This is a genomic window from Paenibacillus sp. 32352 (assembly GCF_002042965.1).
Classification (GTDB): domain Bacteria; phylum Bacillota; class Bacilli; order Paenibacillales; family NBRC-103111; genus Paenibacillus_S; species Paenibacillus_S vulneris.
The window spans coordinates 115343-230685 of record NZ_MZNT01000011.1 but is presented as its reverse complement, the minus strand read 5'-3'; the positions used below and the strand labels follow the sequence as shown (position 1 = coordinate 230685).

Sequence of the window (115343 nt, the reverse complement as noted above, 5' to 3'; positions counted from 1 at the left end):
TCCATGCATGACCTTCCCAGCCCTTCGGACCATTAGCTTCACCAATAATAATTTTGTTCTCAATACCCGCTTTATCTAGAAGGAGCTTCATTGCTTCGGCATACCCCTGACATACAGCTACTCCTTTTATTAGCGCACCTTCGGGTGTGTAGCTTACTTTAGGAATTGTGTTATTCATAAAGTTATCAAAGTCATATGTGACATGATTGGCGAGATACTTGTTAAAGATATAGATCTTCTGGAAATCAGTCATCGAAGGATCAACAATACTGGCGTAAATTCCGTTTACTTTTTGCTCAAGTGTAGACTCAGTCTTAAAACTCGTAATACTGACCTTATTCTGATTTGGATTGAAGGACACATCCGCACCTAAAGCTTCAGCGACGAAGCGTAAGGGAACCATTGTACTACCGTTGATGATCTCCGCATTCGCTGCTAAGGTTACCGTTTCACCGTTAATAGAAGCCGTTGGCTTATTAATTGTCAGTTCTATCAGCTGGGCGCCCTTTTGTGCTGCCACCTGTTGCTGTTCACCATTCCACTCAATTTCAGCGCCAAGAACCTCAAAAATCCCTCGTAATGGTACTAAAGTGCTTCCATCCTTGATCACTGCAGGCTGTGAGAAGGTCTGTACTTTGCCATCAATCTCGACCGATACTGGCGTTTCGGCAGAGGCGGTGTTGCAGGTTCCAAAAATCAATACCCCTGCTAAGACTGTGCCACATAATAAGGTTGACTTATTCCATACTGTTGAATTTAGTTTCATGTTTCGTTCTACTCCCCTATATATCATTTCCTAGTGTGTCGGCTAGACCGACATTCCGCTAGGCTATCATACCTTGGAAAGTGCATTCTCGTCCGTCGACTTTAAGTCACATTGCCTTAATGGTTGAATAATTGGACTTTGTGATTGAGAGTTAGGATACTTTATCGGATAAAAGTAAAGAGGTGCTGAAAAACTCAGCACCTCTTAATTTGATCATTTTATTAATCTAGTTCCGAAAGCTCATTAGCTGCCAAGTTAACCAATCCTTTATCACCGCTTAGGAAAGTATACTTTGTATAGCTATCAACTAATGCGGGAGGGGTATTCTCAACAATAATAATTTGATGGTCTGTGCTCAACTCGATAATGATTTTATAAATCTCTTCATACACCTCTGGGTCATGAATAAGATTCTTCTCAGGAACAATAGTTTCTGCTTCTACATTCTCATCAACTTGATTTTCCTTCTTCAATGTACCTAAATATTTACTTAATGAGTCCAACATCAATATTCCAGGATGTCCTGAAGCATATTCCTCTTTTTTACTTGCAAGAATTGCAGACAAGTATGAGAGCTGCATACACAAAAGTAATCCGCCACTCTCGTGAGCGTAAACACTAGACCCGCGATAGTACGGAATATATGATGCGGTATCTATGTAAGTTTCAGTAGTAGAGTCATATTTAAATCTACTCATATAATTTTTATATTGTTCATCTAGGAATTCAAACACTAGCTTTTTGTAAGTTTCACTGACATTAAGTTTTTCCAATTCCCCCTCTAACCGGGTAACTTCATTTTCTAATTCAGTAATCAGCTTTTCTTTCTCACTGACTTTACGATGTATCCTTAAACACTCTTTTATTATTTCCTGCTCACGGATCAATTTGTTAACAATACTATTTATACTTTCGATTTGAGACAAAAACGGAACTTCAGTCTCTTTAGTAAACACGGCAACTGCGTTATTAAGAATCTCTTGCTTCTTTTTGAACCGCGTGATATTTTTATCTAATTCCTCGATCATCTTAATATCATTATCAATCATACTATTTACCAACTTAATTTTGCTTGCAAGGTCATTCTTTATTTTGTTTAATGTGTTAACGGAGTTTACCCCTTGCTGCTCATGGGAGTGATGTGGAACAGCAGAATTACAAAGTGGGCATTCTATGTTATGTTCTGGTATCACAAGTTTATAATTTAGCTCCAAAGTGGCATTTGTTTCTGCTCTTTCGAATTCATACTCTTGTTTCAGCAATTTTTTTGAATTAACTGATAGCAAAAGATCATTCTTTTGCCGTCCATATTCTGATATTTGATTCACGATTTCGGTTAATTCCCTTTTCAAGGACACGTACATCTCATTTTCGTTATTTTTATTGTTCTTACTGTCTTTAATAATAAAAACTTTTTCTTGTTTTCTTCGGTTTATCTCATCAGCAAATTCACTTGATTTATTTAAAAGAATTATGTAGTCCTCGGCATCTCTATCCTTCAAATAAGATTTCAGTCCCATGACTTCTCGATTAGCATCTTCAATTTTATTTTTTGCTTCTACCAGTTGTTGTTTTAGATTATCCTTATCTGGATCAATCAGTCCGAACATTAGTTTAAAGGCATGAGGATTTTTGTTGCGTTTGAAAGTACTTTTATAGGCTAAAAAATCGTGTGTCCCTAGCTCATGTTGATGAATATATACATAGCGGAAGATATCTCGGAAAGATACTGTCTCAAGTTCCTGCTTAGTACTGTGCTTTTGGTGCTTTACCAATTTATATTCATTAATATTTAATTTTCTCATTAGAAGCTGAATTAGCTCATCTTGTTCTACAGTCTTTTGAGTATAATCATCTATATCATCAAACGCACAAAAATATATACTCATTTTGGTTTGCTTTTCTTTAAGCAAGCGATTTATGGTCAGAATCTCATCATTTATTGTGAGTTCGAGAAAAATTTGGTCACAGTGTTCATTTAGCTCTTTTTGAACTTTTAAATCAATCTTCTTACTTTTACCTAAGCAATAATCAATCAAACTGAAAATCAAAGACTTTCCTGAAGTTTTGTCTCCACTAATTACTGTAAGACCTTTATTGAATTCTATTGTGCGTCTATAGGATACACCTTGGAGAACTAATTTGTTAAATATCATACGACTCATTGAGTTCCCCCCTTAATTATCTTTAAATTGGCTGTTGAAAATTCTACAGTTTTAAGTGCTTGCACGTAGTCATCTACAAGTTTTGTGAAGTACTCTGAATCAAGTTCTTTTACGAACGCTAAGCCATCAGGGGTTATCCTAGCTCCAATATCATCTGTTTTAACAGTCAGTGTTCCTTTTAATTCTATATATCCAAGTTGTGATAATTGCAAAAGAATCCTGCTGATATTAAATTGAAATCTAAAGTATTGATTTGTAGAAATCAAGTCCTTATTTTCTTCGTTAGATTTATACAACTTAATTAAGTCAAAATTGACAAGACTATAGTAAAATACAATTTCGGAAACCTTCCTGTACTTTTTCTGGCTTTGCAATGAGTATACGTATAATAACAATATTGTTTTTGTCAAATCCAATTTTGTGTTTTCAAACAATAGTTGAACAGATGGAGGGACAGATTCTCTAATAACCTCTTTATAAGTCCGCAAGTCTCTTGTCCCCCCACCAAACTTCCTCGTTTTCATCCGCTAGTAGATGTATCAACCCTCTATTTTCGTTTTCGTCCGATTGATTCTCTTGAAAAAACTTTGCATATCGACCAAAGTCAATAATTTCCAAGCTTTTATGCACAACTTTAACGAATTCATGACTATCTCCAAACTGTTTGTAGGTATCAACAAATCGTTCTTTATATTTTCCGAATACTTTATAGAAAATAGCATCGATCACATTAATATCCATGCCACTTTTCTTCAATTGTCTAATGTATTTTTCTGCTGCTATGTAAAACAACTTTGCCAGTTCCATAGTTCCAGCCTCAATACATTCAAGTTTCAATTTTTTATAGAATAAATTCTCTTCAACATTTTGATTGATGTCTGACAAACCAGCACCTACAATAACTGATTGGTCATTTTCCCCAACATTGTTAGTACTCCCCTCATTCCTAGGGTCGAAGGGGGTGGAGATTGCATTCAATATTTTCCTTATTTCCTGCGCATGGGAAGAACCCTCTGTACTGTAAGGTATGGTTAGCAACCCATATTCCTCCCTGAATTTTTTTACCTGATCTTCAGGAGGGTTTGCCAAGATTATGTAATGGGTTCCTTGAAAAGAATCCATGTGATCCTTAATCAATCTTTGTATAAATTGATCATCGAATGAAAATCCCATAAAAAGTAGTTTTTTACTCCCAGTAACTAACTTCAATATGTTGTCATACTTTTTATCAACATATAGCTTTTTATAGCTTTGCTCGCTTATAACTATAGTTCCTGAGTTACTCGTATACCCATGAAGATGACAGACCCTTTTTTCATCAAAAAGTTTCTGGGTACTAAAATCAATATCCTTAAGTAAAATCGGTATATGTTCACAATTTAGATGCTCATTTAACAAATTTTCATAATTTGTAGTTAGGTGAAGCTTAAAATTCATCTTTCCTATATCCGAATAGTTATGTAAATTAATATCATTGAGTTTAATCTGTCTTTCTTTGATTAAAGCAACGATTGCTTCTTGAATATCAGCATCAATGATATGTGCAAATTTCATTAACTCATTAAGCGCACCCCAGTAATCCTTAGTCTCTAGATGCCATTGAACTGCTTGCATTATGAAAGCTTTATTTCCAACAGCATGTTTTTGTGTGACTTCCTTTATCAAATCTCCCCATGTAGGAACCCTAAATGGCACAGATAATCCCGCTCCAATAAAGGGGACCACCTTATCACTATGATAATCCTTTCTAAGACTTTCTATATGTACACTCATTCATAATCCCCTCTTCCTGGACATGCCCAACAATTCCTTCATTTGAAAAATCTTCAAGATTTAAATATAAAGATATTTTATCAAATAGTAATTAAGTCATCTATACTTAATTCCTTTCAAAAGAACCTAGCATGAGCAACCTTCAATTAATCAAACCTGTAGTAAACTTTTTTCAAGGAATTGAGAAGGTGAAGTCAGGCTCTAGCCTCTACTCATAAACTAGAGGCGTTACTCAGTTAGGTAACTTGCCGTTCTTATAACTATTAACTCTTCAATGGTTGCTCCAAGCATCGCATTTACCCATGTGATTGTGCCGTGCTTGGTTTCGTGATTAAGCTCGACGTAGCTTGCTTCTCTTCGTTATCTTTAGCCATAATGCCCCCCTTATAGCGCTGCTACAGCGCCAACCGGATTGACCTTATCAGAATCGATAATAGGTAAGTTCAGTTCTTTTAAGAATCTTGATCGTCCACATGGCTTATCTTGAATTGTCTTAGGAAAAGTCACATACAACTTCTGTTTGGCTCTGGTTACAGCGACATACATTAGTCTTCGTTCTTCTTCCACAGTTGTCGGTGGTTCAGCTTTCTCTTTGCACGATTGAACATCCACATCTTTAAGCTCTTCTGCATACTTTGAAGGAAGACCGCCATCGTTACATCCAATGACAAATACATTTTCAAATGCTAACCCTTTGCTCCCGTGAATTGTCAAGAAATACAGGGCATTGTACTTTTCGTCATGGTACTTCTTCAGATTTTCCTTCATTTCATCCTTACGCCGTTTCATCCTCTCATGAAAACCGAGTAAATCAGTCCAAGTGCTGTATTTTTCGAGTTCCTTTAGAATCCATTCCTTTTCCTCATCAGTAACATTATCCTTAACTCTAGGAAGAGCTAAGAATTGCTCCGCAACTTCCTTCATGTTAACCGGCTTTTCTTGCTTCATATTAACAAGAAGGGTTAGGTACTGTTTTAGTGGGAGCGTGTCCTTGGTTTTAGACTTTTCAATGACTAGCGCACAAGCCTCGCGAATAACGTCGGATAAAGTAGCGATGTCTAAGGTTTGATACCACTGTTCTATGGCATGCTTACTGACGAAATAATGTCCCAGTGCGTTTGTCAAAATAGACCTCCACAACTGAAGCTTGTTACCCCTTGAAGCCAGTAGCTCCTGCCACATGCCAAACGCACTATTAAAATCATGAATAGAAAAGATACCCATAACATCATCCATTTTCTCGATGACATACGGAACCCCTTTAACATCTAGAGCTTGGAACATACTCTGAAGTTGCCTTCTTGATCTATAGAGAACAGTCGATTTTGTATAGTTGATAGGCTCAATTTTGCCCTCAAATACGAAAGGCTCAAGCTTACCGATCTCCTGGGATCTCGACAGAATCCAGTGAGCTTCTTCTTTGGTACCTGGACACGCTACAATAATCGCTTCTCCATCATCTTTATGGAATGCATCCATCGACTTGGATATTCGATCATGCTTGTTCTCAGAGATAACCCAGTTACCTGCATCTACAATTTTCCGCTTCGAGCGATAGTTCCTCATTAATCTAATCTCATGGGTATTGTAGATTTTCGGAAAATCCTTAATATAGTTAGGATCTGACCCCCTAAAAGCATAGATCGACTGGTCATCATCTCCCACTATGATCAATTTCGAAGCACTTGTTGGGGGACAAATTAGTTTGACCGTTTCCATCTGTAAAGGATTAATATCTTGGAACTCGTCAATGAAAATATAGTCGTATCTGTTTTGGACGAACTCTCTTGCATCTGGGTACTGAAGCAATGCATCGTATAAATTAATTAGAAAATCATCATAAACAACAATCTCGTTGTCCTTTCTTATCTGATTCAACTCATTAAACATTAAGTTGAACCGGACGCTAACAGGAACATCTTCCTTATCATCGATTACACTATCAAAATGCTTCTGAATATAATCGGTCATTTGGTCAACTGAGAACCCCATGTTAATCCAGAAACTTATACGTTCAAAAATCGTCTTTTCGTTTTCCTTGTCAAACTTAAACAGTCTGTATTTGTTAATCAGCTTACGCAGCTCTTTTTTATACTCAAATTCGCCCTCGTCAGCATTTCCACCTTGAATCCCTATTGATGAATAAGCAGGATTCTGTTTCTTTAACTGATTGAACAAGCTCATGAATGTGCCATGAAAAGTGCTGACATTGACCTTTGAATTTTCTACCCCAAGGAAGAGATTAACTCTTCCTTCCATCTCTTCTTTAGCCTTGCGAGTAAATGTCATCATACAAATCTGATTAGGGTTAACCTTTTTCATTTGAATGAGATAAGCAACCTTAGCACAGATCGTTTCAGTCTTACCGGAACCAGCGCCTGCAATAATTTGAAGATGCTTCTCCATATCATATCGGATGGCTTCAACCTGATTTTCATTAAACGGGTTACCCTTAATCTTTTCAGCAATTTCAAAGAAGCTGCTGTCCCAATCCGTGATCGCGACCGGATTGTCAGATTGGGGAACTTCTAAGATTTCACCGAATCTCGACTTATAAAAAGCATGCTCACTTTCGATATTATGAAGCTTCTGTTGCAATGTTTTATTGCTATTGCGAGTCGCTATCAGTTGTGTCGAGAGTTCTCCATGACTATCCGATAGATCAGAGTACTCTTCCTGAAGTTTCTTATAATCGGAATCCTTCCTATTGAAGCTTTGTTCAAGCGATTTATATTTTGACATCAACTCGGAATTTAAGTGTTGCATTTTCTCGATGGTTTTCCTCGCCGCGGCGAAATCATCACTAACTTTGTCAAGCTTTGATGCTATAGTAGACTTCTCATAATTAGCTTTATCCAGCCTACTACGGAGAAGAGTAAGCTCTTCTAACAGTTTGTCTTTGCCAGTTAGCTTATCAACTAAGTTCTTCAATACTTTCGAATCCTCCAATACTTTTCTGGTTGGTTATTACTTCGAGGTGTGACTTTTGGAATAGTGCAACCATCTTGTAAATATTCACCAATGGGAGTCTTTTCCCCTGCTTTTTGTAAACAATAATCGACAAAACTCATGCTTAAAGTTGTAATCATCATGAAGCAAAGAAAAAAAATACGGCTACCCCATCTTAGGGCGACCGCATCTTCAATGTTTGGTTACATTCTCAGTTTTTGAGGGGAAGTTGCTGTGATAGAACCCCTCAATTTCACGGTGCAAATCCTTCAGACACTCGTGTTGGAAGGCGCTTATACAGTGGGAGCCGTACGGCGACATATTCCTTGATTGCAGGGAGCAACTCCTTGAAACGGGCAATATCTTTCGGTGATTGATCGAAAAGCTCATCATATATCTTATCGCAAATATACAGAACTTCGGTAAAGTCGAACCCCTCATTGGAGCGCAAGTCGTTATCTTCTAAACGAAGCAATCGGCTGAACCACCAACTGACCCGATCGGCAAGGGAAGCGTATATCGTGTTGGCGTAGGGCGTGGCTTCAATATCATAATCGTAGTCCCTGAACAACTTGTCCAACATGTAGTAATAAATCCTGCTGGACTTTGGCGTAGTTCTGTATTGCATACCGTGTTCTAGTGTCATAATGTCCACAGGATCGTTGTAAATTTGTGGATAAAAAACCTCAGGGATTCTTCGTGAGTCGAGAATACTGATCCTCCGGTTGAATATAGCTTCTAATTTTTCCTGTAATTCAAAGGCGGCATCCCACTCGTATGGAATGCTTGGGTCGAAAACGGCAAGGAAGTCAATGTCGCTCTCGGGCTTCTCGGTTCGATTGAGGACAGAGCCGTAAAGCTTCAACTGCTTTACCGCGTGCGCCGCGGCGATGGACATTATTTCAGATCGACGAGCAATGATTGTATCAATGACGTTCATATTGACCAACTCCTTCAAATTAGTCCATTTCTTCGAATGGATCGAAGCTTCTGTTGCCTACCCATACTCGAGCAAACTGCATTAACTCGTCATTTTCGGGTGGGCAGTGACGGTGGACGTAATCCCTTACTTTCAGGAACAACTGCTTAAAACGAGCAACATCTTTCGGCGATTCGTTCAAAGGGTCTTCCAGCTTATCACAGAGGTATAAAACCTCGACAAAATCGAACCCCTCATAGGATCGAAGGTCGTTGTCTTCAAGCAGGAGCAATCTACTGAACCACCAACTAATCCTTTTGGCTAGATACCTATATAAACTGCCTCTATTCTCCGGCTCAAATATATGTTCGTGTTTCTTAGGATCATGGTATTTAAGGTAATGATCGAGCATGACGAAGTAAAGTAAGCTTGTCTTCGGGATTATGTCATACCGCTTACTGGCTTCTAATTGCATGATATCGACAGCGTCGGTTGGCTTGAAGGTTTCAGGTATGTCACTCCAATTGATTACCGTTACCTTCCGGTTGAAGATAGTTTCTAAATCATATTGAACGTCTAAATGTGCACCCCATTCGTATTTTAGTGGATTGAATACCGCTATGAAGTCGATGTTTGAGTCAGGTTTCTCGGTTCGAGCGAGAACAGAGCCGAAAATCTTCAAAGAGGTGACCCCATGACAAGAAACGATCTCCATGAGCTTATTACGGTTCTCAATGATACTGTCGATGACGTTTACGATCATAAAAGAACCCTCCCCCACTTCATAATTGGATGGTGCGAATCTTGGCTCCCGTCTTCTCGTCGGGATACCCCAAGGCATTGTTTACTAGGCGACAACCTTCTTGGTGGTAGTAGTCCGCGTGAGTGTGAGTGTGACCATAGCACCAAACCTTCCCCTTCGCCCGACTCAATAAGTGGAAACCGTCAAAGTAATAGAAGGTCGATACCGGATCGTTCAAGTTCTTTGTCGGCATGTTGGAAGCATCAGGACTGACATGCGTGACGATGACCTGAGATTGTTCAAATATACTCTCCAGCTTCTCAAGTTCCTTATTGAAGTGGTACTGCAGGGAAGTCAGGGTAAATTTCGGAAGGATCAGGTTGGCGTCATTCATGGAATGTTGCCAGATATCCAACAGATACGGCTCGGAGAAGCCCATCGCTACCCCAAACGAGAAGTCGTGCCACATTCCAGCTCCGCCGTAGGTGATACCATCAATGGTTACGTTTGAGCCGTCTAGGATATAGATACCTTCAATCTGCGTGGCTAACTGCTTCATTTCGTTGATGCGATTTACTGATCGATAGCTGGACTTCCATCTGGCAGAACTAGAGGTTAGGTATAAGTCGTGGTTTCCAAAAACGATCAAAACGTTTGTGTAATATCTCTTGAAGCTTCTAAGGAGAAGCTCGTTCTGACTGTTCTTATGACCAAGATCACCGGCTATGACCAATACCTTGGACGGGTTGGTTGGGTGGTCGGTCGGGAGTAGGCTGTCTACAAAGAGATCGATTTGTGATTGGGTGTTGTTTGAGTTGATCCAAAAGTCTGTGTGAAGATCAGAGATGAGGTCGAATGATGAAGCTGCTACCATAAATAATACCCCCGCCATTACGATTTGTTGTATTTTACCGTAAAAGCAAAGGTAACTGAACCCCTTGTGGGATTATTTTACCTTGATGGCTTCCCTGTCGCGGCAATGGAAACATAGTTCTTTAATTCTTCTTGAGTAACAGGGAATAGAACATACTCTGAGTGGACTTCCCTCATTTCCTTCCCGCGAGATCTGCGATTTACCCACTTCGTAATAGTTACATTTCGAGTCTGCGGGTCATAAAAACCCATGAAGTTCCTATACTTCTGGGTCAATGGCTTGCTTTCAGCTTGGATTCTACTTGTCTGAACATTTGGCTCGGGATAAGATGGAGCAATGCATTCATTACTGACACTACCCCGATCAGGGCTAGGATCGCTAATCGAAGGAGTGTTTACCAAACTTGTCTCAGTGACTATTCTTTCGTGTCCCTTCTCGAACTTGGTGAATACTCGCTTTAAGAAAGTGCTTATACCTGCTAAAACGGAAAGAACCTGTTCCAATACCATCATCACCTTCGCTTGGACTGTTATAGGAGCTTGCACTTCCTATAAATCGTCTCTGGCGATAACTGTTAAAGTAGATGTGAAAAACAGGTCTAGTGGTTGGGTGGGCGGGTGAAATATCGTGCGGCGTGAAGCTAACTCCTGTTTTTCTTGAAGGTGCGATTCGAAGTTCTAGACTAACCCATCCTACGATCTCAACTACCCCCGATTAAAGGAAAAACTGCTGAGGTTATCAGCAGCTTGATCGACTTCAATATTCTTCAAAGCTAATTACCGTAGTTTAGACCTTTTACTTCTCTTAGAACACCTTTTGTCCAATAATCGTCTGACCACACGAAGTCAGGTTTAGCAATGTCATCAACAAAATACTTCTGAGCCCATGTACGGAAGCCGCCACTCCCATTCCGCTCAATGAAGTACGAAAAGAGTGAACGACTTCTAAGCGGTGGAGCAATGGAACCATTCTGAGAATCAACTATTTTCGACAGTCTCCTAACGCCATTAAAATAATCTAATACGCAAGCTACAGATTCCTTCCGCGACATGTGGTATGCCAGCTTCAACCAGTTACTAGCTGCACTAATCCTCTTCGTTACCCCATCCTCAACAATTTCTCGGCTAAAGGCAACTTCAAAGAATGACTTGTACTCTTCCCTAAAGTAAATATAATCTTTACCTCGGACATGCCCGAAATACTTAGTGTAGAACTCATCAGAAACACTTAAGTTCCTGTACACTAGCCGTCCCATCGCCGTTGCGAAGACATGCACTTCTCCATGAAACTTATCTCGCAAAGCTCCATTTTCTATACGAGCTAACTTTTTTAGCTCTTGCTTATAGTAGTCCATCATCTTGAACAGGGGTAGGGTAGGAATCAACTGGTCAATATTCTCGACTACCAATGCACTTATCTTGTTGTCGCCTTCAAGATTAGCTTCAGGACTGGCTTCTCGCTTGGCTTTTGACCTGGCTTCAATTTTATCTTCAACTAAGGCTTTAAGCGCTCCTTCAAATTTCTCGGAATACGTGCTACCCACAAGTTCAGGGAACAAGACATCAAACCTGTTCGCTTCAAATGCTTCCTCATACCCCCTATTTATCAGAGCACGATACTTTTGGAACTCTTTTGGCAAACGGATCTGCTCGTTGAACATTTCTAGGTAAACCGCATAATCGCTGTTACCCGAGATGAATTTGGCACACCCCTCAACGGCATCGACTCGTCCGACATCAAGTCCCGACCAATCCACTTTCCGATCATTAACATAAAAGATGTGATCCCAAATACCCTCGGTTCGTAGCAACCACTCAATTACCTGTTCCCTCTCATCACTATTTTGAGAAAAGTCTGCTTTAAACTCTTCTAGACGTTTCTGAACATCGTCAAGTAGTGCCTTTTCAGCTTCGACCCTCGTAAATTTAAGATCATGATCGAGAGACACTCTATCCTTACAGAAATCGAATAACTCACTAAGATTTTCATCGGCTATTACAGGGGCGATATTAATCGATTCTTCACTGAGCGCCTCCGCTCCCACACTCACTTCTACAAAGGATTCAGATTCAACTGCTCCCGTTACTATTGAAAGAGCTTCCCATGCGGTAAGGTGATCATAAAGCTCGCTGACCCCTTGCGCCTCAAGTGAATCGGAAAGTCGAGTAAGGTACCTCTCCGAATCACTTTTCATTGTCGTATACCGCTTTAAAATGTCAATCGACAAGATCGTATTCCTTGATGGCAGATAACTCAACAAGGAGCCAAGGCTTGTATTGATAGCATAGAAGAAGTTGAGCGTGCTTGTATCATAATAGTTTTTCGCACCCACAAGGAAACAGTTGTAGATCGCATCGCTCTTACTGTTTAAACGGTCAATACGCCCGTAACGCTGCTCAAGTGCTGATGGGTAAGCAGAGACATGGTAATTTACAATATGATTATACCCCGGTAGATTAATGCCTTGCTCCGCTATTTGATACGTCAAGATCAGAACGGTGGGTAGATTATCTTGTCTTGAGAAGTCCGTCAGTTCTCTTGGATTACGACCAGTAACCACATAGTAAGTCGGCTTGTCGGGAAGCGCAATGTTAGAATTCACGAAACCCGCTTCTTCAAGATGACCCCCTATGAGATCAGCTTCTTTTAATACGTATCTGGTGAACACTACAAAGCGGTTAGTATCAGACTTGTCATATAGGGCTTTCAAATTCTTTACTAGTACTTCATTCTTGTTGCTACGCGAGTTGTACTCCCAAATTAAGGACTCGTATCGCTTAACATTTGTTTTAACATACCCCTCGGTCTCAAGGGATTTAATCGTATCTTTGAAATACCGAGTAACTGGAAACTTCACATCGAACTGGCTGCAGATCAACTCCTCAGGCTGCTTACCAATTGTCTGAAGTTGATCGATCCAGCTTGTATCAACTTGCTTCTTAAGCAAGGCTGTGGCTATTCGCGGATAGACCTGTAAATCATAAACACCTTGCTTTATCGGTGTAGCAGTAAGAAATACCACTTTCTTAGCCGTAATGTTATTGGTCAGATTCTGATAACGCTGAGTCCATCCGCTCAAGAACAAGTGCGCTTCATCAATAATTACGAGTCCATATTTTCTCGGAACCTTGAATTTGGAATGGTGGTTATTAACGACCCGAACCCTATTTTCATACCCCAGTTCCTCGAAGGGAAGCTTATCGAACCAGTCACTAAGAAACTGACCTCTAGGTTTAATATCACTGCCCCGAGCTAAAGCATTTGTCGTTATTACCAAGACATCTTCACCTGGGTTATGCTCCAGAAAATCAAGTGCCATGATACCGCTACTTATTGTCTTACCGCTACCCACTTCATCAAATATGTAAACTGCATCATTACCATGATTGTTTAATCTTTCGGTGTTAGCAAACTGAAGCGGATATAAAACCACTTCATCCGGATCAAGCTGATTTATCCACTTCTTTTCGACAGCTAAAGTCACAATGAATTCCTCCGAGCGCATAGTTGTATGGGTCAAAATGAGTAAGTCGCTCCAGTGTTGCTCAAAAGAACGATGGGAACGGCAAAAGCTCTTCAATACCCCAAATTACTTCATAATTCTACAACTGACTTCATTTGTCCTGCCCTGAACAAACAAAAGCACCAAGTCCCCCGTTCTTAGGGTTCTTGGTGCTTTTCTCGGAACGTGTGGTTACTGCCGCGGCGGTTGTTCACCAATGTGACTACTCCCGAGCGTATTCAGCCATCGTTTCGGTGAGTGAGAGCTACATCTCCGGTGTTTTTGAACCATTCCTCAAGTAAAGAGAACCACCCAGTTGTTTATGAGCGGCTCTCCTGTTATATATATAACAATCGCATCCGTTAGTAATCTTACTCACCAACCATGCCGTCACCATCACGATCATCCATATATTTGTATAACCAGTGGTCACTCGTTATAGGCATCTGGAAGCCTGCCGCTTTTGCTTCTTTAATCGTTACTTTTCCATTTCCATTTGAATCAACCTTCGAAAGATCACCCTCTGTGTTTGTACTGCTCGGTTTGGAAGTATCATCACCTGTCAAACCAAGCGATGCATTTACCTCATCAGGGTTCAGGTTATCAAATTTATCGACAATTACGTTACCTTTTATCGTGTAGGTATACTGATAACTTGACGGTATCTGCGTTTCGGTGTTCGGGTAGGTGATAATTGCTTCAAAATTACTAGCTCCACCTGCTTTGCGTATCGCATCTTCCATATAAGCTTGATCGCCATGTCGGTTGAGGGTGCTATCTTGCGGGGTAATATTATAAGCATTTGATACCCCGCCAAGGGAATCAGCAATGATATGTCCTTCATCTAGCAAATCACTTTCGACACCTGGAACCTTCGCCTCATCAGAGCAATATCTACCAGACGATGAGACGGACTCGGTACTATCATCTTGTAAAATGATTTTTTCGGCAATGACACGCACAAGTTGCCCATGTTCGTTTGTAAATGCCCAGTACTCACGATCCCCGTAACCTACATCCACTACGACATTAGGTTCACGATGCCCAGACAAGTCACAACTTTTCACTTCAATACGTTTGTATCCTGAGAAGAGTACGTTATCTGGTTGAGTTGGTGTTTCCTCAGCTGCTGGTTCATTAACAACCGTCAGGGGAGGTTCAACTGCTTTTGTCTCTTCAACGACCTCGGAAACTGTTCCTTCAAGTTCTTTATCAACTGTGGTTACTTCCTGTGGAGTATCTTCTACATTTGTAACAGCTAAATTCTCTGCATTTGAACAGCCAACCATCAAGACGATCATTAGCAGTCCGATTAAATAGTTCATTTTCTTTTTCATTTTAGGACTCTCCTATAATCGTTTCAAACTTGTTCATATTGAAAACGACGACTTTAAGTTATCTTGTTCTATGATCTTATCATAAAAGACTAATAGCCTATTTAATTATTTTACCCTTTAACTCAGCGGGTCTCCGATGGCGGGAGCCATCGGAGAATTGGTTCATTTTTTCCGGATGGGTGGCTCACTACTCACCGGAATGAAGGCTCTTTTAGAGCCCAATTATTCATTACTGTCCACGAAATCAAGCAAATATTTATAGAACTGAACCCCATCTTTTACCCCTGCCAAATAAAGCCATTCCCTTTCGAGCGTGTTACGGTGATTGAATACATCTTCCCATTCTAAGATGCTGCGGAAAGCATCCGAACCGAGATCCTGTTTCAACTTTGCTTCGATTTCAGCTTGCTTGTCACGCAAGATGCGTACCTCTTCGACCAATGAAGCAGCTCTCGCCAGCTCATTGAAACGCTGATCAATTAGGTTCTTGAACGACTCTGACCAGTAGTCCTGCGACATTTTACCTTCACCTCGCTTAGCAGTTTGAATGATGATAACTTGCTCGAGCGAGGTTCACAAGTCGAGTCGAGGGAGAAAAAATCAGGTTCTGAGGTTGGGTGAACGGGTGAATTATCGCGTGGCATGAAAATAGCTTCTACTTTTTTCAGTACTCACCAAAATCAGTCCTCAGTATCGCTAAGAAGACTCCGTACCTTTGCAATCCTTACATCACGATTCCTTAACCTTTCTCTCATAGCATCTCTCGTACCTGTCATACCCTGATTTAAGCAATAATCTATAGGTAACTTATGAACTATTTCATTCTCAAGATTACCGGCTATCAGAGGGTAATTAATAAAATCACACTCAGGACAAGGACGCACAAATATTCTCGTGGTGTCTAATGCCCTAAAGCAATCTACCTCTAGTGAATACACCGAGAAATCCATAGCGAGTTGATCCAACGGAACTTGTCTACCCCAATGTGCTTTTATTCTTCCTTTAATATCGTGGCTTATCCCGATATATGCTTGGCAATAATCGTCTAGCACCATGATGTAGAATCCTTTGACCCCATCAACAGAACTAAGATTAGTAATCTCATCAAAGGTATATGAAGCTACTAACCTCTGCAATTCTACATCAAACTCATCCCAAGACAGAGTTTTGAAGTACTTCATATTAAGATCGAAGTTCATCATAGCCTTCTCGTACTTATGATTTAAGTCTTCAAAGTAAGGAGAGGTAATATCTTTACTCCTAAATTTTATATAGTTATCGGCGGTTAAACTTAAACCACCTTCTTTATTTCGTAACTTTACCCCAAAATGTGTGGTCATTTATATTACGTCCTCCTAGCTTTTCCCTGCGGGAGCCACCTCTGTTTGATTCCTTGAATTGATAAGACGGTAAATTATCAAAAGCAATGAAGAAAGGTGCTGATTTTGTCAGCACCTTAAAGCAATTACCCCCACATTTCTAAATGAATCAAATATTGAGGACAGTACGCAACTTGCCGAGATTGACCTTCTTGTGATCAACAGAATCAATATTCCTCTGAATGATATTTACCAACCTGTCTGTAACTTTTTCAAGGTTATAGTCAATCGATTCTACCGTTCCGTCAGGAGATTCGCTATCTTCATCATATCGAACCCCACCATAGTATACTTCTACTTCACCATAAGCATCTCGAGCATCATTAATGTAAAGTTCTACCCAAAGATGGTCTGAATCATCATTCCTTGGGTCTAGTTCCCCTTCTACAGAAAGGCTAATGGTGTTTTCACGCAGATCATTAAATTTGACTAGTATGCCTAGTTCAAAATGATCCTTTTTGTCGATGCTATCTCGTAATGACTCTATGTCATCAACTGAAAGCAAAATGTCATCCACAAATTCCAGAACTGCTTCGCGTACCTCATCATCGCTAAAGCCACTTTCATAACTAATTTGTAAGAAAGGGGAGTTGGTGTTATACGCCTGAATCCTAGCCCTCAAATTAGCAATGGGTTCTGCATTGAGGTCATCTTCAAACTGAGAATACTCATCTAAAGCATCTTCAATCAATGCCTCTAGTGAAGAAATGGAAGAATCAATTGCATTAATTAAAGCTTGAACTTCATCACTTTCGCCAATGCTTTCAAAGTAAGCATCTGCCGAGGACAAAGATGATAATCCTGCTGATTCTCTCTCCACGTCATACCAATGCTCACGTGCGGCATCAATCATTTCTCTTCTTTCATCCTCAGCCTCTTCAATCAATTGTTGCATGATATTTGCCTCAGTAGCTTCATCAGCAAAGTCCTCTATCAGAGTCTTGGTGTAAAGTGACCGATAATTAAAAGCCTGAAGCAAGTTATTCTGCCTTAATTGCTCTTCAATGTGAGGATGAATTAATACTCTATCAGTCTTACTATTTCCTTTGGAGAAGTCTTTGTGATTCCGTGTAATGAAGTAGATTTTGTCATCATCATTTATAGCTACAAAGTCACGAATATTAATCAATGTTTCAATAATCATCGCATCTGCCCAAGATTCCTTATCCTCTATATGAAACGGACATTGCTTATACAGCTTTCGTCTCTGTACTTTACTTAACAAATCTCCATTTTCCTCAATAGTAATTACATTTCTATACTGCATTAACCCCGTTATTTTAGTAGTCGCATCGGATAAGTAGCGTTCTTCATTCCTTCTAAACTCGTCAACCATATTCCCAAGGGCTTGACTAAGTGGTCTAATCTTCTCATTGTACTTCTCGATCTCTTCAACGTGATTAATCCAGTAGACGTTATCAATTGATTTCCTTGCTTCCTGCACTAAATCCCCAACATTCCTGACTTCGCTTGCAATATGCCTTTTAACCTCTGCTTCGATAATGGCAGGAACTAATATCTTTACTTGGTTGTGATCCAGTAACATCTTTAGCTGCTCATAGGAGTCAGCAGAGTGTGATGCGTTTCGAGAAACTATCATGTCGATATAGATGTTAGTATCGAGAAACAAATATTTCATTGTGGTAGCTCCTTTTACAATTCAAGCTTGTCGTCATCTTCGTTTTACTACTTTCGTTGAAAGAGCCTCTATACCCCTTAATATACTCCCACAATCCCCATCAAAGAATATGTGGGTATTGAGAACTAATTCGACAGATACCAATAATATCCTCCTCATCCAGTTACAATTACAAATTGACTCATGTGCAATAAATAACTTTTTGCTCGTACTAATGAAGGTTGATCCTGTGGCGTGGAAAAAAGGTGCTGATTTTACAGCACCTTCGTGAGCAACCTATCCTCATTACTATAAGATTAATCGGTTACCTTAATACTCTTTGGCTCCTCTTTGATACGCTCTAACGTTTGGAGCTGTCTCTCATCTAGGTCGGATGGTTTTTTGCCCTCAACGATCAATGCCCACCATAAAGTGCGATCAATTCCACAACTCCCGCAGGTTCTCGGAGATAAAATATTGAACTGATACATTCTAGGTGGGTAGTCCCATCCTTGTTCAAAACCTTCTTCGGGCGATAAAATTTCTTCCTTACCGCAAACCTCGCAAATATGACGAAATCGCATTTTTATACACCTCTCGTGATTGGATTGTGTTACTGCCACTAGGGACTACGAAACGTATGTGCAATTGGGGTCGAGATCCATGATGTCGGCTGCTCGGAGCTTTGCACCTGTTCCGCGTGAGTTAAAAGAATGCCGATCCGTATAGCTTTAGGGACTGAACTCCATGCGCGGCGGATTCGCGCAGGATGCCGAAACGGTTGAGATAGATATGTAAGAGAGTGGACAAAAGAAGAAGCTCCTTTCAAAGTTGAGTGCTGGTGTTGTTGTACTGGTTGTTTTTATTCAGTTATCTCCTTGTACTTATATTTGTTCTCGTTCACTAACTGCTGAAATCGAACCCTGTTCGAGCGATTAGAAAAGTTCCTCTAACAAATAGAAGAAGCTAAGTGAAGATTCACATACGCAAATCGAGGATATGTAATAAAAATCCCACACTGAGTTTACTCAACCTATAAAGGACTCAACGACAAAAATAAAAAGTGCCAATTTCTCGGCACTCTTCGGTGTAGCTAATTTAATGCTGTAAGATTGACGCTCTATTCTGCCTGAGTTGTTCAGGTATTTTCACTGCAAATCCAAACGTCTCAAGGAAATTAGCTAGTGACTTCACATGATTTTTATAATAAGGAATCCTCTTTAAGGGAATGTTGTGTTGCTGGCAATATGCTACTTTTAACTCGTCACGCATTTTAGTCTTCGAAAAACTTTCCTCACCGAACACAGGCTTATAATGTTGTAGACCATCATATTCGATAAGAACAAACTCATCTTTACCTTCCCCGAGATAGATGCAGTAATCAAAACGTAATTTTCCATCATGCTGCAAATCATTAAACTCTTTCTGCATTTCAAAATTCACACTATTTGAAAGCAATAAATGATAAAGATCCTTCTCAGGCTGAGACATTCGATTACAATAAAAGCAACCTTTACCTCGTAATAGATTATCAGGAGTAATTGAATATTCGAAACCACATGCTGTATGTCGGACTGATATTAAAGATCGCGAATCAATGTACTCTCCAAGAATCTCGTATTCATCATCAAACTTTCCACGTACTTCTAAGATAAACGATTCTGTGGTTTTCTTTTGATTATTTGCACATGCCCCACATCGATACCCCTTCAGAAAATTTCCGGTCCTAGTCTCATATTCATTGCCGCATGTGTTGTGTCTAATCAATAAAGGTGCACCCGAATTTACATACTGACCCAAAACGGTGTACTCGTTGCCCACTAATTGAAAAATTTCCTTTTTAATAATTTCCGTATTCTTTTTGATTTTTCCGTAACATGCTGGACATCGAGTCCCACGTAGGAAGCTATCTGGAACGATGCTATAATGGTAACCGCAACTCATATGTTGCATCTCAATCTTAGTACGGGCATTTTTATATTCACCAAGCACCCGATACTCCTCACCAACGAGCTCCTGAACTTCGTTGATGAAACCTTCTGTAGATTTCTTATTCTTACCAAAGCAAGAAGGACAGCGTGTGCCATTAAAAAAGTGATTTGAAGAGACTTTATATTCATAACCACAGGAGTTGTGTTTCATCGTCAGTTTTTCTTTAATCCCCTGATACTGACTCACTAAACTATATTCATCGCCCACCAAATCATGAATTTCTTTGATGATTTGCTCATGCGACTTCCGAGGGGTTTCACTTCGAGCCTTAATACCACAAGGGATACAACGTGCTCCTGTAACAAAACTCATTGGAGTGGTAACGTATGCATGACCACATATATTATGACGGAACTCTATTTTCTTACTGCGCCCTTTATATTGTCCAAGGACTGAATACTCATCTCCAACTAGTGATCTGATTTCTAAAAGAAATTCATCATGCGTCAGCTTAGAAGCCTTGCTACATTGGGGGCAACGTGTTCCACGAAGAAAATTACTCAAGAGAACCTCATAAGTATGTCCGCAAATATTATGCGTGATCGTGATTTTGTCCGTATTCATTACATGAGTTTTGGACGGTTCATGATAGAAGTATTCATTACCGACCAATACATCAATTTCTTCTTTTACTTGCTCAACTGTTCGTGTACGCGAAAGTCGCGCACAGCTAGGGCAGCGTTCTCCTCTGAGAAATCCCGAAGGATTAGCTAAATATTCATTCCCACATGGGACATGTTTCATTTTTACCTTGCTGTCTACCCCTTCGTATGGTGACAGGAACTCATATTCATCTCCCACCAAACTCCTTACTCGCTCCTCAAACTGTCTACGAGCTTCATCCCGTTTTAAGGGACAATTCGGACATCGCTGCCCTCCCATAAAACTGTTAGGAGTCATAAGAAATTCGTTTCCGCAAGCTATATGCTTCATAGATACCTTAGCTGAAGCCTTCGTATATTCTCCTAGTACTTTATACTCGTCATTGGTCAGATCGTTCACGATCTTACTATAGTCATCCGTTGTCCTGTATTTACCAGAGCAAAAGGGGCAACGGTTACCTGTTAAAAAATGAGCAGGTGTAACCTCATAGTTGCGACCACATGTATTATGGCGCATGCTAATCTTGGCTAGAGCGTATATGTATTCTCCAACTACCTCATATTCACCCTCAACAAGAGCGTAGACTTCGCTTTTGAATTGTTCAGTCGTCTTTTTTCGTGATGACATACTTACTCACTCCACAAATAACATTTCCTAAATAATACATTATTTGCGCGTGAAATGCAGTATAAAGCATTTATAGTAGCCATCATTCCAAGAAGGAATCAAGTGAAAAATAAAAAATGCCGATTTCTCGGCACTCTTCGCTGCGCTATATGACGAACTCAACAAAGCTCGGTGTTCTGAGCAAGTTATGCTTCGTGTAGCATTGAAACTTTACCTTGCACTTAATATGGGGATGAAGGTAAATCCAGTTCTTATCCTCGCCGCGCACAAGCTGCTGCGCGATATTTGAGAATGCTCTTCGTTCGGCAGGGGGAACTAATTCTGTACACCCCACATACTGACCATCCTTCTGAAGCGACCATCCAAACTGTGATTTGCGGATCGCATCGATCTGTACGACATCGTAAAGGTAGTTCTTCACTTTAATCCAATTGGAGCTGCGTGTATTGAGATGGTATATCGAGTCCCTGGACTTGGACACTATTCCCTCAAGTCCCAGCTTCTTGGTCGCATCGAAAAGCTGAACCCCATCCTCGAATGAATCACAGACCGTTATCACACTAGATGGAGTAACCACCTTTTTCAGAAGATCAAGCCTGTCGGTAAGCTTCATCTTAGTTAAATCCTTACCATTCAGGTAGAGAATATCGAATGCTGCGAACGATACCGGCTTTGACGCAATTAGAAGATCCGTGGGCTTGCGGGCTTGGAACCTCTCCAACATTGTCTCGAAGCAAGGCTTACCGTCAACGATTGCGACCAGTTCTCCGTCTAAGACAACATCGTCAGCGTCCAGATCAGCGCGGCTTATTTCAGGGTACTGTCTTGTACAATCATTTTGATTCCTTGTAAAAAGACGAAACCCATTTGACTTGCTGAACGAAAGAATGCAACGATGACCGTCGAGCTTAAGCTGATGTATATAGTTGTCCCCCGAAGGGACAGCGTCAGACTTATGAAGTAACATTGGTTTTATTGGAATGTGTATCATGGAGTATCACCATTTTTAGCATAACATCCATGCTGCACCCATGATATAAGCAGATGATGGAAAGGATAGGTCTGGTCGGGTGATTGGGTTGGAAGTAGCCTTGTTTTACCACAATCCGACCTTTAGGTTGTCCAACCGACGCAGAGATACTCCCAATAAGCTGATACTGTACTCGAAAGAACGAAATCTAACTTATGAATTGAATACTTCCCTATTGGCTTTAACAACATTTTGAATGGCAAATCCACCTTCTGAAGCTACAAGCTTTTCCATCACCTTATCCCGCAGAATTGGCGCTTTTTCTTTATTCGCTTTAGTTAAGGCTATCGCTAGATCCTCTTTTGTAAGTTCGGTGCAGTAGCCTGGGGTTCCTGGCTGCTGCCTCCAAGAATCGCTTAAAGAACCACCATCTACGGCATCGAAGCCTATATCGTTTGCTACACCCATGATGATTTGTTTATGTGATAGATTATCGCCAGCAACCGCTATGGCAATGCGTCCATTAGTCCCTTCGGGAGTTCCATGATGTTCTAAGGTATAGGCTAAGAAATTGTTGAAAGCTTTAATGATGGGTCTTCCCAATTGATTGGATGCCCAAACACTTTCAACCATTCCGTTCGCAACGTCTTCGATATTACCGCTGATTTGAGGATAATAATTTGAAGTGTCTACAACGACTACTTCCTCCCCAACTTTATCTATAATGTTGCGAATGCTTGGCAGCGCATGGAAAGGGATAGAAGTTATAAGAACATCAATATTTTGTATTACATTTTCTACGGACACAGGTGTTCCTGTAAGTGTTTTTCCTTCCAAGCGTTCAATCCCACGAGCATCTGCAATTTTGACATCATGTCCGCTCTCAACCAACTTTTTCGCAATATTTGACCCAATTGGTCCTGCACCTATAATTCCGAATCTCATTTTTGTTCCTCCAATACCATTTATATTGACCCCGATTGAGTAAATTGTTTACATGTACTAATATATATACGTTGCTCACTTTTTTGAAGAGGGCAATAAATAATGACATAGTACTATTTTTTGTACCTAACAGTAAAATGAGGTGGAAAGGTTGTCTAGGATAAGCAAAGATGGATTTAATGAAGAATGTAAGACGGATCACAGAGAAATATACGGTATTGCCTATACTCAAAACCTGCTTTCGGGACGTTGGAAGTATCTGATCCTTTGGTTTTTGAAGGTTAAGCCGCATCGATACAATGAAATTAAGACTCTTTTGTGGGGGATTTCACAAGGGTCTTTAACCAAGCAACTTCGAGAGTTAGAAGCGGATGGCTTAATTAATCGCCAAGTTTTTCCCGAGGTTCCTCCGCGTGTTGAGTATTCATTAACCCCAAAAGGGGAACAATTGATTCCCATCATTGATCTCATGGAGGAATTCGGAAAGAAGTTTGGTGATAAAATAGAATAGTCATTTGGGGTATTTCAAATTAAACTGCTGCCCGTTAGCGAACCATTAATCCTCAACTGATGATTGTCTCCGTCCGGAATATAAAATGACTTACATATTAGTTATGCGTAATATGTAAGTCTCTCAAAAGTGTAGAGCCACTATCCTTTCTCCATAATCCAACCTTAGGATAACCAGTTATTAGCTGAAATACGCTTTATCAGTTCGATTAAACCTTGAACCCCCTGATCGTGCTTATCGACTAGGATGCTGTACTCGAAAGGAACGAAGCGCGGTTCCTCACCGAAGACTGTCGAACCAATCGATAAGAAGTCCTCTTCACCATCAGCAAAGAAATACACAATGCCGCCCCGCCCTAACCTTACTCCCGAGATCGGGCAATCATACCCCGATGGGATCTTGATCACTATGTCCCCAAAATCGACAACGACAGCATTACCATCAGCTCGAACGGTTATCATGATACAGCTCTGCGCTTTCTCATTTCTCTTTTTAGAGTACTCTCGCTTATACCAGTCAGGCTCGTGACTTGCTTAATGGTGTTGGTTTCGAGCAAACTGATCGCGTGGTTGAGTTGAACCTTCGTGAACTTATTAGGGCGACCCTCTCGGAAGCCTTCCTTCTGCTTGGCAAGATCCTTTCCTTCGCCAGTACGTTCAACGATCATATCGCGTTCAAACTCAGCGAAAGCGAAGAAGATGTTTCGGATTAACTTACTGGTTGGCGTGTTGTCCAAAATCCCGATATTCAAAATGTGTACTCGAATCCCGCGATTGATTAACTCATTTACGATCTGTGCGCCCTGAATCATGCTGCGGGCAAATCGATCTAACTTGGTCACGACCAACGTGTCGCCTTCTATTAGTATTGAGCAGAGCTTAGTAAATTCAGGTCGATCCATTTTTGTCCCTGTGTACGTATCCGAGAAAATGTTTTCGCGGTCGACCCCCTCAGCGACAAGAGCATTAATCTGATTCTCTAAGCTGTTGCCATGCTTGGACTGCCCAACCGTTGAAACACGAATATAACCACGTCTTACTACCATTACGACCACCGTCCCCGACATTTTAGCCTTCAATTATGATCCTAAGTTTTGACACCAATTTAACCCACATAACACCGTCGGAAAATCGAGCAGGAATTGGGAGTCCAAAACTTAAGAGTTATGGTCGTTATGATAACTTGGGTGGTGGATATATTGAACCCCAGACGAAAAATAATCTTCGTCATGTGTTCTTCTACGCGATGGTCGGCAAACTGCCGAGAATCGACCGCCGTGACGAGTTCCTTATATATAATAGAGCTACCACGAGTGAGGGAAGCAAGAAGCCGGTAATGTGTTCTTTTGCGATAATGACACAAGGCGGTCGAGGGGATCGCACTGCCTTCCTTCTATAATAATAGAGGAAAGAAATTTACCGACCCCCAAGACTAGGTAGGGCATAACCCCTTAATTGGGGAACAGAGGATTTTTACCAGCCGAGCTTTACGAGGGCTTGTGAGCGACCAAACGGCTTCGTGGTCAAAAGGTCACCAAGAAATCGATTTGTGCGGCTCGTAGAGCTAAAAATATCTATTAAGGCTGCAAGAGCAGGAAAACCAATGGTGGAATGATCTTAAGCTGAACGCGATTCGAAAATTTGAACCTTCTGCCAGAAGAAATGCATTGTGATTTTGACCTCTACATCGGTTCTATCCTTTATGAGTCCCTTTACCTGGTCATGAGCTAATGACTTCATTTGGGCGTCAACTTCATCAAGAAGAACTTTTAGTTGACCCACTGGCATTCCAAGTTTATTTGCTGCCCGCATTAATGCTATTGGATAGTTGTGATCTTCAAGTTCACTACAAAAGGCAATTACAGCGTTTCTTGAATGCTCAGGTAAACTATCACGAAAGCCTTTCTTCATGAACGGATACTTACGATCAATAGCTGACAACATGAATGCTAAGATAAGATCCATCGCATCAATTTTCTGACGAGCGAGTTCTTCCTCATGAGGTGATTCGAACACCTTTCCTCTTTCAAAACATAATTGACCGTATTTATTATGTTGTTTGCGTAGTTCCATTAAAAATTTCATTTGCGTCATTCCATCCCCTCTAGGAATATCCTTTATTTATTATAGATTAGATGCTCCCGCATCTCTTGAAATATACACGACATTCGTCAGATAATAGGAATTATAAATATGTATTCTCGGAGTGATGTAATTGAAGATCGAACCCCAATGGAAGCTACAGATCGAACAATTGGCTAATTCCTTTATGAATCTGACTCCTCTCGGGATTCGAACTCTGGATCGATACGCTGTTCCGAAAAAGGGCGGGGTATACGCATTCACTACCATTGATCAAGATGAGTGTGTTTATATCGGGAAGTCCGGTGATCTACGCGACCGAGTCTTCGATGTCCACCTGAATGGAAAAGGTAGATCGAGTTTGCGAGATGCATTACTCGGTCAGAAGAAAACCCGAAAACAAATTTCTGTCACTTCCATAGATGAACTCGATAATTACATTGAAAGTAACTACCTCATCCGAATTATGATGATCGAAGATATTACTTTACGTGGCTGTCTTGAAGATTATCTCAATGCTCTGTTAAAGCCGATTTACTCTGTTTCACTGAGCATGAAGTAAGTTTTGCATCAGATTAATAACACGAAAAAGCATGTCGCCCCTACTTCAGGATCGACATGCTTTTGCGCAATTCATCCCGTCCATTTTATTTGCAATGACCACATTCAATTAATGCCAATTTTTCCTTGTAGCTGATATCATAAATATCAAGTGCTTCTTCTTTAGACCGGAATTGCTTCCAACCTCCAGTCCCTTGCTGCTTCTTCCAACCCTGGTCAGTCTTCTGCTTCATCCCCACAACATAAGGACATGCCTCGTGATCCAAGTGAACGGTAAAAGTTTTTAATGGAGTATCAATATTAGCCCATGCCTTCATTTAATCACCTACTTTCACCTGAAGTGATTTATTAAGAATGAAAGTCTAAGACTACTAATTCTCTTGTTTCGTTGTGTATCCTTCCAACTTGCTACCTTATCTTAATAAGAAAGGACAGCACCTTTATGCTGTCCTCAATCCCCACAATTCCCATATTAAAAATTTGTTACTCTTCGATATCAATTACTGCAACATAATCCTCAGGTTCCCATGAGACTTTAGCACCTAAGGTCTCAGAGATGAATCTCAACGGAACATAAGTGGAACCTTCTGCTGAAATGAAAGGTGCTGCAGACAGTTGAACGACTTTTTGATTAACGAGGGCTTGAGCTCTACCAATCTTAAACGCCATGTTTAGGTTCGGAGCAGAAATATTAACCTCTTGAAGTGCGCCGTTCCAAGTCAAGGTAGCCCCCATCTTCTCCAATACCCCACGCAGAGGGATGAAGGTGCTTCCGTTGATTACTTTTGCCTTAGGAGTTACATCAATGTACTTACCGTTAAGACGGACACCTACATCGTTAGCAGAGAATTTCCGTGGTGGCTTCTCGTTAACAATTGGACCAGTTGGTGCTGTTGGAGTGGTAGGTGAAGTTGTACCGTTTGATACAGTAGTGAAAGACCATGTCGTGTTATTTACAGTCACAGTGTAAGTCTCATTAGGTGCCAAATCCTTCTTGGGGTAAAGGAACCAAGTCATATAACCCACATCTTTTGCGTTTTCAAGATAGAAATCTACTGACTCCCCTTTACTATTCTTAATAGTAGCCTTAACAGACTGCGGTGAAGTATACTCTTTATAGGAAATAACAAAACCTGACTTGTTTACCCCGAATTGCTTAAGTGGGTTTGGTGCCTCTGTTAACCCATTAAAAGAGAGTGGTACGTTAGTCTGCCCATTGTACGGGTACAAAGCAGTTTGGGTGTTTTGACCCTTTACAGTATAGACAAGTACGACAGTTTTACCGTTAATTGCTATACCAACTTGATCCAAATTCGGGTTAGTTAGCGGATCTCTGTGGTACGCCATACCAAGGGCGATATCGATAGCCTGCTTAACACTGTCAACACCCAAAAATATCCCCTCGTCGAAGGAGTGGTACTGGAATGTAGTTCCTGCACCAACAGCCGTAACACGGTCTCGTGCTTTTACTCCAGTGTAACCCTTTTTTGTGGCTTCTTCTCTGTGAGAAAAAGTTTCAAGCGTTGTCATACTATTCACAATAAGGTAATTTGCATGATTCTCTGAGGCTTTTGCAAGAAATGGGTTCAGCTTGACATCCGAAAGTCCTGCCTTTTTACGAATGCTATTAAGGTAAGTTAACCCCTCAGCTACTTCCTTAGAATACTCGAAACCATCAACTGTTACGGTGTTGGTGGCTGCAGAAGCTACCTGTACTACCGGAGCTAAATGAACAGCTTGAGCAAGGGCTGTTTGACCCCCTAGTATGACTGCAAGAGCCATGATCACTTTCGACGTCTGAACTACAAAGCGCCTTTTCTTCATGTTAACCCTCCAAATTGCTGTTTACTAACATAGTCAGATTAATCCGTCTGACTCCGCTATCAATTCACTGTATCGATAACCGCTGTGTAATTATCAGGTTCCCAACTCACCTTTGCACCCAGCGTCTCACTTATAAAACGCAATGGTACGTATGTCGAACCCTCCTCGGAAATGAATGGCGCTGCGGACAACGTCACCATCTTCTGGTTAACCAAAGCTTGTCCTCTGCCGATCTTCAACAACATGCTCAAATTTGGTGCTATAATTGAAACCTCTGAAGTTTTACTATTCCATTCTAATGTTGCTCCCATCTCTTCAAGTACTCCACGCAGTGGGATGAACGTACTCCCGTCAAGAACTTTTGCCTTGGGCGTTACTTCAATGTACTTACCATTGAGACGGACACCTACATCATTAGAACTGAACTCCCGTGGTGGCTTCCCATTTACGATTGTACCAATAGAAGGATTTGAAGGTGGTGTCATACCTGTGGTTATGGTACTGAAAGACCATGTTTTATTATTGACAGTCACAGTATAAGTCTCATTTGGCTCTAAGTCCTTCTTCGGGTAAATAAACCAAGTATCATAATCCTTAGCCCTTCCGTCTTCTAAGAAGAAATCAAGAGAAATCCCCTTACTGTTTTTCAGTGTTACACTCGCAGTTGAGGTCATATTAAGCTCATTAAGAGAAATAATGAAACCAGACTTGCTCACACCAAATTTCTCTAGTGGGTTTGGGTTTTCAACTGCACCTGTGAACGAAAGTGGGACGTTTTTCTGCCCGTTATACGGATAGACCGATTGTTGACTGTTAGTCCCTTTGATCACATAAACAATAACAGAGGTTTTACCCTTTTGAGATAGCCCAATTTGTTCTAAGTTAGGATCTATCAAAGAATCCCTGTGGTACGCCATAGCTAAGAAAGAATCAATAGCCCCTGTGAGGGTAGTAGTGTCGTGGTAAATCCCTTCATTGAAAATATGTGACTTGAAAGTAGTTCCTGCACCAACTGCGGTCACCCTATCTCTTGCTTTAACCCCAGTGTATCCCTTCTTTGTGGCATCCTCACTATGTGCGCTGGCTTGACCGAGACTTCCACTATTTATAACAAGGTAATTTGCGTGATTTTCTGCTGCTTTTGCCAAGAAAGGATTCAATTTAACAACAGAAAGACCTGCTTTCTGACGAATATCGTTGATGTAGTCCAAAGCATCAACAACATCCTTGGAGTACTCATATCCATCAACCGTTACGGTGTTAGTTGCTGCAGAAGCTACTTGAACTACTGGAGAGACATTTACTGCTTGAGCAAGGGCTGATTGACTCCCTAGTATGACTGCAAGAGCTAATATAGCTTTAATTTTCTTAGGGATATAATATTTAATCTTCATACTTGCCTCCATTGCAAATTGGATGTAATTCGTAGATTCCGACATATATCGAGCAATTCCCGGTTTTTTTTGATACCTACACAAGTATATTATAGGAACTATACTTCGCCAATTATAATTTGTTAATTTAACTTCACGCATTAGCTACCATGAGGGAAACAATGCAAGGAGTTGTTTCCCATAGTGAAATTGAAGGATGCTCGTGAAAAAAGTGGGCTGACTCAAGAAAAAGTAAGCCGCGCTGTTAACATATCGCTTAAACATTATCAGAACATTGAACATGGGCTAACTGCGCCTACTGTGAACATTGCTTTGCATATCTGCGAAGTGATCAAGGTTGACCCCCGAAAAATTGATGAATGGATGGATAGACGACCATCGGTATAGTACTTTTAACGATAGTGACCAACTCCCCCGCCCTTAAGGCATCTGATACTACAACAGATGACTTTTTTTCGTTTTAATCATACAAATTTCCCAACAATGAGTCTGTCGACTTTGAGTCACACTCCCTAAAATTTGACAAGCATCTACAATTTCAGTGTCTTTTGTCCTATAATAATCATAGCGTTGTGGTAATGATTGGGGGCAAAGATTCATCAGTGGATATTCGAACGGAATTTGGACAACGAGTTAGGGAACTTCGAGCCAGAAGTGGTATGTCTCAGGAAGTTTTGGCATATAGGGCGGGATTGGATCGGACGTATATATCGGGTGTTGAGCGGGGAGAGCGAAATATCAGTATCATGAATATTGAGAAAATAGCTGGTGCTCTCCAAGTATCGGTCGCCTTCATGTTCTCGGGGGAGCGCTTTTCGAATACCCCTGCATATCAACACAAAGATGTGTCCGTCCCACTATCCGAACGGTTTAAGTATCAAGTTGATAGCGAAAAGAAGATCTTATCCTTTCAGATAAGTGGCTTACTTACTGGAGAGCATGTAGATCATATATCAAAGACTCTTTTGGGAATATGCAATGCCTACGGTAAAGGTGAATTGAGTGTATTCGTCGACCACCGCGATATGAAGTCTGGTGATGGAATACCTGCAGTATACTCACCGGAAGTTGCTGAAAAGGCTGTTTTGTTCCAAAGGGAAATGACAGCGTATAGCAATAAAGTTGTTGTCCTATGTAATTCGGAGTTTATGGTCCAACAAATGAATCATGTTACTGCGACAAGCGGCATTTTAGATAGATCTGCACATCTGTATGGAAAAGATAAAGAGATGATCGGGAAAGCATACGAATTGTTAGACATTAACGGGAATGAATTAATTAAGGCAAAGTCACATTAAAACCCGCCAGATCGATCTGGCGGGTTTGTGTTAATCTCTTGACAATGAAACCATTAGTCCTTCACATCACCATCTTAAAAAGTGAATTTACTTATCTGTTCCTTCTAACAGCTGTCGAACAAAATCCTTTATTGCCTTTATTGTTCCTGGTAAGTCTTGAAAAGCCTTAACAGCATACCCCTTGAAGATTTCATAAGAATTCAATACTTCACTTAAGGTAAGTGCTGTCCCTTCTTGGTGATTTACCCATGCAGTCAAAAAGACTGACAATGTAAAAATTGCTGCCACCCACATCAAAACTTTCAAGAACCCATAAACAAGATCACGAATTCCGTTATGCAATCTTTTGAAGATCCAACTCGTTGGCATCACAATAAAGGTCTGAGTCCACCAGTTCACAGCTTTACCGGCTCGGTCAGCTGTCGTGACCTTATCGACGTACTTTGCCTTAGGTGGCTTTTCTATATACTCAGACTCAAATTGAGTGATATCTTCCATCAATGGCTCGGCATCGACCTCTTCCACAATTAAGAGCGAACCTTGCTGTTGAGGTTGTTTTGGTATGAAATCTGCTTCCTTAATAGTCGGTTGTTTCAAGCTTGCCCGAAAGTCATCGAAATTCCCCTTACTCTTCTCAAGCAGTTTGCCAAAATCCATTTCAAGCTCTTCATGTTCATTATGAATTGAAAGACTTGTAAGTGCGAATTCGAGCCCAGTTTGATGAACGACATCTTCCGCCGCCTTTGACTTTTCCTCGGGCTTCATTTCTACCGCAACCTCCTCCACATCTGGTCGGGTGGATGGGTGGGGTTGCTCCGGTTGCTCTAAAGAAATCAGTGTATCAGGCTGAACAGGAACTTCATTCTTGCATGGCGATGCATCTATATTTAGGTTGCTCGGGGCAGCTGCACCAAGACCAAGATTAACCCCAGCTGCTCCATCTTCAAACAACTGAAAAGATAGATCGTTATTATCATCTAAGTTAGTGATACCGGTAAATTGCCTTGTAATTGTACTCATTATTTTCAGTCTCCTCCCTCGTACTTAAAATAAACTTTCTCTGAAACAAAGTGTTAAAGTAGTTTCCTTCATCACCTATACGGAATAAAATTTTTGATCTTGAGTGAACCAGCTGACCAAATAATCTGCCGCGAATACAAAGCTCGAGAATTTTGGTTAGGGTTTACCCCTGATAAGACAAAAGAAAAGCACCTCGCGCTCGGGCGGGTGCTTCCTGGCTTCTTTACTCTTCTGGACTAAAGTTAATGCTGCTTTGATCCTCTTGGAGCTTTACCACTTCTGACATGTACTCACCAAACTTAATTTGGATACTCTTATCAGCGAATTGCTTCGGATACTTGAATACAATCTCGAACTCCTCAGCTGCTAAACCAGTCAGATCAATGATTGTCTCTTCTTTTGGTTTAACTCTCATTTTCTTAAGCTTCAACCCTTGGGCGTTATACACCACCACGTTCCGTCTCAAAAATGGCAGTATGACCAACAGAATGAATGGAAGGAAGTACTTAATCGGAATGTCCTTTTCTGGCGCAGTCTTCTCTGGTACTTCCGGATCTGGAGTTGGTGTCGGAGTCGGATCTGGCTTAATTTCTGGTTTCTCTTCCGGTTTCTCGATTGGCTCGATCACGAAATCGATCCGTTGTTTACTAACCTTCTCGCTGAGCTCTAACCCCTGTATTGCCTCAGTTGTGTCTTTGAGGGAAGAAACCGTTTGAGCTGAATGCATATCCGTATAATCTTTGTAGACAACAACGTCAATGATAATGTCTTTTTCACCAGTCAAAGGGCTTGTCTTAAGCAGAACTGTATGCTTCCCAAGCTCGACATTATCAAAACTATAATTGCCGTTTGCATCTGTATACGTGATTCGTGGGTTTGAATGCAATTCGACCTGGACTCCAGCCAGCGGCTTGCCATTTGAATCTTTAACTACCCCGAACACCGTTCCGATGATAGGATTTGGCTTAACATCTTGCTTAATCGGTTCTGGCTTCGCTTCTTTAACTACCACACGCTGCGGTGGGACTGGTTTTTCCTCGTCTACTACAACAACTGGATTAGGAGTTGGCTTAGGTGTCGGCTTAACAACTGGTGGCTCTGGCTCTGGCTTCTGAATCGGTATTACAATAACTGGCGGTTTAGGTGTCTGTTCAATTACTACTGGCAGCTCCGGTTTTGGCGTAGATTCCGGTGTCGGTGTCGGATCTGGCTTTGGCACTGGTGTCGGTTCAGGTTCTAGCGTTGGTATAGGAACAGGCTCGGGATCTGGTGTTGGCGTAGGGATAGGTTCTGGTGTAGGCGTTGGTGTTGGAACCTCAACCGTTTGCCTCTTGTAGAAGAAGGTAAGCGACTGAATTTTCTGCTCCACTGTCAGAATCGCCTTCTGAATTGCGTCGCCAACTAACTTGAACACCCCTTCTGATGTCTCCACCTCATCAACTGCTGTATAAGATTGCTCTCCAAGATGAAGATTGTTCAATACGACCTTACCCTTCACTGGACTGTTCGTGTCTTGATCAAGGAACTCAATATTTAGTTGCCCCTTAATCTTGGTGTATTGGAAGGTTACTGTTTTGGACTCGTCCTTCCCGAGTGAAATAGTTACGACTGCAGGAGAAGTCAAATCATACCCCGGAATATCATTAGCATTGTAGGTATAGCTACCGATATCGAACGAATTGACCTTCGTAGGAAGCAATTCATTACCGTCTTCATCGATATACCGTACGGTGATGGTTCCACTTTCCTTCACGTATTGGAATGTAACTGTTTTAGACTCGTTTTTAGCCAAGGTGACCAAAGCCGTTGCAGGAGTGCTCAGAATGTAACCATCTACCGGCTTTGCAGTGAAGTTATGTGTTCCAACTTCGTACTGCTGCACCGTAGATGGAAGCAGATCGACCCCGAAGCTATCGATATACTTCACGGTAATTGTACCCTTCGCTTTGGCGAAATGGGCTACCGCTATCTTATCCGTGCTCATTGTGATCGGAAGCGTTGCGGTATTGTAATCTGTCCCATTAACCGTCCATTTTACGAAATCAGAGTCCGCGGCAGGAGTAGCAGTCAATGTTACAGGCTCTAATTCATTAAAAGTTGACTTTGTGCCGTCCGCGGCAGGAGACGTTGTGCCGTTACCGATTTTAGAAACCTCAAGGGTATGCGTTTGAACAGCATCCTTGTTATAGTAAAACGTTAGTGTTCGGCTATTGGTGATATCAACTGCTTGAACCGTTGCAGGATATGATCCCAGGAATACCCCATTTTGATAAACCTCTACATCAGTTGTGCCTGTGCCAACAGCACTTAACTTCTTTAGCGTGGTATCGAACGCTAAGATACTGGTATCAGCAGGTTGTAGTGTGTAGCTCGAAATCGTATCCTTCCGAGAACTTGAAATTGCACCTGTTTTGCTGACAAATACTTTGTACATGTCCGGTTGTTTATAGTTGCTGTTAAATAGCACTCTTTGCTCCGTTGCATTATCAACCGTATAGCCAGCAATGATTTTAGGTTGATAAATGTTATCTACCCCGACAGGGACATCGGTAAAAGTTTCAGAGTCAAGAAGCCTATCTGTTCCTGCTTCCCTATACTCGACGTTTACCGTTTTCGATACAAAGTCCTGTTTAAACTGAAAACCATTCTGCGGTTCGAGATTACTACTCATTGTCGGACTAAAAGGAACTTTTAATGCTACACTCGTGATGTAATTGGAGTATGCCACGAAATTCTTAATACTTAGTGCTGCTTTTAACCCTGTCAGATCAGTAAGAAAATTCTTGTTTAAATCCAATGTAGTTGTAACCATCGTAAGATTACTAAGTGGGCTCACATCGGTTAACTCATTGGAATTCAAAAGTAATGTCCCAACCTTAATTAATTGCCCGATCCCTGAAATATCAGTCAATTTGTTGTTACTAAAGTCAAAGGTTCGGGAATAAATGTCTGGACCGAACTCACTGGTCTTCGACGGATCAATATTATTTAATCCGTTAAGGTTAATCAATTTATTATTCTTAAGGTCTATAATATCCCTTACATACTGCAAATTTCTCAAGCCCGAAACAGAGGTTATCTCGTTATTTTGTAGATATAATTTCTGAACGGACTTGAGATTCTGCAAACCTTCAACATCGGACAATCGGTTTTCGCCTAAATTAAGGCTGACCGTAAACTCTACATTCTCAAGACCTTCAGTAGACGTTAGTGCGTTACCCGAGAGATCAATATTAGAAGGTGTTCCTGTAGTTGCATCGAATACCTGCATACCGATCAAGCTTGTAATGCCTTTACCAGAAGCATTAAATGTATAAAAATTCTTGTTTACCCCTTGAAGCTCGGTTTTGTTCAGGGTACCGTTAACATCCTTCACTAGTCCACTTTGGGTAAGCCATTGTGCAAAGTAAATTGCCAAGTTTTGATCAGCAAAAAGATCTCTAATTACTACATCCTGACCTGCTTGGAATTGTGCTAGTGCATCTTGAGGGGTGGATACAGTCATCATTACTGGCTGAGGAACTCCATAGACATCACCAGTTACCGTACTACCGCCGTATACCGCATCTGTAACAGCACTCGATAATACTCCATCATCAGCAAATACCATCCCTCCTGTAGGGATAGTACTTAGAATTATTGTAGTTGCTAAAAATGCAGCTGTTGCTTGCTTCTTCATCTCAACATCTCTCCCTTAGCCAAGCTTTTTTATTTCTATACAGCTGTAAACTAACTCCCTTTATAGCTGTTGAAAATTGAAAATGACTTAGGTCGATTGGAAATGAAGTTGAACCTTATGGAAAAAGAAATAGTAAAAGCGCAGCTTACCCAAATAAGGGAGCTGCGCTTTTGAGAATTGTTTATGAATGGATTTAGTTCGTAGTCCCGGTAAAGAAGCAAAATTCAGAGGATACCCCAGTTAATACTCCTCTGGTAAAAGAAAGGTAAAATACTCCATAACCTCATCGTTCCCATAGATCGCCCAGACCTTCACGTCATCGGGAAAAAGCAACTTGTCGACTATCGCTAACTCGTTCTCATTCCCATCGGTGATTCGCGTCTTTCCGCCGGCTCTTGGCTCAAATGAGATGAAATGTTCTTTATCCTCGAACAACCTTATGACGATGGAGATCACCAGTTTCCAGTCCTTACAACCAACTCGCTCAATTCCTGGGGTCTTCACGAATTTCAATTTTCGTCACCCTTTCCAAACGGAAATTTTGCCGTAACTATTCCTAGCAACCGCTTAGTGATCAGGATATGGCTAACTATCTCAGGATTTTCTCCATCAAGTTTAGTCGACTGTAAACACTCCTTAATTTTTTCATAAGCCTCAAACTCTCGTTCCTCATAAGCTGTTCTCGCCGCGATAGCTGCAATAACTAGAATAGCAGTGTCGATACCGTGCTCCTGGTATGCAGAAAACATAAGATTAATGTCAGGCAAGGTCAGTTGCTTAGAAATACGATCCCCATCTGGGATATAGACAAGAGCAGTTACTTCATCGCTCGGAACCCCATCCACAACCCCTTCTACAGAGAGAGCATCAATCCTTACTGGAAGGTACTTCTTAATGAACTTTCCAATATTGAAACTCTCGATTTTATCAAGCATGCCCTCATTCTCTTCGGGGATAGACCAAATCAATACCGGAACTTGGTAACGTGAGCCTATACCATAGGGCTTTTCAATAATTATGGGCTGCCCTTTAGGTTGTGAGGGTAGACCTCGAAATTGTAAGTCGTGCCTCTCAATTACGCCTTTCGCTACTCCATATGCATTAATCTCATGACGTTTCATTTCTTTGGAATTCATCAGAACACCATAAGTTGCAACCAAAATTCGCTTACTCATATTTTATCAACCTTTCGAAATGGTTTGGGTTTATATAATGTTGCTCAATACCGGTTCTGGTTTGGGATTAGGTCGGCGTCTGCCAGAATCGCCGCTCAGCTGCTTCAAGAGCAATAAGCGCATATCGCGGAACTCTGAGCCAATCGCATTCAATTTGAGCAATGATACTCGAAATGTGAAACGGTTATTGTCCGACATGGCGATCCGAGTTATTGCCTTCTTACTTTGAAAAGCTTTATCTGTTATAAGTAAACAAAGCTGAATGTACGACTTTATCCTAATTATATCGAGGGAACCATTAAATAATCGAAACTCAACCGCCTTGAACCTTCCCGACAGCAGGTTATGTAAATTCAATATTCTGTAGCGCGTCTCGTTCCTTCGCAGGGATCGGGTCGCCTCAAGCGCATTAAACCCCGAATACCAGACCTCGTTCCACTCTTCAAATGTCTGCGGCTTGACTTTGTTCAGTTTCTCGATGAACTCCTCCGAAAGATCAGCGCAGTACTGGAGCTTGCGCGACTCTCTAACGCTAAGGGCAGTCGATAGCAGATACTGATGCCTGTATACCAAATTACATAATGTTCTCAATGACTTCGCATTGAAAAGCTCGGAGCCAATGTGGACGTGAATCCCACAGTTTGCGCCGGTTATGGCGCCTGCCGCTTTTAATGATGCAACAACGCCTAAGAGAATCGGGATATCCGCATATTGCAGGATCGGAGTGACCATCTCACATTTATAATCCTCTGTTATGGGGATGACGGTGTTCCCTTCACCTTTGCGCACAGCGTCGACGGAGTTGTCCTTTACGATCTGCCAGATTCGGGACTGTTGATCTGGTACGGTAAACTCTTCGTTTTCCCACCCGCCGTATCTAACGTAGGTGGTTCCAAAATACTCCACTAGGACTTGGGTGGCTTTAAGTCGTGTTATACCGCTGAACTCGATCTCTACCCCCACAGTCAGATCATTAAACTTAACTTGCAAAAAACAGCCCTCCTAAGCGTAAAATAACTTCCTATGTATAATGTTTTTTCTTAGGTTTTCTTTGCACCAAAAGGGCGGTTTTCTAAGCAATTTGAAAAAATTGTTCGGAAAAGTTTTCATGAGTCCGATTTCCTGAGGATTTGCGGAGATTACAGCTAAGATGGGAAAAAGAAAACCACCCTCTGGTAGGGTGGTCGGTTGAGCTAATATGAGTTAGTCCTGCATTGCTTTCCTGACAGCTACTTCATTCACTTTGTCTTGGCATTCAAATACTGAGTCAATCAACCCCTGAAGCTCTTCTGCGGTAAAGTTAAAGTCAGTATTGGGATTATCGAAATTCTGTATGACTTTCCTGACTGCAATTTCGAACTGTGCTGCAGCTCTTTCCAAATCCTCAATATCGTCTCGAACAAGAGGGTAGACCTTCTTGTATTGTTCAAATCTATTGTAAATCCCGGCTTTAGCACCCTCAACGTCCCGATTGGTATTGACCCTTCGGAAATAGGAGTTATCGTTGAAAAAATGCATATCGGAATATTTACGCAGTTTCCGATCATATTGGTGCTTCTCAATTATCGCTCTGACTCCAGGAGTTATTTTCCCCAAAAGACTCACCCTCCTTCATTAAATCCATATCTCATACCATACCATTAAGCGGAAATGGGGACAAGCAAAATGAGCTACCTAGCTCCACTCGGTAAGCCTAGCCAAGAGCAAGAGCTGCAAGTCGAGCTTGTTAGTCTGCCGACTAACGTAGGGCGGTAGAACCCCTTCACTGATAAGACGCCTAAGGTGATAGTCGACTCGATCAGCCCTGAAATACGGATTATTCAGATACTCGAACACTTTCTCCAAATCGTAGTGTAGCCCGTTGAACTTAGCGGATCTCGAATGCAGAAGGTGTCCATGCTCCATACCATCTTCACCGAAGGACATGCTCTGGAACGCTTCGTATAGCTCACCGACTAATACATGCAATGAATTCAGGTATTGCGCTACTTCTTGCCGTTCTTGCTCGGGAAAGTCTTGCGGAGCAGTGAACAGCTCGATCAGCGTCTGGATGTCATAATGAAATCCATCACCCTCACGAATTCGAGTACTGTTCTCCTTCAAAAGAATTTGGAGCTGCTCGACAACATCAGAGCGGTGGCGCGAGATCGGGCGCTGCCGCTGCTCCTCGATAAAGATACCGTTCTTTTTCTCAATTACGCTGATCACGTTCGATAAGAGGGAGTATCGTTTAATCGTATACTCATGAATTTTGGCGAAGCTCATTGAGAAGCGAATAGGTTGAACCATATCGGGATTGTTGCTGTAGAGATACACAGAATAATCATCGTTATCCCCGATGCTGCTGCTGACATCGCTAGACCAAGAAGCGAAGTACTTGTCCGTACTTTTCGTTCCATCAGCACTCCTTAAGTCGACCGGATGCGCCCCGAAGCATGCCCGGATCTGCGCAAAATACGCATCGTCGGGAACAGCCGATTTGAATACCGAATTGTCCTTCTCTAACGGGTGTTCGATATCAAAAACGCGATGGAGCTGCTCGATGGATTGAAGGACAATATCGTATGTCGTTATCAGCTGCAGAACATTCAATGAACGAACATCGTCATGAGAGTGGCTCAAGTCGATGTACGGCAACCCGTTCACGCTGACGGAGAGCCAGTCCTTCGCAGAGCAAATTAGGCTCCATAGGTTCTTGCCGTTGTAGTTGCTGTATGTGTTAATCAGGAAATCGTCATGATCGCTTACGGCTTGCTTGAACTTCTCAAGCAAGGAGCTATCGAGAATGTATCGGTTCTTGCCTTTCATGCTTTACCCCCGCCCGACAATGGATACTTCAATTCTAACTTAAATAACCATTTTCAGCCACATTCTGCTTGGGTGAGTAGGTGCTGAAAATAAAATGTCCCATGTGCTTCCGTGCACATGGGGCTATCTGAAGGGTGGAGTTGGCACTTTCGAATTTATCAGCACCACTTCGAATGTATTTAGATCAACCGTTAGATCTTGTAATTCGTCCAGATCTACCTCTATCCGAACAACTGTAGGGTGCAGAACACCTAGTGCAAATCCGGATTAACATCTACTTTCAAAAACGAATCGATCCTCTTTTTGTGATCCATTCTTCTTTTAGGTATTCTGGTCGGAACATACGAGCGAATAATGATGTTTTTATAGGGTTCCTCTAAACAATTGTCCTTAAGGAAATCCCATGCATAATTTCTAGTAGAATCAGATATCGTTCTTTTAGTCCCCTGCATGAAACCAAATTTATGCTTGAAATGATATGCATTCCCCGCATGTTTAATTGATAATAAATAGTAACCATCTGGTCCTGGCACTTTATACTCCCAAATTTCAAAAAAGTGCGTTTGAGGAGTATCTTTAAAATTACTTTGATATTGTTGATAATATAGTTCACTGTTTTCGACAGTATGTTTGATTTCGGGAAAAGTTCCAATATGTGAAGTAATTTCAACTAACGGTTCATTATATATTCCTTCAATCTGCTCATCCGTATGATCTTTTGCTTCTCTAATTTCTAACTGACTCATGTTTAATGGTTGAATGTTACCATAGTCCATCGCTAAAAGTAATTCTTTAGAAAAACCCGTGGCTGCAATATAAACCTTAGTGATTTTAACCCCTTTATTCATCAAAATGGAATAGTATTCAAGTACCTGCGAGATATTCGGAAAATCAGCATAATGTCTTTTGAACTCAACTAAATGGAGAGTGTGATCAGATTTATCTCTATAGATTACATCGCATCGAAGATTTGTTGCGACCCATTCTTGTTTTGAATGCACCTCCCAATTCACATTGAACTTCTCGGGGTTATTTGCAAAAAACTCTTCAAAAATCGCCTCTTTATCAATATTAGAGCTCACAGCCTGTCCTACCTTCATTTAATAATATCAGATCACATACTTATTAAGTCCTTCAAAATCAGTCTCTTCGTTATAGTCATAGACGATTCCCACACTGAACTTCGCTCTAGTTAACGCAACATACAGTTTTGAACGGCTCGTAGAAGCTAAGTCAAAAGTGTTATTCTTAATCCAACTAATAATGGGTTGAGTTGGATATATTAATACCCTTTCGAACGTAAGACCCTTAGATTCGCCAAAATTAACACTCTTGTAATTTTTATTTACGCTTTCTCGAACGCTGTCTCTTAATTGAACTGGGTTGTAGCTTTGTAAATAATGTTCAACATCTTGTTTTCTTACTAAAAAGATGCCGTCATGTCCCGTCACCTCATATTGGTTTGACTGGCATGGATTATATTCAGGAAATAATTTTGAAGAATAACTACAAATTACTTCATTATTTCTATGGGATACATTCAACGAGTCTTCATCAATATCACAATCTATCCTGCGACATTCTGTTTGAATAAACTCTTTGATACGCCCTTCTTTATAACGATCATATTTTCTTTCAATGTGGGTAAGATATGTTACCTGACGAGGATCACCTACGAAAAGTATGCTTGAATCGCTCTTCAATAGAAGCTTTACAATCTCCAAGTCATAGCCTGCTAAGTCTTGAATTTCATCAATAAAGATATGCGAATAGATGCTGCTTAATCTCTTAAAAACAGCGCCATCGCTTGTTTCGTTACATCTGATAACCAATTTAGAAATCTTATCTGAGTAAACTTTTGAGTCGCTTGTAAAGTAATGTTGTTTAAAGTGAGTAGCTTCACCAAAGTAAACCCTACGTGCTCCCTGAGCATATCTCAAAGCCGATGGTTCATTTACTAGAAGCATTCCTCGAATTGGCTCATCATATAACCCACCCTGATAAGGTCTGATTCCATGTTGTAGCAAAGTAGAAAACCAAGTTTGAATTGTGACATGGCATGGAATGCATCCATTCAATTCTACAAACTTCTTTCGGATTTCAGCTTCATTAGCTTGAGTATAAGTTGTAATAAGTACGTTCCCTTCACGTTGACTTAATGCTTCATTTACAAGAAAAGTTGTCTTTCCAGAACCGGCTGCTGCGATAACCAGTTTATTAGTCTTCATACTGATCACCTTATAGCTTCAGAGATGTATTCAGGGAATACAACCGATTCAGCCGTTTCAAAGATTTTTAATGCACACTCAGTTTTATGAGACTTCATATATCTATGCATTTCATCAACGTCTGCGTATTCTGTTCCGAAAATAATATTAAACTTGCTGAGCTCATTAACCTTTAGCAGTTTTGGCTCCAATGTATTGTAGTTAAAAGGGCTCTTTCCAATAACTAAATTACCTTCATCTACAATTGGGTCAAAACATATTTTAATACCTTCTTTTGCGCTATCACCCAGATAGTCACTGTACTTTCTATTAACAGCCTCTACGTCTCCATCATTATCTGTAACGACTGTTACAGGTTTATTAAGCAATACCGCGATTTCTAGGAAACGTAAGAAAGAAGTTCCTACCGAAATAACATCGATTTCATCTTGAATAGGTAATTTACCTTCATTTGAAAGCATGTATGCTTTTTGAATTACTAGTTCATCGGAATCTCCCTCTACCAGAATAGCCTTTTTACAAAGAATAAGCCGAAGGGTATCATAACCTGCAACCTTCTGGAAGAACTCCTTAGTATCGAGTTTTAGGTCATTTAGCTTTATTGCCTTCTTTTCGTTTAACAATATCAAGTTACCTAACCCCAATTTATTAGCTACAAAACTACTATGCGTAGAGATAATTATTTGTTTGTCCTGCTGATTCCCCACGATTTTACTAATAAACTGATTTAATTTAGTGTGTGATAGGTGATTTTCAGGCTCTTCAATTAAGATGACCGCAGCTTCTCTTGTTCTCCTATGGCTCAGAGCCAACTCAGTTTTAACAATACATTGCTCGCCTTTTCCTACGAAGTGAAAGGGTACGTCATCAAGATACGTCACTAAGCTGTTTTCCCAAGCGTTCTTAGAAAGTAACTCAACAGAAAGTTCAACTTTCTTTCCGGTTAGAACAGCGGTTTCTTGAATTTTTGCATTAATAGCTTGAATGGATTCTGAACCCATGAAATTATCTCGCATTTTTCTATGCGCTTGGGAAATATCCACTATATCTTCAGGCTCTAGGTTGTCCCGAACAATTCTGGAAATATAAACATCAGATCCATTTTGGTATCGATTACTTGACGAATCAATCATGGCAGACTTTAGTGGAATGCTTTTTGTCGTTATTATCTCCCTGGCAAATGTAGACCAGACCAAATCATAATATTCTATGGGGAGTGTTTTTACGTCTCCCTTGCTTACTAACTGTTCATATTCAGCTTGATACTTTTCATCGAAACAAATTTTAAGTGAGATTCCGCTTTCCTTTGCTCGATCGCTATTACCATTACCTTCTAACAAGGCTATATCATCGCCACTCAAATATACTTCAATCAATATGTAAGGTAACTCGTGGCTTTGTCTTTGCTCCAATCTTGTTAAGTATTCACTTACAACTGTATTGTTGAAATAATACTGTGTTAACTCATTTTTGATTTGTCTGCCATTAATAAGCCCAGTTAGTGCTAAGTGAATCGCTTCTAGAATAGTACTTTTCCCAGCCTCATTATTCCCGACTAGGATATTCATTCCCTCACTAAGCTCTAAGACGAACTCCCCGTAAAAGCTCTTAAAGTTCTGGATTTTCACCTTTTTAATTTTCATTTGTCACTTCCCCCACTCAGTCTTTCTAAATATGCAACTACTAGATGGGATACACCTATCATTAGCTCGGCTTCATACTGGTCAACTGGGACAGCAGGTAGATTTCCGTTATCTTTTAATTTTGAGTTGCGATGATGTCCAACTTTATTTAAGTAAGTAGATACCCCAGTTAACAACCCAGTTATTCCCTCTCTTTTTTGCTCTGTAATATCGCTGAGAAACTCTTCCCAAACTTTCGGGCTATATGGACCCCCACGACCATTTCCAATATCCGTATACGATTCAATTACGGAGAGACACTGTCGAAGGGCATCGTAGGTCATGCCCCGCTGCATATGCTCACGAGCAATATCAAGCTGCTCATATGCTCGAATCCAACTTTTGTCGTTTAACAATGCTGTAGGAAGGCTTACTCCGTATTTGGTGGAATACCCGTAATAATGTATGAACCGAATCCAATCAGACTCAGGTATCTTTATTTGTTGGCTGCCGGTTATCGGAATGATTTTATTTCCGTTCTCCCTAACTTCTACAATAGCTTTAACATCAATTGTGAAATACAGATCACCAGTACGAACTCCTTCTATGGCAGAGATATCATTTGAGTCAAATATCCAATCCCATTCCCTATAGCCAGAGCTTTGATTGAATACTCGGATGTTGGACTGGATTGCTCCAACAGCTTTTTTCAAAAAAGTGGAGTTAACTTTTGATGATACCTGAATGTCCAAAATGTTTTGAAACCTGTGCGTTTGATCAGACAGAGAGATTTCATAAAACTGGATGTTTTCTGAGACTCTCAAATCGAACTCAAACTTTATGTATGTATTGTTATTCAAATGAGTAGAGTGCATAGATGATTCAAACAGATTTATTGTATACATGAGCTTGAAGTATCTCCTTCAATTAAAAAGATTTGAGAGTATAACAACTTTCCTCCGAACATGAACCACAATTCAAATGATCTTCAAACCCCAAAATCACCGTAGGTATGGATCTACCTAATGTGCCAGAAATACAAAACCTGTGCTGCCCTTGACCTGTACTGTAGTGACCACATTTATACTTGTAGAGATTTATTGGAAACATACGCTCAGGTTCTTCCTTCATTAGCTGATTAACATATGGACAATGCTTGGGATTCGATTTATCCGTATCTTTGTGCTTTTCTAAATCTTCTAGACCTTGAAGAAATAATGAGCACCCCTTCGAGGAATCTTTAAAAACATGACAATTACCTGCATGGAAATAAAAACTTACTGATTTACCCTTTAAATCAAAATCATTAACTCTAACCCTTATTTTTTTAGGTCGAAGTAATGATCCCACTCATCTCTAATCAGCCTTTTATAGCTATTGATCCGACTTCGTCTAATGAAGATTAGTTTTCCATGCCCCATACCGTAACTCCCTTGTAAACTCACTTTATAGCCGCTGCCTTTTTAAGCTGCATCGAATTGCTTTCTTGAATCGACATATCTAAATTGTGTCGGTTTACAACCGTTGGCTTGATAGGATTAAACCGCTGCATCGAAGCGAAAGTATAAATACCGTAAAATAGTGGGAGTTTCCGAATATAAAGCGATCCCTGCTTAGCTGTGACGTTTACTATTTCCTCGTACTTTGTCTGTAAGTCAGTCACATCAGGTGTAATATCATTATTTTGTAATCGACTCGGGATATATTCACACACTGTACTCTCTATTGAATTCAGCTTCTCGTCTAACTTAAAATGAGTGGTTCCATGCGTTCTACAAACCATTGGGCGTTTGCTATAGACTGAACACCTTCCATTTTCCTCGTTAAGAAGCGGACATGGGAAGCTTGTTCTAGTTTTACCACCTTTAAATGATTTGAACTTATTTAAGTTGCCCTCGTAATCAAGCTGGGTCTGGATTGCATTATCTAAATCTGGATGTTCAGCTTGAAAATCCCGGACATTATCCATCACTTTTTTATATAGGTTGATAATTTCCTGCTCAGTCCATGTAGTATGAATTTCATCCATGATTATCTCAAGCTCAACCTCTGAGACTGTAAAGAAATCGCTGCAACAATTACTACATCCCGAGAAACACTGGTGGGTATTATCAGTATGCTTAAAATATGATTCAACTGTAGTTTCAACTTGCTCATAAAGTTTGAATAGGTGTGCCGCACGACTGTCAGAAGCGACCCGATGACAATTTTTCGAAGCCTTCCCGCTTCCACAGAAGCAACGTTCTTTCTTAACCATAAACTACCTCCAACATGTATAATTCCGCCTGTAAATATTCGCCAAAATATGACTAAATCCCTTCTCCTGTAGGGTGATAGACCTACAGGAGCTTAACCCCACTTAAAATGTAAAGAGCCGAGCAGCACTCTACTCGACCCCATTAATTACCGAAGAATTCCTTCTCCAAAATTTCAACCACTTCACTTATAGGTATGACCCATAGGAACCCTACCTCTTTATTGCCATTGGATAATATACCAAGCAATCGAAATGGATTTTCAGTATCTTCTCTTTGATAAGAATAAGCAAATGAACCACTCATCCCACCAAAATCGGGCAGTGGATGCCCTGTCTGACCAAATTCATTAGTCCCATCCACATCAGCCATTAATACTATTCTCTGCGATGCTTCATCAACTCGATCAATAAAAGTCGTATAAGGTGTCGTTGTCATATCAACTACGAATGCACCATAATCGACATCGGTTCCTTCTCCAGAAATACCATGCAGAAATACAACATTGGATTTGTTTTCAAAGTAACCTAATGGGCCTTCATTAATCAAACCATCTTCCAAGAAACATTTATTTTGTTCCTGTTCCATAAATACTGCAGACGTTTGAGCAACTTCAAAGATTGCTATATCTCCATCGAAATCAACTGCTTGCTTCAATAAAGTCAATGCATTTGTTCCGCCTTGATACTTGTAAGGAATCACGATATCAGAGAGAGGAAGTAGTTCATTACCTAATGTGACAACATGTTTAGCCGTAACAACAAAAAATCTATCCTTATATTTCAGTAAACCTGCAGATCCAAGTGTACCAATTTCATAACCTGCTACACCTGTCTTATTAAATACTCTAGTCAAAGATGGACCGGAAAAGAGTTTAAACTCCTTAGATTTTTGAAGAAGTTCTTCCTGTTCAATTCTAATCTCCATGATCTTCACCTCATTTAAGCTTTAGTCTTGTCTAACTGATTTCAAATGTATCAGCTTTTGATAACTGCTCAAACTCTTCCCGAGTAGCCCCAAGCTCCTCATTCAACCAAAGGATCTTTCCAGACCCCTCATTCAGCTCGACATCGAATCCGAACTTCCGATAGAAGTGAGCCGACCGTTCAATGTGACCCCAATCGACACCGGAAATCCAACCGTCGATGAACCTGATACCTAACTGGCGAGCGATCTTTAAGATCTCGCTCATGACAATGGAGCCGTAGCCGCGATTAACGTGAGCTCCCTCAATACGAATGTCTGCTATCTCAATACGCTGTTCCTCTTGAAATACGTGCAAGTAGATATTGGGGTCAGCCAGCTTTACGCCTTTATCTGTAATGATCCGAATACGCAAATTGATATTGATATCGTCTTGATCGTCATCGTAATACAATCGATATACGATGACTTGTTCGTTATACTTGTTGGTCACGACATTGAGGACACGATGACCTTCACCCTCAATCTGAGACGATTGATACTTAACCTCGTATTCGATATCACCTTTCCGCTTCAAAGGGATCGGCTTATAATTACGCATTCGCTTCAGATCATCGAGCGAATCGCTCTCGCCAAATAGACCTTTCAGGACATCCATTATCTTTAACTTCTCCTCGTTAACCCGCTGATCTTCATCATTCAAAGCAGGAACCCCCTTATAGCCCGAAGCCGTATCTGTACTCCTTAATTCAACAGGTTGCCTCCCAATACCTTCCATCAAGTCGACAGAAATCTACAACAGAATAGGATAGACTACCGATCAAGCATTCAATCTCTGCTTGGGTGGACGGGTGATTCAAACAAAATGCCCCATGCGCGGGGATGTGGCGCACATGGGGCTATATGAAGGGAGAGCTGATACGTTCCAAGATATCAGCTCCACGTAGTATGTATTTAGGTCCCCGTTGGATCTTGAAATTCGCCTACCCCTTATTCGAGCGGGTGAGGAGAGGAGCTTACGCCATTCTGTTCCTTACCAATAAGTCTATCCCGTATCGTTGATAATTCTTAAGGAATCGGTTGTCGATATGGATATGGTTCAAGATCCCCATATAATCCACTCCTGGCTCCGAGTGACGATAATCCTGAGTGATAAAGTAGAGGTTGAAGTAAACATGATCCTCATCGTCCAATTTACTGATTCTGTCGAAAAGACCTTCAACATCGGCTCGGTTCACGTATCTGAAGGATTTCCGCTCCTCAACAATGTAGAACGGATAAGATAGTTTACTTACCGAAATGATACTCTGGAATTTCCTCAAATCTTCGGGGATTGAATTGAAATAATCCTTCGCCGCTTCCTCATCTCGAAGGATACCTGATATCCAAGTTCGGCTACCGTTGTGAGCTTCAATGATAAACAACTTCCTGCCTCCTCGATACATCATTGGTTTCCGCTCGACTTTAGCTGTTATCTGTAATTGAACAGTCTAAGAGAAAGAAAGTCAAATGCTGATTCGCATTTACCCCTCCTCGAACATAACGGAGAACTCCATCTTGATCGCACCATAGCATTGGTCGCATACCATGATGTTCTTGTCGCCCGTACTGATGAATGTGGCTTCTACATGGAAATCTGTGTCTGGAAGAACCTCAGGCGGCATGAAGCTCTTCGAGCACACCCCACAGCAACCGTGGAGCTTCATGTAATCATCCATGCAAAGGGAACCCATGTCGTGGATTAAATGATTGAACAGCATTTCAGCTTCCTTCTGGCAAAATACACAACTCATCTACAACGCCTCCAAATTGTTATTGAACGCAAAAAACCGCAGACTTCGCCCGATAAAGGCAATGTCTGCGGTGCTTCCGCATTCCGAATTATTAACTTGATTCCAATATACCCCAAATGACGATTAAGGGCAAGAAAATCCTGTCTTGCAGGATCAAGGTCACGATATACAAATCAATGGAAACTATAGTTCGAGAAATCAGCTACACTCCAGGACAAAAAGAAAACCCCTTCCAAAGAAGGGGCTACCTTTACAACTTAAACAACTCCACTACCAAGTTTCAAAATCCATGCGATAAGACCACCAAGTTCGCCGACAACCAAGTAGAGCAGACAGATAGCAAGTACGATGTACGTTAGGGCTCTTCTTCGTAAGTAAATCACATAAGCATTTTTATATCCTCCAGATGAATCAAGAGAAGCTTCTGTCTCTTTTACAACTGATAATGCGTCATTTGTAACGAATCGCGGCTTTCCATTGCTTTCTGAACGAGCATCCATCCATTCTCGGGCAAAGGGGAGTCCTATGAAAGCAAGGTCTAGAATAGTTGAACCAATAAGAAAAATTGAAAGAAAAACAGCACCGATACCGAAAATAACGCGAACAACTGGCAAGATTGGGTTTAACCATTTCATAGCCGTGAATACATCCGCTTTCGTACTATCCATTACCAACGGTATCAACAAAACTGAGACATCACTGTTATAAGATGACATAGTGTCGATGATGTTTTGTTGGGTTTGTGTCGATACAGGCGATTTCTGCAATTCTTCAATGAATATACCTAATGCATTTTTACGGGATTTTTCTGTTGCAGCATTAAAATTAGTGCTATTGAATTTGATAGCACCGCTGCTGTCATCATACACCAGTAGTCGGGTATCAGATGATTCAACACCTGAGTTTGCTTTAAATTGCAACTTTAAGTACTCACCATCTGTCCCCATCTTTGACCAAACTTCACTCATATGCTTCTTATCACCAATCGGTATTTGAATACTCTTTATATCTGAACTACCATCGTTTGCTGCAAATGCCCCTACTGCTCCAGTAAATAGAGAGAACACAATTAATAGTAAAAAAAGAAATGACCCCTTCTTCATTGTATAGCCACTCCCCTAAAATCTATTTAATTTCTAGAGCCTTCCTTACCTTCTCTTCCGGTTTAAATTTCATAATTCTGAAATAAGCAAATATACCTGCAAGGAACATACATGAAACCACAACTGTATTGCGCATGGTTTCGGAGACCTCGAAGTTTACTTGCCCCCCTGTGTTAAAGATCAGTAGCAAGGAAGCTACAGTAACACCCATAAGAGCGACTGTGAATGCTAACATTTCGAGGAACCAAACACCCGCCTTATAAATTGTCCATGTTTTGCGACTGTACATTACTCCTACTATCGCTTTAGTCATCAATTTAGCCATAAGCTCAATACCTCCAATTTTGTGTGCATATAGGACCAAAAATTCCTTTCTAGAACCCACTCATAAGATAAGTCACACTCCACAACAATTAAGGAAATCTGCAATCGACAATCTAATTCATAGATTTTGGGTTCTATTGACTATAAATAAGCTCTTCAAAAAACTCCTAAAGTTCTTTATTCTCAATGAATGAAAAATAACAACTTCAAATAAAAAGTCCCACGCTGCAGATCGCAACGTGGGCAAGAAGGGAGAGTTCGGTAGTAGCCAATGAGAAGAAATTCTGGTTACTTAGTAGTGATTATTTTGCCGAATTATCTCTTAAACTTTAGCTATAATTGATATACACAGGTACGATCGCTACCCTTACCAAGGTACGTTTCGACCTACTACATCTCCGGTGAAATCTCGACCAGATACCCCTCCTGAAGCAGTAGAATTTGTTACTGATCCGAACGAGCAGTTCTCACCAACCAAGCCGCCCACCATCCCCCTTGCTGCAACTGAACCAGTTGCAGAGGAATCAATAATTTCAGCTTCTTTAGTTGGTGTTCCACCGTTCTGACCAACTAAACCACCTGCTCGAATAAATGATGCACTAACATCAGCACCTGAGTAAGAATACTTAATTATCCCGTGATTATTACCTACAAGTCCACCTACATTGAATCCATTGTAGCTGGACGATACTGAACCGGTTGTGTAACAATTTTCAATAATGCTGTAACTACGTCCGACCAAGCCTCCAGTGAATGAAGCACCCAACACACTCTCATTTTCGAGACCGAGGTTCTTAATAACTGAACCGTACTCGGTAAACCCAAATAAGCCTACGTTATTGCTGTTGGGCTTAACGATCTTCAAATTTTTAATAAGATGCTCCTGTCCGTCGAATACCCCAGTGAATGGGTGGTCAGATGTGCCAATAGGGTCCATACTCAATCCTCTTGCATCAATATCGGATCCAAGCTTGGCATTTGCGGTAACAGCTCCACCATTCACTTTATTTGAGAACCACTCTAGATTTTCCTTGCTAACAAGAACGTAGGGATCGGATGTTGTTCCCGAACCGCTAGGTGAAGCAGGAGCTGCCATAGTTGCTGGTGCCGCGGCAAGGATCATGGCGACAGTTGCAGACAGAATAAATACTTTCGAGAAAGCTTCCAATTTCCCCTTAATCATTAAAGCATCATCCTCTCGAGGTAGTTTACGGTCTCTATAACATCTAAAGAGCTTTACCTTCCCACTCCTATGAAAGCCCATTACATGAAACCGCCTTATTGAATAATAATTTTGATTACTGGCATACTCTTGAAATTGTTAAAAAATCGCCAAAAGAAAAAGCGCAGATACCCTAAGGGAACACCTGCGCTCAGCCTTTAACTAAATTCGTACTACATCGGAACGATCTCAATAAGGAAACTACCAAGTCAGATTTGAATAGCACTATAAACGTCATGAGCGGTAAGTCCAGCTCGCCTACCGGAACTCCAAAAATTCCAAGTTACCTGTGTAAACAACCAATCAATTATCATGACCAAAAGAATAACTGTGAATCTTTACTGCGGAGTGCCGCGTTTTAAGTCAACGTCCCGACTCCACTGACCACCGCAGTCGGGGCAGATAAACGCCGTTGTCCGATCCAACACTTCATCATAATAAGCAATTTTCCTCGAGAAATGAGTTGCACCATAGTTCTTCTGGCTCTCCAAGGGAATGGGGGCTCCTTGAAGATTTGCACCGCAGTAAGGACAAAACTCTTGGCTATTTTTTAATTCAGTCATAACAACCTCTCCTCTACAGGATAATTTCGAAGTCCGGAAAAACTTACAAAATAAAGGTATCGTTCTTGTAAAAACTCATATCGCCAGCTAAAAGAATAATTGAATCAAATGAATAATGAGGCGTATCCTTCTTGGTTTTCCCGCTGAATAACGAGTCGACTAAATCCTTTGGGTTAAATACTTCAAACCTTACGCTAGCATAATTTTTATTTGTATCTTTATGCACGTTGATCCGACCGTGAGCCAGCTGCCAGCTGCCGTCAGGTTGGGTGATGGCAACAATCAATCTCAAACAAGGATTCAATGATTCTAATTGGTATTGCGCTAGTTTACCAAGCCAGTCCCTAAGCGTTTTATCGATTAGACCATACGATGAAATTAAGCTAAATACCCCCGCCCCTCCTAGTAGATCCTGCCCACGGAAGAACTTGAATTCCTGAGCAGTGACAAATGGCGACTTTATAGCAATGAAACATAAGCACTTTACAAGTTCTTGGTATGTTACGTTAGTTTCAGCAGTAATACCAGTATCTAAATCTGCACAGGCAGTTAGCACACCTTCAATAAATGAAGCAAATAACTCATCATGATAAGTACTAAGTCGACTATTAACTACAGAATAAATGAATGTGGAGAATCCCTTATCTGTATATGGGGCATAGACGATATCGAAGATCTGGTCATGAGTTTCCAATGATACCATTTCGATGATTCGACCGTCCTTCGGATTTGGATGATGGTACTCATGGAATGATGATTGGCGATAAATTCTTGGCAACTTCAACGCCTCCTGCCTTATACTTTTTCCTTTTACTTAGGGACTTCAACAGTTCTTCTGAAACATTAGGCAGGTCGAGTGGATTGACCACAGACTTCCTAATATCATAGAACTCCATTAAAGCCTCCCGAACAGCTTCGATATCACCGGCATATTTAATTCGATTGATCTGGTCACCAACCAAACTTTCAATTTTTCTCGATGCATAATGTACGTTCCCCGCGACCACCTCGACTGAAGCCCCAAAACGATCAGCAACTTTTTGGTAGTTCAGGTCCCCTTCGGTCAAATAATAATAGAGTCGATCCCCAACAGTGCTGAATAACTGGTGATTGGCAGAAGCAACATACTCCCTAGCGAAACCAAAGATCTCTTCAAGTGCATCGGCTTTTTCCTGAATTAACTCCGACCTAGCTACTTCTCGACAGAACCGCTTCTCGGTATTGAGTAAACTAATTGTCTGTTTAATTACAACAAATGTGTTTGCCATAGCAATCGCCTCCATTAAATGTGGTAGGGATAACGGTTTTACTCGGTAAAATCTCCACCAGACCTGACATATAGATTTTGTCTCGATACCCAACTCTGCATTTGAGCAACTTGATGTTCAACATCTAGGGGGTCACCCTCGGCTGAGAGACTAAACTGACCTTCGAACAGTTTCTTTAACCCGTTCCACTCCCTTGCTACACCTGTCTTATCGGTTAAAATAGCAAGAATATGCGAAATCCTTTGAGTGTCGAAATTGTTTGCTAAATAATCCTTGACGCAAGATTCAGTAAGCGTCCTCAGAAACTTCAATTCTTCGGAGCAATCCTCAAGCTTAATACCGTAGTCAAACTTCGGCTCTGGGAACAGCGAGGGTGCTAGGAAATAGTCCTCAAGATTAACCTTCTTCTGTGCTAAACGGCGAAATTTCAGTAAAGCATCCTCAACCCCCTCGATGTTTTCGGACTGGACAATTGCCTTCAGCGATGCGCCAACAATATCGTAAAGTATATCGGAATAGTACTTTATTGAGCTCCACACTTTCTCTACTGGAATCGTGAAGTGGTCTGCTGTCTTTATTGCATTAAGATCTGCTCTTTCAAAGTAGTACTTCAAACGTTCCTTTGTTTCCTCACTTTTAACCCAAGAGTATGAATAGACAAAATCATGAAGCTCCATTATGCCATTGTACTTTGCCCTATGGAGCCTATGATCACTTGCAAAAACGTTGTCGTTTAGAAATTGAATTGTGATTTCTCGTTGGGACTCCAGCTCGCGGAATACACTTTGGCGATTCTTTTTAGGCATATCTTTACCCCTCCCTTAAGTAATCAAGTCGAGAAGTAGCTTATCGTTTTCTCTAACATTCTCAGTGAACCAGTTTTCAATCTCCTCGATCTCCTCAATGCTGTTAGCCTCAAGAAGGTAATCAACCATTTCTCGGTTTAAAACTGTCTTCGAAAGTTTAGATACAACAGCAACACTAGCTGCATATAAATTCCTTACACTTTCAATCCCTGTCCCAGCTAGATCCTTTTCAGTGCATCTGCGACCTTCTAGACATATTTTCAGCAGCTTATGTTGTCTTGGTGATGCATTACTCATAAGAACAAAGAAGAACCCGATAATTTCGAGGTACGACGAAACCTTTCTTTGCAAAACAACTCGCTCCAGATTTGTTATGCCGATGCTATTCGCCTTACGTTGGATCTGCTCAATCTCCTTAGTCCAACGACTAATATCTGTCGAGACTAAAGTTTGAACTTTGCCCATCTCACATCATCCTTCCCAGGCTTTTAGTTAAGTGAAGTTAAACCAGCAGAATAGAGCCTTCATTAGCCCGACTTAGAAACTAAAACGGTATTCAACCCGTTAACGCGCTTGGTTTATTATTAGACTTCCGTGAAACCCTAGAGCCGCAAGGAAAAAACCGCCGTAGGATAATTGGGAAGTGAAAATTATTATCGAAATTCTAAGTAAGACTTCTAAGTAGGCTATACTTTGAGTTATTTTTGTTGGTCGTATACTCTTGAAGTTGAATCCTTATCAATTCAAATTTCATAGCTCAATAAAATAAGGGATGATGTGTGTTTACAGGAGTTGTATGAGGAGAGTGTTGAGAAAATCGATCTGAATCAACATAAAACGAGGGAATGGAATCAGTAGTGTTCCCTAGTCTGTTAATAATCTCTGACTGAGTGATGAGTTATGACCGCATACAAATAAGAACTGCTGGTAGCACAATGGAAGTGACATAAAAACAACAGCATCAAGGAATTAGAAATTAACAGGGGTCTGCCCCCATTCTATCAAGGTCAATGCCGACCTAAATGGAAGTAGTGACTAGCGAATAAAGCTCCTCAGAAAATGTAGCTGACGTAAAGAAACCATGTCAGTAGTTTAATTAACCGCTCGACATTTATATAAATTATCTAAGTTAATCTCAACATTTATAATGAGCACTCGGGCTTTTTATAAAATGTTGATCTGTAACTCGGCAATTATAATCGCTGCTCGGCATTTTTATAAGATGTCCTAGGCTATTTCGAGATTTTTATAATCGAAACTCAGGCTTTTTATAAAATCATTAGCTGTAACTCAATATTTATAATGAGCACTCGGGCTTTTTATAAAAATGTCATTGTTCATGTAACGGCATCTCGGGCTTTTTATAAATTATCCCTCAACAGCAGTGCCTCAAGCTCCAACGGAAAATTATCATTAATACTATTCATGCACGTAAAACTATCCACCGCGGCGAATGTAGGTCATGAATTTCTGAGCATGTGGTAAAGAGGAGTCCATGTAGGGATACAACTCACGAGGTTCCTACCCAGGCTCGGGAGAAATTTAAGGAGCTACCCCTGATGCAGCGAGAAGGGAACAAAAGGCGGATCGCTGAGGATGATACTAATGTCAAGGTTGTCTGGATGACCTTCCAATACAGATTACCGGGTCTAGAAACATAAGAAAAGCTCCCATGCAATTAACTGGTGGGAGCTCTCGTCAATTTAAGCGAGTTGCTGAATTACCATGACGTCCTGACCATCGTCAAAGTGAAAGTAAATACTAATACCGTCAGGTTTAGTTGTGCCTTCTCGGTAGTGATCGACCGCCAGCTTAATACCGCGAACCCCATCCTGCCGCTGATATTCAGTTACCTCGTCTGAACCAATGAGCCTTAAGCCGATCCGCTCGATACCAAGCTGCTCCGTTACCAACTTTTCGGCTGCTTTCCATCTGTCTGCAAATTTCATTACCGGCTTATTCATGAGAACCCCTCCATAGGTATAATTAAAGGAGGTATCCACTATCGACACCTCCTTGCCATTCACCATATTCAACTTAAATCCCACTATACTGAATCCCCTTTAACTAGTCTTGTTTATACACTCACACGTTGAAAACGATTTGCCCTCTACGCTTTACAAGTACGTTACGTTCGAGATTATAATTCCTATGTTCCAAATTATCCTTCTTGGTTCCTAAGATAAGATTCGAAGCAGAATTATTAAATGTGTCAAGATCAAGGTGATTGTTTTCATAAATTGAATCGATACCTAGCATTCCGACTTCTCCGTTCTTGAACAAGCCGATCATTTGATGATCTTTCAAAATGATTCCTTTCCTAAGGGTGCAACACTTATATTCGTTATCGTCACCTGATCCCTGTCCACTCACCATTAACCCTTTTCTCTTAGTGGGATAGAACACGCCATTTGCATAGATCAGTGTCATTTCTTTATATCCGCGCTTTTTCCGAGAATAGAGTTTGTTACCATCCTTAAGAAGCTCACGAATTCTGTTATCAATTCGTCCAAAGAAACCTTGCTCCTGATCCACAAGAAAAGTGAAACGCTCGAACGATGAATGTTCAACATTATCGAGGAGATGCTTCCTATTCTTGAGAATTGCCCAACACGCCTTATTTTTCTCCGAAGGAATCAAGAATGTAGGTTTGCCGTTCAAATCATCAATGTAGGAAGGCAATTCCAAAGATTTAGGATTTACAGTTTCAGCAATAGTTATCATGGTAAACGACCTCCTTAAGCTGTATGAGTATTGTTGTCATAAAGACCCAGTGCTTCGCCAAGTTTACGGTGCCTTAAGATGTATTCGATGAGTCCTCCCAACGAATTAACGTCCTTCAAGAAGTCGATCATTACAATTTTGCACTGCGGGACTTGTAAGAAGGTGAAGTCCTTATAGTCTTGAACCAGACGGGAGAGAGTCGTCATGCTGCGACAGTTACCAGCAAGGGCATTTTTCATGGTTGCGCTCAAACTCGTTACGTAACGCTTACCACTTGGGCGTTCCCTTTCAACAATATGATCCTCCACCAGTTCGAAAACTTCTTTGACCATGCTTATATTCAAGCCCAAGCTCTCCAACCAAGAGTCATTATTGGCAAAAGAGTCGACCTGAACATAAGTTTCAGATACCCCTCTAACGCCAGCTTCATATTCTTCCGACGAGATTAAAGGCACTTCCCGATCAATTACCGACATTTTAACATTACGCTCGATGGTGCGTCCGAAAGCTCCAGCATTGAACTCAGGCTTTGTTAGCTTGCCTTCTGCCATCTTAACGAAACCCTCACTCAGACCTATACGTTCAAACTCGTTAAGCTGTTTGATAGACTTATTCGGAACTACAGCAGAAGCTGCCTTCTGGACTTGATCGACTGTTGGATTTGCGCTAAATGTAAGCATTGCGATCCCTTCCTCCCTGAAAATCTCTATGTCTCTCTCTTACGCTTCAAACATTCTAATCAACTCATAGAACTTAGCCCTATACTTCAACCCTAAAGCCCTATACGCTGTATCCGCTTTCATATCTCCGAAGCGGTAATCCTTGTAAACATCATAAAAGTTACTTGGATATTCCAGTGCTTTACGACCAACTTTACTTTCTCGGGTTGAGACAATTTCTTCTTTGGCTGCGGTAAATTTATCAAGATAATCAACAACCTTCAAACTATGATCATCCAAAAGTAGTCCACCATCATCTTCATCAAGAATCGTTAGATTTGAACCGATTGAGTTTAAAGTGGAGAGTAATCTACTTAATTGACCAATATCATCAGCCAGCTGAATGAACCCCCGAACAATAATAGTGTCGTTCGCTTTGACCATTTCGAGCATTTCAGCTAACTGAAGCCCCTTAGATGCGCCAAACTCATCAGCCAAGTCCACGTAAAGCTTATCTGGCTGCGCCTGTTCTATAAATGCATCAATTTCCTTTTTTGTTCTTGCTCTAACATACCCCAACTTCATAACCATACATCCCCTTAAATGGCTGTGTAGATTGCCAGTAATGTGACCAGTAGTGCGGCAGTGGTAGCTCCAGAAATGTTTCTTACTACCACAGACTCTGCATCTAGTGTCAATCTAAAAGTTGTGAAGCCGAAACCGAGACAAACTATACCCGCGATACAAAGTGCCGTTGTCATATCGATCAACCTCCCCCTTTTTTACTGTAATTAATTTCCTTTTATATAATTATAATAACATAAATTATCAGTTAATTCAAGTAGTTTACTGTACAATTTTCAAGATTATTTTCACAAACCGACCCGTTCCGACAACGCTAAGCGGGGCGTGAATACGAATACCAAGCGTCAGGCGACCGTGGGGCGCACAGACAAGCGATTAAGGGGAGGGTGATGAGGTAACAGCGGAAAAGAGGCGGGACAAGCGTGAAGCGATTTTGGAGGGCGAAGCGATGGCAAGGCAATTAGAGGGCTACCCCGAATGGGGCGATCCGAAGCCGAGGGGCGACTTTACTGATTTTTAGGGGTTTGTACTTCGCGGATGACCGAATACTAATTAGCGAGTTGGTTAGGTCGGGAATTCTGTTTAATCTGCCTGGGTGGTCGGGTGAATCTTGAACGTGGAGTGATTTCTCGTCTAAACATGTCTTTGTGTTTGACGAAAAAGACTCAACTTCTTGCAAACTGTTCTTACTCTGCATGAAAAAGACTCATCTTCATAAGAACTGTGCTTATTACGTAGGTAATAAACTCATTTTGTGCTGAGCTGTCCTTATCACGTAGTTAATAAGCTCATATTTAATCGGAGGACAACGTCTATTGGACAGGTTCGTGAGCATATGCTGTGCGTGTAACGCCAGCTTATGGGCTCATTCTAGCTGAAAATAGAAAGAGAGCAGCTGCAGCTACTCTCTTTCTAAGTTTATTGGGACAGGCTCATGAGATACCCCTGCTCTAGCTGTTACAGGGTTGATGTGTTCCTTCACGATAACCTGAAGCATTACCAGCTGACCGAGATCGGGGATAGCTATCTCCGAAGCACGCCTACATTCTAACTAGAATGTTTCTGTTTTTTTTCGGTTTCAGGGTCATCTCAAGTCTTTCCCAAAGGAACTTGTCCTTAAAAACTACCCTAACAAGCTCCATAAGAGAGCGTTTTTCTAAGTAATATATTACTTCATCGGTTAGTGGTGTTCCGTCAGGCTCGACACTAATATCGGCTAGGCAATTTTTGTACTTAGTTACTAGTTCATCAGCCATTTTCCGACTGGATTCGAATTTATTCTCTACTCTGGGTTTCTTCACGACTGTCTTGGTCGGAACCAGCGTTGCATTAATTAATGGATCGATGGTATCGAACAGGGATTCCCCTAATTCCTTAAGATGGGCTTCTACAATAATGAACACCTTGAAGTGGATTTCACGATCTTCTTTAGCCTTCGCCTCGTCTTCGATCGATATATTCTTATCAGGCAATTCGATACCCCGTCCAGATCTGGTGGGTGCATCTAGTCTCAAATCTGATACTTTTTCATCACCGATCTGCTTTCTCGACTTACCGATAACCTCATCGTTACTGATCTTCTCGCCATATTTACTGTAGCTTTGGATATTTTCCTTCATCTCGCCATTTAAACAGTCCATGACCAGCTTACTAATGGCTACTCTTTTATAATCATCACAATGAGGATCTTTAAGCTCTTTTAGCAGGTGAGCAATTTTCTTAAAGTCTTCCTCATGGAACCTTCTCTCGTTGACGCTGAACGTAATCACTTTCCCACACTCCTTATTCTAATAATATCGGTCGGAGTGTTCCAGATCTACAGAGAACATTCGATTGGATGACCCTTCGGTCAGGTGTTGGTTACCGAACTGGCGAATTAAGAGCAAATAAAGACAAAAACCCCTTAGGCGGGGTTAGGGCGAGACGAACGGCAAGATTTTGAAGGGCGTATTCGCCATTGTAAGCCAGAGTTCGGGGCATCCATTACCAGCGGAAGCCCCGAGGGGGATTGAGACGGCGTAGAGGGCATTTTGAAAGGCTTACTTTTCGCTAACTGCTATCGCGAACCACTGACTCCATACTGGCATAATGAGCGAAACATTACCCAACGCCTATACCGAAGCGATACTACAACTGAATTAGCATACTGTACCAAAGGGAACAACTCGCAGAAAGATTCCTCATCTTGCATACCGTATTTAGCAAAATATGACCGAACATTACACTCAAACTCGTTTACAAAGACATCTACATCGTCGATGTCTTTGTAAAATATCAAGTCTGCTGTCAGCTTATGGATCTGCCCCTTCTTGAACCCCTTCATGCGAAGAATGTTTCTCAAAACCCCAACCTGTACCTGAGCTACATGTGATACAGTGTTATATTCATTCGGGTCGAAGCCTAAGACGTAGGTTTGTCCGTTTACTTCATATGCGGTTTCGATAAGTGGGTGCTGTTTAATCATTTTTATTTTTCCTCCTGTGGCTTTGAGCCGGTTAATTTGTGGTCAAGGGCTTCATTACCCCGATAAGAATACATGGTGCGCTTAAAAGGTCTATGATTTAGATACATCTTAGATGGAACCGTTGATTGTCGATATCCATATGAGTCCTGGCTTCCCAACCGAACTCACCTTCATGGTAGGATTGTACTCGGTCGAGCAACTGTAGCATCGGGAACCATCGAATTAGGGCGATACCATCTCGGATAACATAGGCTGCTATGTAGGCTTCAACACAGGTCTTGAGATTCTCATGATCATTAACATCTGGGTCTAAATATATAAGAGAGTCGATAAACGCTTCGGTCGCTCCATCATCACCTTTTTGAAACATGTTGAATAGGGTTTGAGCTTGGTGTTTACCTTCTTCGGTCAAATTCTGGGCGGCTTCGGTCGAGTCGAAGCCCAATAGGTAGACCTCTTCATCGATCTCGTAGGCATTAGAAAAGGTCAATGACTGTCTTAACATCGATGATCCCTTATTTTGAATTACATTCCTTTCGCGTTCCCGATATATGTTATTTGTGCCATCTAACATAATGAATCCTCCCTCCGAGAATTAGAGGTTCGTGTTGAGGCATAATAAGAACTATCTTTCCTTGAAGGTACGCTTCTACTTCATCGATTATTTGCAGAATTGGGAACAATCGCTGTAAATGTGCATCTACCTCAAGGGCATAATTGGCTATACATGCTTCAAACTGTGTTATGAAAGCTTTCAACCCATAATATCCTCCCTTACCCCTCCGAGCCTGTGAAATAATAAAGTCATGAAGCTCTCTGACTGGAGTAGCACCAAAATACAATTTGCAAAGCTTATCTGCGCGAGCTTTACCGCTCTTGGTTAATAGGGGAGCTACTTTTTCAGGATCAAATCCTAGAACATATTCTGCGTTTCCAATAATTTTTATCATAGGTGTATTACTCTCCTTCTAATTTTTTTAGGGGTGATATTCTGGGTTTAACTACTCCTCATCAATGTCGAATGGAGCTGTTGGTAGTGCATACTCCGGTATTGGGAAGTTTGTCCAAATGAACTCTGGTCTCTTACGACCTGTCGACGAACTAGCTACATGCACCATGCCAATGAAGTAGCAGTAGAATCCGTTGCTGTCGGTAAGACGGTCATAGATATCGTTCGGGTAGCCGCATAGGATGACCTTCGCCTTTAAGTCATCCTTAAGCAAGTTGTCGACTAGTCCTTCCTGCCGTTCGAGATTGAATTTATGCTTGTAAGCCTTTGTCTCCTTGGTCTTGCCGTTAGCATCTGTCTCGACATATGGCGGATCGAGGATAAATAGGTAGTCATCTCTATGTTTATACTTGTCGAAAGAAAACTCGTAGTCATCGTTAGTGTAAATCACATCTTCGTATACCCCTTCTAGTGCATAGAACTTTAGGGCAACCTTATCGATCTTGATACCACGGTTGACATTTTCTTGGCAGAAAGTTTGCCGATCTGCAGCGCGGGAATACTCGGTGACCACATATGTCATCGCGGCGGCGGCTACCTCGTCGATGGTTGTATCAATCTCCTGCTTAAAAGTCTCGAATACCTCTGCGTTTATGATATTTGGATCATCAATCAACTGAATCTGGTCGAGCAGGTCTTCAACCTTGTCAGGATCTTGCAAACAACGATGAAGGGCGAGAACCCCTCTATCTATCTCATTGCCCAGGCGGAACTCTATATACGGATGCTCATAATGGGTGTGAATCCGATTACCTCCAAGAAAAAGGTCGCAAATCCCAGTTAAATCATACTCCTCGACTGAATAATCCAAGACTTCTATTAGAGGGTCGAGCAATTGGCTCTTCCCTCCGAGTGTTTTCATAGGTGGGCGAACCCCTTTACGCTGCGGCATAATGTTGTTCAACCTCCTTCAATAGAGATGGCTTTAATTTAAAGGTGTACATCTTAATTTCTTTATTTGTGGCTACTACTGTTGACTTATCAAATCTCCTATCAGCAAGGCTTGCTCTTAATAAACCCAGTCTAATTAGACCTTTCAATACCTCTCGGTAATCTTTATCTGACATACCCCAAGGATCGAGAATCTCTTCACGCAGAATACTAGGAAAGAATGCTACAACTAGAACTTCACCTGTATCCTCTTGATCGAGAATAGCTCCATAATGCTCTTCCCTGTCAAAACCGTTACTGCTGTAAGTCGGGAACATTTCTTTATTCTCTAAATAGAACTTTGCAATCGCCCTGGCATTTTTCAAAGCGTTTTGATCATCAAGGTCAAGCATGTCGGTTAGATCGATTGTTTCAAAGACATGATTACTCTTAATCAGAGCCTCCACATATATGTTCAAGGCACCAATGAAGCTTTGCTTTGTTGGTGTTCCTGTTTCACTCATTTTCCCTACAATTACTTCAACCTTTCTCCGATCTGAAAAATCCTTTAAGGTGAATAACACCTTTTGACCGTAACTATTACTTGTCAGCTCAACATAGTTGGTCTCGCCTTTGAATTTACGGTAATAGCCCCGAAGTACTCTAACTTGCCAGTAATCCGTTGCAGTAATAAGCGTTTTGTTATTAAGTTTTAACAAAATCGAATCTGCTGCTTCCTGAGTTTGGTTCTGTAAGAATTCCGATCTCATTTTTGTTTCCTCCAGTTGTAATTAATTTAGTGGTATTCAGTTTTCAAAGGGCAATTTTTGTTGATTGCTTACACTCTAGGGGCTGATACCTCTTGAAATTGAAGTTCCAACTCCCCCAACTCGGATTCAGATCGCCAAGATCTCGGGTTTTTGATGATTTTCGATTTTCAAAGGGCGATTTGATTTGCCTGATTGCCTACACTTGAATGTCTGCTACCTCTTGAATTTGAGTTCAACTCCACCCAGTGGAGGTTCATGTCCTGATTTGGGTATTCATGTCTTGCTTTAAGGAAGGATGATTCCTGAATGTGAGGATGGAATGAATACTGGTCGGGTGGATGGGTGAGATAGGCAAGTCGGAATATGAAGGAGGAAAATAAAGAAACCCAACTCTGAGCGAGTTGAGTTGTGGTGGGTTAGTTGATGTTGAACGTTGGTTTATATTTGAGCAGTTCTCTGCTTACTACTATCTTCTAGATCAGCGATAATGTGTTGATGTTGATTTTGGTTTAATAATATTTTTCAAGCTGCTTGGGTGACCTAAAAAAGTCGGATCTCCCTTTCACCGCTACATAAATGACTCAAAATACATAAAGAAGCTGACATTTTTCATGCCAGCTCCATAACTCCATTATTCGAAATATTGTTTAGAAAGCTCAGTGTACTTACGAAAGATAGCGGTGACTTCCGAATGTGGAGTAAAACTCGAAATGTCGAGCCGCCCAAAAATTTCCTTCACCTCGTAAATAGCTACCTCAAGGGGCAAATTTTTAGACGCAAAAAAATTCTCAACCTCGGTAAACATCTGCTCAATCAATTCAAGCACCGGCTCTGGGAATTGCCACGGCTGCACATCATAAAAGCCTTCATTTGGATCGATGTCGGGAATGAGCGGGACGCTCCAAGGGAATCGATTATACAAGGTAATCTCACTAAGTTTTGGCATATAAGAACCCCTTCCAAGAAAAGTTGGTTGTATTCTAACTTGGAAATCTGAAATACTCCAGCTTGTAGAAATATAAAAGAGAAGGCTCCGTTTTAGAAGGAACCTTCTCTTTGTTTCGTACACATTTACTGAACTGAGCCAAATGTGTCGAGAACCGATGAATTGGTGGCTATGAACTGTGGAGATTGCTGCACGCCGATTTTACCAGTGGAGCTGTCGGCAGTCATCTGAGCATTGCCCGCTTTAAGGTGGAGCTTCGTAAAGCCAGGTGCTCCAGTACTGTGAAACTTCATTTTATCAACTGGTGCTGCAAGGTCAGGAGTCAATTCAAATGGAAGCTTATCCGAATAGTTTAGGCTCGGGAGAGCGAAAGTCGTTAGATATTCCCTTACGACGAGTAAGCTGCTGTCCTCAGAATACCAACCTTTACCTACTGCTATATCATTCAATCCACGAACAGCAGCTGCGAGGGATGCGAATTTCGCCTCAGTGAGTTTAGCTCCACTGCCGGATTCGAATGTGTTGAACACATTGTCAGTGGTTGAGATGTGCATGCGCTCAAGTGCATTTTTCAAATCTTCGGACAAAGCGCTCAGATCCCGAGAGCCATTTACCCCGATTAGCTTTCCGCCGCGCACTTCGAGAACATGGCTTACCACTTTCGTGGACTTCTCTTCAACCGTTAACTTAGATGCTTGACCACCGTATTCCTTACCGCTGATGACGAACTTACCGTCAGCATCGAAAGTCACTTGCCACTTGCCTGTATCTTGATTCTTAGTTGCATACTCTGCCAAGTAAGAATCATTAATGGTATCAGTGTTGTAGCTCGACGACGGATTCCAACTATTTTTGTAAGCGGAGCTGCCAATGTCCAAAGCATAGGTCTTAATTTCAAGATCACCCTTGACGTCAAAGCTGTTAGTTGTAGCCGATCCTTTCAGAATCACATCTTTGTCCGAGTTTAACCGTGTTGCTAAAGCTTTCGCTGCAGGATCGGTTGCCGTGCTCATGCCTGATACCGAAGGGTTGATCTCAAGTCCGATGAATTTTGCCTGATTATAGCTAACTGGCAAAATTGACCTCGGCTTTTCACCTGCTGCAAAAGCAACACTGGAATTACCGGAAGTATCATCATACCCCATCATAACCTCGGGATATACCGAAAATGAATCCTGACTCTGCTTGGTCTGCCAGTAAAGACCGTTTGTGGATTCCGAAGTTGGATCAAACTCCTTATTTGGCTTACTGTCACTCGGAGTATAATGCTTAAAAAGTGCAGAAACATCGTAATCCGCTGTACGAGTGTTTTGGGAAGCTGCCCCCGACCAAGTATACGGATATGACCAACAACCATTTTCACCACAAGCTGTTCCCCATCTGGTTTCACTGTAACTAAAAGTAGCGGCAGGACTCTTTACCCCGTATTTGAACTCCTGGGATTTAGAAACAACTGACTTATCATCGACTACACCTTTACTTGCCGCACCGATCTTACCAGTGAATAAGTTAAAATTGTTTACCCAGTCAGCCAGCTTCGTATTGAACACCGATCCGTTATCCTTAACTGCGAGAAAATCGCCAGCCTCATTAAACGAAGCGGAAGTGCTGTATGGCGTAATGCTCTTAGTTGGTGTGTCGTTAAACAATTTAGCGCGGCTGACGCCCCAAGGTGTTGCAGTAGGATCAACCAATCCGAACGTCAACATACCGGATGGAGAAAGTCTTGGATTTTGGAACGTTTGAGAAGGAAGGTTTAGTGTGAATTGTGACTTATTTGTTTCTTTAGGAGAGATGTTCGACCAATACTGCGAGAGCTTCCACTCTGGAACCTCGAACTTGACGTCAATTGGTTCACCCGGAATATCCTCTCTTGCCTTTACATACAAAGTGAGCTTAGCATTTGAGAAATCACCAGACTTTGCATATTTGTTTTCAACCGAAGAAACTCCATCGCCACCAAGGTACTTATTCAAATCAATCGGACTCGGAACATCATAACCAAGCTCGATTGACCAAGTATTTGAACCATCGGCATTTGGTAAGGAAATTACACCGTCATTACCCCTTGCAGAGACAACGAGCTTGTCCTTATTCAAGTTCTCATTATCCTTTTTATCAACCAAAACAAATTTTGCTGCATCCTCTGGCATTATCTCGTAAGACTTACCTGCATGGTTGACCAGCATACCGTCGGTGATAATCCAGTTACTGAGGGAACCAAGAAGATTTTTGCTTCCTTCTGACCATCCCCGTACTGGTTCGGTGAAAACCTCACCTGTAGGATTACCTCTCTTGTTGACTACTGTTACGTGAACTTCTGCCTCAATAGCAGGGGTGTTCGCATATTTGCCTGCATTCCATTTCTGGAAACCCCACGCTCCGAACGGATTCACAGCAATATCACCGGAAAGAGCAACTTCTTCAGATACTGGCTTTAACGTTTTACTGTAGAGGTCACGCATGTAAGTACGATAGCTAAAAGGCAGGTTACCATTTTCAGCGTAAGGCGAGATAGCTCCCATAGCGGAAGTCGATGCTCCACCTTTGGTGACCGCTTCTGCCTCTCGATTAGCACTCAAGTTTTGAACTGTAGCGTTCGTAGGCTTAGCCGCTTTTTGAATATCAAGATACCAACTTGTCGAATCATGCTCAGGCATGAAACCAAAATCGCGGCTTGTGTAAGCTCTGGCATCCTTTACTGAAATTCCAATCACCGTCTGGAATAACAAAGTCAGTTTGTTTGCCTTAAACGCCGAGTAAAGCTGGCTTTCAAAATTTGTGTACTCAGCGCCTGTCAGAATGCCCCGTTCCTTGATCAGATCAAGGTAACCACTCAAAATCATACCCTGATTAATTTCACTATCAATATCTGGCTTGCCGTCTTTAACAATGTAGCTCTCCAATATCGACTTTAAAGTCGAACCTACTGGTTTGCCCTCTGTTCCAGCAAGACTGCGATTAGAGTTATAGGGATCAATATTTACAAGTGCCCTGCCTATGACCTGTTCAAAGTAATTACTACTTTCCTCAGCTTTATCAGCGTAAAGCAGGGTCTTGTTTATCAACGCACTATGACTCGAAGTCGCCTCACTACCCGAATACAATGGGTTGTTACCGTAGATGGTCAACACTCCATCTTCGGAGGTATACCCCAACAAACCGCTGCTCTCCTTACGGAACAAGGTGTCCGACACCTTGTTCGGAGCAATATACAACATTGTCTTTTCAAGGTCATGGCTGAACTTGAACGGATCTTCAAGATCAGCCACAGTAGCTGCTTCACTTAGAAGCCCATCAGGATTAGCGATAAAACCTACCTGCAAGACTGCCACACTATCTGAGGTTTGAAAATCTCCAGCTGCAGTTCCCGATGTTGCACCACCGGTCGAACCTTTTACCCCGCCTACACCTGCTGAAGCTGCATGAACCATTGACGGAGCTACAAGACCAGTAAAAGAAGAAGCCATCAGTGTTGCTGATAATATAACCTTCATAGCTGAATTCTTAGCTCTCATTTTTCTTCTTCCTTCCCTTATAAAGTACGAAGCATACCGCCGCGCCAAGTAAGGCTGCTACGAACAGTAAAGAGTCCCGAACTATCGAATCGCCTGTGTGCGGAATCGTTACCGATCCTCCAAAGACTACACCGGCTCCGAGAACTACTTTCGTTCGTTCAGAGTTTGGATCAATTACAATGGTGTCGATCTTCCCTGTTTCATTATCCTTAATCATGAAGGATTCGCCTGGGATTACCCCAAAGGCAATGATATTCTTACCTTTATATTTTTTATCCGTGATACTCTCCACGTTGATTACCGTGAAGGTGTACGGCTTACCATCCTTATCAATCTCCAGTGTGTACTTCGGTTTCAAGCCGATATCCATTGTTCCAGAACCGTCCTTGATAATCAGGGGATCAGTCTTTATGGTTGCAATGGCGTACTCACTGTTCAAAGCAACTTTGTAAGTTCCGTCCGGTAAACCGGAAATTGTATTCGCGTCAGGAGAAACAGAATAAGAACTCATTACCCCATCTGAGGATGTTAAAGTGACATCGACTTCTGACCACGATTTGCTGAGATCCATGTTACCGACTGACTTTACATTCACCTTTACCTCACTGGATTGAACGGCTACCTTATTCTCGAATACGATTGGTATCGTAACGGCTTCACCTTGCTGTCTTGTTACGACCGCTTGGGGAAGCTCAATCTCGGCTTTCGTTTGACCATTTACTAACTTGCCTGGGGAAGAAATTTGAAACTTCCAAGTTGTTAGCTTTGTACTGTCGATCCAGACTAAACCATCATCATCCGAAGTTTCCTCGAAGGCTACCTTGTCATTCAAGTTTTTAATGCTTACTGGTGTCTTCTTTAAGGGTGAACCGGAATCAGATTGGAGCATTAGACCAATTTTCATATTGTCAGTCTGTAACGAGCCCCTGATTGGGTGAAGGCTTGTTGCCATAAGATCACTAATTACCTTCTCACTACCTTCATCTCCCTCGACATAGGTGAATTTTTCGATTTGGAATGAGTAACTGGTATTAGGCTCAAGATCACTAAAGGTGTACTGTCCATTTTCGTTCGGTTTCTCACTTCGGAACTTAATGTGCTGCACGACTCCATCGGCTTTTCTAAGAACAAAGGCGAGTTGGTCACCAAGCTTGTAGCCTTGCGGGTGGTTAAAGACCAGATGATATGCACCTTGCACCTTGTCGTAATTTTTGCTGTTACCGACTGTTGTACTGATCAGTTTGTTTTCCTTTACCGACCAAAGCTCTAATGTGAATTCGGGAATAAATGCCTGAGCCTGATACAATACATCCAAATGGATGCCATCTGCTACTGTTCTGTTCGTGTTGTCGACAGTTGGCTCAATTGGAACTGTTACACTAGGAACAGATGCAGGTGCTTCGGTTGGATTGACTGTAGCTTCTGTTTGAACTGGCACAACTGTTATTGACTGACTCTCGGCTGCAGAAACCGTTGATACTGTGAGGACCGAAGCCAAGGTCAGAGTTGCTAAAGTAAGTGACTTCTTCATTTTCAGTTTCCTCCTCCTGTTTGGTTGACGATTTAATGTTCTTTGATTCAAGAACTATCCTTGAATCCTGTATTTTTTATCCATCAGCAGGTGATAAAATCGGAAATGAATTCAACAAACAAAAAAAAAGCGATGCCCCGAAAGACATCGCTTCAAATTACCCCACAGGGTTGTTATAGAGTTGTCCGACCAAATGTGGGATCGGATACAATAGCAGAGCCATTTTTTAGAGCTGCCTGCACATCGACCTTTTCAAAAGCACCAGCTGCTGTCGTAAACCATGATCCTCCTAGCTTAATTATTACTTGTGCGTGGTTTGCCCCACCGATAATAGCAGTGTTATACGCCATAGCGTCAAATACAACTGAATACACTTCTGCCTCGGCATCACAGTCGCTTCTGTTATGTAGCAAATTATCTGCTGCCGAGGATGGGGAGCCGTCTCCCGGATCTGCTTTTCCTTGAATTAGTTTTAGTGCTACATTCACGACTTTGTAAACTTTCACAATCTCGTCTTTATTCAAACCTTCTTCAACGAGTGGACCAATAGTGTTCTCGGCAGACTTTAAGGCTCTGTTTTGTAACGATCGGTCTCTTGTATCTCCTGTCCATCTTGCTCCATCCAAGTATTGATAATAGTAAGGGGAGTATTGATCACCACCAAACACGATATCATCATATCCCTTAAGCGCTTGATTGACGATCTTAAGCACTGCTGTATATTCATTTTGGTCAACACTTCCATATGTGTGCTTTCCATATAAGACCTTAATTTTGCCGACCATTTGACCAGTTTGGCTTGTTGTGACACCTGACCCCTTCCCAGTTTCGATGTATGCAGTTTGCGTATCATTATCCCATTTAACCGTCCCTCCAAATACTTCCGATACAAATCTCAATGGAACCATCGTCGAGTCATTAATTCTTACTGAAGGAGCCGCGAGCTTAACCTGTTTCCCATTTACGTATGCGACTTCTTTGCCAACTCTTAACGAGACCTCTGTTCGATCCTTTGTCGCAGTCACAGTTTCTGTTTCAGCATTCCATTCTACTGTTGCACCTAGTGATTCAAATATTCCACGAAGTGGGACAAGGGTACTATTGTTCTGAATAACTGGGGGCTGTGGGTACGACTGCTTTACCCCATCAATCACAACGGAAGGTGTGGTCTCGATCGCTGAAAAGATCTTTACCTCGTTCTTTTTACTAACTGTCGATTGAGTAGCATTATTCAAGATGGTTTCCATTCCGGTACTTCGCTTAATCCTTGCGATGGTCTCGGTTAAAGTTTCGCCGGATCTAAGAGTCGAAAGCCCATCTGATCCATAAAGTTTGGCTACCTTCTCAGTTTCTTGAATGATTGGTTTTAACGAAGCTACATCTAAAAATCCAAAGGGGGAGTTCGCCTTCGTATCAATCTTTTCAAGGCTATCCAATATATTTGTCAGTGCTGTAGGCGTCCAGCCTGACTCTTTGATAACTTTAACAGCAAGACTTAGATTGGCAATTAAAGCTTGTTCATCTTCCTGATAATTAACAACTTGCTGCGCCGCAGCGCCTGGTTGGGTGGTCGGGTTGAATGTTGCTGCCGAAGCCACATTACCCCCACTGAGAGCAATTGAGCCGAGTAGCATCGATCCGATCAGCATACGACAGATTACAAAACTGAAGGTCCGATTCGGTGGCTTTTGCCTTGTATAGACCGTACTCATGTGGATCTGGGTGTTTTCATTCATATCTTTGCCTTTACTTTTACGGCTTTCTAAAGTATTTCTCATCTTCTCTTCCTCCCTTGATTAGAAATTACCGTGAGGATCAACATCGAAAGGAAACAGTCCATAGGCTTACCTGTAAGTAAGAAAATAATAGGCATCTCAGATTATCTAAGATGCCTACTTACCCTTTTTATAACTTGCGGTTCATTTCACTGATCAAGTGCGCTTCGCAGTATGGGGCTAGCTTCATATTTTGATTCGAACCCCGTTCCCCACATTCTTTGCAAGTTACCCTAGACAGTTTTTCATACTTATTTACGACCCTTTGAACTAAATCAGGAATAATGTCGTTGCTTACCCAAACGCGCATTTCACCGTATTTCTCAGAAATATCGTTTAAGTGTATGGTGACGGGGAGGTTCTGTTCATTAAAAAGTTTTTCGATTTCACTAAGCATCCTCCAGATCAGCAAATACCAACCTTTACGACAGTAGAATGGAGCAAGACGTCCCAAACCATTACCATCGTCGTCCCTTGCTTCAGCCCAATGATAACGCTGTAGGATCTCATTTCTGAGCTGTTCTTCGTCTTTCCAAATGAGTCCACCCCTGAAATTGAGATACTCAAGGTGGTCAAAGTGTTCTTCATAACATGGGTCGCAGTAGCCGCGAACGTCAGATACCCCAATCTCGCGAAGGCTTCCCGTAGACCCACAATTGCAACAAAGTCCGTTAAACTCTCTTGTCAGTTTCTCTTTACGATCTGCTGACTTTCTTAGGTGTTCGGCTTGAGCTAATTCGAAGCAAGGATCGCAATATACATTAAGCCAACCGTTTAATTCTTTGATGCCTCCTATGCCCCCACAGATTTCACAGGTCGTTTCAGACAACACTTCGTACTTTTCGAATAGCTTCAGGACCGCTGAAGGTGGGTTCCCGTGGTATTCGATATCCATACTTCCGTACTTCTCGTTGATTGCGATCAACTGTAAATTGCTGCTATACGGATCGAGTTCTTCAAACATGTTCCAAATTATTTGATACCAACCATCGTCAGTGTAAATGGTCGTCTCCTTTGCCCACGGGAACCTTGTATTGAGTTGATCCTCCAGATGCTGACTTAACATCGTTAATCCCGCCTTTCAAGATTTTTCCTTGCGTCCTCGATCCTCTGCTCTGTACAAGGATCGCACATCGTGATCCACCATCCACCAATCCGGCGATAGCTCCCTGCTCTACCGCAGGAGTAACATACTGTTTTAGACTGCTCCGCATACTTGTCTGTCAGCTCATAGACCTCATCAAGTGCGTTATTCAGGTAAATCGTAAGTACGCCAAATTTCTCTTTGACTTGTCTTAACTCGATCTCAATCGCAAGATCTCTGCTCTTATAAAGCTCTTCAATTTCAGAAAATAAGTTTTCGAGTAAACCAAACCAACCATCTCCAATTTGGAAGCCGTAAGCCGAGTAGACGGAATTACTATTTTGGGGCTTAGCCCAAGGAAACCGCTGCAACAATCTATCTGAGAGTTCTGTTCTCATAAACTATCACGCCTCCTTACTTCTTATATTTTATTTGCGAGATAATCTGTTAAAACAGATAATCAAATCTAGAAAAATAACAGTTACATTGCACATAGAGAATATGTAAATGGTTGACATTCTAACATTCAAGTTGACTTTCTACAAGCATCTCAAGAAAAACTCACAAATAAAAAAAGGTGCCTGTTTTCAGGACACCTTCTTATGTTCATCTTTTGGACTTATAAAACTCATGATAAAGTTTCATTAAGGCTCGTTTTTCGATACGAGATACATAAGAACGAGAGATTCCAAGCTCTTTTGCTATTTCTCGCTGTGTTCTCTCTTCCCCTCCATTTTCTAAGCCGAAACGAGCAACTACCACTTCCCTCTCTCGTTCATCCAAAATATCTAGGTTTTTGTATATCTTGGATTTTTCAATTTTGAGTTGGACTTTTTCAACAACGTCATCGGCATCTGTCCCTAGAATATCAATTAATGAAATTTCATTACCTTCCTTATCTGTCCCAATCGGGTCTTGAAGTGAGACATCTTTACTGGATTTCTTTTTGGAACGCAAATGCATAAGGATCTCATTTTCGATACATCTTGCGGCAAATGTAGCTAACTTCGTCCCCTTATCAGGGGAAAATGATTCAATTGCTTTAATCAAACCGATTGTGCCGATCGAAATAAGGTCTTCCAAATCCTCTTTCGTATTATCAAACTTTTTTACCACATGTGCGACCAAACGTAGATTATGTTCTATAAGCATATTTCTTGAGTTCTGATCGCCTTTGGCAAATAACAGTAAGTGTTTAGCTTCTTCCTCCTCTTGGAGTGGTTGGGGAAAGGCATTGTTTTTGACATAAGAAACAAGTAAAGATAACTGCTTAATAAACAATGCGATTGTTGCAAATAACCCAGGCATTTTTGTGATCACCTCCACATGTTGTTCTAAAGAACCGTGTTAATGGCTTTGTGATGGTTCTTTCATATATGTGGGTGGAGACTAAAACATGACTGTTACCCCACTTAGACTCAAGTATGGAGCTGTATAAGCACGTTTCCTTTACCCGCTCTTTTGAGCAAAAGCTGTTCGGAAAAGATAAAATAATTACGTTGGAGTTTGTTTATAACCTCTTGACGATGTGCGCGACAAGCCTTAAATTATGTTCAATAAGCAAATTTCGGGAATGTTGGTTTCCCTGGGACATCAATCGAAGATGCTTTTCTTCTTCATCCTCTGTCAAGGGTTGGGGAAACGCATTGTTTTTGACGTAGGAAACGAGGAGCATTAACTCTTTAATGAACAAGGCTATTGCGGAAAAGAAGCCGGGCATAGCTGCCACCCCCTACAAGTTGTGCGGAACATGAGGTTACTGGCTCCGCTTCAAGAGATCAGTATTATTTTTATGTGGGCGGCAGCCTATACGTGCCTGTACTTTGCAAATAAACTCAGACACACGGCTTTTTTATAGAAAAAGACGAAAAAAATGTAATTTTGTGGAAAATGTTCTTTTTATGACACAAATATAGACACTAGATGTCCTTTCCGTCCCATTCCAGATAAAACTGCTCCAAAAAGGACTCCATATACCGATGCCTGCTTCCGGCGATCCGCCGTCCGGTCTCGGTATTCATCAGGTCGGAGAGCTTCAGCAGCTTTTCGTAAAAATGGTTGATGGCCGTCGACCGTCCATTCCGGTACTGCTCATAAGTCAGCTCCTTACGTGGCGGATTTTCCGGATCGTAGATCAAGCTGCCCTTCCAGCCTGCGTAGGCAAACGTTCGCGCTATCCCGATGGCTCCCAACGCATCAATGCGATCCGCATCCTGAACGACCTGAGCTTCCTTGGTTCGTACAGGCGGATTGTGTCCTCCTTTGAAGGACATCGTCCCGATAATTTCCAGAACATGCGACTCAGTCTCTGTATCGACTTCATAGGAGGCGAGAAGGTTTCGTACCTTGCTCATTCCCGCTTCCGCAGACGGATTCAGCTTCTCATCGGCAAGATCATGCAGCAGCGCTGCCAGCTCACAAAGGAACGGATCGGCCTGCTCTCTTTCGGCTATATAACGGGCCAGGCGGGTTACCCTTTCGATGTGCCACCAATCATGTCCGCTAGAGTCCGACTCCAGCTCTCTTCGTACATCCTCAGCAGCTCTTAGCAATATATGTGCTTTATCCAACAGCTTTCCCTTCCCTCTCCTTCATTTAATGAAAAACTAAAGCATCGCCTCAAATATTACCGAGTATACCTTGATCCCTTCCCAACTTCAACTGTGCGCAGTATGTGCTGATTTCTCTCTTCTTCGGTACAACCATACAAGCATTACAGGACGGATGGACATATTCTACACCACGTGTGTAGTGACAGACAGCAAGCTATTATGCTTGACCAAAAGGAGTGGAGACCGTGGCGAGGGGTATCGTGGACGTGAATGTATGGGCAGAAATGGAGAACGACAGAATCATTCTCGTGTTGGATTGCGCCGGCGGATGGCCGAACGATCTTCGTCTTATCCCGGATCGCGAGAGCATTACGGTCAAACGAGGCAATGTCTCCAGTCAGATCACGATGGTTCAGGAGCAGGGAAATGAATGTGCCTTTAACTATTTGGAGATGAGTGCCGAGACAGCCCGAACGTTCGGTTTACAGCATGGGGACCGTGTTCAGTTGACTTACAATGAAGAAACAAAAACATTGCAAATGCAGCGTCTGAACACCAGCAGCGCACAAGCGACCTTGCTTCTCGATTCACAAAGGAACAAGGACGAAGTGATTACGATCGGGTACGTCTTACTAAGCTGGCTGGGGATTCCGGATCATGCAGTCGGCAGCGCCATTACATTGAGCCGGGGGGCGGTAAATAAGAAGCTCAAAGTCGTTGTACCGGAAAACGAGCTGGATGAAGCCTTTCGAATGAGCGCTTCGAACATTAAAGCGATGGGACTCACGCCCCGGAAAAAATGGAAGCTTACTTACGACCAGGATAAGAGGACATTAAACATATCTTCCAATGCCTCCTCTACCACAGCAGGAAGTAGCAGAAAATCGAAGCGTTCTGCTTCAACGGTTCGTTCAGCACAATCCGCCAGATTGCAGCATTACAAGCCGGCAAAAACAGCAAAAAATAAGGCCAGGAAGCATTAGGAAAAAAATGTATAAAGAAAATTTAATATCCAATTATTGTTTTTAATGTATCTATACCACGCTTCAACCATGTATAGTAAAAAAGGATTCACTTTCGTTCTTAGGAGGTATGGTTGTTGAAGTGGTTAGTGTTGCTGCATGTCCTGTCAGCGATCATCGGGATTGGACCGACGTATTTTATTCATGTGCTGTACCGCAAAAGGCAGTCAGTAGGCGAGCTGAAGCAATCGCTGAGATTAGGGGCGATGCTGAATTTATTCCCCAATATCGGAGGAAGCATTGCTGTGATCAGCGGGATTGTTCTAGTCGCTTTGTCACCCGTTCGTTTTCTCGATTTATGGATTATCGGCTCCTTAGTGCTGTACGTGATTATTCAAATCCTGATGTTTGCCGTCATCAGACCGAAGCAAGGGAAATTAAGGGAAATGCTTGACCAGCCCTTACTTAAGGATCAGGAGATGCTGTCGGAACCGCTGCAGCTTCAAGTGTCCGGCCTTAATCGAATACAGCTTGTTATTACTGTTCTGAGCATTGTGTTGTTTGTTTTCATGTTGGTTAAGCCGACTTAACAGCCTATGGATAGCTCTCACAGGCGCAGCAACAGCTGCACCATTCCCTAATAAATAAAAGCCTGCCCTCCGATGATATCGAATCGGAGAGCAGGCTTGTTTTCATATAGGAACTTTTGCTATATTACCTCGATCAAGCGGGCCAGCAGCAGCGTCCTGGCGGGAATATCGGCTATCGTCACATATTCCCCGGGCGCATGGGCGAAATCCCCGCTGGCACCAAGGCCATCCAGCGTCGGAATGCCGCTAGCTGCGGTGAAATTGCCGTCGCTGACGCCTCCGGTTGCCATCTCGGTCAGGGACAATCCCAGCTCCTCGGCGGCAATCCGCTGCGCCAGCTCGAAGAGTCTCGCGCTGGCCGGCGTGCGCTCCATAGGCGGCCTCATCATGCGGCCGCTGACGGCGATCTGCGCCTGCGGATGATGCGCCTTCAGCGCCATCAGCTCGGCATGCACGCGCTCGGCTTCCGCAGCCGACGGCACGCGAACGTCGATCTCCGCTTCCGCGTAATCGGCCACCACGTTGGTGCCGATGCCTCCGCGGATGAGGCCGACGTTGACGTTCGTGCCGACCGCCGGGTCGGACATCGCGTGCAGGCGCTGGATCTGCAGCGCCAGCTCCTGGATCGCGGACACTCCGCGATCCGGTGCCACCCCCGCGTGCGCGGAGATTCCGCGCACTTCGAGCTTGTACCGCCCGCTTCCCTTGCGGGCGGTTTTGAGCGCGCCCATGGGGGCCATGGGCGGCTCCAGCACAAGCGCCGCGCTCGATTCGCGCGCGAGCTGCTCAATCAGCCCGCGCGACGTCGGGCTGCCGATCTCTTCGTCGCTGTTGAGAAACAGCGACACGCGCGTGTCCTCAGGCCAGGCTCCGCTGTCCTGCAGCGCCTTCATGGCGTACATCGCCTGCAGCACGCCGCACTTCATATCGTACACGCCCGGGCCGTACGCCCGGCCGTCGCGGATGGCGAACGGCCGTTTCGCCGCTTCTCCCATAGGCCATACCGTATCGTAATGGCCTACAAGCAGAATCCGCTTCGTGCCCTGCCCGACTTCGATCAGCAGACGGTCCCCCGCCTCTTCGTGAGCCAGCCTCACCACGTTGGCGTCGAGCAGCTTGTGTGCCGCTGCGGTAAACCAATCCGCCATCCGGTCATTGTGCGATTTACTTTTCGAGGGCGAGTCCATGTTCACACACGCCTCGAGCAGCTCCAGCAGCTCCGGCATATAGCTTTCTATCCTAGCAAGTAATGACATCGCTCTCCATAACCTTTCCTTAAATCCTCCAGACCTCGGTTAGTGCGCCTGGGAATTGGAGCCGAACAGCCGGTCCAACCCATACACAAATTCGAGAATCAAAATAAATACCAGACTTAACAAAATAACGACCGAGGAAATCGAGGCCACCAACGGGTCCAGGGTTTCCTGCATATAGCTGAAAATCGCCAGGGGCAGCGTCGTCATCTGCGGGGATACCAGGAACAAGGACACCGTTACGTTATCGAACGAGGTCAAGAACGAGAAGATAAACCCCGAGATCAGCGCCGGCTTCAGCAACGGGAGCGTAATATCCCGGAACACTTGCCCGGGCTTGGCTCCCAGAATGTAGGCCGCCCTTTCCAGCGTGTAATCGTATGCGCTGAGTCCTGTCAAGGTCAGCCGGATAACGAACGGAACCGAGATCAGCACATGCGTAGCCAGCAGTCCCCAGAACGTTCCCGCAATGGCGATGCGGGTAAAGAACAACAGCGCCGCAATCCCTATAATTAACGAAGGAATCGTTAAAGGGGACAGCATCAGCGCGTGGATGAACTTTTTGCCCCGGAAATGGTATTTATGGATCGCGAGAGCGCCCAGTATTCCTACCAGGGTAGCCAGTACGGCTGTAATGGCCGCAAGCTCCAGGCTGAAGATGAAGGCATCGATAAATTCAGGCCTGTCGGCAATTTTCGCATACCATTTGAACGAAAATCCCTGCGGTGGAAACGACAATACGTTCTTGGAAGTAAGCGAAACCGGTATAACGACCAGAAGCGGCGAAATGACGAACAAAACCACGAGGAACGTTATAAGGCCTAACAATGGAAATCGCCGCATCATGATGAGAACACCTCTTTATACCGTTTCGTTTCGATGATTCTGGTGAACAGCGTAACCAGCGCGTACGTCGATGCCAGCAGCAGGAAGGATAAGGCAGCACCAAGCGGCCAGTTCAACGTAGCCATAATTTTCTCGTAGGCGATGACCGGCAGCACCTTGACGGCCGTTCCCCCCATCAAAGCCGGAGTAACGAACGCACTCATCGATAGGCTGAACACGAGCGTAATTCCCGCGATCATCCCCGGCAAGCTGAGCGGAAGCGTGATCGTGAAGAAGGAACGCATCCGCGAAGCGCCCAGGATCCCGGCCGCTTTATACAGCGAGGAATCGATGGCGTACAAACTTGTTGCAATCGACAGCACCATGTAGACGACGAACGAATCCGTCAAGCCGATTACGACTCCCAGCTCGTTGTAGAGCAGACGGAGCGGCTTGTCGATGATTCCGAGCTGCAGCAGCGTCGTGTTAATCCAGCCCTTTTCCCCCAGAATGACGACCCATCCGAAATTCCGGATGACGACGCTGATCAAATGCGGGGAAATGATAAGAAAGGTGACGATCCCCCGCAGCCTTCCGCTGGTTCTCGCCATAAACATGGCAACCGGATAAGCCAATAGCAGAGAGACGATAACGGTGTACAGGCTGAGCCGGATCGTCCTCCATAACACCCCGATATAATACGGGTCCTGGACGAATAATAAGTAGTTTTTCAATGTGAACTGCTGATGCTCATCCTGAACGCTTTGCAAAAAAATATACAGCATCGGGAGCAAGAACGCGCCCAGAAGCACGATAAGTCCCGGTGCCAGCAGCAGGAGCGCCGAGCGAAGCGATCCCTTAGATGGAGCAGATGATCCCGCCATCATTTATCGCTCCTTTCCGGGAAAGACGAACACGTCCTCCGGATTCCAGTACAGCACTACCCGCTGTCCCGGTTGAAGCTTGCCCTGCTGAGCAGCCGATTGTATGCGGACCATCAAGGTCTCGCTGCCCAGAGCTACCTCACACTCTACAAAGGAGCCCAGGAAGGACAGCTGCTTAACGGTTGCTTCCCCATGAGCATATTCCGAATTCCGTTGAAGATCGGCGGAAGCTTCGTCATCCATGGCCAGCATGAGCTTCTCCGGACGGATATAGATCGATACGGCATTTCCAGCCGTAAAGCTTCTCCCTCTCGGGTTCGCCTTCAGCTCAAAGGCTCCGCCGGAGGCGCCCGCTTCCAGAACAAGCTTGTTATCCGAGAAGTCGGTTACTTTCCCGGTCATCCGGTTCGATTTGCCGATAAACGTATGAACGAACTCACTTGCCGGCTCGTTGTAGATTTCCCAAGGGGTGCCGATCTGCTCGACCTTCCCGTGATCCAGCACGACGATGCGGTCGGATAAATACAGCGCTTCCTCTTGATCGTGGGTAACGAAAATCGTCGTCACACCCGTTTCCTGGTGAAGCCGCTTCAGTTCATCCCTGAGCTCTTCTCTCAGCTTGGCATCGAGGTTGCTTAGAGGCTCATCCAGAAGCAGCAGCGACGGCTCCGTAACGAGCGCCCGTGCTATGGCGATACGCTGGCGCTGACCGCCGGACAGCTGCTTCGGATAACGGTCCGCTACATGGGGCAGCTTCACCAGCTCCAGCACGCGGGCGACTCTGGAAGCGATCTCAGCTTTCGGCACCTTGCGGAGCTTCAAACCGTAAGCTACATTATCGGAAACAGTCATATGAGGGAACAGCGAATAGGTCTGAAACACCATTCCCAGATCCCTTTTGTTAGCCGGGACGCCGTTCATCCGTTTGCCTTTGACGATCAGCTCGCCCTGATCCGGATCGAGGAATCCCGCGATCATGTTCAGTGTCGTCGTCTTGCCGCACCCGGACGGGCCGAGAAAGGAGATGCATTCTCCCTGCTCGATTTGCAAATCAAAGTTATCAACAACTATATTCGAACCAAACGTTTTGCGTATCCCATGAAGCTCTACATCGTAAGTTTTTGCCACGTTCTCTCACCTATTTTCCTACATTGGGTGCAATCTCTTTGTTGAAGCGGTCAATCCATTCCGGTGTCTTGGCGCCTACGGTTTCCAGATCAAACTTCACGACCTTGCTGCGGTCAAAATCAAGCAGCTTCGCCGTATCATCCGGCAGCTTCACATTCGTCGCAGGGTTATAGTACAGCTTGCTGGCATACATTTTCTGAACTTCATCCGACAGCAGGAATTCTACGAACAGCTTCGCTGCATTCGGGTTTTTCGCGCCTTTGACGATCGTTGCTACGTTAGGCACCAGGTTCGCGCCCTCTTTAGGAACGACGAATTTCAGCTCCATTCCCGCATCCTTCTGCACAAGGCTGCGCGCCATGGTCCAGGTGGTGTAGGCTGCACTCTTGTTTTGCAGGTTTTGCTGCAGCTGAGCCGCACTCTTGGCAAAGGTAGGCATGTAGCTTGCGATCGTTTTCATTTTGGCAAAGCCTGCATCCATATTTTTCTCGTTCCCGCCGTTGGCGTAAGCCAGCATAATGAGGGTAGAACGTCCGAAGTTGCTCGAAATCTCGGAAATGGTCAGGTTTCCTTTCATTTCGGGACGAGCCAGGTCATTCCAGGATGTCGGAACCGGCAGGTTCTTTTCTTTCACCATGGCCTCGTTATACGAAATGCCCATCGGAGTAAAGTTAACGGCGACCCCGCTGTTGTCCTTCGTCTTCAGATCCTCGATCACTTTCTTCATGCTAGGAATGTCCTTGTCGTTCAGCGTGTCCCAGAGCCCTTCTACACGGCCTGCTTCCTGCTCCCCGCCCTCAATAATCGTAACGTCCATTTGTGGAGACGCTTTCTGCGCTTTCGCTTTAGCGACAATCTCGGTGGAAACGCCCGATACGTAGGTCAGCTTCACATCAGGATATTTTTCATTGAATTTCTTGAAAATCTCGTCTTTCATCAACTGCTCAACCGTTGCGCCATTACCTGCCACTACCAGCTGCTTTTCCGGGGTTAATGCGCCTTCGCCCGCTTTTCCTTCTGCCGCCGGAGCCGGCTTAGCCGCTTTATCCGTCGAGGAGCCGCAGCCCGCCAATACGCTGCCTAATAGAACGACGGCGGATAATACAGAGATTGTCTTTTTCTTCATTGATGTAGATCCTCCCTTTTTGATAGCTGATTATATGGTATAGGAATTTACTGGACCAGCAGCCCGAACGATCAGCCGTTGCAGCAAACGCCTTTCCAAAACCATTTTTTTAAAAATACAGCTCCGACCACTTGTTCACTATATGTGAACATTGTATACTATATGTGAACTATGGATAAATTCTAGCATGATTTAAAATTTTGCGCAATTGTTAATATTCAATTTTTGTACTAGGAAAATGACAACGATTGTGATAAAATACCAATATTTTCGTACTTGTCAAAGGGAGAAGGAATTCTATGGAAACGTATTTGTCTTCCGTCAAAAACAGCTGCCGCTTGCTCAAGCTGTTCCTCGATTCGCCCAAAGAGCTGGGGGTTACGGATCTCAGCAAACGGCTGGGCCTGTCCAAGGGTGCCGTCCACAAGCTTCTTATTACTTTGGAAAGCGAAGGACTGATCCGGCAAAATCCGTCGAACAAGCAGTATGCCTTGGGCTATACTCTCCTGGAGCTTGGCAATAAAGTGCTCAAGGACCATAACATGGTGGAGTTTGCGCGCCCGCATATGCACCGTCTGGCTTCTACGACCAAGGAATTGGTGTGTCTGTGCGTCATTGACGGCACCGATGCCATTTATGTTGATAAAATCGATTCGCAATATCCGATACGCTTTGATATTGAAGTCTACCGCCGTTTCCCTCTTTACGCCACCTCCGCTTCGAGGTCGATTCTCGCCTTTCAGGCGGAATCCTTGATTGACGGCGTGCTGAGCGAGGAGCTTCGCACCTTTACGCAGTATTCCTTGAAAAATCCTGCAGATATCAAGGAACGACTGAGTCAGATTCGCGCTAAAGGCTACGAGATGAGCTCCAACCTCCGCAATGTCGGCGTGACCGGTATCGCAGCCCCTATCTTCGACGCTTCAGGGCAAGTGATAGCCTCCATCAGCACCATTGGCCCAACCGACCGCATGGTGCCGGCTCAAGAAGAATGGATCGCTGCCGTTCTGGACACAACCCGTACGATCTCTTTAGGACTTGGTTATAAATGCGGGAGCTAAGACTGGAAGTACCCCTTCCCTTCACGCTATAATAAAAATGACATCCGAGCCTGAATGGTTCGAATGTCATTTTTTTAGCTTGATATGAATTCCGAGGCTTTGCTTAATACCAGGTTTTCCCAAACCCTAGGCCCCACTTCGAGTGGGGTTCTCACTTATTCCTTAAAGGATGCCACGAGCCGCTTGGCTTCGCCTGTTGGCGTCGTGATGGTTTCATAGACGTTTACCGTCAGAGGGTATTCCTGTTCGTCCGTTTTCAAGTTATCGAACTGAATGAATTGCTTTCCGCTGACAAGCCGGTTGACGCCGGTAAAGCTTAGCGTTTTGACGGATAAGAGGCGTCCGGTAGGGTCTACAAGCTCCAGCGACATCCTCGAGAAGTTCTGGTCTACGATGACCTGCTCCTGACGTTCGATATCGAGATCCAGCTTCAGTTTATAGGAATAGGTTGTCGGACTAGGCGCTGCCGCCGATGACAAATTCGCTTTAGCTGAAAGCTGCCATAGATTCACCTTCACCTTGAACGGGTAGAAGGTCAGCATCTCCTCATTCAGCGAATTCGGCTGAAGGGCCAGCCGATAGGCTCCGAGTGTTGTCGAAACCGGCGCCGCCGTTTTCGTATCTACGATTTTCAGAATGAAATTTTGGTCCTTCAGCTCGGAAGGCATGATATACGAATAGCTGATCACGTAAGAAGTATTCGGCATGATCTCCTGCGTCGTCGTGCTTTGACGGCTGCCCGAATAGGTCTGCCCGTTTTCGGTGATTAATTTGGTCTGGAACACCGGAATCGGCAGAGGCTGATCGCTGCGGTTCGTCAGCTTATACTTCCCTATCACCGTCTGATAGCCTTCGCCTTCATTCTCGTGCATATGAAGCTCTACCAGAGAGACGTCCATATTCGGATCGATCGCATCCGTATTTGTATCGAACCGGAAAGGCGTGTTGTAGTCGTACGGGGCTCCTTCAATAGCAATATCCGATTGTCCTGCATTCGGCATCGTAATGGTCAATCTCCCGATGGAATAAGGAATGACGGTCGGATTGCCCTTGGCATCCAGCTGCTTGAACGTTTCATTCGTCACTAGATTCAGGCTGCTCAGCACCGTGTTCTTATCGGTCGGGATAGCGTAGTGAATATACCGCTGCTCCTGAGGGTCGAGAGAGATGACACCCTGCTCTACCCTTTTGCCGGCGAAGACGGAAGCGTCCGTACCCGAAGCGTCAACAGCCCGGCCGTCCAAGCTGAACTCCGGAAGCGTCTCTTTTTTGGCTGACCGGTTCTGTACCAGCAGCTTGACGGAGGTCATGGTTCCCTGCTGCGTATTTTCAGTGCTTACAGCTACCGGTGTGTAGAACAGAGGGGAATCAATTGTAGGAATCTGAAACGACTGTCCCCAGGCTTTTACATACTCAGGCTGCGTCAATTGGGACAACGGCCCGTCCCAGCTAAGACCCGTTACGGGGACGGTCAGCACTTCGGTCTCGGTCTTGGGAAAGGAATACCAATCGACAGACAGCCAGACAAGCTCGGACAAGCTTACCGCTTCTTTCCGGTCAACGGTGACGAAGTAGTTTAATTCTTCCGTCGTATTCGGACGAATCGCATGGGCATTCAGCACACTAGCCTGCAGCGTATATTCATCGCCATCCGCCGTTCTTGCCCGCAGATCCAAATCCGGAATTTTGACAACCTTTCCTGCGCTGCTTTTCATCCGGATTACGGCGGCAATCTTGACTCCGTCCGAGGAGGAATCATTCAATAAGCTTTTTATTTCTACACTCATGTTATCGTTCAGTTTGTAAGAAGGCGTAGCGACGATGCTAGTACCCTGCGCTGCCGCTTCTGCCGTCAATGCGGATGGGACCACCGAGTCAGCCCATGCTGCCTGGGCCGTTGTCATCAAACAAACACTCATAAGTATCGATAAGGACGTTTTTTTCTTATTTATTCTCATGCTGCAACTTCCTCCAATCGCGTATTCACTTTCAACTTGCGGTTTTCCCAGAGCATCATCAGCCCGATGCCCAGAGACAAAACGCCGATCATCAATAAAAACACACCAAGCTCAGCTGAAAAGTAGGCTATACTGCCGCCACGATAGCCCATCCCCCTTAACAATTTGAACAGCCAGGTCAAAGGGAGCATATGACTGATCACCTGGATCGGATAAGGGAAAACAATCGGCGCTACCTGTACCCCTGACAGCATGAAGGAGGGATACACGATAGCGTAGGTGCGAAGCGCGACCTTCGAAGGAGCGGCTGCCGACCATCCGACAAGCATGCCCATCCAGGATACGGTCAGTGTGTAAAGCAGCAGCGGAACTATGAATTCTATGGCGCTTCCCGCGAACCGGAGTCCCCCGAGCTGCTTCAACAGCCCTATGGCGAGCAGGAGACTGATGCAGGAGATGACCGCATAAGGTACGACCCGCAGCCATAGTCCAATCGGATGATCCAGCTCCTGCAGAAGCTTCCCTTCCACTCTTAATCGCGGAACAATGGATGCCGCTGCTATGGCCGTAATCCCCAACGCGACTACATTGACAAAGCCGATGACCATGAAGCCTATAAAATCCGATGTCGGGTTATACAGCAATCTTTGCTGCATCGATAACGGCGCTACGATGCCCGCAGCCGCTTCATCACTTAACCCCATAACCTTCAGCTTGCCTACGGACAAGGTCGTATTTTCAATCGTGATAAGCTCCTGAATCCCGTTACGAAGGTTCCCTACCGCAGAGGGCATTGAATTGTCGATCAATACGCCGATATTGACCTGCTTGCCTTGATAACGGAGCTGCTCCATCCCCCGGGGCAGATAGATAACGGCCATGTAATTTTCGTTCGCCAATAAGGTGTCAGGCTGCATCGCCTGATGAAATACATCCGTCACCTGCATGTACTGGGAGGCATTCACCTTCTCCGTGAACTGCCTGCTGTAAATGCTGTTATCTTCATCGACTACGGCAATCGGCGCCTCATTGATCTGGCTGTTCTGGAACATGTAGCCGAACAATGCCGCTACGATTAAGGGGGCGATCAGTATGGCTGGAACGAATTTGCCGGTGAGTGCGATACGCCATTCATCGAGCTGGGATCTCATCAACACGCACCTCCGCAGTCATGCCCGGCAGCAGCTTATCTGTTCGATCCACATAGATTCGCACCTGGAAGGTGTTGAGATCGGCCGTTCCTTTCTCGCGACTCATTCTTAAGCTTGCAAATTGCGGTGCCGCAGTAATATAGTGCACGCGCCCTTGGACTTGATCAGGCAAAGCAGCAAAATGAACTGGCACCGTCATATCCGGCTTGAGCTTGCTTACCTGCTGCTCATCGACGTACATATCAAAATACAGCTTTTCCGTTTCCACGATAATGACGGGAGTCCCCGAACCTACGTTCTCTCCCACCTTCGGAACAATCTTGACCACTTTGCCGTCTACCGGTGATTTCAACGTCATTCTTTCTTTCTGGATTTGGAGAGATTGGAGCAATATTTTTTGCTGCTCCAGCTGCTTGGCCAGTGCATCCAGACCGATCCGCTGGTTGTTGATATCCTCCTGCCCCAGCTGATTTTGCTCCAGGATGGCCTGTGCTTTATCCGTAACGAGGGCTGCCTGCTGCCTCTCCTGCTCCGTCGCGCCATTCAGCATTTTGTTCAACGCCGCATTCTGCTGATCACGCGCGTTTTGCAGCGTTGCCAACTGGCTTCGCGCATTTTCCAAAGCGTCCCGGTGATCCTTGTAGGAGTATGGATTATTATCATAAGTCTCTTCCATATTCAACAATTGATTGTAGAGCTTTAACGCGTGATTGTACGATTCGTCCGCCGCTGCAACCGCGAGCTTCTGTCTCTCAATATCCTCCGAACGCGCCCCCTCATGAACCTGCTCCTGAGAGGTCTGCGCCTGGGCAACGCCGATTTGGGCTTGCTTCAAGGCGTTATTCAGCTTTTCCTGAGCGACTTGAAGTCCGTCCTCCGTCTGCTTGAGCTTCAGGGTCGTCACCTCAATATCCGCCTGCGCCTTCTGCAGCTGCAAATCGATATCGGTAGGGTCAAGTGCCAGCAGCACCGTTCCTTTGGTAACCCGCTGCTCTTCCTGAACCGGCAGATCGATAATCTTGCCGCCGACCCCTTGGAAGGATACGTTCACCTGCTCTGCGGTGACGATGCTTGCCTTCTTGCCTGCGGCCAATGTCACCGCATCCTTCCCTTCCGCAGCCAGCATATAGCCTCCGCTGCCTAATGCTATGGCCAAAGCTACTACTGCTATTACCGCTGTATTCCGTTTCATATTCCTTTCTCCTCCCACATGATGCTTTTCTCTCTATACTTGAATGTCTACTGATCCTTGCACTGCAATCCGTTAAAAATAAATCGCGTCGTATACCCTACGACGGCTTCCAGGCTCTCATCCTTGCCTTGTGCCGAATCTGAGGCGAATACAGGCTCCAGAAACGGGCTGACCCTGGAGAAAATCAGCGTACCGAATACAAAATGCATCGTATGCGTCAACGATTCGTAATCAAACCGGCCCATCTTGCGTCCGGCCTCCAGAATAAGCCTCAGCTGCATCCATATCGAATACACGATGGACTGGACCTTCTCCAGCCGCGGACTCTGCATCATGACTTCCTGCTGAAGCATATTGATGAGCTCCGGCTCGGCGATCCGAAATTCGACGAAATCGCGGATAAAGCTTCGCAGGTCCGCCTCCGGATCCTTCAGGTCATAGGTCGTCTGCGCAAATTGCGGCGTGAACGTTTCGAACAAAGCGTAATACACATTTTCTTTGCCGCCGAAATGGTAAGATACTAACGCCAGCGCTACCCCGGCCTCATCGCATATTTGTCTGACGGTGGTTCCGTCGAAGCCTTTGCGCGCGAACAGTCTCTTGGCTGCGTCCAAAATTTTTAATTTAACATCCTTCTGGTCCTGTTTCATGTGATTCCTCCCTTTGTTGAACATCCGCGATATTTGTAATTGCGATGAATTATTGGAGTTATGTATACCTGTGCCATCCTTAGATAATATAACCAGATGGAAGTTGAACAATTGTTTTGAACGATTGTTTTGAACAAACGTTCAAATTAGCTATATCTGGATAATACAACCGTTCCGGGTCTTTTGTCAATAGGGTTGTGGACGTGCGTGAGGAACACCTCACAAAGCGGGCTCTTTGTTACAGGCAAAATTGAAAAAAAAACTGCCCTCCCGGAACGTAATCCCGAAAGGACAGTCTTTTTTTCTATGGCATTGGGCTGGTCGGCCTACACGCTCGCCCCGACCTTGGTGCCTGTTTTATCTTTATAGCCGACATTATTGTTGCCCCAGCATTGCTCATACCGGAAGCCGGTCAGCTTTTCAAATACGGCGCGGGATTCGGTATCCGCATCCGCCATGGATCCGCCTTCTTTGAGGCGATCAATTTCTTTAACCAGCACTTTATGAGATTCTACATTCAGCTTGAACATCACAGAAGCAATAATCCCTGCGATCCCCAGTACAATCGTTCCGACAATCAATACACCAACGATGGCATGCTCTGCCGACAGCGGCTGTACAGCCTGCTTGGAAACGAAGCCGTACTGCTGCAAGACCCAGCCGAGCAGGAAGACGACGACCGCTCTCACCATTTTACCGGCAAACGTCATGACACCGGCATAAATCCCTTCTCTTCTGCGGCCGGTCAATGCCTCATCCACATCCGCCATGAACGTATACTGATTCCAAGGGATGTAATAAACCCCGCCGGTACCGAAGCCCATCACTAGCGTAATGACATACAGCCACAGCGTCATGTTAGACGGATGGATCAGGTAAATCGCGAAGTAGCCGAGCACCGCGAGCAGCACGATGGAAATGGCCATAATGTAGGGCTTTGAGAACCCTTTTTTCACGCAGTAGCCGATAAATAAGTACGTTGCGATCAATTGAATGACCGAGTTGAAGCTCGATAGATTGGACACATACTCGGAGCTTTGGTGCAGCGAAAAGACGATGAAATACGTGAAAGCCGATGTGAATAACCATTCTGCCGAGAAGCCTCCCAGATACATGCCAAGATGATGACGGAAGCTTCTGACCCGGAAGGTGGAGGTGATATCGATAAACAGCTTCTTCATCGCATTCACAAAGCCGAGCTCGGGCTCGTTCTTAAGTTCTTCTTCCATTTCCTTCGCGGAACGTTCCCATGAATACTTGTACAAGAAAATCATCGCAATCACCAGAATGACCGCAAATACGATCCCTGTGTACAAAAATGGAGTCGGCGAATCTTTTCCGTACATAGCAATGAATCGGCCTGGAATGAACGCGGCGGCGAAGTTGGCAATTTTACCGAAAATCGCTTTAAAGCCGGTCAATCTGGAGCGCGCGCCAAAATCCTTGGTCATCTCTGCCGCCAAAGATTCGTACGGAACCATGATCGACGTATAAATCAATTCGAATAAAATGTACGTTACCAGATAATACCAGTAGCCGAAGCCGTTCACCCACATTAACGGGTAGACGATCATTAGCGGAATCCCGATCAGAATGAAGAATCTGCGGCGCCCGAACCTCCGTCCGATTTTCGTCCGGTGCAGATTGTCGCTGATAAAGCCCATAATCGGGTTGCTCACCGCATCGACGATACTGGCGATCGAGAAAATGGAAGCCGCTTGAATAGCCGACAATCCGCAGAATGTCGTATAAAAGTACAACAGCCAGGCGCCGCTGACCGCAAGAGCTCCGCTCCCCAGCAGGTTGCCGCTGCCGTACGCCAAGGAATGCTTTAAGCCGATTTTTCTTTCCATATTGCAGCCCCTCTTTGTCAATAAGTGTTGTCATCAGGTCTAATGGACATGTCCTTATTATAAAAGCGGGCCGCAATTTCAAGAATAAAATATATTCCGCAAATTGTTTGAGATTTTACGTACCTGGTTCACTTATTATCGTGAATCATGCATCATCGGGACTGTTTGAATTCCGAGGGGGTTTTTCCGGTGAACTTTTTAAAAATTACGCTGAAATATTGAGGATTGCTGTACCCCACCTGCTGCGCCACCTCGTAAGTCTTGAGCTCCTCCGACCGAAGCAGGCGTATCGCATTCTTCATCCGCGTCTCCGTCAGAAAATCGCTGAAATTAATTCCCGCTTCCTTCTTGAAAATCATGCTTAAGTAATTGGTGCTCAGATGCACGTGATCGGCTACATCCTGCAGAGATAACCCCTCCTGCATGTAGTGCTGCTGGATAAAGGCGATAGCCTGGTCAACCATCTGCTGCTGCTGACGGCTTCGACGATCATTCACTGTTGCCGTAATACCGGCCAGGAACGCCCGGATCCGTTCAAACATCTCCTTCGCTGTGCGAAGCTGATGAAGCTCCTGGAACATCTCCTCCACTGCCTCCTTCGCATAAGGGGGCTCGCTCCAATCCTGAAACGCATTGGCAATCACAAAGACGATCTCAATACATAGCAATCGAAGTCGTTCAAGCGTCATCGGCTGCTTCCCTACGATATCCTGCTCGATTGTCTCCAGAATCTGCAGGGCCTCCTGCTCCAGACCCAGCTTCGACTTCAAAGCAAGCTTCGCCTCCCAGCCTTCCGCCATGGCCGGTACCGTGCTTTCCTCCGACTTGATCTGCGTATCCCGATAGGTCCACACTTGATTGGTTCCGGTCAGATGACGAAATTCCGTTGCGGCCTTCGCTTCCCTATAGGCGCCTGCAATACATGACAGCTCCGCAGTCATCGAGCCGATACCGACGGTAATCGTCGTTTTCAAATACGTTTCAACATGCTGCCGGATTAATTCCGCCGTCTGGAGCGCCAGCCGCTCCGCGATCTGTTCCTCCTCGTCACTGCAGTAAACGATTGCGATTTCGTCCTCCATGTACTCAAACACCAGGCTGTTCACACCGCCGGCGTTATGAGCCTCCGAGGCTAAAACTTCCGTAGCCACGTTCTGGATACAGTACTTGAGCAGCTCTTGACCGAAGCGGTTTTTGGAGCCGGTCTCAAAATAATCATCGGCAATCAGCAAAATAACCGTATACACCCTGCCTTCCAGCTTCATATCCAGGAAGCGCAGCTCATTCTCGATTTCCTCCTGCTTGTATTTGCCTCTTAGCAAATTCTCGTAAAACCGCTGCTTGAGAAAAGGAATGCCTTCCATCACTTTCTTTGCGAGGCTCTGCTCCTGCTCCCACTCCTGCGCGGCACGCAGGGCGACTTCCAGCAGCTTATCGTTTTCAACAGGCTTCAGTATAAAGTCATACACCTTTAGCTTTAGCGCCTTTTGGGCGAATTCAAATTCATCGTAGCTGGTCATCAGGATGATTTTGGTATCCGGATAGTTAGCCTTAACCGTTTCCGTAAACTCCAGCCCATCCATGAAAGGCATCCGGATGTCGGTAATGACGATATGAGGCCGATGCTTCTCTACCGCCACCAGCCCTTCCTCGCCGTCCATTGCGGTAGCTGCGACCTCAATCCCGTGCCGCTGCCAAGGAATACTGCCCGTAAGCCCTCTCAGTATAATTTGATCGTCATCGATTATAACGAGTTTCCACATTTGCTGCACCTCCCGCATCCCATCGTGCTAAGCGCGTCTTAGCGGTATCTTAACAGTAGCCGCCGTTCCGGCTCCCTCCTCGCTTACAAAAGACAAGCCGTAATCCTGACCGTAATGAAGCTGTAATCGTCGATGTACGTTTCTGACACCGAAGCCTACGGGGGGAGCTTCATTCGGATTGTCTTCCGCAGCGGCGGACAAGCTGTTTTCAAGCTGCGCAAGACGCTCAGCCGACATCCCGGCGCCATTATCATTAACCCGGAGATAGACGTTATTCTCGTCCATCCAGCCCGTAATTTCGATGACTCCCGGACGGCGAATCTTTTTGACTCCATGATAGATCGCATTTTCCACAAGCGGTTGAAGGGTAAGCTTCACAATCAAACCGTCCTGCAACTCTTCCGGCACATCGATCGTATACGAAATCCTGCTGCCGTAACGCTGATGCTGGATATACAAATACTGCTTTACATGCTCCAGCTCATTCGCGATCGAAATGATTTCATTGCCCTTGCTGATGCTAATACGAAAATAATTCGATAGTGCCGTAATCATCTGTGAGGCTTCTTTCGTTTCGTTCATTTCGCATAGCTGCTTGATCGAAAAGAGCGTGTTGTACAAAAAATGAGGCTGGATTTGCGCTTGAAGCGCCGCCAATTCAGACAATCTTTTTTGCTCCTGCTCGTGCTCTACCTGGGCAAGAAGAAGCTTGATTCTCTCCAGCATATCCTGGATGCCCTTGCTCAAAATACCGATTTCGCGGCTGGGCAGCTCAGGCACCGCTACATCCAGATTCCCCTGTTCAATACGGTCGATCTGCCGAGTCAGCTTTCCAAGAGGCCTTGCTATAATATTGGCCAGAACACCTGATAGCAGCACGACCACTATTAGAACAGCCGCCATGACGGACAGGCTGACGTATTGAATGTCATTGATCTTCTCGTAGATTTCGTCCTGCGGGTACACCGCGGCAATCTTCCATTTGTTGATGCCTATCGTATCGTATAGGACAACCATCTTCCTGCCTTCCGAGCTTCTCATATCGATCCTTCCGGTTACCGGATTCGAAGCCTTCTGCAGCTCTTCGTGAAGCTGCTTCTGGTCCAGTTCGTATGGGCTCAGCGCGGCTTTGAAGCTTATGGCACTTTCCGGACTGACGAGCATCAGGTAGCCGTTGTTGCTAATCTTCGGTGCTGTTAACAGCTCGCGGAAAAAATCCTCCTTCAGCTGAATAAGGATCAACCCGGTCCGGTCTCCTCGAGGTCCGCCTACCCATTTGTATAATCCCGCCACATTCGCACCGCGCTCAGCTCCCAGTTCGTCTTTATGAATGTTCAGCCAATAGACCTGTGATGCGGTATCGTACGGGTATTGAAGGAACGGCTTAACATCCCAAGCCGCATCCATCTGCAAATAGTCTTGGCGGAGTACGGCTATCCGGCCTTCGTTGTAATATATCCCTATGGAGTCGATAATGGTGTAAAAGTCGGAGTATACCTTGTCGATCTGCTTGCTCAAGGTCATATAGTCTCTAGGCTGTAATTCAAAGGACGGCTGCTCGGCCCTGTAAAAAAGACTCCGGATTTCGCTGCTGTTATCTAAGGCCGTGAGATCGGTAAGAAGTGCCGTCAGCCGATCATTCATATAATTTTTCGTTTGAAACAGTGTATCATTAATGCTCGTCTCCGCATTGGCTCTCAGCTGCTGCGAGGCCAGCATGTACGAGACGATCCCGGTTACTGGCACAAAGACGAGGATTAACGGAACGAACAGCCACAATATCGTCGATTTCAGAGATCGATTCGCCAGCCAACGCATACTGCCCCTCCTCGCCCATAATAAGCTGTGCTATGTAATGCGGTTCGTTCGGTTTCGGTATTCATCATTCGCATTTTCCATGATGGCGGCCCAGTCGTTCAAAAATTGCTCTACCGGCATCGTTCCGGCCAGCACTTCCTGAAATTCCGGCTCCAGCTGCTGTTTCACCAGGCTTGTATAATTCGTCAAATAGATAGGCACTTGAACCGTTCCGGTCTTGGTGTCCTTGATCGCTGCCAGTGCCTCTTGAAGGAATGGCGTATTCCGGATGTAGTCGCTGTCCCAGGCCTGTGTATTCGTCGGCATTTGGCCGACACTGGCATTCCAATAGATCTGGCTCTCCTTCGAGGAGAGGAAGCTCAGCAGCTTCCACGCCGCATCCGGGTTGCGGGTTGTCTTGAAAATGCTGTAGCCGTTCGCTACCGTCACCATCGCTCTTTTGCCGTTTTGTCCCGGCGGCAGCAGCTCCGCCCCGAACTTGTCTGCCCCCAGAGCTTGAACATGGTCGTTATACGAACCGAAATTATGCTGAATCATTCCTGCCCGGCCCGTATCGAACGCGGCGACCATTTCTTTATACCCGTTGGCGATGTCGCTCTTGGACGTATTGATTTGGTATAAAGATAGGTACTGCTTCAAAAATTGGACATGCAGCGGATGATTGATCGTACATTTCCCATCGGGTGTAAAATATTCGGTTATCCCCGAGTAGGCATAGAGCAAGGAGGTCAGCTGCGTAATACTGCCGTCAGCCCCTCTCAGGCTATACCCGTAGCGGGGAAGCGAAGGATCGGTCAGCTTCCTGGCCCCCGCAAAAAAATCATCCCAGGTGCGCGGAGCGGCAAGTCCCGCCTCGCGAAACCAATCCGTCCGATACCAGAATACATCGAAATTAAAGGTGTTAGGTATCTGATACAGCTTCCCGTCCGGCACCAGTGACCGATTATAGGCTATAAAGGTATCCCCTATTTGCGAATGCTCGGGCCACCTCTCAAAATAATCATCTAATGGCAGCAGTACGCCTTTGGACGCGTAATCGGCAAGCCAGGCTTCACTCAAGCCGGCAACATCCGGCATATCGTTCGAATGAATCGCTACATCGAACTTGACTTTATTGATGCTTACCGGAATACCGGTGTACTGCACGTCGATGTCCGGATGCAGCTCATGAAACCGCCGCAGCAGCTCTTTATAATACGGTGTTCGGCTAGGCCCCGCATTCTCATCCCAGAATCGGAGCACGACAGGGGGATGCTCCCCTTCGGCGGGGGACGGTGAAGACGGGAAGCTGTCACAAGCGGAAGCGGAGAAAGCCAACACCAATAAGCAACCTATCTTCCAGCTCCGAATTGGCATAAGAAGCTCCTTATATAATGATTTTCTTAGTATGGCAAAAACAACAAATTCCCATGAAGCCCGATACAGCAAATGAAAAAAGCCTGGTGCCGCAGTACACTGCAGCACCAAGCTTGGATTCTGTTACCGATGGTTATTTACTGCTTCCAAGAATATGAATCGGATGACCCATGGCCACTTCCGCAGCTTCCATCGTGATTTCGCCCAATGTCGGATGCGCATGAATGGTCAGCGCGATATCCTCAACGGTTGCACCCATCTCGATAGCAAGAGCCATTTCGGCAATCAGGTTGGATGCTTCCGCACCAACGATTTGAGCACCCAAGAGCAGACCGGAATCTTTGTCGCTAACCAGCTTCACAAAGCCTTCCTTCACGTTCATGGATTGTGCACGGCCGTTTGCTCCATAAGGGAATTTGCCTACGGCAACGTTGATTCCCTTAGCTTTTGCTTCCGTTTCATTCAATCCTACGCTTGCGATTTCCGGATCGGAGAAGACAACTGCCGGAATGCACTTGTAATCTACTACGCTGGACAATCCTGCGATCGCTTCGGCAGCCACTTTACCTTCGTAAGAAGCTTTGTGCGCCAAGGCAAGACCAGGAACGATATCACCGATAGCATAAATATGCGGTACGTTCGTTTGGCATTGCTCGTTAACGTTGATCAAGCCGCGCTCGCCAACCTCTACGCCTGCAAGCTCCAAGGAAAGATCTCCGTCTGTGTTAGGACGGCGTCCAACCGTAACAAGCACGTATTGCGCCGTTACTTTCTTCTCTTCACCTTTTACGGTGAATGTAACTGTGACGTCTTTATCCGTTTGCTCGCAGCCTTGAGCCATAGCTTCTGTGAATACCTCCACGTTCAGCTTTTTCAGGTTGCGTGCTACGAGTTGGGACATTTCTTTCTCGAAGCCAGGAAGCACAGCATCGGAGCCTTCCAGTACGGTTACTTTCGTACCGAACTTCGCATAGGTTTGACCAAGCTCAATACCGATGTAGCCGCCGCCGATTACAACGAGGCTTTCCGGAATTTCAGGAAGATCCAAAGCTTCAGTAGACGACATAATGCGTCCGCCATAAGGGAATGCTTTGAGCTCAATCGGACGGGAGCCTGTAGCGATGATGCAGTGGTTGAAACGGTAACGAGCCGTTTCGTTATCGTTAAACACGCGAGCTTCATGTTCATTGATGAACAAAGCTTCACCGTTAAAAACTTGAATTTTATTGCCTTTCAGCAGTGAGGCTACTCCGCCGGTTTGTTTCTTAATGATGCCGCTTTTCCATTCTTGGACTTTGGCAAAATCCACTTTTACATTTTCAGCCGTAATTCCGATTTCGGAGCTATGGCTTGCTGCTTCATAGTGATGAGCAGCGGAGATCAGAGCTTTGGAAGGAATACATCCGCGGTTCAAGCATACGCCGCCCAGCTCGGATTTATCTACAACCAATACGCTCTTACCCAATTGGGCGGCGCGGATGGCGGCTACATAACCACCAGGACCTGCACCTACGACCAGAACGTCAATCTCAACGGAAGCGTCTCCTACTACCATTTGTATTACACCTCCAAAATGAGCAGCTCTGGATCAGCCAGCAGCTGTTTAATGTAATTCATAAAGTTTTGAGCTGTAGCGCCGTCGATGATACGGTGGTCGAAGCTCAAGGACAATGCCATAACCGGAGCAACGACGATTTCACCGTTTTTCACAACCGGTTTTTCCGAAATACGGCCTGTTCCGAGAATAGCAACTTCCGGGAAGTTGAGGAGCGGAGTGAAGAACATACCGCCTGCGGAACCGATGTTCGTTATGGAGATCGTGCTGCCTCTCATTTCGTTAGCGCTCAGCTTGCCGTCGCGGCCGCGAGCTGCCAAATCCTTGATCGCTTCTGCGATAGTCCAAATATTTTTACGGTCTGCATCTTGAATAACAGGAACGATCAAGCCGTTGTCTGTATCCGTTGCGATACCGATGTTGTAGTACTTTTTGTAGACGATCTCGTTCTTCTCTTCGTCGATCATTGCATTCATAGCTGGGAACTGACGAGCCGCTGCTACCAATGCTTTGACGATGAACGGCAAGTACGTCAATTTCACGCCTTTTTTCTCAGCCGCTGCTTTGGCTCTACCGCGCAAAGCAACCAATTGAGTTACATCCACTTCGTCCATCAGCGTTACGTGAGGAGCGGTGAACGCGGATTTAACCATAGCGTTCGCAATCGCTTTGCGAATGCCTTTGAGCGGCACGCGCTCTTCGACGCGATCGCCGGATACTGCCGCAGCAGCTGTGGAAGGCGCTGCTGCCGGAGCTGCTCCAGCTGCTGGCGCTTCGCTTGCAGCGGATGGTGCTGCCGCAGGCGCGCCGCCGCCTGCAGCGAACGCTAGAACATCTTCCTTCGTCACACGGCCGTTGCGGCCTGTTGGTGTGACTTGCGCGATGTTCACGCCTTTCTCGCGTGCCAGTCTGCGCACGCTTGGAGTTGCCAGGACCGCGCTGCCTGCAGCCGCGGTCGGAGCAGGCGCCGCTGCAGCAGGTGCTGGTGCTGCTGCGGGAGCCGATGGTGCTGCCGCTGCCGGGGCCGCTGGAGCAGCTGGTGCTGCGCTCTCGCTGTGACCGCCGTGGCTAGCCTGCTGCGGCACCTCGCCGGAAACCTCGATCGTAGCGATCAGATCGCCGATCGTGCAGATCGTGCCTTCGGCAACTTTGATTTCCACGATTTTACCTTCTACCGGAGAAGGTACTTCTACTGTGGACTTGTCATTTTGAACTTCCATGATGATAGTCTCATCATTTACAGCATCGCCCGGCTTAACAAGCCATTTGACGATCTCGCCTTCGTGAATGCCCTCGCCGAGCTCAGGGAATTTATATTCGAATATAGCCACGGTTCTGACCCTCCTAATGGTGGGCGCAGCGGGAGTATGTAGGTTGGAAGTGAACAAACCATTTCTCACGATCCCACCCACCGTCTCCGAACAGTACGAACTGCCTCCAGCCACTATTGAAATCGGGTTTCTTGAATGAAGTTGTAGCAGGTGAAACCCGATTTCAAAGGCGGCACGTAAACTTTCCGACAGTTGCACTGTCCTCCGACTCCATGTGATCGCATGCTTTGTTAATTCCAAAAAGCTGCTCTCGCTGCGCTTTTAAATAAATTACCCGTTTGCGCATCAACCGCAAACGGCATCTTACCGCCCAAACGCTCCTTGAAGGAGCGTTTTCGGCCAAAACAACCGCGAATGTGCAAAGAAAGGATGGGTGTGTACCGGAGGAGCCTGCGTCCGCCTTTGAGATTGTGTATTTACCTTTTAAAAAATTAATTCATAATACACAATCTCAACAGCGGCCGGAGGTACACACCCTCCTTCTTGGAACCTTTTCGCGAATCATTTGGCCATCGCTCCTTAACAGGAGCGCCATCTTAGAAATCAAGTACTTTATTCAAACCAGCTACGATACGAGCCGGGTTAGGAAGCCATTGATCTTCCACTTGCGCGAAAGGATATACCGTGTCCGGAGGCGTTACGCGAAGCACTGGAGCTTCCAGGTGAAGGATCGCTTTTTCGTTGATTTGCGCGATAACTTCTGCTGCAACACCGGACGTTTTTTGTGCTTCTTGAACGACGATAGCACGGTTGGTTTTCTTGATCGATTCAACGATCGTATCGATATCCAAAGGAATCAAAGTACGAAGGTCGATAACTTCTACTTTTACGCCGCGAGTTTTTTCAATTTCCTCAGCAGCTTTCAAGGAAGTGTGAACCATTGCACCGTAGGTGATGATGGTTACATCGGAGCCTTCGCGAACAACGTTCGCTTTACCGATAGGCACCGTGTACTCGCCTTCCGGAACTTCCGCACGGAACGAACGGTACAGATTCAAGTGCTCCATGAAGAAGACGGGATCGTTATCGCGGATCGCGGAGATCAGCAAGCCTTTGGCATCGTATGGGTTCGAAGGAACAACCACTTTGATACCAGGCGTTTGAACCAGCAAGCCTTCCAATGGGTCTGTGTGAAGCTCAGCTGCTTTTACGCCGCCGCCGAAAGGTGTACGGAACGTGATCGGAGCGTTGTAGCGGCCGCCGGAACGGTAACGCATACGAGCTGCTTGTACACAGATTTGGTCCATTGCTTCATAAATAAAACCTACGAATTGGATTTCGGCAACCGGACGGAAGCCTTGAATCCCCATACCTACTGCCAGACCGCCGATAGCGGACTCAGCAAGCGGAGTATCGAATACACGCTCTTCGCCGAATTCAGCTTGAAGTCCTTCTGTAGCGCGGAATACACCGCCGACCTTACCTACGTCTTCCCCGAATATAACAACGTTAGGATCGCGCTGCAATTCTACGCGCATTGCATCCTTAATCGCTTGAATCATTGTCATTTGAGCCATGGTATGCTTTCCTCTCCTTTACCCGATATAATCCGCTTTTTGCTCTTCCAAGTAAGCCGGTGTCGTTTCGAACATGCTGTCGATCAAGCCAGGAACCGTCATTTTTTCGATTTCTTCTGCCTTCTTGATTTGCTCAGCTACCGTAGCTTTAGCTTCTTCAACTACTTTGTTCTCTTCTTCTTCCGACCACAAGCCTTTGCCAACCAAGAACGTGCGGAAACGGTTCAGCGGGTCTCTAGTTGCTTCCCATTCAGCTGTTTCTTCTTTTGTACGGTATTTGGACGGATCGTCGCCGGACATGGAGTGCGGCAGGAAACGATAAGTGATCGCTTCGATCAAGGTTGCGCCTTCGCCGTTGCGTCCGCGCTCTGCAGCGTCTTGAACCGCTTTGACAACAGCCAATACGTCCATACCGTCTACTTGAACGCCTTTGATACCTGCAGCTACTGCTTTGTGTGCTACGGATTCAGCAGCCGTTTGTTTTGCAAACGGAGTTGTAATCGCATAGCCGTTGTTTTGTACAACGAAAATGGATGGAAGCTTGAATGCGCCTGCGAAGTTCAAGCCTTCGTAGAAATCGCCCTCGGAGGAACCGCCGTCACCCGTATAAGCGATGGTTACGCGTTTTTCTCCGCGTTTTTTGAATGCCATAGCAACGCCCATTGCATGCAAAATTTGTGCGCCGATAATGATTTGCGGCATCAATACATGCACATCGGCAGGAATTTGACCGCCATGCTGATGACCGCGGGAATATAGGAATGCTTGGTACATCGGAAGACCATGCCATACGATTTGCGGCATATCACGATATCCAGGGCAAATAAAATCATCTTTATTTAAAGCGAACTCACTGCCGACCATCGACGCTTCTTGACCGGATACCGGCGCATAGAAACCAAGACGTCCTTGGCGGGTCAAGTTAACGGCCCGTTGGTCCCAAGTACAGGTAAATACCATACGTCTCATTAATTCTTTTAATTGATCGTCAGTCAATTTCGGCATTTCTTGCTCGTTAACCACAGTACCGTCTGGCGCTAGCACAGACAAAGGCTGCACCTTGGACACTGCCACTTCATATGGCTTACTCATGTACATTCACCTCAGCGATAGATTTTGATGCCTTGAAACCGGAGTTTCTGTTATAGTAGTATTATAAACCTGTTTTCATGAATAACACAACTACTTACTTGAAAAATATACGTTCTCTCCATATGATGGACTATAACAGCAGACATAAATATATAATACAGATCACAAAATAACCGCAAACTATTATAATACACTTGGAGGATTTGCCATGGATGATTCCATTTATTACAAACGTACTGTCGTGAAGGAGCTTGTCCCCTCCCAATACCTGGATGGCGAGCGTCCGGTTCGCGTTTTTTTACCCCCGGGCTATCAGGAGCTCGTCACCTATCCGGTTATATATTGCCAGGACGGAGAGCAGTTTTTTAACTTCGGCCGCATTGTGACACATATGAACCGGCTCATCTTTGATGAAGGTGTCAGCCCGGCGGTAATAGTCGGTGTCGATGTGGATACGGCAGTGCGTACAAGCGAGTATGCACCGGAAGGGGAACGATTTAACGCATATACCCGTTTTTTTGCCGAAGAGCTTCTTCCCTATATTGAAGCCAGATATTCAGTCAGAACCGACGCGTCGGAACGCATTCTTGCCGGTGATTCGTTGGGAGGGACCGTTTCGTTACATCTTGCCTTAGATTATCGTAGCCTATTTTGCAACGTTATATCCTTGTCAGGAGCATTTTTAGCCGAAACAAGAAAGAGGCTGGAGCAGGAAGAAGATTTGTCGTGGTTATCTATGTACATGCTGATCGGTCTGGATGAAACGGAAGTGAAGACAGAGCGCGGAACGTTCGATTTCCTTGAGGAGAACCGGCTCACCAAGGATTTGATCGATACGAAGCAATGCCGGTTATGGTATGAAGAGAAGCCAGGCAAGCATCTCTGGGGCTTTTGGCAAAATGAGCTTCCCGCCGCGATGAAGCTTTTTCTCAAATAAATCATCTAATAACAAATCAAAAGGCATAAGAGACGCCATGGGGCTCTCCTATGCCTTTTTGTGTAATCCGTACCTGCAGTCTTAAATCATCCTTCAATTCCATAACGGCTCTTCATGGAAGCTATCATTTCGATAATCTGCGTTTCGTCAGGAATCCGCAGCGTCCGTCCCTCCGCCCCTGTATCCGTCAGCTTATGGGATTTGACCGTCTGCTTCACTGCATCGATAAAACGCTGGACGTCGTTCAGCCCGACAAGCTCCTCCAGACTGGCCATCCTATCCTCGTACACCGTTGGATAAGAGCCTGCCTCGGCGCCTTCAGCGGCAATCCGGTAGAACTCCTGTGCCAATCCTGCTTTAGCCTTACCGCTGCCCGATACAACGACAAAGGCTTGTACGACAAAAGCGCGCGCTTGACGCCGCTGGGCGATGCCGCAAAACTTGCGCCCGTCTATACTAAGATCGTAATCTCCAGGGCAATAAGAGCCCAAGATCTCTCCTTTGGCTACATCCGGCGTTATGGAATGCAGAGCATCCCGCATCAGCCTGAACATCGTTTCGAAATCATGATGAAAATCGATCTGTCCGCTGCTTTTTGGCTGGATAAGCGAGACATTGACGACACCCAAATCAAGCGGAACCGCGGCTCCGCCCGAATTTCTGACGGCGACGGAATACCCTTGGTCCTCCAGCCATCGCTTACCCTTCCTTGCATAGGGGAGTCTGCTGTCCCGGAGACCCATGACGAAGGCTCTCGGATGTCTCCATAGATGAACCATCGGGGCGCCCCCTTCCCCTACCAGTCTGCACAGCAGCTCCTCCAACGCAAAAGGATACAGCACGTCGCCTTCATCCGGATCCTGCGTGCGGTCCCATATGAGGGTGTCTTCCGGCAGCGACCAACTCATCTGTTCCATGTTACTCCTCTTTCCGAATCCAGTTTGATTCTTCTTCCAGTAGGGAGTCGGCTGACTCGCCCTCCCCGTTCTACTGTTCATTATAGAGATTCGGAGCCGGTTTGACTAAGCCTTTTTATCCGAATGAGCCAAAATATGTTTATAAATTCTTATCAAATGCTGTATGTCTTCATCCGGCAGATCGCCGAAGAACGTATTGATGTTCGATTTTCTCTGCTCCCTGATCATTCCCAGCATCTTTCGGCCTTCCTCCGTAATGCGCAAATAGACGACTCTGCGATCCTCATCGTCCCGCTCCCGTTCCACATAACCTGACAGCAGCAGCTTATCCGCAAGAGTGGTTATTGCTCCGGCGGTATAGCACATCGCATCCGCCATCTGGGACACCTTAAGCGGTCCCTCTGTCTCCAGCTTCTCCAGAATATAGCCCTGGGGTGAGGTCATTCCTTTCTCATTGAACCGGTTCCAGGCCAGCGACATTTTCCGGAATAGCTGTCTCGTTACCTCCTCCAGTTCAAACAGGTTGCGATGGTCATTCATGGTTTTGCTCCTTTTTCCAATAGATCTGGTTTCTCGTTTGATTGGTAATACGGGCGAGCGGAAGTTTTGTTTCAAATCTTTTACAAAAAAATAGGTTGACGATGTAATATTCAACATGATATTTTTTCCATGAAATATTTTTACTATAAAAATATATTCCGAAAAACATTTTTACCGCTTATGTATAATACGTTTATCTGTAAACCTGTTTTCGGAGAAGGAGGGATTCCATCGTTGGTAAGCATTGACGACAGATTGAATGAGTTCGAGAAGCTCATCCATGCTGCGATCCGGCAATCCAACAAGTGGACGCCATGCCCGGCAGTGTCCAAACAGCAGTTCCTGCTGCTGCATACTTTGTCCGGAGGCGGACGCATGACGGTAAGCGAGCTGGCAGAGGAGCTGAATCTTTCGCCTAGCGCTACAACCATTGCGATTAATCGTCTTGTTCGTGACGGCCATGTTATTCGATCCCGCGACGTTACAGATCGTAGAGTGGTGTGGCTTGAGCTGTCGGAAGCCGGCCGCCATACGGTCAGCGAGATCATCCAACGCCGCAAAAGGATTCTACAAGCCATGCTGGCCAACTTAAGCCAGGAAGAAACCGATCAGTTTATGGCAACATTTCGCAAAATGCTGTCCAATGCCAAGGATTTGGGATAGTCCCGCGCTTCCCATTTTAGAAAGGAGCTTATTCAGCAATGAAGAAAAAGGTCATATTACTTGTCCTGCTAGCTTTGATCCTTCTGGGAGGAGGAGCAGGCGGCACCTACTATTACGCGGTTGCCAGCAAATACATAACGACAGAGGATGCAAGGATTCAAGGGGACTTAAGGGCCATTGGAGCACCCGGTTCAGGCAAATTGATCGAATGGAATTATAAAGAAGGCGATTCCTTCAAGAAAGGCGATGTGCTGGGAATCGTCGAGACGACCCCGGCCCGCGGCAATACACCCGCTGTCACACAAGATATTATTGCCGCCGAGGAAGGTACAATTATTCAATTCAACGGCATTAAGGACCAGATGGTTTCTGCCAGCAGCGCCATCGCGATGAGCGCGAATCTAGATCAGCTGTATGTGACTGCAAACCTTCAAGAAACGGAAATTGCCGACGTCAAGGTCGGGAGCAAGGTCACGATCAAGGTTGATGCCTATCCCGGTACTGTCATTACAGGACATGTGGAACGACTTGGTCTTGGAACCAATTCCTCCTTCTCCCTCCTGTCGAGCTCCAATTCAAGCGGCAACTTCACCAAGGTAATTCAGCGCATTCCGGTTCGAATTTCCCTGGATGATCATCAAGGACTTCGTTTGGTCCCCGGTTTGAATGTAGCTATCAAAATTGAGAAGTAGCCTTCTGCTTCAAGTGAGATAAGAAAGGAGGAATAGCTGTGGCATCCGCAAACACGGCCTCGCCGGAAACGGCGATTCAGGCTCGAACGGCGGCCAAAGGGCCGGGTCTAGCCATGCTGGCCGTCATCATCGCAGTATTTATGGCTATTCTTGACACAAGTATCGTCAACGTAGCTCTGCCCAAAATGATGTCCGTCTTCGGCGTCACCCAATCGGATATTGAATGGGTCGTTACCGCCTATGCTCTGGTCAGCGGCGCTTTGGTTCCTGTTACCGGCTATTTGGGAGACCGGTTCGGCTACAAGCGAATCTTTCTGATTGCTAATGCCATCTTCACCATAGGCTCAGGGCTTTGCGGTGCGGCGTGGAGCAACGACAGCATGATTGTCTTCCGCATTGTGCAAGCCATCGGAGGCGGAGCGCTGATGCCGATCAGTATGGCGATGATCTTCCGCATGTTTCCGCCGGAAAAACGGGGGATGGCAATGGGCTTGTTCGGTATCGCCATTATGTTTGCTCCGGCGACCGGTCCGACATTAAGCGGTTATATCGTCGAATATTTGGATTGGCGGCTCATCTTTACCATTAATGTTCCCATCGGCATTGTAGACTTTTTCCTTGCTATGGCGGTGTTAACCGAATTCAAGGCGCCGGTCACCCAACGTTTCGATCTATGGGGCTTTCTGACGGCGACCACCGGCCTCTCGACGCTGCTCTATGGCATCGGCAAGGTATCGGAGAAAGGCTGGGGTGATTCCGAGGTCGTCACCTTTATATCAATCGGGTTAACCTGTCTTGTCATCTTTGTCTTTATCGAACTATTGATTGACCATCCTATGCTGGATTTAACCCTGTTGAAGAACGCTACCTTTACACTCTCCCTCATTATTTCGAGCATCGCAACGTTAATCATGATGGGAGTCCTGTTCCTATTGCCGATATTCCTGCAGACGTTATCCGGACTGTCCGCAATTCAAACCGGCCTGATCCTGCTTCCCCAGGCTGTCGTATCCGGCATCATGATGCCTATAGCGGGGGCATTATTCGATAAGATAGGAGCCCGGCTGCTGGCCATCGTCGGCTTGCTGTTTACAGCTTTATCGTTATATTTATCCTCCGCTCTCGATTTGAATACGGCCTTCTCCGTGCTCATCGGATGGCTGGTGCTTCGGGCTATAGGGATGGGGCTGATGATGATGCCTATCCAGACCGCCGGCATGAATACGGTCCCTATGCACAAGATGGGACAGGGAACGGCATTATCCAATACGATCCGCCAGATCAGCGCCTCCTTCGGGATTGCTTGGCTCGCTCTGCTGTACTCCGATCGCCGGACGTTCCATGTGGCTGACTTATCGGAGCAACTGAACATGTTCTCCTCCAATGTTATGAATCATTTGAACCAAATCCAGGGGCAATACATGAGCATGGGCCAATCGGCTGCGCAGGCACACTCCAGCGCGATCGCATTTATTAGTGGTCAGGTGCAAATACAGGCTACTGTTAATGGACTGGACGACGTGTTCGTCGTTACCGCTGTATTGTCGGTCATAGCGGCAGTGCTGTCCCTTTTTCTGAAAAATACGAAAGCCAAAGGCGGTCCAAAAGCCCACGTTATGGGTGAATAAATAGACCGTATCACGATTTTATTGCAAAGGAGCTACCCATCCCATGACCAGGATGATCGATAATCCAAACAGGTTCCATCGCGTACTAATGACAGGTCTTGTCATTATCTTAAGCGGTGCTCTAGCCGCAGGCTGCTCGGTTACGAATGCGAGCGGAAATCAGGCCAAATCGGTCAAGATTGAGCCTGCTGCCAAGCAAAAAATGGATAATAAGCAAGAGCTCGATGCCGATGTCGTCTCCTCCTCCCAAGTCAATATCATCACCAAAGTAGGCGGCGACGTGCTGGAGATGAAGAAGAAGCGCGGGGACACCGTGCAGCAGGGTGAAGTGATCTTCACGCTGGATTCTGCCGATGCGGCCAGAAACCGGGAGAAGACGGAGCTGTCGCGCCAGAATCTGCAGGCCCAGCTGGATAAGACGCGTGAAGATATCGCCACGAATCGCGGCGTTTACAAGAACACCATCGAGAAGCTGCAGCTCACACTTGCGGATTTGGAGAAAAGCTACAATAATATCCGCAACAATTATGATGCTGGTCTCGTTCCGAAATCCCAGCTGGACAAAGCGGAGACGCAGCTCAAAACTACGAGGCTTGATTTGGACACAGCCCAGAAGCAGCTGGCCAATCTGGAGGCGACAGACCCTCTGGCTTCGCTCAAAATCCAAATCGAATCCACCAACGTTACGCTGCAGGATATAGATAAAACGCTGTCCGATTTTGAGGTGAAAGCGCCAATCAGCGGCATTTTGACGGATCTGAACCCCGAAGCCGGTGTTACGGTTCCAGCAGGCTATGTGGCCGGCGTGATTCAACAGCAAAATCCGATAAAAATCCATGCCGATGTAACCGAAAGCGCACTGAAGCTTGTTCGCGGCAAGCAGGAGCTGCCGTTTACCCTTCAGGGATCCGACGCTAAATTGACTGGAACCGTAACCTATCTTGCCGAGGTTATGAGTCCGCAAAGCAAAACCTATGTGCTTGAGCTAAGCGCTCCAAACGCGGATCTGAAGCTGAAATCAGGAATGAGGGTTAAGCTTCAGCTGGGCGGTGACGCTTCCCAAGATGTTGTAACCGTACCTGCCTCAGCGATTACCAAGGAAGGCAATGACAATTATGTGTTTGTCGTGTCCAATGATCTGGCGGAGAAAAGAAAAGTCGTGCTGGGGCGCACGGCGGCGGATTCCAGCCGCGAAGTTGTCTCCGGTGTGAAGGAAGGCGAGCCCATTGTCGTCCTGGGGGCTCAGGAATTGAAAGACAAGGACAAAGTGGAGGTTCGCAAATAACGAACCCGCTGATCAGACTCAACTTTTTAATAATGGAGGACCTATGATGCAAAACCATCTGAAAAAAGCGCTGTCGGCCGTTATCGTCTCTTCTCTCGTTCTTTCGTTCGGCCCAATCGCTGCCATGGCGGACGAAACGGATAATGCCGTTTCCATAGATAACCGATATCCAGTCACATTGAACGGCCCTCTTCAGGTAAAAGTCAGCAGCCTGCTAAGTGAGCATTCGATTAATGGTACCCGGGTCGGCGTCAAAGTGAAAATGTATAATGTTTCCAACGACACGGTCCGCGTTCCGGATTATGAAGCCCGCATTGCAATGAGTAACGGCGCCAGGTATGTCTTGAAGGGCAGCGCGGATAATCCGGTATCCGTACCGCCGATGTCCAGCATCGAGCTAAGCTACATGACGCAGATCGACGGTGGAGACAGCCTGAACCCGACCGATATTGTATGGATAGATGTGGATAAAGATGTATATCCGAAAGTAGAGACCACTATGCTCGATGTTCCGGTCAGTAATCTGGTATGGTACGGAGATCAAACGCCGATTTCGGATCCAAGTGCGATAAAGGCTTGGGGGGAACCCTTTACGATTCCTTCTCTGGATTCTTCCTTAACGTATACGCCTGTTCACTTAGCTACCAATTTTAAAGACCAGATTCCTGTGAAGGTTCTTAAGCTGCTCGTTCAAAATCCGGGAACCAAGACGGAATCCATTCCAAGCTTCTCTCTCGACGGGAAATCGGCTACTTTAACGTATAAGGGTACTCGTGCAGATCAAGCGGTTACCGCATTGGATCCAGGGGACCATAAATATATTTATTATGCTATCCCTACGGATCTGGATACCCAATTAAGCAGCTTCACCGTCTCGACTACAGAAACCTATAAGGTTCCGAACCGGACTGACGCTTCCGCCATCATTTCCTACAAGGTAGGCAGACTCAGCATCCTGGTTCCGGAGAGCAGTGCTTCGATTAAGGATACGACTGAGCCTGCAGCCTATACGATGAATACGCCGCTGCAGATCGACCCGATCAATAATTCGATCAATCCGGACATTTCCGTATCCGTCGTCGATATGCAAACCTATGAGAATGAAGGCATGGGTTACCAAACCGGCATCGTCAAAATGAAGTTTTCCAATAAAAGTGATAAACCGTTACCGGTGCCGCAATTTGCAGCCGAGCTTGTCGGAGGCGGGTTTACTTACGCTGGCAGCCGATTGAACAACAATGCAGCATTGGTCGTTCCGGGTACGGATTATGTTGTCAATTATTCGTTCGTCCTGCCGATGAACGACATCAAAAACCAATATACGCTGAAATTGATCGATGACAAGACGGCTGCGCCTTATAAAATTACGATTTCTCAAGCCAATGTTACGATGAACAAAACATCCATTGATAACCAGCAGCTCCTTGCATATCCTTATCAGTTGACAATCAAGGACTGGGCACTGAGCAACCTGGCCGGGATGAACCAGGCAACGCAAACCTATAATTATAATTACAAGCTGCGTATTAACACGGAGTTGAAAAGTGTGGATACGGTCATGGTCGACGCGAATTTCAATAAACTGTTGATGGTTCTGGAAACGAAGGACGGAAGAAAAATTGCTTCTACAACGAAAAATTTAAGCGGAGAAAACCGGTTTACCAACGGGGAGCAGCTGATCTATTTCAATGATACCCAGCTGGACCAGCTTGAAAATAGCCTTCGGTTAAAGGTATATGAGACCATCGATACACCGGCAGGCCAGGCCAGAAGACTGGTGGCACAGCTCGAAAGAGATTAAGCTATAATGCACTAAGGCGCATGGTTGTTATCCCATGCGCCTTTCAACAGTTAGCGGGTTCTAAAGAATCAATGGTTCCTTTACGAAGCTGGTATCGTCTTATACTGTGCAACGTTCATGATTTGAGCCTGATGCGCGGAGACGGCTTGGTCCCACTCATAAAGTGCAACGGTTCCTCCGAACATTATGACAGCAGCCAGCACAAGTCGGATTGCTCTGCGATTCGTCATGTTCGATTCCTCCAAGTTTCATAGGTTGTATTGCTTATCCCTATTATCACACTTAAAAATGAATCGAATCTGAACACAAACTGAAAGTTTGCTGAAAGAATTATTCGCGCGGCTCCAAGGCTACAATTTTCGCTTGTCCCCACGAAGCTACTTTCACCTTCGCGACAAGGTTCCCTGCCTGCTTCTCAAGCTCCCTGCCTGTTCCTTCGGGAACATAATATTTTTCCAATCCGTACTTCATGCTTATGGTATCCTCCCAGCTATTGACTATGGAACCGGTAAGCACGACTTCTCCCGCCTGCGGCAAAGGTTTGGAAGCATACACTCCCCGGGCCTCATAGAACCCTCCGGTACCGGGCTTCAGAAGCACAAACACGTGATCGCCGGACTTGGGCTTTCTGTCACTGACTTTCCATAAGCTTGAATCAAGCCGGCTGATATCGTATCCCAGCACGACATAGTCTCCGTATAAATAATCCCTCGGATCTACGGGAACCGTCTTTAGCTTGATTTCGGTGCCGAACCACCCTACCGCATAATAGGAAAGGGCAATGCCTCCCAAAAATAACAGCTGGAGGAGAACCAGAAGCCCGAGCAGCCAAGATCTGCGTGGATTGGATCCAGAACGAATGGCTTCCGTCATAGCGGCTTCCCTCCTTTGACTTCATCGAGAAAACGTTTATTCCGCCGGTTTAAGAACCAGCTTAGAACTAGAAGCAGCACGCCGCCGATAATAAAGAACAGCGATTTGTCCATAAAGTCCCATGTCAGCTTTCCGTAAGCGATCATGGTAGTACAAAGAAATAATACGGTGCCGAAGTTAATTTTGAAGCGCCATTCCTCGGTATACCCTCTCCACAGCACATACATGGAAAAGAAAAACAACGCGAGCAAGTATAGAACGGAAATGCCGGACGGTAAATATAGAAACGGAGCCAGCAGCACCCACTCCATAGCACTCGTGATCTGCTTGTTTCTCCACTTCCCTGCCAAAGATAATGCAAACAGCACGGCCAGGAAGGCCAAATAAAAATAGGGATTCGCTCTGATAGCGTCCAAATCCGATGGGTTGTTATCCCAGCCTAATACCGTTACGGCACCGAATAGATAGGCGGCAGTGAGCGGCACGGATTGCAAGGCGTAGCCGGTTACACGGTCTTTGTACCAGTCCCCCAGGGTATAGAGGGCCATAACCGGAATAAAGAACCAAAGTAACTTCCAATCTTTATTCAGAACGAAGATAAGCGCATGAAGCACATAGCTTAAACTGAAGCACCAGGTCAACAGCGTGTTCCTGCGCACCCAGGCATAATACCCGAGCCCTGCCGCCATGATGGCAAACCCTATATAGCTGAACTGATAATATTCCATTGAGCTATAGAGCTGTGCGACCGTGAATACCGCCAGACTAAGCAAATAAATAAATCGGCTGTGATACAAATAGGTCAGCAATATGCCCGCAGTCCCCCACACGACAAATGCTCTTATATCATAAGCCACCAAATGAAACATTTGACCTGTCAGAACAATTCCTGCACCAAACGTCACGTAGCCTAAAGCCGTCAAAGCGAGACCGAGCTTTTCATGGCCTTTCCTGCGGAAAAGCTCCCCTCCTGCATAACTCGCGATCATCAAGGCCATAATGAGCAGCAATCGTACCAGCTGAGGAATCTCCTGCCAGTTAGCAGCTACGAAGCTCAATACACCCAACCCCAGCAAAATGCTGCCAAGTATCGGCAACACCCCTATAGCGTGCTTTTTATCTTGATATAAGCTTAAAATTCGATCATATTGGTCACGGGTTACAATGTTTTCGTCGACCCATCGGAGACCTTCCCTTTCCAACCATTTACGGCTCATCCCGCTGCACCTCTTTCTCTGTCTTACCTGTTAATTCAAGTATAGCTGGCTACGACGGAAAAAATAGTACTATCTTTCTCTAGTACCCCAAGACTTCCGTACATAAACAAGCATTTGCGCAAGAAAAAGGCGACACGTAGAGCTTATTGTCTGTGGGAGGGCTTATGCGGCAAAAGAGCCCCCGGCGTGACGGCCAGGAGCTCTCTTATTAAGGATATCTGACATTTGAATTAGAATAATACAAACGATCCGGGACCGGTTAACGCAACTCCAACTGCAACGGCGATGAGCACCAGGTTATACTCGATCCCGTTAGAGGTGACCCAGAAGCCGTTTTTTCCATGAACCTTAATAATAGCACCTAACATTGTAAGAACGATTAGTGCGGCCCCGACAGGAGTCCAGACACCAGCTGCAAATAATAAGCCCCCTACAAGCTCAAACAGCCCTGCAATGAACGCCATGGCTACCCCCGGCTTCATGCCGATCGAATCGAACCATCCTCCCGTGCCCTTTAGTCCATAACCTCCAAACCATCCGAACAGCTTTTGCGCACCATGTCCCATAAAGCTGATTCCGACAATCAAACGAATAATAAGAAGCCCCCAACTTAACATGACATTCACTCCTCGAAAATTAATAACTTACTTTATGTTAGTATATTAAATTATTTTAGTTACATTTGTCAAGTGACTAACTTAAAATAACCTACATTCTATTTTTATGCAGGCTTTTTCTAGAACATTCCTAAACTAGACCCAATTAGGGAAGCCATGACTTTGGAGCGGATTCAAATGCTATGGAAGGCTGGTCCTATCCCCAATTCTTTTGTCATAAAAAAATGGTAAGCGGATCGCGAATAAAAGCATTCCTTTATTGTGGCAGCCCCTTAGGTACCGTTATAATAAAAGCAAACCTCTCAACGTACTTCACCGGATAGGATGGTGCGCTGTGTTAACACGACGCAATTTTATTAAGAAGATGTTATTCTCACTTGCCGTTCTTGCGGGCGGTGCCGGTATTGGCGCTCCTTATATTCGCCGCTGGATAGCCCAAGCCGATTCGGAGGAGGAATCCGTCGTCAAACATCAGAACGAGGAGCCTGTACCGGCTAAGACCGAACCTTCCACCGAAAAGCAGCTTTCCTTCTTCCTCTTAAGCGATCTCCATATTTCCGTCGGCGAGTCTTCCATGACGGATAAGCTGCATATGGCAATAAAGGATATAAGCGATTGGGAAACGCCAATAGATGCTGTCGTATTAGGAGGAGATTTAACGGATTTCGGAAGAGAAAGCGATTACAAGCTTCTTCAAAGCATATTGAATCAATATACGCTGCCCCCGCTTTACGCCAATATGGGCAACCACGATTATTATGACATTTGGCTAACGGAAGAAGGCGCCTTCTCTACGGAGACAATGCCCAACGGCAAAACGGACGCCATGTCACGTCAGCGCTTTCAAGATTTTATAGGCTACAAGGACCGTCCCTACGCAGACGTGTGGATCCAGGGCGTCCATCTCATTATGGTGTCTCAGGAGCTGTACGTTCAGGAAAAATCGGATGTCGGCGAGGGAGCATGGTATTCGGATGCCCAGTTGGATTGGTTTAGGGAATGTATGAAGGCTCATGAGGACGGGAAGCCGGCGATTGTCTTTATTCATCAGCCGCTGCCCGAGATTGGAAGTGATGGCCGAACACATCAATTGATTCGCGCCAAGGCCTTCAGGGAGATTCTGGCGCCTTATCGCAATGTATTTGTTTTATCCGGTCATACGCACCGTAACTTTATTAACGAAGACCATTATAACCGCCAAAATACGTTCCATTGGTTCAACAACGCCTCGGTCGGAAGAACCCGGAGCGTGCTTCCAGGACAATCCTCTACTGCGGCGCAGGGGTTATATGTAGAGGTTTACGGCCATCAGGTCGTCTTAAAGGCAAGAGAATTTAGCGACCGCAGCTGGATCGAATCCGCTCAATGGACAATTCCTCTAGAGTTTACTTAATTTATGCAAAATGGATGTAGGAAAATACGTATTTTTGTCGAATACAGTATAGTAGAGTCGTGTTAGCTCGCTCACATCCATTGTATAAGGTGATCTCATTTGGACGTTATTAACCAGCTTCTATTGAACATGCTTATTATTATTACCCCTGTGCTGCTGTATCAGCTGTTTTGGGGAGACAGGCAGAACCCGAATCTGACGACAACCAACAAGCGGGTTATTGCCATTTTATCGACAATTATTGCTATATTGTGCATGACATATCCATTCCGGTTTTCTTCCGGATTTTTTTATGACTTTCGAATGATACCGTTAACCATATGCGTGATATACGCCGGGTTGGTGCCGTCGATTCTGGTTTTTGTGGCTATTCTTGCCCATCGGATCTATCTCGGTGGGGATATCGCTGCGTTAATCTGCAGTACGGCGCTGCTCATAACCTTGATGTTTGTCGTTACCCGTGCCAAGCCTTATATCGTCAACCAAACCCGATACCGCAATGTAGCTGCCGGAGCCGTATTAGGATTAGGGATAGGCATGCTCTCCACCCTCTACTCCTGTATTGCTTTTTGGTTTGCGGGACAGCGGATGGACGTAACGTTTTGGATTTACTTCATTTCATACAGCCTGTTCTATGGCCTTACCCTTGGTCTTGTTATTTACATCATTGAGCAAATCAGAACCAATGTCAGAATGCGCCGTCAATTACAGCAGACCGATAAGATGAATGTGCTCAGCGACCTTGCCGCTTCGTTCGCACATGAGATCCGAAACCCAATGACCGTTGCCCGAGGGTTCATGCAAATTGTCAAGCAGCCCGACTTACCGGAAGACAAACGGCAGCTTTATACAAGCATGGTTATCGAGGAAATCGATAAGGCTCATTCGATAGTGAATGATTATCTTGCCTTCGCCAAGCCTCACCTGGAAGCGATTGAGCTGGTTGACGCCAAGCAGTTGATCGAACAAGCCGTAATTTCCGTTACCCCTTACGCCAGGCTGTGCCATGTCGATATTGAAACTGAGCTGGACGAGAAGCTGACCATCAGCGCGAATAAAGATAAATTCGTACAATGCATCATGCATTTATGCAAGAACGGGATCGAAGCGATGCCTAACGGCGGAACGCTGAAAATTATCGGGACGCTGCAAAACAGGACTGTCTGCATCGATATCATCGACCATGGGATCGGAATGACACCTGAGGAAATCCGCAGACTCGGCACACCGTTTTACTCTACCAGGGACAAAGGCACCGGCCTCGGTATGATGGTCACTTATCGCGTCATTCAAACGATTCAAGGCAAGATCGATGTCACAAGTGAAGTGGGAAAAGGGACCTGCTTCTCACTCCTGATCCCTTCCCTTCATAACAGCTCCTACCATTAAGATTGCTTGGCCAACACATCCATGACTTGTGCAAACAATGGAATGGATGTGTTTTTTTGATCCGGCTGAACATTTTGGACAAGAACGGCGACCGCATAACGGGGCTTTTCTACCGGACCGTACCCAATGAACCATTGGTTGACCTTGTCTTTCCCTTCTCTATCTTTGACTTGAGCCGTGCCTGATTTACCTGCGAGCGTCCATTGAGCTTGATGAAGCGCCTTCCCCGTACCATGTTCAACTACTTCTTCCATCCAGTGAAGCAGCTGCTTGGCCGTCCCGGCAGCAATGCCTTTGGGAAGACCCTCTGTTTGTTTCGGAGATAGTACTTCCATCACTCTGTCGTTTTGGAAGCGCAGCTCCTTCACAATACGAGGCATGCTCACTTTGCCTTCGTGCAGGAGAGTAACGACCATATTCGCCGCCTGAAGCGGAGTCACCAGAACATCCCGCTGTCCAATGGAGGTTTGTGCTTTGACTCCGCCATCCTGCTGAGGCGTATGGGCGGAGAACACTTGTCCCTGCTCTTCAGCATCCCATTCTTGGAAGTCTTCGAACTGCATTGCCTTGCCTTTCCAGCCCACTTGAACCCCGAGCCCCAATTTATGTGCATACTCTTCGAGCTTCTTTCCATCAAGTCGTTCGGCTAAAGTGGCGAAGACGATGTTGCACGATTGAGCATAGGCCTCTTCCATTGTCAGCGTTCCATGCCCCTCCTTCTTCCAGCATGTCAACCCGTAGCGGCCAAGCTCTCCATCACAATGAAACGTCTCACCAGCACTCGCGGCATGTTCCTCCAATGCGGCGGCCGCTGTTATGGTTTTAAATATGGAACCCGGGGCCACAGCTTTCAAGGCCCGATTGCTCCATGCTCCTTTCTCCAGATCAACATGGTCGGGGTGAAAATAAGGCCGACTCGCCATAGCGACGACATCCGAATTCTTGGTGTCCAAGACGACGACAGCACCTTCTCGAACCTGCAGCTTGGACAGGATCTGCTCCACCTTTTGCTGAATCGCTGCGTCCAAGGTCGTCATAACTTTAACCGGATAATAGTCATTCCGGGGAGAGAACATCCTGGTTGCAAGACCGGGTAAGGGATGCTTGTTGGCATCGGTAAACAAGGAGAGTGAAGTTGGCCCGATCCCCTGAAGCCAAGGCTCAAAGCTTTTTTCCAGGCCGGCCCCGCCGATTTTACTGGTGAGCTGAAGCTCTCCTTTATGAAACTGATCTGTGAATTGCTTGGTAATCCGTTCCGGATTCTGGCCGATGAAGCCGAGGACCTGACTGGCTAATACGTTCGCATCATACCGCTGCTTCCATTGCGTAACTGTTACGTAGGGCAGACCGACCGCTTTGATTTGTTCTATTTGTTCCGTCGTTAATTCAACCGGCTTCCCGTTCACAGACCAAATTTGTGGGGATTTCAAGGATAAGGTAAAGCTTGTCCATTCCTTTAAGGATACATTCAATATGCGAGCCATCCGAGCTTCTTCATCCAGTCCCTTCTTATTTTCCGGGAAATAATGCTGAACCGGAAATACGGTCAGCACAGACAGCTGTTTACCAGTTAATGGTATTCCGTTTCTGTCAAAAAAATCTCCTCTTCCGCTATCCAGTACAATTCCTTTCTCCCTTTGAATCACGGAATTTTCAACCAAATCAATATGATGTCCGGTCAAATTCCGGCTGGCAGCTACCTGTACCCAGAATAATCGCCCATTCAGTATCACTAATAAAGCAATGACCAGCAACAAAATGTAAAACATGCGATGCTTCTTTACCCCGGTGCGATTCTCCATTCGTCTGTCATCCCTTCGGAACCGAATATTAGCAGTATAAGCTTCTTCCTTCTTATGCAAACACCTGCTTATGAATTATTCGGCCGTTAGACGAGCTTGAGCTGCTGCCGAATACTCCAGTGGGGTATGCCCCTCCGGCCGCAGTTGAAACCCGCGAAATGTGATTAGAATTAGCGGTATTTTCACGGGTTTCAAAGGCGGACGTAAACTCCTCCGAGGCATACCCCACCTCCATATGTAGCATAGTTCTCGCAAAACAGGGTTTTTCAACAAGCTGACTAGCCTGCGGCCAGTTCCTTGTCTATGGCATTCGCTTAAGCATGGGAGACTAGAAAATAAAAAAGCTTTTTTCAAGGCCAGAAGCACGCCCTGAAAAAAGCTTACTGAAGCGAATCTTATAGTTAGATGAACAATTGG

General features: G+C 44.5%; 104 protein-coding genes and 1 pseudogene (1 of these 105 cut by a window edge). 15 read left to right on the top strand and 90 right to left on the bottom strand.

What is annotated here, in order from left to right; translation table 11 throughout:
* The 17 genes from B1728_RS24495 to B1728_RS24410 all read right to left on the bottom strand — a co-directional run.
* Positions 1-766, bottom strand: the 5' portion of a protein-coding gene (locus tag B1728_RS24495; RefSeq protein ID WP_179136188.1) for a stalk domain-containing protein. 974 nt of this gene lie to the left of the window's left edge; the window shows 766 of its 1740 coding nt (coding positions 1-766); its start codon is at positions 764-766; its stop codon lies off the left edge, out of view.
* 221 nt (positions 767-987) lie between these two features.
* Complete coding sequence (locus tag B1728_RS24490; protein WP_079913051.1) at positions 988-2931, bottom strand: hypothetical protein; 1944 nt, start codon at positions 2929-2931, stop codon at positions 988-990.
* Positions 2928-3419 carry a hypothetical protein gene (locus B1728_RS24485; RefSeq protein ID WP_256865481.1) on the bottom strand — a complete coding sequence of 164 codons (492 nt, stop codon included), beginning with the start codon at positions 3417-3419 and terminating at the stop codon, positions 2928-2930. Before B1728_RS24485 ends, B1728_RS24490 begins: the two co-directional genes overlap by 4 nt.
* Positions 3406-4704: an SIR2 family NAD-dependent protein deacylase gene (locus tag B1728_RS24480; RefSeq protein ID WP_079913049.1), complete on the bottom strand. Its 1299-nt coding sequence runs from the start codon at positions 4702-4704 to the stop codon at positions 3406-3408. The genes B1728_RS24485 and B1728_RS24480 overlap by 14 nt, the downstream gene beginning before the upstream one ends.
* 384 nt (positions 4705-5088) lie before the next feature.
* Positions 5089-7635 carry a UvrD-helicase domain-containing protein gene (locus B1728_RS24475; RefSeq protein WP_079913048.1) on the bottom strand — a complete coding sequence of 849 codons (2547 nt, stop codon included), beginning with the start codon at positions 7633-7635 and terminating at the stop codon, positions 5089-5091.
* A gap of 271 nt (positions 7636-7906) precedes the next feature.
* A complete protein-coding gene (locus B1728_RS24470) occupies positions 7907-8593 on the bottom strand; it encodes a nucleotidyltransferase family protein (RefSeq protein ID WP_079913047.1) in 687 nt (228 codons plus the stop codon).
* 19 nt (positions 8594-8612) lie between these two features.
* Positions 8613-9335, bottom strand: a complete 723-nt coding sequence (locus B1728_RS24465) for a nucleotidyltransferase family protein (RefSeq protein ID WP_079913046.1) — start codon at positions 9333-9335, stop codon at positions 8613-8615.
* Positions 9336-9354: 19 nt separating this feature from the next.
* Positions 9355-10188 carry a metallophosphoesterase gene (locus B1728_RS24460; protein WP_179136187.1) on the bottom strand — a complete coding sequence of 278 codons (834 nt, stop codon included), beginning with the start codon at positions 10186-10188 and terminating at the stop codon, positions 9355-9357.
* A 772-nt stretch (positions 10189-10960) separates the two neighbouring features.
* The gene (locus B1728_RS24450) at positions 10961-13672 is read right to left on the bottom strand and encodes a DEAD/DEAH box helicase (RefSeq protein WP_179136186.1); all 2712 of its coding nucleotides are present in this window, start codon (positions 13670-13672) and stop codon (positions 10961-10963) included.
* A gap of 389 nt (positions 13673-14061) precedes the next feature.
* The gene (locus B1728_RS24445; protein WP_079913042.1) at positions 14062-15027 is read right to left on the bottom strand and encodes a DNA/RNA non-specific endonuclease; all 966 of its coding nucleotides are present in this window, start codon (positions 15025-15027) and stop codon (positions 14062-14064) included.
* 222 nt (positions 15028-15249) lie between these two features.
* Entirely contained in the window at positions 15250-15546 is a 297-nt protein-coding gene (locus B1728_RS24440) for a hypothetical protein (RefSeq protein WP_079913041.1), read from the bottom strand.
* A gap of 161 nt (positions 15547-15707) precedes the next feature.
* Positions 15708-16367, bottom strand: coding sequence for a hypothetical protein (locus B1728_RS24435; protein WP_079913040.1), 660 nt, complete (start codon positions 16365-16367; stop codon positions 15708-15710).
* Positions 16368-16515: 148 nt separating this feature from the next.
* Complete coding sequence (locus tag B1728_RS24430) at positions 16516-18045, bottom strand: PIN domain-containing protein (RefSeq protein ID WP_079913039.1); 1530 nt, start codon at positions 18043-18045, stop codon at positions 16516-16518.
* 296 nt (positions 18046-18341) lie between these two features.
* Positions 18342-18608 carry a hypothetical protein gene (locus B1728_RS36545; RefSeq protein ID WP_079913038.1) on the bottom strand — a complete coding sequence of 89 codons (267 nt, stop codon included), beginning with the start codon at positions 18606-18608 and terminating at the stop codon, positions 18342-18344.
* 514 nt (positions 18609-19122) lie between these two features.
* Positions 19123-21246 carry a hypothetical protein gene (locus B1728_RS24420; protein WP_079913037.1) on the bottom strand — a complete coding sequence of 708 codons (2124 nt, stop codon included), beginning with the start codon at positions 21244-21246 and terminating at the stop codon, positions 19123-19125.
* 145 nt (positions 21247-21391) lie between these two features.
* Positions 21392-22213 carry an ATP-dependent DNA ligase gene (locus B1728_RS24415; protein WP_256865485.1) on the bottom strand — a complete coding sequence of 274 codons (822 nt, stop codon included), beginning with the start codon at positions 22211-22213 and terminating at the stop codon, positions 21392-21394.
* Between the two features lie 216 nt (positions 22214-22429).
* A complete protein-coding gene (locus B1728_RS24410; protein ID WP_079913035.1) occupies positions 22430-23161 on the bottom strand; it encodes an NADPH-dependent F420 reductase in 732 nt (243 codons plus the stop codon).
* A 151-nt stretch (positions 23162-23312) separates the two neighbouring features.
* Between B1728_RS24410 and B1728_RS24405 the strand changes: the two genes are divergently transcribed.
* On the top strand, positions 23313-23672 hold the full coding sequence (locus B1728_RS24405; protein ID WP_179136185.1) for a winged helix-turn-helix transcriptional regulator: 360 nt from the start codon (positions 23313-23315) through the stop codon (positions 23670-23672).
* Between the two features lie 164 nt (positions 23673-23836).
* On the opposite strand, the gene B1728_RS24400 is transcribed toward B1728_RS24405, so the two are convergent.
* From B1728_RS24400 to B1728_RS24390, 3 genes are all read right to left on the bottom strand, one after another.
* Positions 23837-24133 (bottom strand): hypothetical protein, encoded by a 297-nt coding sequence (locus B1728_RS24400; protein WP_079913033.1) that lies wholly within the window; start codon positions 24131-24133, stop codon positions 23837-23839.
* The gene (locus B1728_RS24395; protein WP_144027992.1) at positions 24130-24717 is read right to left on the bottom strand and encodes a recombinase family protein; all 588 of its coding nucleotides are present in this window, start codon (positions 24715-24717) and stop codon (positions 24130-24132) included. The genes B1728_RS24400 and B1728_RS24395 overlap by 4 nt, the downstream gene beginning before the upstream one ends.
* Before the next feature lie 571 nt (positions 24718-25288).
* Positions 25289-25765, bottom strand: a complete 477-nt coding sequence (locus B1728_RS24390) for a hypothetical protein (protein WP_079913031.1) — start codon at positions 25763-25765, stop codon at positions 25289-25291.
* A 121-nt stretch (positions 25766-25886) separates the two neighbouring features.
* On the opposite strand from B1728_RS24390, the gene B1728_RS36415 reads away from it, so the two are divergent.
* Positions 25887-26315 (top strand): GIY-YIG nuclease family protein, encoded by a 429-nt coding sequence (locus B1728_RS36415; protein WP_179136184.1) that lies wholly within the window; start codon positions 25887-25889, stop codon positions 26313-26315.
* An 85-nt stretch (positions 26316-26400) separates the two neighbouring features.
* On the opposite strand, the gene B1728_RS24380 is transcribed toward B1728_RS36415, so the two are convergent.
* The 3 genes from B1728_RS24380 to B1728_RS24370 all read right to left on the bottom strand — a co-directional run bounded on the left by B1728_RS24380 (position 26401) and on the right by B1728_RS24370 (position 29532).
* Positions 26401-26631: a hypothetical protein gene (locus tag B1728_RS24380; protein WP_079913030.1), complete on the bottom strand. Its 231-nt coding sequence runs from the start codon at positions 26629-26631 to the stop codon at positions 26401-26403.
* Positions 26632-26797: 166 nt separating this feature from the next.
* A complete protein-coding gene (locus B1728_RS24375; RefSeq protein ID WP_079913029.1) occupies positions 26798-28138 on the bottom strand; it encodes a stalk domain-containing protein in 1341 nt (446 codons plus the stop codon).
* A 59-nt stretch (positions 28139-28197) separates the two neighbouring features.
* The gene (locus tag B1728_RS24370; protein ID WP_179136183.1) at positions 28198-29532 is read right to left on the bottom strand and encodes a stalk domain-containing protein; all 1335 of its coding nucleotides are present in this window, start codon (positions 29530-29532) and stop codon (positions 28198-28200) included.
* A gap of 183 nt (positions 29533-29715) precedes the next feature.
* On the opposite strand from B1728_RS24370, the gene B1728_RS24365 reads away from it, so the two are divergent.
* Positions 29716-29919, top strand: coding sequence for a helix-turn-helix domain-containing protein (locus B1728_RS24365; RefSeq protein WP_079913027.1), 204 nt, complete (start codon positions 29716-29718; stop codon positions 29917-29919).
* Between the two features lie 215 nt (positions 29920-30134).
* On the top strand, positions 30135-30830 hold the full coding sequence (locus tag B1728_RS24360; protein WP_256865480.1) for a helix-turn-helix domain-containing protein: 696 nt from the start codon (positions 30135-30137) through the stop codon (positions 30828-30830).
* Positions 30831-30917: 87 nt separating this feature from the next.
* Here B1728_RS24360 and B1728_RS24355 read toward each other — a convergent pair whose 3' ends face one another.
* The 43 genes and pseudogenes from B1728_RS24355 to B1728_RS24145 form a co-directional block, all read right to left on the bottom strand.
* Positions 30918-31850: a hypothetical protein gene (locus B1728_RS24355; protein WP_079913025.1), complete on the bottom strand. Its 933-nt coding sequence runs from the start codon at positions 31848-31850 to the stop codon at positions 30918-30920.
* Positions 31851-32073: 223 nt separating this feature from the next.
* The gene (locus tag B1728_RS24350; RefSeq protein ID WP_079913024.1) at positions 32074-35529 is read right to left on the bottom strand and encodes a MucBP domain-containing protein; all 3456 of its coding nucleotides are present in this window, start codon (positions 35527-35529) and stop codon (positions 32074-32076) included.
* Between the two features lie 240 nt (positions 35530-35769).
* The gene (locus B1728_RS24345; RefSeq protein WP_079913023.1) at positions 35770-36042 is read right to left on the bottom strand and encodes a hypothetical protein; all 273 of its coding nucleotides are present in this window, start codon (positions 36040-36042) and stop codon (positions 35770-35772) included.
* Positions 36039-36704: a gamma-glutamylcyclotransferase family protein gene (locus B1728_RS24340; RefSeq protein WP_079913022.1), complete on the bottom strand. Its 666-nt coding sequence runs from the start codon at positions 36702-36704 to the stop codon at positions 36039-36041. Before B1728_RS24340 ends, B1728_RS24345 begins: the two co-directional genes overlap by 4 nt.
* Before the next feature lie 30 nt (positions 36705-36734).
* On the bottom strand, positions 36735-37694 hold the full coding sequence (locus B1728_RS24335) for an amidoligase family protein (protein ID WP_079913021.1): 960 nt from the start codon (positions 37692-37694) through the stop codon (positions 36735-36737).
* A 213-nt stretch (positions 37695-37907) separates the two neighbouring features.
* Positions 37908-38300, bottom strand: coding sequence for a hypothetical protein (locus tag B1728_RS24330; RefSeq protein ID WP_079913020.1), 393 nt, complete (start codon positions 38298-38300; stop codon positions 37908-37910).
* A gap of 78 nt (positions 38301-38378) precedes the next feature.
* Positions 38379-39512 carry a hypothetical protein gene (locus B1728_RS24325; RefSeq protein ID WP_079913019.1) on the bottom strand — a complete coding sequence of 378 codons (1134 nt, stop codon included), beginning with the start codon at positions 39510-39512 and terminating at the stop codon, positions 38379-38381.
* Positions 39513-39763: 251 nt separating this feature from the next.
* Complete coding sequence (locus tag B1728_RS24320; RefSeq protein WP_144027991.1) at positions 39764-40594, bottom strand: hypothetical protein; 831 nt, start codon at positions 40592-40594, stop codon at positions 39764-39766.
* A gap of 27 nt (positions 40595-40621) precedes the next feature.
* Positions 40622-41740, bottom strand: a complete 1119-nt coding sequence (locus tag B1728_RS24315; protein ID WP_079913017.1) for a UvrD-helicase domain-containing protein — start codon at positions 41738-41740, stop codon at positions 40622-40624.
* Between the two features lie 5 nt (positions 41741-41745).
* Positions 41746-43383, bottom strand: a complete 1638-nt coding sequence (locus B1728_RS24310) for an ATP-dependent nuclease (protein WP_079913016.1) — start codon at positions 43381-43383, stop codon at positions 41746-41748.
* Positions 43380-44267, bottom strand: coding sequence for a hypothetical protein (locus tag B1728_RS24305; RefSeq protein ID WP_079913015.1), 888 nt, complete (start codon positions 44265-44267; stop codon positions 43380-43382). Before B1728_RS24305 ends, B1728_RS24310 begins: the two co-directional genes overlap by 4 nt.
* A gap of 536 nt (positions 44268-44803) precedes the next feature.
* Positions 44804-45619 carry a YkgJ family cysteine cluster protein gene (locus B1728_RS24300; RefSeq protein WP_079913014.1) on the bottom strand — a complete coding sequence of 272 codons (816 nt, stop codon included), beginning with the start codon at positions 45617-45619 and terminating at the stop codon, positions 44804-44806.
* Positions 45620-45761: 142 nt separating this feature from the next.
* On the bottom strand, positions 45762-46544 hold the full coding sequence (locus B1728_RS24295) for a hypothetical protein (protein ID WP_079913013.1): 783 nt from the start codon (positions 46542-46544) through the stop codon (positions 45762-45764).
* 31 nt (positions 46545-46575) lie between these two features.
* Positions 46576-47244 (bottom strand): GNAT family N-acetyltransferase, encoded by a 669-nt coding sequence (locus B1728_RS24290; RefSeq protein WP_179136182.1) that lies wholly within the window; start codon positions 47242-47244, stop codon positions 46576-46578.
* A gap of 313 nt (positions 47245-47557) precedes the next feature.
* Positions 47558-47965, bottom strand: a complete 408-nt coding sequence (locus B1728_RS24285) for a hypothetical protein (protein WP_079913011.1) — start codon at positions 47963-47965, stop codon at positions 47558-47560.
* A 99-nt stretch (positions 47966-48064) separates the two neighbouring features.
* Positions 48065-48334: a hypothetical protein gene (locus B1728_RS24280; RefSeq protein WP_079913010.1), complete on the bottom strand. Its 270-nt coding sequence runs from the start codon at positions 48332-48334 to the stop codon at positions 48065-48067.
* 257 nt (positions 48335-48591) lie between these two features.
* Complete coding sequence (locus tag B1728_RS24275) at positions 48592-49437, bottom strand: hypothetical protein (protein ID WP_079913009.1); 846 nt, start codon at positions 49435-49437, stop codon at positions 48592-48594.
* 22 nt (positions 49438-49459) lie between these two features.
* Positions 49460-49762, bottom strand: coding sequence for a hypothetical protein (locus B1728_RS24270; RefSeq protein ID WP_079913008.1), 303 nt, complete (start codon positions 49760-49762; stop codon positions 49460-49462).
* Between the two features lie 366 nt (positions 49763-50128).
* Positions 50129-50944 (bottom strand): GLUG motif-containing protein, encoded by an 816-nt coding sequence (locus tag B1728_RS24265; RefSeq protein ID WP_179136181.1) that lies wholly within the window; start codon positions 50942-50944, stop codon positions 50129-50131.
* A 377-nt stretch (positions 50945-51321) separates the two neighbouring features.
* Positions 51322-51546 carry a hypothetical protein gene (locus B1728_RS24260; RefSeq protein ID WP_079913006.1) on the bottom strand — a complete coding sequence of 75 codons (225 nt, stop codon included), beginning with the start codon at positions 51544-51546 and terminating at the stop codon, positions 51322-51324.
* Between the two features lie 43 nt (positions 51547-51589).
* Complete coding sequence (locus tag B1728_RS24255) at positions 51590-52324, bottom strand: hypothetical protein (RefSeq protein WP_079913005.1); 735 nt, start codon at positions 52322-52324, stop codon at positions 51590-51592.
* On the bottom strand, positions 52290-52814 hold the full coding sequence (locus B1728_RS24250; protein WP_079913004.1) for a hypothetical protein: 525 nt from the start codon (positions 52812-52814) through the stop codon (positions 52290-52292). The genes B1728_RS24255 and B1728_RS24250 overlap by 35 nt, the downstream gene beginning before the upstream one ends.
* A 38-nt stretch (positions 52815-52852) precedes the next feature.
* Positions 52853-53620: a hypothetical protein gene (locus B1728_RS24245; RefSeq protein WP_079913003.1), complete on the bottom strand. Its 768-nt coding sequence runs from the start codon at positions 53618-53620 to the stop codon at positions 52853-52855.
* A gap of 15 nt (positions 53621-53635) precedes the next feature.
* Positions 53636-54085 (bottom strand): hypothetical protein, encoded by a 450-nt coding sequence (locus B1728_RS24240; protein ID WP_079913002.1) that lies wholly within the window; start codon positions 54083-54085, stop codon positions 53636-53638.
* A 1238-nt stretch (positions 54086-55323) separates the two neighbouring features.
* Positions 55324-55584, bottom strand: coding sequence for a hypothetical protein (locus B1728_RS24235; RefSeq protein WP_144027989.1), 261 nt, complete (start codon positions 55582-55584; stop codon positions 55324-55326).
* A 121-nt stretch (positions 55585-55705) separates the two neighbouring features.
* Positions 55706-56344: a hypothetical protein gene (locus tag B1728_RS24230; protein WP_079913000.1), complete on the bottom strand. Its 639-nt coding sequence runs from the start codon at positions 56342-56344 to the stop codon at positions 55706-55708.
* A 14-nt stretch (positions 56345-56358) separates the two neighbouring features.
* Positions 56359-57024 (bottom strand): hypothetical protein, encoded by a 666-nt coding sequence (locus B1728_RS24225; RefSeq protein WP_079912999.1) that lies wholly within the window; start codon positions 57022-57024, stop codon positions 56359-56361.
* A 39-nt stretch (positions 57025-57063) separates the two neighbouring features.
* Positions 57064-57588: a recombinase family protein gene (locus tag B1728_RS24220; protein ID WP_079912998.1), complete on the bottom strand. Its 525-nt coding sequence runs from the start codon at positions 57586-57588 to the stop codon at positions 57064-57066.
* A 1040-nt stretch (positions 57589-58628) separates the two neighbouring features.
* On the bottom strand, positions 58629-59357 hold the full coding sequence (locus B1728_RS24215; protein WP_079912997.1) for a hypothetical protein: 729 nt from the start codon (positions 59355-59357) through the stop codon (positions 58629-58631).
* A 287-nt stretch (positions 59358-59644) separates the two neighbouring features.
* Entirely contained in the window at positions 59645-60052 is a 408-nt protein-coding gene (locus B1728_RS24210) for a hypothetical protein (protein ID WP_079912996.1), read from the bottom strand.
* Between the two features lie 97 nt (positions 60053-60149).
* Positions 60150-60626, bottom strand: coding sequence for a hypothetical protein (locus tag B1728_RS24205; RefSeq protein ID WP_079912995.1), 477 nt, complete (start codon positions 60624-60626; stop codon positions 60150-60152).
* A complete protein-coding gene (locus tag B1728_RS24200; RefSeq protein WP_079912994.1) occupies positions 60607-61002 on the bottom strand; it encodes a hypothetical protein in 396 nt (131 codons plus the stop codon). The genes B1728_RS24205 and B1728_RS24200 overlap by 20 nt, the downstream gene beginning before the upstream one ends.
* Before the next feature lie 51 nt (positions 61003-61053).
* Positions 61054-61953: a DNA adenine methylase gene (locus B1728_RS24195; protein ID WP_079912993.1), complete on the bottom strand. Its 900-nt coding sequence runs from the start codon at positions 61951-61953 to the stop codon at positions 61054-61056.
* Complete coding sequence (locus B1728_RS24190) at positions 61940-62701, bottom strand: hypothetical protein (RefSeq protein WP_079912992.1); 762 nt, start codon at positions 62699-62701, stop codon at positions 61940-61942. Before B1728_RS24190 ends, B1728_RS24195 begins: the two co-directional genes overlap by 14 nt.
* A 631-nt stretch (positions 62702-63332) precedes the next feature.
* The gene (locus tag B1728_RS24185) at positions 63333-63647 is read right to left on the bottom strand and encodes a hypothetical protein (RefSeq protein WP_079912991.1); all 315 of its coding nucleotides are present in this window, start codon (positions 63645-63647) and stop codon (positions 63333-63335) included.
* Between the two features lie 125 nt (positions 63648-63772).
* A complete protein-coding gene (locus B1728_RS24180) occupies positions 63773-67165 on the bottom strand; it encodes a hypothetical protein (protein WP_079912990.1) in 3393 nt (1130 codons plus the stop codon).
* On the bottom strand, positions 67155-68696 hold the full coding sequence (locus B1728_RS24175; protein ID WP_079912989.1) for a hypothetical protein: 1542 nt from the start codon (positions 68694-68696) through the stop codon (positions 67155-67157). Before B1728_RS24175 ends, B1728_RS24180 begins: the two co-directional genes overlap by 11 nt.
* Positions 68697-68869: 173 nt before the next feature.
* Positions 68870-70474, bottom strand: a complete 1605-nt coding sequence (locus tag B1728_RS24170) for a stalk domain-containing protein (RefSeq protein ID WP_079912988.1) — start codon at positions 70472-70474, stop codon at positions 68870-68872.
* 127 nt (positions 70475-70601) lie between these two features.
* Positions 70602-71537 carry a hypothetical protein gene (locus B1728_RS24165; RefSeq protein WP_079912987.1) on the bottom strand — a complete coding sequence of 312 codons (936 nt, stop codon included), beginning with the start codon at positions 71535-71537 and terminating at the stop codon, positions 70602-70604.
* Between the two features lie 2 nt (positions 71538-71539).
* Complete coding sequence (locus B1728_RS24160; protein ID WP_079912986.1) at positions 71540-71953, bottom strand: hypothetical protein; 414 nt, start codon at positions 71951-71953, stop codon at positions 71540-71542.
* Between the two features lie 208 nt (positions 71954-72161).
* On the bottom strand, positions 72162-72863 hold the full coding sequence (sigK, locus tag B1728_RS24155; RefSeq protein ID WP_079912985.1) for an RNA polymerase sporulation sigma factor SigK: 702 nt from the start codon (positions 72861-72863) through the stop codon (positions 72162-72164).
* A gap of 208 nt (positions 72864-73071) precedes the next feature.
* Positions 73072-73275: pseudogene (locus tag B1728_RS36920) on the bottom strand (RNA polymerase subunit sigma-70); the annotation flags it as partial.
* A gap of 199 nt (positions 73276-73474) precedes the next feature.
* Positions 73475-74125: an HD domain-containing protein gene (locus tag B1728_RS24145; RefSeq protein ID WP_079912984.1), complete on the bottom strand. Its 651-nt coding sequence runs from the start codon at positions 74123-74125 to the stop codon at positions 73475-73477.
* Between the two features lie 227 nt (positions 74126-74352).
* On the opposite strand from B1728_RS24145, the gene B1728_RS24140 reads away from it, so the two are divergent.
* Both B1728_RS24140 and B1728_RS24135 read left to right on the top strand, forming a co-directional pair.
* Positions 74353-75090: a hypothetical protein gene (locus tag B1728_RS24140; protein WP_079912983.1), complete on the top strand. Its 738-nt coding sequence runs from the start codon at positions 74353-74355 to the stop codon at positions 75088-75090.
* A gap of 116 nt (positions 75091-75206) precedes the next feature.
* The gene (locus B1728_RS24135) at positions 75207-75659 is read left to right on the top strand and encodes a DUF2269 family protein (protein ID WP_179136180.1); all 453 of its coding nucleotides are present in this window, start codon (positions 75207-75209) and stop codon (positions 75657-75659) included.
* A 119-nt stretch (positions 75660-75778) separates the two neighbouring features.
* Here B1728_RS24135 and B1728_RS24130 read toward each other — a convergent pair whose 3' ends face one another.
* The 5 genes from B1728_RS24130 to B1728_RS24110 are packed head-to-tail and all read right to left on the bottom strand — an operon-like array spanning position 75779 to position 80875.
* Positions 75779-76915 carry a M20 family metallopeptidase gene (locus B1728_RS24130; RefSeq protein ID WP_079912981.1) on the bottom strand — a complete coding sequence of 379 codons (1137 nt, stop codon included), beginning with the start codon at positions 76913-76915 and terminating at the stop codon, positions 75779-75781.
* Positions 76916-76954: 39 nt separating this feature from the next.
* Positions 76955-77758 carry an ABC transporter permease gene (locus B1728_RS24125; RefSeq protein ID WP_079912980.1) on the bottom strand — a complete coding sequence of 268 codons (804 nt, stop codon included), beginning with the start codon at positions 77756-77758 and terminating at the stop codon, positions 76955-76957.
* Positions 77755-78624, bottom strand: coding sequence for an ABC transporter permease (locus B1728_RS24120; protein WP_079912979.1), 870 nt, complete (start codon positions 78622-78624; stop codon positions 77755-77757). The genes B1728_RS24125 and B1728_RS24120 overlap by 4 nt, the downstream gene beginning before the upstream one ends.
* A complete protein-coding gene (locus tag B1728_RS24115; RefSeq protein WP_079912978.1) occupies positions 78625-79749 on the bottom strand; it encodes an ABC transporter ATP-binding protein in 1125 nt (374 codons plus the stop codon).
* A gap of 10 nt (positions 79750-79759) precedes the next feature.
* Positions 79760-80875: an ABC transporter substrate-binding protein gene (locus B1728_RS24110; protein ID WP_079912977.1), complete on the bottom strand. Its 1116-nt coding sequence runs from the start codon at positions 80873-80875 to the stop codon at positions 79760-79762.
* A 299-nt stretch (positions 80876-81174) separates the two neighbouring features.
* Here B1728_RS24110 and B1728_RS24105 point away from each other — a divergent pair, with 299 nt between their 5' ends.
* Positions 81175-81936 (top strand): IclR family transcriptional regulator, encoded by a 762-nt coding sequence (locus B1728_RS24105; RefSeq protein WP_079912976.1) that lies wholly within the window; start codon positions 81175-81177, stop codon positions 81934-81936.
* 155 nt (positions 81937-82091) lie between these two features.
* On the opposite strand, the gene B1728_RS24100 is transcribed toward B1728_RS24105, so the two are convergent.
* From B1728_RS24100 to pdhA, 12 genes are all read right to left on the bottom strand, one after another.
* On the bottom strand, positions 82092-83894 hold the full coding sequence (locus B1728_RS24100; RefSeq protein ID WP_079912975.1) for a hypothetical protein: 1803 nt from the start codon (positions 83892-83894) through the stop codon (positions 82092-82094).
* Positions 83891-85045 carry an ABC transporter permease gene (locus B1728_RS24095; protein ID WP_079912974.1) on the bottom strand — a complete coding sequence of 385 codons (1155 nt, stop codon included), beginning with the start codon at positions 85043-85045 and terminating at the stop codon, positions 83891-83893. Before B1728_RS24095 ends, B1728_RS24100 begins: the two co-directional genes overlap by 4 nt.
* Positions 85026-86237 (bottom strand): HlyD family secretion protein, encoded by a 1212-nt coding sequence (locus B1728_RS24090; RefSeq protein ID WP_079912973.1) that lies wholly within the window; start codon positions 86235-86237, stop codon positions 85026-85028. The genes B1728_RS24095 and B1728_RS24090 overlap by 20 nt, the downstream gene beginning before the upstream one ends.
* A 47-nt stretch (positions 86238-86284) precedes the next feature.
* Entirely contained in the window at positions 86285-86887 is a 603-nt protein-coding gene (locus B1728_RS24085; RefSeq protein WP_079912972.1) for a TetR/AcrR family transcriptional regulator, read from the bottom strand.
* A gap of 326 nt (positions 86888-87213) precedes the next feature.
* Positions 87214-88740: an MFS transporter gene (locus tag B1728_RS24080; RefSeq protein WP_079912971.1), complete on the bottom strand. Its 1527-nt coding sequence runs from the start codon at positions 88738-88740 to the stop codon at positions 87214-87216.
* A 152-nt stretch (positions 88741-88892) separates the two neighbouring features.
* Positions 88893-90503 carry a response regulator gene (locus B1728_RS24075; RefSeq protein WP_079912970.1) on the bottom strand — a complete coding sequence of 537 codons (1611 nt, stop codon included), beginning with the start codon at positions 90501-90503 and terminating at the stop codon, positions 88893-88895.
* A 27-nt stretch (positions 90504-90530) separates the two neighbouring features.
* Complete coding sequence (locus B1728_RS24070) at positions 90531-92321, bottom strand: cache domain-containing sensor histidine kinase (RefSeq protein WP_079912969.1); 1791 nt, start codon at positions 92319-92321, stop codon at positions 90531-90533.
* 30 nt (positions 92322-92351) lie between these two features.
* Positions 92352-93677: an ABC transporter substrate-binding protein gene (locus B1728_RS24065; RefSeq protein WP_079912968.1), complete on the bottom strand. Its 1326-nt coding sequence runs from the start codon at positions 93675-93677 to the stop codon at positions 92352-92354.
* 133 nt (positions 93678-93810) lie between these two features.
* Positions 93811-95232, bottom strand: a complete 1422-nt coding sequence (gene lpdA, locus B1728_RS24060; RefSeq protein ID WP_079912967.1) for a dihydrolipoyl dehydrogenase — start codon at positions 95230-95232, stop codon at positions 93811-93813.
* Positions 95233-95237: 5 nt separating this feature from the next.
* Positions 95238-96563, bottom strand: a complete 1326-nt coding sequence (locus tag B1728_RS24055; protein WP_079912966.1) for a dihydrolipoamide acetyltransferase family protein — start codon at positions 96561-96563, stop codon at positions 95238-95240.
* A gap of 536 nt (positions 96564-97099) precedes the next feature.
* Positions 97100-98080 (bottom strand): alpha-ketoacid dehydrogenase subunit beta, encoded by a 981-nt coding sequence (locus B1728_RS24050; RefSeq protein ID WP_079912965.1) that lies wholly within the window; start codon positions 98078-98080, stop codon positions 97100-97102.
* 18 nt (positions 98081-98098) lie between these two features.
* On the bottom strand, positions 98099-99172 hold the full coding sequence (pdhA, locus tag B1728_RS24045) for a pyruvate dehydrogenase (acetyl-transferring) E1 component subunit alpha (RefSeq protein WP_079912964.1): 1074 nt from the start codon (positions 99170-99172) through the stop codon (positions 98099-98101).
* Between the two features lie 208 nt (positions 99173-99380).
* On the opposite strand from pdhA, the gene B1728_RS24040 reads away from it, so the two are divergent.
* Positions 99381-100109: an alpha/beta hydrolase gene (locus B1728_RS24040; RefSeq protein WP_079912963.1), complete on the top strand. Its 729-nt coding sequence runs from the start codon at positions 99381-99383 to the stop codon at positions 100107-100109.
* Between the two features lie 86 nt (positions 100110-100195).
* Here B1728_RS24040 and B1728_RS24035 read toward each other — a convergent pair whose 3' ends face one another.
* Together B1728_RS24035 and B1728_RS24030 are read right to left on the bottom strand one after the other, a co-directional pair.
* Positions 100196-101026 (bottom strand): lipoyl protein ligase domain-containing protein, encoded by an 831-nt coding sequence (locus tag B1728_RS24035; protein WP_079912962.1) that lies wholly within the window; start codon positions 101024-101026, stop codon positions 100196-100198.
* Between the two features lie 105 nt (positions 101027-101131).
* The gene (locus B1728_RS24030) at positions 101132-101566 is read right to left on the bottom strand and encodes a MarR family winged helix-turn-helix transcriptional regulator (protein ID WP_079912961.1); all 435 of its coding nucleotides are present in this window, start codon (positions 101564-101566) and stop codon (positions 101132-101134) included.
* Positions 101567-101800: 234 nt separating this feature from the next.
* Between B1728_RS24030 and B1728_RS24025 the strand changes: the two genes are divergently transcribed.
* From B1728_RS24025 to B1728_RS24005, 5 genes are read left to right on the top strand one after another with little or no spacing between them, the layout of a single operon-like run.
* On the top strand, positions 101801-102229 hold the full coding sequence (locus B1728_RS24025; RefSeq protein ID WP_179136179.1) for a MarR family winged helix-turn-helix transcriptional regulator: 429 nt from the start codon (positions 101801-101803) through the stop codon (positions 102227-102229).
* Positions 102230-102267: 38 nt separating this feature from the next.
* Positions 102268-102921: an efflux RND transporter periplasmic adaptor subunit gene (locus B1728_RS24020; RefSeq protein WP_079912959.1), complete on the top strand. Its 654-nt coding sequence runs from the start codon at positions 102268-102270 to the stop codon at positions 102919-102921.
* 38 nt (positions 102922-102959) lie between these two features.
* Entirely contained in the window at positions 102960-104549 is a 1590-nt protein-coding gene (locus tag B1728_RS24015) for a DHA2 family efflux MFS transporter permease subunit (protein WP_079912958.1), read from the top strand.
* Positions 104550-104592: 43 nt separating this feature from the next.
* Positions 104593-105834, top strand: a complete 1242-nt coding sequence (locus tag B1728_RS24010; RefSeq protein WP_079912957.1) for an efflux RND transporter periplasmic adaptor subunit — start codon at positions 104593-104595, stop codon at positions 105832-105834.
* 43 nt (positions 105835-105877) lie between these two features.
* Positions 105878-107635, top strand: a complete 1758-nt coding sequence (locus B1728_RS24005) for a hypothetical protein (protein ID WP_144027987.1) — start codon at positions 105878-105880, stop codon at positions 107633-107635.
* Positions 107636-107715: 80 nt separating this feature from the next.
* Here B1728_RS24005 and B1728_RS36410 read toward each other — a convergent pair whose 3' ends face one another.
* The 4 genes from B1728_RS36410 to B1728_RS23990 form a co-directional block, all read right to left on the bottom strand.
* Entirely contained in the window at positions 107716-107865 is a 150-nt protein-coding gene (locus tag B1728_RS36410) for a hypothetical protein (protein WP_179136178.1), read from the bottom strand.
* Positions 107866-107965: 100 nt separating this feature from the next.
* The gene (locus B1728_RS24000) at positions 107966-108508 is read right to left on the bottom strand and encodes a GDYXXLXY domain-containing protein (protein WP_079912955.1); all 543 of its coding nucleotides are present in this window, start codon (positions 108506-108508) and stop codon (positions 107966-107968) included.
* On the bottom strand, positions 108505-109725 hold the full coding sequence (locus tag B1728_RS23995; protein ID WP_079912954.1) for a DUF2157 domain-containing protein: 1221 nt from the start codon (positions 109723-109725) through the stop codon (positions 108505-108507). The genes B1728_RS24000 and B1728_RS23995 overlap by 4 nt, the downstream gene beginning before the upstream one ends.
* 230 nt (positions 109726-109955) lie before the next feature.
* Positions 109956-110342 (bottom strand): DoxX family protein, encoded by a 387-nt coding sequence (locus B1728_RS23990; protein ID WP_079912953.1) that lies wholly within the window; start codon positions 110340-110342, stop codon positions 109956-109958.
* Between the two features lie 334 nt (positions 110343-110676).
* Between B1728_RS23990 and B1728_RS23985 the strand changes: the two genes are divergently transcribed.
* Entirely contained in the window at positions 110677-111735 is a 1059-nt protein-coding gene (locus tag B1728_RS23985; RefSeq protein ID WP_079912952.1) for a metallophosphoesterase family protein, read from the top strand.
* Between the two features lie 99 nt (positions 111736-111834).
* Complete coding sequence (locus B1728_RS23980; RefSeq protein WP_079912951.1) at positions 111835-113124, top strand: ATP-binding protein; 1290 nt, start codon at positions 111835-111837, stop codon at positions 113122-113124.
* Here B1728_RS23980 and B1728_RS23975 read toward each other — a convergent pair.
* On the bottom strand, positions 113121-114926 hold the full coding sequence (locus tag B1728_RS23975; RefSeq protein ID WP_079912950.1) for a peptidoglycan D,D-transpeptidase FtsI family protein: 1806 nt from the start codon (positions 114924-114926) through the stop codon (positions 113121-113123). The two genes, B1728_RS23980 and B1728_RS23975, sit on opposite strands and share 4 nt — an antisense overlap.
* Positions 114927-115343: the final 417 nt, after the last annotated feature.

Excerpts from the sequence above, each read along its gene's own strand:
- B1728_RS23975 (WP_079912950.1), bottom strand. The coding sequence starts at position 114,926 with ATGGAGAATCGCACCGGGGTAAAGAAGCATCGCATGTTTTACATTTTG.
- B1728_RS24280 (WP_079913010.1), bottom strand. The coding sequence starts at position 48,334 with ATGAGTTGTGTATTTTGCCAGAAGGAAGCTGAAATGCTGTTCAATCAT.
- B1728_RS23990 (WP_079912953.1), bottom strand. The coding sequence starts at position 110,342 with ATGTTAAGTTGGGGGCTTCTTATTATTCGTTTGATTGTCGGAATCAGC.
- B1728_RS24190 (WP_079912992.1), bottom strand. The coding sequence starts at position 62,701 with ATGAGATCGGAATTCTTACAGAACCAAACTCAGGAAGCAGCAGATTCG.
- B1728_RS24270 (WP_079913008.1), bottom strand. The coding sequence starts at position 49,762 with ATGGCTAAATTGATGACTAAAGCGATAGTAGGAGTAATGTACAGTCGC.
- B1728_RS24210 (WP_079912996.1), bottom strand. The coding sequence starts at position 60,052 with ATGATTAAACAGCACCCACTTATCGAAACCGCATATGAAGTAAACGGA.
- B1728_RS24095 (WP_079912974.1), bottom strand. The coding sequence starts at position 85,045 with ATGAGATCCCAGCTCGATGAATGGCGTATCGCACTCACCGGCAAATTC.
- B1728_RS24225 (WP_079912999.1), bottom strand. The coding sequence starts at position 57,024 with ATGCTTACATTTAGCGCAAATCCAACAGTCGATCAAGTCCAGAAGGCA.
- B1728_RS24105 (WP_079912976.1), top strand. The coding sequence starts at position 81,175 with ATGGAAACGTATTTGTCTTCCGTCAAAAACAGCTGCCGCTTGCTCAAG.
- B1728_RS24050 (WP_079912965.1), bottom strand. The coding sequence starts at position 98,080 with ATGGCTCAAATGACAATGATTCAAGCGATTAAGGATGCAATGCGCGTA.
- B1728_RS24020 (WP_079912959.1), top strand. The coding sequence starts at position 102,268 with ATGAAGAAAAAGGTCATATTACTTGTCCTGCTAGCTTTGATCCTTCTG.
- B1728_RS24005 (WP_144027987.1), top strand. The coding sequence starts at position 105,878 with ATGATGCAAAACCATCTGAAAAAAGCGCTGTCGGCCGTTATCGTCTCT.
- B1728_RS24035 (WP_079912962.1), bottom strand. The coding sequence starts at position 101,026 with ATGGAACAGATGAGTTGGTCGCTGCCGGAAGACACCCTCATATGGGAC.
- B1728_RS24040 (WP_079912963.1), top strand. The coding sequence starts at position 99,381 with ATGGATGATTCCATTTATTACAAACGTACTGTCGTGAAGGAGCTTGTC.
- B1728_RS24375 (WP_079913029.1), bottom strand. The coding sequence starts at position 28,138 with ATGAAGAAAAGGCGCTTTGTAGTTCAGACGTCGAAAGTGATCATGGCT.
- B1728_RS24090 (WP_079912973.1), bottom strand. The coding sequence starts at position 86,237 with ATGAAACGGAATACAGCGGTAATAGCAGTAGTAGCTTTGGCCATAGCA.
- B1728_RS24080 (WP_079912971.1), bottom strand. The coding sequence starts at position 88,740 with ATGGAAAGAAAAATCGGCTTAAAGCATTCCTTGGCGTACGGCAGCGGC.
- B1728_RS24200 (WP_079912994.1), bottom strand. The coding sequence starts at position 61,002 with ATGATAAAAATTATTGGAAACGCAGAATATGTTCTAGGATTTGATCCT.
- B1728_RS24220 (WP_079912998.1), bottom strand. The coding sequence starts at position 57,588 with ATGAAGTTGGGGTATGTTAGAGCAAGAACAAAAAAGGAAATTGATGCA.
- B1728_RS24400 (WP_079913033.1), bottom strand. The coding sequence starts at position 24,133 with ATGATAACCGTTCGAGCTGATGGTAATGCTGTCGTTGTCGATTTTGGG.
- B1728_RS24325 (WP_079913019.1), bottom strand. The coding sequence starts at position 39,512 with ATGAAAGGCAAGAACCGATACATTCTCGATAGCTCCTTGCTTGAGAAG.
- B1728_RS24430 (WP_079913039.1), bottom strand. The coding sequence starts at position 18,045 with ATGAAATATTTGTTTCTCGATACTAACATCTATATCGACATGATAGTT.
- B1728_RS24415 (WP_256865485.1), bottom strand. The coding sequence starts at position 22,213 with ATGTTACTTCATAAGTCTGACGCTGTCCCTTCGGGGGACAACTATATA.
- B1728_RS24420 (WP_079913037.1), bottom strand. The coding sequence starts at position 21,246 with ATGTCATCACGAAAAAAGACGACTGAACAATTCAAAAGCGAAGTCTAC.
- B1728_RS24165 (WP_079912987.1), bottom strand. The coding sequence starts at position 71,537 with ATGTTAAGTCAGCATCTGGAGGATCAACTCAATACAAGGTTCCCGTGG.
- B1728_RS24490 (WP_079913051.1), bottom strand. The coding sequence starts at position 2,931 with ATGAGTCGTATGATATTTAACAAATTAGTTCTCCAAGGTGTATCCTAT.
- B1728_RS24315 (WP_079913017.1), bottom strand. The coding sequence starts at position 41,740 with ATGAAGACTAATAAACTGGTTATCGCAGCAGCCGGTTCTGGAAAGACA.
- sigK (WP_079912985.1), bottom strand. The coding sequence starts at position 72,863 with ATGCCTGGGTTATTTGCAACAATCGCATTGTTTATTAAGCAGTTATCT.
- B1728_RS24195 (WP_079912993.1), bottom strand. The coding sequence starts at position 61,953 with ATGCCGCAGCGTAAAGGGGTTCGCCCACCTATGAAAACACTCGGAGGG.
- B1728_RS24395 (WP_144027992.1), bottom strand. The coding sequence starts at position 24,717 with ATGGTAGTAAGACGTGGTTATATTCGTGTTTCAACGGTTGGGCAGTCC.
- B1728_RS24185 (WP_079912991.1), bottom strand. The coding sequence starts at position 63,647 with ATGCCAAAACTTAGTGAGATTACCTTGTATAATCGATTCCCTTGGAGC.
- B1728_RS24275 (WP_079913009.1), bottom strand. The coding sequence starts at position 49,437 with ATGAAGAAGGGGTCATTTCTTTTTTTACTATTAATTGTGTTCTCTCTA.
- B1728_RS23995 (WP_079912954.1), bottom strand. The coding sequence starts at position 109,725 with ATGAGCCGTAAATGGTTGGAAAGGGAAGGTCTCCGATGGGTCGACGAA.
- B1728_RS24175 (WP_079912989.1), bottom strand. The coding sequence starts at position 68,696 with ATGAAGAAGTCACTTACTTTAGCAACTCTGACCTTGGCTTCGGTCCTC.
- B1728_RS24340 (WP_079913022.1), bottom strand. The coding sequence starts at position 36,704 with ATGAGTAAGCGAATTTTGGTTGCAACTTATGGTGTTCTGATGAATTCC.
- B1728_RS24310 (WP_079913016.1), bottom strand. The coding sequence starts at position 43,383 with ATGAAAATTAAAAAGGTGAAAATCCAGAACTTTAAGAGCTTTTACGGG.
- B1728_RS24435 (WP_079913040.1), bottom strand. The coding sequence starts at position 16,367 with ATGACCACACATTTTGGGGTAAAGTTACGAAATAAAGAAGGTGGTTTA.
- B1728_RS24355 (WP_079913025.1), bottom strand. The coding sequence starts at position 31,850 with ATGAGTACAATTACAAGGCAATTTACCGGTATCACTAACTTAGATGAT.
- B1728_RS24245 (WP_079913003.1), bottom strand. The coding sequence starts at position 53,620 with ATGCCTAAAAAGAATCGCCAAAGTGTATTCCGCGAGCTGGAGTCCCAA.
- B1728_RS24130 (WP_079912981.1), bottom strand. The coding sequence starts at position 76,915 with ATGTCATTACTTGCTAGGATAGAAAGCTATATGCCGGAGCTGCTGGAG.
- B1728_RS24205 (WP_079912995.1), bottom strand. The coding sequence starts at position 60,626 with ATGTTAGATGGCACAAATAACATATATCGGGAACGCGAAAGGAATGTA.
- B1728_RS24125 (WP_079912980.1), bottom strand. The coding sequence starts at position 77,758 with ATGATGCGGCGATTTCCATTGTTAGGCCTTATAACGTTCCTCGTGGTT.
- B1728_RS24075 (WP_079912970.1), bottom strand. The coding sequence starts at position 90,503 with ATGTGGAAACTCGTTATAATCGATGACGATCAAATTATACTGAGAGGG.
- B1728_RS24295 (WP_079913013.1), bottom strand. The coding sequence starts at position 46,544 with ATGGAGATTAGAATTGAACAGGAAGAACTTCTTCAAAAATCTAAGGAG.
- B1728_RS24370 (WP_179136183.1), bottom strand. The coding sequence starts at position 29,532 with ATGAAGATTAAATATTATATCCCTAAGAAAATTAAAGCTATATTAGCT.
- B1728_RS24300 (WP_079913014.1), bottom strand. The coding sequence starts at position 45,619 with ATGGTTAAGAAAGAACGTTGCTTCTGTGGAAGCGGGAAGGCTTCGAAA.
- B1728_RS24410 (WP_079913035.1), bottom strand. The coding sequence starts at position 23,161 with ATGAGATTCGGAATTATAGGTGCAGGACCAATTGGGTCAAATATTGCG.
- B1728_RS24070 (WP_079912969.1), bottom strand. The coding sequence starts at position 92,321 with ATGCGTTGGCTGGCGAATCGATCTCTGAAATCGACGATATTGTGGCTG.
- B1728_RS24160 (WP_079912986.1), bottom strand. The coding sequence starts at position 71,953 with ATGAGAACAGAACTCTCAGATAGATTGTTGCAGCGGTTTCCTTGGGCT.
- B1728_RS24305 (WP_079913015.1), bottom strand. The coding sequence starts at position 44,267 with ATGTATACAATAAATCTGTTTGAATCATCTATGCACTCTACTCATTTG.
- B1728_RS24235 (WP_144027989.1), bottom strand. The coding sequence starts at position 55,584 with ATGAATAAGCCGGTAATGAAATTTGCAGACAGATGGAAAGCAGCCGAA.
- pdhA (WP_079912964.1), bottom strand. The coding sequence starts at position 99,172 with ATGAGTAAGCCATATGAAGTGGCAGTGTCCAAGGTGCAGCCTTTGTCT.
- B1728_RS24470 (WP_079913047.1), bottom strand. The coding sequence starts at position 8,593 with ATGAACGTCATTGATACAATCATTGCTCGTCGATCTGAAATAATGTCC.
- B1728_RS36545 (WP_079913038.1), bottom strand. The coding sequence starts at position 18,608 with ATGCGATTTCGTCATATTTGCGAGGTTTGCGGTAAGGAAGAAATTTTA.
- B1728_RS24240 (WP_079913002.1), bottom strand. The coding sequence starts at position 54,085 with ATGGGCAAAGTTCAAACTTTAGTCTCGACAGATATTAGTCGTTGGACT.
- B1728_RS24100 (WP_079912975.1), bottom strand. The coding sequence starts at position 83,894 with ATGAGAATAAATAAGAAAAAAACGTCCTTATCGATACTTATGAGTGTT.
- B1728_RS24380 (WP_079913030.1), bottom strand. The coding sequence starts at position 26,631 with ATGAAGGCATGGGCTAATATTGATACTCCATTAAAAACTTTTACCGTT.
- B1728_RS24445 (WP_079913042.1), bottom strand. The coding sequence starts at position 15,027 with ATGAAAAAGAAAATGAACTATTTAATCGGACTGCTAATGATCGTCTTG.
- B1728_RS24180 (WP_079912990.1), bottom strand. The coding sequence starts at position 67,165 with ATGAGAGCTAAGAATTCAGCTATGAAGGTTATATTATCAGCAACACTG.
- B1728_RS24460 (WP_179136187.1), bottom strand. The coding sequence starts at position 10,188 with ATGGTAGCAGCTTCATCATTCGACCTCATCTCTGATCTTCACACAGAC.
- B1728_RS24230 (WP_079913000.1), bottom strand. The coding sequence starts at position 56,344 with ATGATAACTATTGCTGAAACTGTAAATCCTAAATCTTTGGAATTGCCT.
- B1728_RS24260 (WP_079913006.1), bottom strand. The coding sequence starts at position 51,546 with ATGACTGAATTAAAAAATAGCCAAGAGTTTTGTCCTTACTGCGGTGCA.
- B1728_RS24265 (WP_179136181.1), bottom strand. The coding sequence starts at position 50,944 with ATGATTAAGGGGAAATTGGAAGCTTTCTCGAAAGTATTTATTCTGTCT.
- B1728_RS24065 (WP_079912968.1), bottom strand. The coding sequence starts at position 93,677 with ATGCCAATTCGGAGCTGGAAGATAGGTTGCTTATTGGTGTTGGCTTTC.
- B1728_RS24000 (WP_079912955.1), bottom strand. The coding sequence starts at position 108,508 with ATGACGGAAGCCATTCGTTCTGGATCCAATCCACGCAGATCTTGGCTG.
- B1728_RS24440 (WP_079913041.1), bottom strand. The coding sequence starts at position 15,546 with ATGTCGCAGGACTACTGGTCAGAGTCGTTCAAGAACCTAATTGATCAG.
- B1728_RS24465 (WP_079913046.1), bottom strand. The coding sequence starts at position 9,335 with ATGATCGTAAACGTCATCGACAGTATCATTGAGAACCGTAATAAGCTC.
- B1728_RS24030 (WP_079912961.1), bottom strand. The coding sequence starts at position 101,566 with ATGAATGACCATCGCAACCTGTTTGAACTGGAGGAGGTAACGAGACAG.
- lpdA (WP_079912967.1), bottom strand. The coding sequence starts at position 95,232 with ATGGTAGTAGGAGACGCTTCCGTTGAGATTGACGTTCTGGTCGTAGGT.
- B1728_RS24120 (WP_079912979.1), bottom strand. The coding sequence starts at position 78,624 with ATGATGGCGGGATCATCTGCTCCATCTAAGGGATCGCTTCGCTCGGCG.
- B1728_RS24390 (WP_079913031.1), bottom strand. The coding sequence starts at position 25,765 with ATGACGCAAATGAAATTTTTAATGGAACTACGCAAACAACATAATAAA.
- B1728_RS24250 (WP_079913004.1), bottom strand. The coding sequence starts at position 52,814 with ATGGCAAACACATTTGTTGTAATTAAACAGACAATTAGTTTACTCAAT.
- B1728_RS24170 (WP_079912988.1), bottom strand. The coding sequence starts at position 70,474 with ATGAGAAATACTTTAGAAAGCCGTAAAAGTAAAGGCAAAGATATGAAT.
- B1728_RS36410 (WP_179136178.1), bottom strand. The coding sequence starts at position 107,865 with ATGACGAATCGCAGAGCAATCCGACTTGTGCTGGCTGCTGTCATAATG.
- B1728_RS24010 (WP_079912957.1), top strand. The coding sequence starts at position 104,593 with ATGACCAGGATGATCGATAATCCAAACAGGTTCCATCGCGTACTAATG.
- B1728_RS24085 (WP_079912972.1), bottom strand. The coding sequence starts at position 86,887 with ATGAAACAGGACCAGAAGGATGTTAAATTAAAAATTTTGGACGCAGCC.
- B1728_RS24480 (WP_079913049.1), bottom strand. The coding sequence starts at position 4,704 with ATGAGTGTACATATAGAAAGTCTTAGAAAGGATTATCATAGTGATAAG.
- B1728_RS24110 (WP_079912977.1), bottom strand. The coding sequence starts at position 80,875 with ATGAAGAAAAAGACAATCTCTGTATTATCCGCCGTCGTTCTATTAGGC.
- B1728_RS24350 (WP_079913024.1), bottom strand. The coding sequence starts at position 35,529 with ATGAAGAAGCAAGCAACAGCTGCATTTTTAGCAACTACAATAATTCTA.